The 81,244-nt window shown below is 61.8% G+C and carries 71 protein-coding genes and 4 tRNA genes; 38 read left to right on the top strand and 37 right to left on the bottom strand.

The genetic code is table 11. The features are described 5' to 3' along the window. Positions 1-480 precede the first annotated feature (480 nt). The 6 genes from HDC32_RS05935 to HDC32_RS05910 all read right to left on the bottom strand — a co-directional run bounded on the left by HDC32_RS05935 (position 481) and on the right by HDC32_RS05910 (position 5,506). Positions 481-1,146 (bottom strand): response regulator transcription factor, encoded by a 666-nt coding sequence (locus HDC32_RS05935; RefSeq protein WP_010209341.1) that lies wholly within the window; start codon positions 1,144-1,146, stop codon positions 481-483. Between the two features lie 15 nt (positions 1,147-1,161). Then, positions 1,162-1,710 (bottom strand): PQQ-dependent catabolism-associated CXXCW motif protein, encoded by a 549-nt coding sequence (locus tag HDC32_RS05930; RefSeq protein ID WP_131698171.1) that lies wholly within the window; start codon positions 1,708-1,710, stop codon positions 1,162-1,164. A gap of 108 nt (positions 1,711-1,818) precedes the next feature. Next, positions 1,819-2,610, bottom strand: a complete 792-nt coding sequence (locus tag HDC32_RS05925) for an ABC transporter permease (protein WP_145336173.1) — start codon at positions 2,608-2,610, stop codon at positions 1,819-1,821. Further along, positions 2,607-3,347 carry an ABC transporter ATP-binding protein gene (locus HDC32_RS05920; RefSeq protein ID WP_184742913.1) on the bottom strand — a complete coding sequence of 247 codons (741 nt, stop codon included), beginning with the start codon at positions 3,345-3,347 and terminating at the stop codon, positions 2,607-2,609. Before HDC32_RS05920 ends, HDC32_RS05925 begins: the two co-directional genes overlap by 4 nt. Beyond that, positions 3,344-4,303: a YVTN family beta-propeller repeat protein gene (locus HDC32_RS05915; RefSeq protein ID WP_184742910.1), complete on the bottom strand. Its 960-nt coding sequence runs from the start codon at positions 4,301-4,303 to the stop codon at positions 3,344-3,346. The genes HDC32_RS05920 and HDC32_RS05915 overlap by 4 nt, the downstream gene beginning before the upstream one ends. Positions 4,304-4,333: 30 nt before the next feature. Beyond that, entirely contained in the window at positions 4,334-5,506 is a 1,173-nt protein-coding gene (locus tag HDC32_RS05910) for an ABC transporter substrate-binding protein (RefSeq protein ID WP_184742907.1), read from the bottom strand. Between the two features lie 186 nt (positions 5,507-5,692). On the opposite strand from HDC32_RS05910, the gene HDC32_RS05905 reads away from it, so the two are divergent. Both HDC32_RS05905 and HDC32_RS05900 read left to right on the top strand, forming a co-directional pair. Further along, complete coding sequence (locus tag HDC32_RS05905; protein WP_184744111.1) at positions 5,693-6,955, top strand: sensor histidine kinase; 1,263 nt, start codon at positions 5,693-5,695, stop codon at positions 6,953-6,955. Further along, complete coding sequence (locus HDC32_RS05900) at positions 6,952-7,578, top strand: response regulator transcription factor (protein ID WP_145336167.1); 627 nt, start codon at positions 6,952-6,954, stop codon at positions 7,576-7,578. The genes HDC32_RS05905 and HDC32_RS05900 overlap by 4 nt, the downstream gene beginning before the upstream one ends. Positions 7,579-7,616: 38 nt before the next feature. On the opposite strand, the gene HDC32_RS05895 is transcribed toward HDC32_RS05900, so the two are convergent. Together HDC32_RS05895 and exaA are read right to left on the bottom strand one after the other, a co-directional pair. Beyond that, complete coding sequence (locus HDC32_RS05895) at positions 7,617-8,264, bottom strand: pentapeptide repeat-containing protein (RefSeq protein WP_131698167.1); 648 nt, start codon at positions 8,262-8,264, stop codon at positions 7,617-7,619. A gap of 88 nt (positions 8,265-8,352) precedes the next feature. Next, complete coding sequence (gene exaA, locus HDC32_RS05890) at positions 8,353-10,245, bottom strand: quinoprotein ethanol dehydrogenase (protein ID WP_184742904.1); 1,893 nt, start codon at positions 10,243-10,245, stop codon at positions 8,353-8,355. Positions 10,246-10,499: 254 nt separating this feature from the next. Between exaA and pedF the strand changes: the two genes are divergently transcribed. From pedF to HDC32_RS05840, 10 genes are all read left to right on the top strand, one after another. Continuing rightward, on the top strand, positions 10,500-10,961 hold the full coding sequence (pedF, locus tag HDC32_RS05885; protein WP_027606205.1) for a cytochrome c-550 PedF: 462 nt from the start codon (positions 10,500-10,502) through the stop codon (positions 10,959-10,961). A gap of 3 nt (positions 10,962-10,964) precedes the next feature. Next, entirely contained in the window at positions 10,965-11,840 is an 876-nt protein-coding gene (locus HDC32_RS05880) for an ABC transporter substrate-binding protein (RefSeq protein WP_184742901.1), read from the top strand. Between the two features lie 9 nt (positions 11,841-11,849). After that, positions 11,850-12,599, top strand: coding sequence for a quinoprotein dehydrogenase-associated SoxYZ-like carrier (locus tag HDC32_RS05875; protein WP_184742898.1), 750 nt, complete (start codon positions 11,850-11,852; stop codon positions 12,597-12,599). A gap of 16 nt (positions 12,600-12,615) precedes the next feature. Then, positions 12,616-13,548, top strand: a complete 933-nt coding sequence (locus tag HDC32_RS05870; protein ID WP_184742894.1) for a quinoprotein relay system zinc metallohydrolase 1 — start codon at positions 12,616-12,618, stop codon at positions 13,546-13,548. 126 nt (positions 13,549-13,674) lie between these two features. Further along, a complete protein-coding gene (locus tag HDC32_RS05865) occupies positions 13,675-15,450 on the top strand; it encodes a PQQ-dependent methanol/ethanol family dehydrogenase (protein WP_010209362.1) in 1,776 nt (591 codons plus the stop codon). A gap of 121 nt (positions 15,451-15,571) precedes the next feature. Continuing rightward, positions 15,572-17,092: an aldehyde dehydrogenase family protein gene (locus tag HDC32_RS05860; protein ID WP_010209363.1), complete on the top strand. Its 1,521-nt coding sequence runs from the start codon at positions 15,572-15,574 to the stop codon at positions 17,090-17,092. A 240-nt stretch (positions 17,093-17,332) separates the two neighbouring features. Continuing rightward, positions 17,333-17,404: a pyrroloquinoline quinone precursor peptide PqqA gene (gene pqqA / locus HDC32_RS05855; protein WP_010209364.1), complete on the top strand. Its 72-nt coding sequence runs from the start codon at positions 17,333-17,335 to the stop codon at positions 17,402-17,404. A 127-nt stretch (positions 17,405-17,531) separates the two neighbouring features. After that, the gene (ercA, locus tag HDC32_RS05850; RefSeq protein WP_090405974.1) at positions 17,532-18,695 is read left to right on the top strand and encodes an alcohol dehydrogenase-like regulatory protein ErcA; all 1,164 of its coding nucleotides are present in this window, start codon (positions 17,532-17,534) and stop codon (positions 18,693-18,695) included. Further along, positions 18,679-20,049, top strand: coding sequence for a hybrid sensor histidine kinase/response regulator (locus HDC32_RS05845; protein WP_145336154.1), 1,371 nt, complete (start codon positions 18,679-18,681; stop codon positions 20,047-20,049). Before ercA ends, HDC32_RS05845 begins: the two co-directional genes overlap by 17 nt. A gap of 80 nt (positions 20,050-20,129) precedes the next feature. Beyond that, on the top strand, positions 20,130-21,608 hold the full coding sequence (locus HDC32_RS05840) for a DASS family sodium-coupled anion symporter (protein WP_145336152.1): 1,479 nt from the start codon (positions 20,130-20,132) through the stop codon (positions 21,606-21,608). A gap of 195 nt (positions 21,609-21,803) precedes the next feature. On the opposite strand, the gene HDC32_RS05835 is transcribed toward HDC32_RS05840, so the two are convergent. From HDC32_RS05835 to HDC32_RS05825, 3 genes are read right to left on the bottom strand one after another with little or no spacing between them, the layout of a single operon-like run. Beyond that, positions 21,804-22,616, bottom strand: a complete 813-nt coding sequence (locus tag HDC32_RS05835) for an oxidoreductase (protein ID WP_145336150.1) — start codon at positions 22,614-22,616, stop codon at positions 21,804-21,806. Between the two features lie 34 nt (positions 22,617-22,650). Further along, on the bottom strand, positions 22,651-23,649 hold the full coding sequence (locus tag HDC32_RS05830) for an NADP-dependent oxidoreductase (RefSeq protein ID WP_184742891.1): 999 nt from the start codon (positions 23,647-23,649) through the stop codon (positions 22,651-22,653). A 28-nt stretch (positions 23,650-23,677) separates the two neighbouring features. Next, positions 23,678-24,466: an SDR family oxidoreductase gene (locus tag HDC32_RS05825; protein WP_184742888.1), complete on the bottom strand. Its 789-nt coding sequence runs from the start codon at positions 24,464-24,466 to the stop codon at positions 23,678-23,680. 177 nt (positions 24,467-24,643) lie between these two features. Here HDC32_RS05825 and HDC32_RS05820 point away from each other — a divergent pair, with 177 nt between their 5' ends. The 3 genes from HDC32_RS05820 to HDC32_RS05810 all read left to right on the top strand — a co-directional run bounded on the left by HDC32_RS05820 (position 24,644) and on the right by HDC32_RS05810 (position 28,134). Further along, entirely contained in the window at positions 24,644-25,231 is a 588-nt protein-coding gene (locus HDC32_RS05820; RefSeq protein ID WP_131698157.1) for a TetR/AcrR family transcriptional regulator, read from the top strand. Positions 25,232-25,348: 117 nt separating this feature from the next. Then, positions 25,349-26,992 (top strand): MFS transporter, encoded by a 1,644-nt coding sequence (locus HDC32_RS05815; RefSeq protein ID WP_184742885.1) that lies wholly within the window; start codon positions 25,349-25,351, stop codon positions 26,990-26,992. Continuing rightward, positions 26,989-28,134: an HlyD family secretion protein gene (locus tag HDC32_RS05810; RefSeq protein ID WP_053138529.1), complete on the top strand. Its 1,146-nt coding sequence runs from the start codon at positions 26,989-26,991 to the stop codon at positions 28,132-28,134. Before HDC32_RS05815 ends, HDC32_RS05810 begins: the two co-directional genes overlap by 4 nt. 12 nt (positions 28,135-28,146) lie before the next feature. Here the strand turns inward: HDC32_RS05810 and HDC32_RS05805 are convergent, their stop codons facing one another. The 9 genes from HDC32_RS05805 to copC form a co-directional block, all read right to left on the bottom strand. After that, positions 28,147-29,004 carry an aldose 1-epimerase gene (locus tag HDC32_RS05805; RefSeq protein WP_260403603.1) on the bottom strand — a complete coding sequence of 286 codons (858 nt, stop codon included), beginning with the start codon at positions 29,002-29,004 and terminating at the stop codon, positions 28,147-28,149. A 2-nt stretch (positions 29,005-29,006) separates the two neighbouring features. Further along, a complete protein-coding gene (locus HDC32_RS05800) occupies positions 29,007-30,287 on the bottom strand; it encodes a TRAP transporter large permease (RefSeq protein ID WP_065927003.1) in 1,281 nt (426 codons plus the stop codon). A 1-nt stretch (position 30,288) separates the two neighbouring features. Beyond that, positions 30,289-30,816, bottom strand: a complete 528-nt coding sequence (locus HDC32_RS05795; protein ID WP_090402566.1) for a TRAP transporter small permease — start codon at positions 30,814-30,816, stop codon at positions 30,289-30,291. Between the two features lie 66 nt (positions 30,817-30,882). After that, complete coding sequence (locus HDC32_RS05790; RefSeq protein ID WP_131698154.1) at positions 30,883-31,845, bottom strand: TRAP transporter substrate-binding protein; 963 nt, start codon at positions 31,843-31,845, stop codon at positions 30,883-30,885. 50 nt (positions 31,846-31,895) lie between these two features. Next, the gene (locus tag HDC32_RS05785; protein WP_184742879.1) at positions 31,896-32,771 is read right to left on the bottom strand and encodes an SMP-30/gluconolactonase/LRE family protein; all 876 of its coding nucleotides are present in this window, start codon (positions 32,769-32,771) and stop codon (positions 31,896-31,898) included. A 30-nt stretch (positions 32,772-32,801) separates the two neighbouring features. Next, positions 32,802-33,620 carry an NAD(P)-dependent oxidoreductase gene (locus HDC32_RS05780; protein WP_184742877.1) on the bottom strand — a complete coding sequence of 273 codons (819 nt, stop codon included), beginning with the start codon at positions 33,618-33,620 and terminating at the stop codon, positions 32,802-32,804. A 223-nt stretch (positions 33,621-33,843) separates the two neighbouring features. Beyond that, positions 33,844-35,106 (bottom strand): OprD family porin, encoded by a 1,263-nt coding sequence (locus HDC32_RS05775; RefSeq protein ID WP_184742874.1) that lies wholly within the window; start codon positions 35,104-35,106, stop codon positions 33,844-33,846. A 156-nt stretch (positions 35,107-35,262) separates the two neighbouring features. After that, on the bottom strand, positions 35,263-36,120 hold the full coding sequence (gene copD, locus HDC32_RS05770) for a copper homeostasis membrane protein CopD (RefSeq protein WP_184742871.1): 858 nt from the start codon (positions 36,118-36,120) through the stop codon (positions 35,263-35,265). Positions 36,121-36,123: 3 nt separating this feature from the next. Next, positions 36,124-36,489: a copper homeostasis periplasmic binding protein CopC gene (copC, locus tag HDC32_RS05765; protein WP_167655713.1), complete on the bottom strand. Its 366-nt coding sequence runs from the start codon at positions 36,487-36,489 to the stop codon at positions 36,124-36,126. Between the two features lie 115 nt (positions 36,490-36,604). Between copC and HDC32_RS05760 the strand changes: the two genes are divergently transcribed. Beyond that, positions 36,605-37,225, top strand: coding sequence for a TetR/AcrR family transcriptional regulator (locus HDC32_RS05760; protein ID WP_027606227.1), 621 nt, complete (start codon positions 36,605-36,607; stop codon positions 37,223-37,225). Positions 37,226-37,320: 95 nt separating this feature from the next. Here the strand turns inward: HDC32_RS05760 and preA are convergent, their stop codons facing one another. The 3 genes from preA to hydA all read right to left on the bottom strand — a co-directional run bounded on the left by preA (position 37,321) and on the right by hydA (position 41,558). Next, entirely contained in the window at positions 37,321-38,595 is a 1,275-nt protein-coding gene (gene preA / locus HDC32_RS05755; protein ID WP_115488543.1) for an NAD-dependent dihydropyrimidine dehydrogenase subunit PreA, read from the bottom strand. Beyond that, on the bottom strand, positions 38,595-39,962 hold the full coding sequence (locus HDC32_RS05750; protein ID WP_184742868.1) for an NAD(P)-dependent oxidoreductase: 1,368 nt from the start codon (positions 39,960-39,962) through the stop codon (positions 38,595-38,597). Before HDC32_RS05750 ends, preA begins: the two co-directional genes overlap by 1 nt. 156 nt (positions 39,963-40,118) lie before the next feature. Continuing rightward, complete coding sequence (hydA, locus tag HDC32_RS05745) at positions 40,119-41,558, bottom strand: dihydropyrimidinase (RefSeq protein ID WP_131698148.1); 1,440 nt, start codon at positions 41,556-41,558, stop codon at positions 40,119-40,121. Between the two features lie 591 nt (positions 41,559-42,149). Between hydA and HDC32_RS05740 the strand changes: the two genes are divergently transcribed. Together HDC32_RS05740 and HDC32_RS05735 are read left to right on the top strand one after the other, a co-directional pair. Beyond that, complete coding sequence (locus HDC32_RS05740) at positions 42,150-43,631, top strand: NCS1 family nucleobase:cation symporter-1 (RefSeq protein ID WP_184742865.1); 1,482 nt, start codon at positions 42,150-42,152, stop codon at positions 43,629-43,631. A gap of 25 nt (positions 43,632-43,656) precedes the next feature. Further along, positions 43,657-44,940 carry a Zn-dependent hydrolase gene (locus HDC32_RS05735; RefSeq protein WP_131698146.1) on the top strand — a complete coding sequence of 428 codons (1,284 nt, stop codon included), beginning with the start codon at positions 43,657-43,659 and terminating at the stop codon, positions 44,938-44,940. Between the two features lie 122 nt (positions 44,941-45,062). Here HDC32_RS05735 and HDC32_RS05730 read toward each other — a convergent pair whose 3' ends face one another. From HDC32_RS05730 to HDC32_RS05715, 4 genes are all read right to left on the bottom strand, one after another. Beyond that, entirely contained in the window at positions 45,063-45,521 is a 459-nt protein-coding gene (locus tag HDC32_RS05730; protein WP_131698145.1) for an REP-associated tyrosine transposase, read from the bottom strand. 281 nt (positions 45,522-45,802) lie between these two features. Beyond that, positions 45,803-47,221 (bottom strand): efflux transporter outer membrane subunit, encoded by a 1,419-nt coding sequence (locus HDC32_RS05725; protein WP_184744108.1) that lies wholly within the window; start codon positions 47,219-47,221, stop codon positions 45,803-45,805. A gap of 7 nt (positions 47,222-47,228) precedes the next feature. Next, on the bottom strand, positions 47,229-48,395 hold the full coding sequence (locus HDC32_RS05720) for an efflux RND transporter periplasmic adaptor subunit (protein ID WP_145337603.1): 1,167 nt from the start codon (positions 48,393-48,395) through the stop codon (positions 47,229-47,231). Continuing rightward, positions 48,385-51,606 carry an efflux RND transporter permease subunit gene (locus tag HDC32_RS05715; protein WP_184742862.1) on the bottom strand — a complete coding sequence of 1,074 codons (3,222 nt, stop codon included), beginning with the start codon at positions 51,604-51,606 and terminating at the stop codon, positions 48,385-48,387. The genes HDC32_RS05720 and HDC32_RS05715 overlap by 11 nt, the downstream gene beginning before the upstream one ends. Before the next feature lie 207 nt (positions 51,607-51,813). Between HDC32_RS05715 and HDC32_RS05710 the strand changes: the two genes are divergently transcribed. After that, positions 51,814-52,224, top strand: coding sequence for a hypothetical protein (locus tag HDC32_RS05710; RefSeq protein ID WP_131698142.1), 411 nt, complete (start codon positions 51,814-51,816; stop codon positions 52,222-52,224). Here the strand turns inward: HDC32_RS05710 and HDC32_RS05705 are convergent. Then, on the bottom strand, positions 52,221-52,382 hold the full coding sequence (locus HDC32_RS05705; RefSeq protein WP_167655709.1) for a hypothetical protein: 162 nt from the start codon (positions 52,380-52,382) through the stop codon (positions 52,221-52,223). The two genes, HDC32_RS05710 and HDC32_RS05705, sit on opposite strands and share 4 nt — an antisense overlap. Positions 52,383-52,593: 211 nt before the next feature. Between HDC32_RS05705 and HDC32_RS05700 the strand changes: the two genes are divergently transcribed. Continuing rightward, on the top strand, positions 52,594-53,256 hold the full coding sequence (locus HDC32_RS05700; RefSeq protein WP_131698141.1) for a C39 family peptidase: 663 nt from the start codon (positions 52,594-52,596) through the stop codon (positions 53,254-53,256). 49 nt (positions 53,257-53,305) lie between these two features. Here HDC32_RS05700 and pbpG read toward each other — a convergent pair whose 3' ends face one another. Next, positions 53,306-54,229, bottom strand: coding sequence for a D-alanyl-D-alanine endopeptidase (pbpG, locus tag HDC32_RS05695; RefSeq protein WP_184742859.1), 924 nt, complete (start codon positions 54,227-54,229; stop codon positions 53,306-53,308). Positions 54,230-54,436: 207 nt separating this feature from the next. Then, entirely contained in the window at positions 54,437-55,291 is an 855-nt protein-coding gene (gene folD / locus HDC32_RS05690) for a bifunctional methylenetetrahydrofolate dehydrogenase/methenyltetrahydrofolate cyclohydrolase FolD (RefSeq protein WP_090402619.1), read from the bottom strand. Between the two features lie 275 nt (positions 55,292-55,566). Between folD and HDC32_RS05685 the strand changes: the two genes are divergently transcribed. The 11 genes from HDC32_RS05685 to HDC32_RS05635 all read left to right on the top strand — a co-directional run bounded on the left by HDC32_RS05685 (position 55,567) and on the right by HDC32_RS05635 (position 65,586). Further along, positions 55,567-55,643: transfer RNA gene (locus HDC32_RS05685), tRNA-Arg, on the top strand. A gap of 32 nt (positions 55,644-55,675) precedes the next feature. Next, a tRNA-His gene (locus HDC32_RS05680) sits at positions 55,676-55,751 on the top strand. Positions 55,752-55,807: 56 nt separating this feature from the next. Continuing rightward, positions 55,808-55,892, top strand: a tRNA-Leu gene (locus HDC32_RS05675). Between the two features lie 77 nt (positions 55,893-55,969). Further along, positions 55,970-56,045 (top strand) — tRNA-His (locus HDC32_RS05670). Positions 56,046-56,442: 397 nt separating this feature from the next. Next, on the top strand, positions 56,443-57,753 hold the full coding sequence (tig, locus tag HDC32_RS05665) for a trigger factor (RefSeq protein ID WP_131698139.1): 1,311 nt from the start codon (positions 56,443-56,445) through the stop codon (positions 57,751-57,753). Positions 57,754-57,844: 91 nt separating this feature from the next. Continuing rightward, positions 57,845-58,480, top strand: coding sequence for an ATP-dependent Clp endopeptidase proteolytic subunit ClpP (clpP, locus tag HDC32_RS05660; protein ID WP_003174822.1), 636 nt, complete (start codon positions 57,845-57,847; stop codon positions 58,478-58,480). 112 nt (positions 58,481-58,592) lie between these two features. Then, entirely contained in the window at positions 58,593-59,876 is a 1,284-nt protein-coding gene (gene clpX / locus HDC32_RS05655; RefSeq protein ID WP_003238279.1) for an ATP-dependent Clp protease ATP-binding subunit ClpX, read from the top strand. A gap of 162 nt (positions 59,877-60,038) precedes the next feature. Then, positions 60,039-62,435, top strand: a complete 2,397-nt coding sequence (gene lon / locus HDC32_RS05650) for an endopeptidase La (protein ID WP_053138469.1) — start codon at positions 60,039-60,041, stop codon at positions 62,433-62,435. Positions 62,436-62,584: 149 nt separating this feature from the next. Further along, a complete protein-coding gene (locus HDC32_RS05645; RefSeq protein ID WP_003174819.1) occupies positions 62,585-62,857 on the top strand; it encodes an HU family DNA-binding protein in 273 nt (90 codons plus the stop codon). Between the two features lie 230 nt (positions 62,858-63,087). Further along, positions 63,088-64,962 (top strand): SurA N-terminal domain-containing protein, encoded by a 1,875-nt coding sequence (locus tag HDC32_RS05640; RefSeq protein WP_131698138.1) that lies wholly within the window; start codon positions 63,088-63,090, stop codon positions 64,960-64,962. 99 nt (positions 64,963-65,061) lie between these two features. After that, complete coding sequence (locus tag HDC32_RS05635; protein WP_184742856.1) at positions 65,062-65,586, top strand: GNAT family N-acetyltransferase; 525 nt, start codon at positions 65,062-65,064, stop codon at positions 65,584-65,586. On the opposite strand, the gene HDC32_RS05630 is transcribed toward HDC32_RS05635, so the two are convergent. After that, complete coding sequence (locus tag HDC32_RS05630; protein ID WP_184742853.1) at positions 65,533-66,738, bottom strand: MFS transporter; 1,206 nt, start codon at positions 66,736-66,738, stop codon at positions 65,533-65,535. The genes HDC32_RS05635 and HDC32_RS05630 overlap by 54 nt on opposite strands. A 119-nt stretch (positions 66,739-66,857) precedes the next feature. On the opposite strand from HDC32_RS05630, the gene HDC32_RS05625 reads away from it, so the two are divergent. Beyond that, the gene (locus HDC32_RS05625; protein WP_184742850.1) at positions 66,858-67,754 is read left to right on the top strand and encodes a LysR family transcriptional regulator; all 897 of its coding nucleotides are present in this window, start codon (positions 66,858-66,860) and stop codon (positions 67,752-67,754) included. A gap of 89 nt (positions 67,755-67,843) precedes the next feature. Further along, positions 67,844-68,626, top strand: a complete 783-nt coding sequence (locus tag HDC32_RS05620) for a DUF2242 domain-containing protein (protein WP_131698134.1) — start codon at positions 67,844-67,846, stop codon at positions 68,624-68,626. Position 68,627: 1 nt separating this feature from the next. On the opposite strand, the gene aceE is transcribed toward HDC32_RS05620, so the two are convergent. Continuing rightward, a complete protein-coding gene (gene aceE / locus HDC32_RS05615; RefSeq protein WP_184742847.1) occupies positions 68,628-71,288 on the bottom strand; it encodes a pyruvate dehydrogenase (acetyl-transferring), homodimeric type in 2,661 nt (886 codons plus the stop codon). 145 nt (positions 71,289-71,433) lie between these two features. Between aceE and HDC32_RS05610 the strand changes: the two genes are divergently transcribed. Together HDC32_RS05610 and HDC32_RS05605 are read left to right on the top strand one after the other, a co-directional pair. After that, positions 71,434-71,910, top strand: a complete 477-nt coding sequence (locus HDC32_RS05610) for a MarR family winged helix-turn-helix transcriptional regulator (RefSeq protein ID WP_131698132.1) — start codon at positions 71,434-71,436, stop codon at positions 71,908-71,910. Positions 71,911-71,986: 76 nt separating this feature from the next. Beyond that, the gene (locus HDC32_RS05605; RefSeq protein WP_145337611.1) at positions 71,987-72,244 is read left to right on the top strand and encodes a hypothetical protein; all 258 of its coding nucleotides are present in this window, start codon (positions 71,987-71,989) and stop codon (positions 72,242-72,244) included. 8 nt (positions 72,245-72,252) lie between these two features. On the opposite strand, the gene HDC32_RS05600 is transcribed toward HDC32_RS05605, so the two are convergent. Together HDC32_RS05600 and HDC32_RS05595 are read right to left on the bottom strand one after the other, a co-directional pair. Then, positions 72,253-73,287 carry an AraC family transcriptional regulator gene (locus HDC32_RS05600; protein ID WP_145337612.1) on the bottom strand — a complete coding sequence of 345 codons (1,035 nt, stop codon included), beginning with the start codon at positions 73,285-73,287 and terminating at the stop codon, positions 72,253-72,255. A 4-nt stretch (positions 73,288-73,291) separates the two neighbouring features. Further along, positions 73,292-74,422, bottom strand: a complete 1,131-nt coding sequence (locus HDC32_RS05595) for a carbon-nitrogen hydrolase family protein (protein ID WP_184742844.1) — start codon at positions 74,420-74,422, stop codon at positions 73,292-73,294. Positions 74,423-74,633: 211 nt separating this feature from the next. Here HDC32_RS05595 and HDC32_RS05590 point away from each other — a divergent pair, with 211 nt between their 5' ends. Then, positions 74,634-76,673, top strand: coding sequence for an NADPH-dependent 2,4-dienoyl-CoA reductase (locus HDC32_RS05590; protein WP_184742840.1), 2,040 nt, complete (start codon positions 74,634-74,636; stop codon positions 76,671-76,673). Between the two features lie 57 nt (positions 76,674-76,730). Beyond that, entirely contained in the window at positions 76,731-77,621 is an 891-nt protein-coding gene (locus HDC32_RS05585) for a 1-aminocyclopropane-1-carboxylate deaminase/D-cysteine desulfhydrase (RefSeq protein ID WP_131698127.1), read from the top strand. On the opposite strand, the gene HDC32_RS05580 is transcribed toward HDC32_RS05585, so the two are convergent. From HDC32_RS05580 to HDC32_RS05570, 3 genes are all read right to left on the bottom strand, one after another. After that, positions 77,611-78,168, bottom strand: a complete 558-nt coding sequence (locus HDC32_RS05580; protein WP_131698126.1) for a cytochrome b — start codon at positions 78,166-78,168, stop codon at positions 77,611-77,613. The genes HDC32_RS05585 and HDC32_RS05580 overlap by 11 nt on opposite strands. Positions 78,169-78,281: 113 nt before the next feature. Next, the gene (phnX, locus tag HDC32_RS05575) at positions 78,282-79,109 is read right to left on the bottom strand and encodes a phosphonoacetaldehyde hydrolase (protein WP_184742837.1); all 828 of its coding nucleotides are present in this window, start codon (positions 79,107-79,109) and stop codon (positions 78,282-78,284) included. Positions 79,110-79,136: 27 nt separating this feature from the next. After that, on the bottom strand, positions 79,137-80,246 hold the full coding sequence (locus HDC32_RS05570; protein WP_184742834.1) for a 2-aminoethylphosphonate--pyruvate transaminase: 1,110 nt from the start codon (positions 80,244-80,246) through the stop codon (positions 79,137-79,139). Between the two features lie 113 nt (positions 80,247-80,359). On the opposite strand from HDC32_RS05570, the gene HDC32_RS05565 reads away from it, so the two are divergent. Next, positions 80,360-81,217, top strand: a complete 858-nt coding sequence (locus tag HDC32_RS05565) for a LysR substrate-binding domain-containing protein (RefSeq protein WP_131698123.1) — start codon at positions 80,360-80,362, stop codon at positions 81,215-81,217. Positions 81,218-81,244: the final 27 nt, after the last annotated feature.

The raw sequence follows: 81,244 nt of genomic DNA, 5'->3' as shown, positions 1-81,244 counted from the left end.
CGGTGGGTCAGTCGACATCATAACTGACTGATGCACCGCCATCGGGAGCAAGCCCCCTCCCACATTTGACCAGTGTTGTGCCTGGAAGATTGGCGGCGCAGGTACGTCTGATCAAGCTCAAGACTGCCATGAGCCACTTACTCGGCCGGCCCTGACAAACGGAGATCCAGTGTGGGAGGGGGCTTGCCCCCGATAGCGGTGGGTCAGTCGACATCATAACTGACTGATGCACCGCCATCGGGAGCAAGCCCCCTCCCACATTTGACCAGTGTTGTGCCTGGAAGATTGGCGTCGCAGGTACGTCTGATCAAGCTCAAGACTGCCATGAGCCACTTACTCGGCCGGCCCTGATAAACGGAGAACCAATGTGGGAGGGGGCTTGCCCCCGATGGCGGTGTTTCAGCCAAGCAGATGTCGACTGGTCCACAGCTATCGGGGGCAAGCCCCCTCTCAGCTTTGATTTGTGTTGTGTCAGACGGGTCAGCGGCGCAGGTACGAGCCGAAATCGATATCCCCGGCACTGAGGATCGCCTGCACCCGGTTATGCACGTTCAATTTGCGCAGGATCGCCGACACGTGAGCCTTCACCGTGGTCTCGGCAATTTCCAGGGTGTACGCGATCTGTTTGTTCGACTCGCCCTTGGTCATGCGTTCCAGCACCAGCAATTGCTTGCGTGTCAGGGCTTGCAGCAGTTCGGGGGCGAAGCCGGGGTTTTCGTTGAGGCGCCGGTGGGTGCCGGGCTTCTGGGTGCGGATGATGTCCGGCGGCAGGTACACGTTGCCGTTGAGAATCTGCTGGATCGCCTCGGTCATTTGCAGGCGCGGCGAGGATTTGGTGATAAAACCCACGGCGCCATAGGTGATGGCTTGCAGCACGACCTGCTTGTCCTGCTCGGCCGAGACGATCACCACCGGAATGGTCGGCGCCTCGTTGCGCAGGTTGATCAGGCCATTGAGGCCGTGCATGCCGGGCATGTTCAGGTCGAGCAGGATCAGGTCGAGGTCGTCGTGTTCCTGGGTCAGCGCCAGGGCGCTGTCGAGGTCGGCGGTTTCCATCACTTCGCTGCCGGGAAAGCCGTCGCTGATGACGTTATGGATCGCTTCGCGAAACAGTGGGTGATCGTCGGCAATCAGGATTTTGTACATGGCCGTTCACCTTTCTTATTGTGATGTTTGAAATGGCTCGGGTTGGGCGACCGTCACCGGCAGCTTCGCCGCTTCCCAGGCATCCAGGCCGTCGCGATACCAGTACACAGAGGTATAGCCGAGGTTGGCGGCACGTTTTACCGCGTTCCAACTCAGCCAGCAATCGGCGCGGCAATAGAAGACCAACGGTCGCTTGAGGTCGCCGCCGCTGTAGGTATACAAGTGGCGCACGAAATAGCTTTGCCACTCCGGCGTCAGGTCGCCGTCGCCGGTATTGGCCAGCCAGTGGCTGCCGGGCAGGTTGGCGTGGGGCTGGTCTTCGATGAAGCGCCCTTGCAGCCACTGGCGGCGGTACACGTCGATCAGCACGGGCGCGGGTGTTTGGCTGAGCAGGGTTTGCAGGGCCGCAGTGTCGACAATCGTGGCGCCTGGCAGGTGGTCGGGCGTGGGGCTGCGGTACAGGCTGATGCGGTAGCCGTCGGCGGAAAACAGTGGAGTGTCGGCCTGAACGTTAGCGACGAACAGGCACAGCAGTGCCAACAGAGGCAGTCGGGCGTACAGCATGGCAGGGCGATCCTTATCGTTATGCGCGCATTACACGTGAGTCCCGAGCCCTTGGGAATGCGACGATAGACAGGAAAACCAGTACTAAAGTAGTAGTTTTTGCCGCCTTCAGCCCTTTTTGCGCAACGCCGCATGCTGGGGATTGAACGTCAGCACCGCCAACACCGCGAACAGCACGGTCAAGCCCAGGCACACTGCCAAGGCCAGGCCGGCGAAGCGTTCGTACAGGGCAAAGCGCACCAGCTCCACGGCGTGGGTAAACGGGTTGACCGCGCACAGCCAGTACAGCCATTCGCTGGAGTCGCGCATCTTCCACAACGGGTACAGCGCCGACGACAGGAAAAACAGCGGGAAGATCACGAAGTTCATCACCCCGGCGAAGTTCTCCAACTGGCGAATCGCGTTCGACAGCAACAGGCCCAGGGCGCTCAACATCAAGGCCACCAGCAGCAACGCCGGCAGGGCGATCAACAGTCCCATGGGCGGCGGTTGCACGCCGTACACCCAGGCGATCGCCAGGAACCCATACACCTGCAACAGCGAAATCAGCGCGGTGGCCAACAGCTTGCTGCACAGCAAAAACGTGCGCGGCAACGGGCTGGTCAGCAGCACGCGCATGCTGCCCATCTCGCGGTCGTAGACCATCGACAGCGAGCCTTGCATGCCGTTGAACAGCAGGATCATGCAGGCCAGCCCCGGGATGATGTACACCTCGTAGGGGATGTAGGTGTCGTAGGGTTCGATCACCGAGATGCCCAACGCGGCGCGGAACCCGGCGGCGAACACCAGCAGCCACAGCAATGGCCGCACCAGCGCACTGAGAAACCGCGTGCGCTGCAACACAAAGCGCAGCCACTCGCGCAGGACGATGCCGCGCAGGCATTGCCAGTAAGCGTTCATGCCGCAGCTTCCGTCGTGGTGGGGCGCGTCAAGCGCGCGAACACGCTGCCGAGGTCGCCGCCTTGTTGCGCGATCAAGGCATCGACTTGCCCACTGGCCACCAGACGGCCCTGATGCAGGATCATCAACGCATCGTCGGCCTGTACTTCGTCGAGCAGGTGGGTGGTCCACAGCACGCTGATGCCCTGTTCGAGGCACAGGCTGCGCACGTGCTGGTTAAGCGCCAGGCGGCTGGCCGGGTCGAGGCCGACGCTGGCTTCATCCAACAGCAGCAAGCGCGGCTCATGCAGCAACGCCCGGGCGATTTCCACCCGGCGCCGATGCCCGCCGTTGAGCTCGCGGACTTTTTCGCGGCGCCGTTCGGTGAGGGCCTGGCGTGCCAGTTCGGCGGCTACGCGCAGGTCGGTCTGGCGCCGTGATAAACCGTGCAGCGCGGCGTGGTAGCGCAGGTTCTGTTCCACGCTCAAATCCAGGTCCAGGGTGCTTTGCTGGAACACTACACCCAGCTGGGTGAGGGCTGCACGCGGCGCCTCACGTAGGGAATGACCGCCCACGCGAATGTCGCCGCTTTGCAGGTCATACAGCCGCGTGAGCAGGGCGATCAAGGTGGATTTACCGGCGCCATTGGGCCCCAGCAGCGCCGCAAAGCGCCCCGGTGCGAGGCTGAAACCCACCTCGCACAAGGCCTGCCGTGCGCCGTAGGCGAAGCTCACGTCGCGCACCTCCAGGGCGTTCATGGCGTGACCACCACGCCCCACGGATAACGCCCGACCTTCACCGACTTGATCACCTTGAGGCTGTCCACATCGATCACCGACACATCACCGCTCACGCCGTTGGTGGCCAGCAACTGTTTCTCGTCCGGGGTAAATGCCATCTGCCACACGCGGCGGCCCACCAACAGGTAGTCGAGGACCTCGAAGGTCTTGGCGTCGATCACGGCCACATGGTTGGCCGGACCGAGGGCGACAAAGCCGTACTTGCCGTCGGCGCTGAGCTTGATGCCGACCGGCTGGACTTTGTCGGGGTGCACGCCCTTGATCTTGAAGGTCAGGGTCTTGAGGATCGCGCGGCTGGCTACGTCGAGGATGGTCACGGTGCCGCCGATTTCCGCCGAGGCCCACAGCTGCGAGCCATCGTGGTTGAACTCGACGAAGCGCGGGCGCTGGTCCACCAGGGTGCTGTCGGCCAGGGTCTGGGTGCTGGTGTCGATCCAGTGCAGCATGTTGGTGGTTTCGCTGGTGTTTACCGCCCACTTGCCATCCGGGCTCACGGCCATGCCTTCGGGTTCGACGCCGACGTTGATCTGGCCGAGCACCTTGGCGGTCTCGGTGTCGATCACGGTGACCAGCGCGTCGTCTTCGTTGGACACGTACAGCCAGCGGTTATTGGGGTGCAGGGCGAACTGCTCGGGGTCTTTGCCGGAGGGCAGTTCCTTGATGATCTTGCGCGTGGCCACGTCCATCACCTGCACGCGGTCCGAGTCGCTGGCGCAGATGTACAGCAGCTTATTGTCATGGGACAGCAGCAAGCCTCGCGGACGCTGGCCGACCTTGAGGGTGTCGGTGACCTGCAGGGTCTGCATGTCGATCAGGCTCAGGCTGTTGTCTTTCTCGTTGGAGACCCAGGCGGTACTGGCCACGGCGTGCCCGGCGGCAAGCAGCAGGGCGCATGAGAGCAGGGTGCGGCGCATGGCGGATTCCTTATTATTGTGGGTAGGTGATCAAGGGAAGCGGCAGGTCACCTCGGGTTTGTCATAGCCCAGGCTGTCCATTTCGTTGGTGGGGTGCAGGAAACCGTCCTGGGGCGAGGTGCTGACCAACGCGCGGGGCTGCACGATGGGAATCGGTTGGCGCAATTGGCCGTTCCAGGGGCGGTAGCTGAGCTTGCGGCCCTTGAAACCATCCAGGGGCAGTTGCTCGCTGATTTCCAGTTGACGGATCGCCATGGGCTCGACCTGACGCAACTTGCTCACTGCACTGGCGATGCTGCGCACGGCCATCCAGGCGGCGAAGTCGCGGTCGTTCATCCAGCGCCCGGCCAGGGCCTCGAAGCGTTTCTGCAATTGGGCGGCGCCGTAGGTCTCGACGGTTTTGTGCCAGCCGGTGGGCGTCAGACCCTGGGTGCCGGCCACGGGGCGCGGGTACCAGGTCTGGTAGGGCACGTACTCGCCGAAGTCGCCGCGCTCGTCGGCCACCAGCACCACGTCGTATTCGGCGGTCTGGGTGAACAGCGGCATATCCGCCTGGGCGCTGCGGCGTTGGTCGTTGTCGAAACGCCAGGCTTTTTCCGCCACCAGCTGCACGCCGAAGCGTTTGGCGGCGCGACGCAGGGCGGCGGCGTAGGCCTGGTCATCCTCGGTGGGGCCGACGATCAACAGCGCTTTCTGCCATTTGCGCACTACCAGGAACTGCGCCAGCGCATCGGCAAGCATCGCGCGGCTGGGCAGGGTATGCAGCACGTTGCCCAGGCAGTCGGTGCTGCGCAGGCTGTCATCTGGGCTGCCGGCATTGAACAGCAGGCTGTCGGGCAACGCCGCGCTGAGTTGGCGCAGGCTGGCGGCGGGCGCGTTGACCACGAACAGGCGCAGGCCCTGGGCATGCTGCGCTTGGGCGGCGGCGAGCAGGGCGTCTGGGGTGTCTACCGTGGCGGTCGTCAGGCTGTAGCGCTGGTTGAGAAAGGCGCCGGTGCTGTTGCTGTCGATGATCGCCAGTTCAGCGCCGCGCTGCCCGGCATCGGCGGGCTCGGGAATCACATTCGACAGCAGCGGCCCCGGATCGGGCCGATAACCCAGGTAGCCGATCTGCACCTGCAAGGGCGCTTCAGCGGCCTGGCCGGTGGCGGCCCAGGCGATTGCCAGCAGGCAGATCACGGCGTAGGGGGCGAGCTGGCGCATAAGGCACTCCATGACAGGTAGCGCCAGCATAGGAACCCTGAACGTCGCTGCAAATATGCAGAAAGTAGCGCTGGGGCAGTACCAAGGTAGTAGCCACGCGCAGCGGGTGCGGTTTTAGCATGGGTCCCTACCGGTCTCATTCACAGGAGTGACACGAGCATGCGCGTTTTCACCGCCCGGCCCGGCCTGTCGGCCCTGTGGCGCATCAACCTGTGGGTGTGCGGCTTCTTCGCCCTGGTGACCTGCGCCTGCACCGCGCTGTTGCTGCACCAGGCCCTGGCCGATGTGGAGCGCGAGCTGCAATCGGCCGAAGCGGTGGTGCACTACCTGAGCGAAACCGCCGAGCGCGACCCGGCCAGCCTGCAACCCCACCTCACCGCGAGTTTGCGCCATGTACGTGTGCACTGGCTGGCGAGCGGCGACACCGCGCAAGCGCCGGCGCCGGACGGGCTGGACGCCTGGCTCGGGCGCCTGCTGTTTGCCGAGGCACGACGCAGTGCCCAGGTGCTGGACTTGCCGGACGGTCGGCGCGTGTCCATCGCCGTTGACCCACGGGATGAAATCGACGAGGTCTGGGACTCCCTGCAACAACTGCTGGGCCTGTGCGCCCTGGCCCTGGTGCTGAGCCTGTTGACCATCCGCTGGGCAGTGCGCCGTGGCATGGGCGTGCTGGATGAATTGCTGCGCGCGCTGCAACAGGTGTGCGCCGGCCAGCTTAACGTGCGCCTGCGCAGTGAAGGCGCGCCGGAAGCACGGCAATTGGCGCTGCACTTCAACCGCATGACCGACGCCCTGGAGCAGGCGCGCACCGATAACACCCGGCTCACCCAGACCCTGCTGGCGGTGCAGGAGCAGGAGCGCACCCACCTGGCCCAGACCCTGCACGATGACCTCGGCCAATACCTGGCCGGCATTCGCGCCCAGGCCTGCCTGTTGCGGCTGGTTACCGACCAGCCGCATCTGCTGGCGTCCACGGTGGCGCAATTGGAAGATCACTGCGAGCACTTGCAGCAAGGCTTCAGGGCGCTGGTCCACGATCTCTATCCGGTGGCCCTGCAACACCTGCCGATGGCCGAGGCGTTTTCGATGTTGGTCACGCAGTGGCAGGCCAGCCACGGCATTCCCTGCCACCTGCAAGTCAGTACGGACCTGCCGCTGTTGCCCGGCGCCAGCAAGACCCATCTGTACCGCCTGCTCCAGGAAGCCCTGACCAACATCCTGCGGCATGCCGACGCCAGCCAGGTGCACGTGCGCCTGCAACATCACGGTTCGCGCCTGCGCCTGTGGGTGCGTGATAACGGTCGCGGTGCAGAAACGCCCCAGCGGCCGGGTGTGGGCCTGTATTCGATGGCCGAACGCGCCCGCTGCCTGGGCGGCGAATTGAAGATCATCAGCCAGCCCGGCGCCGGCTGGGCGTTGGCGTTGAACATGCCGTTGGAGGCCTCATGAATATTCTGTTGGTGGATGACCACGCCGTGGTGCGCCAGGGCTATGCCAGCCTGCTGCGCGCGCTGCTGCCGGCCGTTGAAGTGCGCGAGGCTGCCAGTGGTGAAGAAGCGTTGAGCCGGGTCCAGGAAGCGCTGCCGCACCTGGTGATCATGGACTTCGGCCTGCCGGGCATCAGCGGCCTGGAAACCACCCGCCGTCTGCGCCAGCGTCTGCCGCACCTGCGTGTGCTGTTTTTCAGCATGCACGACGAGCTGCCCCTGGTGCGTCAGGCCCTGGATGCCGGGGCCTCTGGCTACCTGACCAAAACCTCGGCACCCGAAGTGTTGATCGAAGCGGTGCGGCGCATCCTCGACGGCCACGCCTACATCGAACAGGCCCTGGCCACCGAACTGGCCTATACCCCCGGTGATCAACGCTTGCAGGGCATGACCCCACGTGAACTGGAGATTTTCCTGATGCTGGCCAGGGGCACGCCCACCCGAACGATTGCCGACCAGCTGAATATCAGCAGCAAGACCGTGTCCAATCACCTGACCTTGCTCAAGAGCAAATTGCAGGTGAGTTCCCATGCCGAGCTGGTGCACTTGGGGATCGATATGGGGGTGGTGCGGGTGGTTGGATAACCGGGTGTGCACAAAGCCCACACTTCAATGGCGTCGTTTCAGCGATTCCAGGTCGTTGGGCAATCCTGGCAGCCCTCCATATTCGCATCCTGGAAATTCGCATAGTGCTGGCGACTGCCGGTGAGGGTGGCCTGTTCCAGGTTGCTCTCGCCGAACTTGGCTTCCTGCAGGTTGGCGTCGCTGAGGTCGGCGCCTTGCAGGTCGGCCTTGCTCAGCCAGGTCATCTCCAGGTCGGCCGCACGCAGGTTGGCCTTGTGCATTTTTGCCCCGGACAGCCGCGCAAATTGCAGGTAGGCCGCACTGAGGTTGGCGTTTTCGAACTGCGCGCCCTGGGCGAACAGGCCCCACCCCTGGATCGCCATCAGCGTGGCGCCGCTGAAGTTGGCCAGGCGCAGGTTGGCCTGTTGCAGGCTGGCGCGGGTCAGGTTGGCGCCTTGCAGCTGGGCTTTTTCCAGGTTGGCCAGGTCGAGGTTGGCATGGCGCAGATCCGCCTCGCGCAGGTCGGCGCCGGCCAGGTTCATCTTGCTCAAGTCCTGGTTGCGCAGGTTGGCGCCCTTGAGGTTGGCGCCGGGGCATTGGCTGTGTTCGGCGATGGTGCAGCCGTTGATGATCAGCGGGGCGTCGTCGCCGTCGTCGGCGTGCGCCAGGGGCAGGGAGAGCAGGAGTAACAAGGGCAGGTAGTTCATCGTGTAACCTCTGGGGATCCTGTGGTGAGCGGGCTCACCACAAGGGAACCCGCTTGCTACAAAGGGCGGCCCGGCATTCTCGCAGGGGTTATTTTTGCGCGGTCTTCTGATCCCAGCTCGGGATCTTGAACACCCAGAACGACCCGCCTTGCGCTACCGGCTTGGTCAGCTCGGCCATGTCGCCGCCCCACAACGGCACCGCGCCGCCATAGCCGACGGTCACGCCGACATACTGCTCGCCATCCTGCTCCCAGGTGATCGGCGGCGAGACGATGCCGCTGCCGGTCTGGAACTTCCACAGCTCCTTGCCGGTTTTCGCGTCGAAGGCCTTGAAGAAACCGTCGCCTGTACCGGTAAACACCAGGTTGCCCTTGGTGGCCAACACGCCGGCCCACAGTGGCAACGCTTCCTTGTGCTCCCACACTACCTTGCCGGTGGTTGGGTTCATCGCGCGCAGGGTGCCGACGTGGTCGTCATACATGCGCTTGATGCGAAAGCCCATGCCCAGGTACGCCGAGCCCTTCTTGTAGTTGACCTCTTCGGTCCAGTATTCCTCTTTCCACTGGTTGCCCGGGATATAGAACAGGCCGGTGTCCTGGCTGTAGGCCATGGGGTTCCAGTTCTTGCCACCCAGGAACGGCGGCGAGACTTCCACCGGTTTGCCTTTGGTTTCACCCGGCAATGGCTTGGCCGGACGCTGGCCTTCGTTCTCCACCGGACGCCCGGTCTTCAGATCGATATGGCTGGCCCAGGTGATGTTGTCGACGAAGGGGAAGGCGTTCTGCAGCTTGCCGTTGTTGCGGTCTACCACGTAGAAGAAACCGTTGCGGTCAGCGTGACCGGTGGCCTTGACCACCTTGCCGTCCTTGTCCTTGTAGTCGAACAGCACCAACTCGTTGTTGCCGGAGAAGTCCCAGGCGTCGTTCGGGGTGTGCTGGTAGAACCACTTCACTTCGCCGGTGCTCGGATCGACGCCGACCTGACCGGAGGTGTAGAGGCTGTCGAAGTCGTGGGGGTTGCCGTCCTTGGCGGTGCGCGCCCAGGTGTTCCACGGGCCGGGGTTGCCGGCGCCGACGATGATCGTGTTGGTCTCGGCATCGAAGCTTGCGCTCTGCCAAGGGGCGCCACCGCCGTGGCTCCAGGCCTCGACCTTGCCGGTTTCGGTGGTGGGGTCATCCGGCCACGAAGGGGCCTTGACGTCGCCGGTGGTGGTGCTGTCCTTGCCGTTGAGGCGGCCCATATGGCCTTCCACGAACGGGCGCATCCACACTTCTTCACCGGTGTCGGGGTCGCGGGCAAACAGCTGGCCGACCACGCCGAATTCATCGCCGGAGCTGCCGTGGATCAGCAGCACCTTGCCGCTGACCTTGTCTTTGATCAGCACCGGGGCGCCGGTCATGGTGTAGCCGGCGGCGTGGTCGCCGAACTTCTTGTTCCACACCACTTTGCCGGTGTTCTTGTCGAGGGCGATCAGGCGCGCGTCGAGGGTGCCGAAGTAGATCTTGTCGCCGAAGATCGCCGCACCACGGTTGACCACGTCACAGCACGGGCGAATGTTGTCGGGCAGGCGGTGGTTGTAGGTCCACAGGCGCTTGCCGGTCTTTGCGTCGAGGGCGAACACGCGGGAATAGGAGCCGGTGACGTAGACCACGCCGTCGCTGACGATGGCCTGGGATTCCTGGCCGCGTTGCTTCTCATCGCCGAACGAGTAGGACCAGGCCGGGGTGAGCTTGAACACGTTCTTGTCGTTGACCTGGGCCAGCGGGCTCCAGCGCTGGGCGTTGGTGCCCATGCCGTATTGCAGCACGTCTTTGGTGGTCAGGTGGTCGTTGGCGATGTCTTCCCAGGTGACATTGTGCGTCGGCTTGGCGGGGTCGGCGGCCGCGAACGTTACGGCACTGAGGGACAGGCTGCCCACCAGCACAAAGGCTTGCACGGCAAGGCTTAAAGGTGAGCGGGCGGGTAGCGATCTTATTGTCATGGTTGCAGTTCCCAGTGGAGGTTTTGGCCTGCACAGGGTGGAACGCCGGGGCGCCGGGCGGATACGGAAAAAGTCCCGCTGTGGCCGGGAAGACTTCCCGAGGCGCCGCTGTTTTAGGCGTGCCCCACAAGCCCTACTACCAAGGGAGGAGAGGGCGGCCACCAAAGCAGCATACGGCCCATGCCCCGGGGTTTCTAAGATGGTTGCCATAACCTCTGCAATGAGGTTTTGCGTGCAATCCTGAGGGCAAAATAATGACAACAAAACACAATGCCTTGCTCGTCGCCGGGCTGTTGGTCGGTGTGATCGCCGGGGGCTCTGCCTGGGCCCACGGCAACGTGGTCCCGCAAGCGGTGGAAACCAAGGGCCTGACCTCGATCAAGGATGCGGGCGTGCCGGTCAACGAAGACGGCTGGGCGGCGGTCAATCCGTACCGTACCTCGCCTGAACACGACCGCGCCGTGGAAATCGGTTCGTCCGCCTATAACCAGAACTGCGCCGCCTGCCACGGCCTGGAAGCCAAGTCCGGCGGCATCGCCCCCGACCTGCGCATGCTCGATGTGGGCGAAGCCGGTGATGAATGGTTCGTCGAGCGCGTGCGCCATGGCGCGGTGCGTGACGGCCGCGTGTACATGCCGAAAATGGCCGACTACCTGAGCCAGGAAGCCTTGTGGGCCGTGCGCACCTACCTGGACAGCGTGCACGTCGAGGAGTAAGCCATGCGCCTGTTCGCTTATGTGCTTGGCCTGGCCCTGCTGTGTTGCCAGCCGGCACAGGCGCAGGTGCGCAGCTATGACCAGATGATCGCCGCCGGCGAAATCAACGTGGCGGTGTACAAGGACTTTGCCCCCTACAGTTTCGAAGACGGCGCCACCGCGCGCGGGGTCGACGTGGAACTGGCCCAGGCCCTGGCCACGGCGCTGGGGGTGCAGCTCAAGTTGATCTGGGCGCCGGCCGGCGAGAAGCTCGACGACGACCTGCGCGACTACATCTGGCGTGGCAGCCAGTTGCACAACCAGCAACTGGCCGACCTGATGATGCGCGCGCCCTACGATCACGATTACGCACAGAAGCGCAACGACCAGGGCGAACTGGAAAACGGCCATGTGGTGATGTTCGGGCCGTACCAGAACGAACAATGGCAGGTGGTTTACGACCGTCGGCGCCTGGACAGGGTTGCCAGCGTGGCGGTGTTCGAGCAGCACCCGATTGGCGTCGAAGTCGACAGCGTGCCGTCGTTCTACCTCACCTCGGTGTTCAGCGGCATGCTCGCCGCCAAGACCCATCACTACCCCGACGTCCCCCAGGCCTTTGCGGCGATGAAAGCCGGTGAGGTCGATGCGGTGATGGCGATGCGCGGCGAAGTCGATTGGCAGGTGCATGAAGCCCACGACCCGCAACTGGCCCTGGCCGAAAACGCCTACCCGAACATGGGCAAGCAACGCTGGGAGATCGGCATGGCGGTGCACGAGAGCAATCGCCAGTTGGCCTACGCGGTGGAAGAGGCGCTGGAAGGCCTGATCCGCGACGGTGCGGTACAAGCCATCTATGCCCGTTACGGCCTGCAGTACGAAGTCCCCGAGATGTATCAATAGGAGCAGGCGATGAACTGGCGACTGAGCTGCATCTTGGCGTGCTGGCTGCCGCTGGCGGCTCACGCCGTGGAGGTCGACCCGGTGCCGTCGGTGATGTGGGCGTTCTATCACAAGCAGTTCCTGGCCGAGGCGCCGTTCGTGTTCGACGACCGAGTCAAGCTGCTCGCGCCGCCGTTCGCCGAAGATGCGCGCCAGGTGCCGCTGGAAATCGACGCCCGCGCCTTCAACGGCCATGTGGTGAAAATCCTCGCCTGGGCCGAGCTCAACCCATTGCCGAAAATCGTCGACTTCCAACCCAAGGCCGGCGTGCTGCCGTGGCTGTCGCTGCGGATTCGTATCGAGCAGGCCACGCCGTTGCGGGCGGCGGTGCTCACCGATGACGGGCTGTGGCATGTGGGCTCGACCCTGATCGACGCTGCCGGTGGCGGCTGCACCGCGCCCAGCGTGGTGCGCACCCAGCCGGGCTGGGAAGAGCACATCGGCGAAGTGCTCGGCGGCCGTTACCCGCGTGGCGAGTTCAGCCGCGTACGTGTGCAGGTGGCGCACCCGATGGACAACGGCATGGACAGCGGCATCCCCGAGTTTTTTATCAACCATGCGCAACTGCGCGGCCAGGACGGCCAGGTGCTGGCTGATCTTGAGTTGTTCCCGGCGGTCAGCGAGAACCCCAACCTGGCCTTCGACATCGACGCGCCGGGGCCCACCCGCCTGGTGCTGCGCGACAACAGCGGCAATGAGTTCGACGCGGCCATCCCCTGACCAGAAGGAGCGCGGCATGCGCTGGATTCTATTGTTATGCCTGGGCCTGAGCCTGCCCGTCCTGGCGGACCTCGACTACGCCCTCAAGCCCCGGTTGATCGCCGATGACACCTGGCTGCTTGAAGGCAGCACCGACAATTTTGCCAAGGCCAATGGCGGCAATATCGTCAACACCGCCTTCATTGTCACCGAGGCTGGCGTGGTGGTGATCGACACCGGGCCGTCGCGGCGCTACGGCGAAGCCATGCGCGAGGCCATCGCCCGTGTCACCCCCAAGCCGGTGATCCAGGTGCTGATTACCCACCATCACCCCGACCATGCGCTGGGCAACCAGGCCTTCAAGGACGTGCCCATCGGCGCCCTGGCCGAGACCACACGATTGCTGCACGAGCAGGGCGACGGCATGGCGGAAAATCTCTACCGCATGGTCGGCGATTGGATGCGCGGCACCGAGGTGGTGTTGCCCACCCAGGTGCTGGAACCCGGTGTGCTGAGCGTCGGCCGCCACGACTTGCGCCTGCTCGCGCTCACCGGTCACACCGGCGCCGACCTGGCGATCTTCGACCACAGCACCGGCGTGCTGTTCGCCGGCGACCTGGTGTTTTACCAGCGCGCGCTCACCACCCCCAACAGCCCGGGGCTGGCGGTGTGGTTGGCCGACCTCGGCACCCTGCAAGCCTTGCCCTGGACCCTGATCGTGCCCGGCCATGGCCCGGTGGCCAGCGACGCGCAACCCTTCACGCAGATGCGCGACTACCTGACCTGGCTCGATCAACTTTTGCGTGACGGCGCGGCCCACGGCAGCGACATGGCCGAGATGATCCGCAGCCCCATCCCCGAACGCTTCGCCGCTATCAGCCTGAGCCGCTATGAACTGATCCGCAGCGTCAGCCACCTGTACCCGCGATACGAGCGCGAACAGATGCAACGCGTGGATTCGGCGCGCTGACCCGCTACTAAGGAACTAGCAAACTCGATACTGCGGTCAATTGTGACAACTGCCCCTGCGCCCAAGAATCTGCACCAGACCGGGAAAATTTCCCGGGTATAACAAAAAACCGCAGAGGTAGCCGTCATGACCCAACCCGCACGCCGCCAACCCTTCGCCTTGAGTGTGTTGCTCGGTGCCATCCTGTTGTCTGGCCAGGCCATGGCCTCGGTCACCGATGAGGAAATCCTCCAGGACCCGAAAAACCCCGGGCAGATCGTCACCAACGGCCTGGGCGTGCAGGGCCAGCGCTACAGCCCCCTCGACACCCTGAACGTCGACAACGTCAAGGAACTGCGCCCGGTCTGGGCGTTTTCCTTTGGTGGCGAGAAGCAGCGTGGGCAACAGGCGCAGCCGATGATCAAGGATGGGGTGATGTACCTCACCGGTTCCTACTCGCGGGTGTTCGCGGTGGACGCGCGCACCGGCAAGAAGCTCTGGCAGTACGATGCGCGTCTGCCCGATGACATCCGCCCGTGCTGTGACGTGATCAACCGTGGCGTGGCGCTGTACGGCGACCTGGTGTTCTTCGGCACCCTCGACGCCAAGCTGGTGGCGCTGAACAAAGACACCGGCAAAGTGGTGTGGAGCAAGAAAGTCGCCGACCACAAAGAAGGCTACTCCATCAGCGCCGCGCCCCTGGTGATCAACGGCAAGCTGATTACCGGTGTGGCCGGTGGCGAGTTCGGCGTGGTGGGCAAGATCGAAGCCTATGACCCGAAAAACGGTGAACTGCTATGGAGTCGCCCGACGGTCGAAGGCCATATGGGCTACGTCTACAAGGACGGCAAGGCGGTGGAGAACGGCATCTCCGGTGGCGAGGCGGGCAAGACCTGGCCCGGGGACTTGTGGAAAACCGGCGGCGCCGCACCGTGGCTGGGCGGCTACTACGACCCGGAAACCAACCTGCTGCTGTTCGGCACCGGCAACCCGGCGCCGTGGAACTCGCACCTGCGCCCTGGCGACAACCTCTACTCGTCCTCGCGCCTGGCGCTGAACCCGGACGACGGCACCATCAAGTGGCACTTCCAGACCACGCCCCATGACGGCTGGGACTATGACGGCGTGAACGAGCTGGTCTCCTTCAACTACACGGAAGGTGGCAAAGAGATCAAAGCCGCCGCCACAGCCGACCGTAACGGCTTCTTCTACGTGCTTGATCGCACCAACGGCAAGTTCATCCGTGGTTTCCCGTTTGTCGACAAGATCACCTGGGCCACCGGCCTGGACAAGGACGGTCGGCCGATCTACAACGACGCCAGCCGGCCTGGCGCCCCGGGCAGCGAAGCCAAGGGCACCTCGGTGTTCGTCGCACCGGCGTTCCTGGGCGCGAAAAACTGGATGCCGATGGCCTATAACCGCGACACCGGGTTGTTCTACGTGCCGTCCAACGAGTGGGGCATGGACATGTGGAACGAAGGCATCGCCTACAAAAAAGGCGCGGCGTTCCTCGGTGCGGGCTTCACTATCAAACCATTGAACGAAGACTATATCGGCGTGCTGCGCGCCATTGACCCGAAGACCGGCAAGGAAGTCTGGCGCCACAAGAACTTCGCGCCGCTGTGGGGCGGGGTGCTGACCACCAAGGGCAACCTGGTGTTCACCGGCACGCCGGAAGGCTTCCTGCAGGCGTTCAACGCCAAGACCGGCGAGAAGGTCTGGGAATTCCAGACCGGCTCCGGCGTGCTCGGCTCGCCTGTGACCTGGGAAATGGACGGCGAACAGTACGTCTCGGTGCTCTCGGGCTGGGGCGGCGCCGTGCCGTTGTGGGGCGGTGAAGTGGCCAAGCGCATCAAGGACTTCAACCAGGGCGGCATGCTCTGGACCTTCAAGCTGCCCAAAGAGCTGGTCGCCAAACACTGAATCTACGACCAAATGACAAGTGCCCCCCTGCCAACGGCGCATTCGCCCGGCAACGGGGGCTCTTTACTATCGGGTCATCGCCTGTTGACCGACAGGCCCGGACCCAGACAGAGGCTTTAACATGATCTACGCACAACCTGGCACCCCTGGCGCTATCGTCAGCTTCAAACAGCGCTACGGTAATTACATCGGCGGCGAGTTCGTCGCCCCGCTCAGCGGTGAGTACTTCACCAACACTTCGCCGGTGACCGGTGAAGTGATCGCCGAATTCCCGCGCTCCAACGCCGCCGATATCGACAAGGCCCTCGACGCTGCCCATGCTGCCGCCGACGCCTGGGGCAAGACCTCGCCCCAGGATCGCTCGCTGGTGCTGCTGAAAATCGCCGACCGTATCGAGCAGCACCTCGAAGTGCTGGCCGTGACCGAAAGCTGGGACAACGGCAAGGCCGTGCGCGAAACCCTCAACGCTGACGTGCCCCTGGCCGCTGACCACTTCCGCTACTTCGCCGGCTGCATCCGCGCTCAGGAAGGCGGCGCCGCCGAGATCAACGAACACACCGCGGCCTATCACTTCCATGAGCCCTTGGGCGTGGTCGGGCAGATCATTCCGTGGAACTTCCCGCTGCTGATGGCCGCCTGGAAACTCGCCCCGGCCCTGGCCGCCGGTAACTGCATCGTGCTCAAGCCGGCCGAGCAGACGCCGTTGTCGATCATGGTGTTTGCCGAGTTGATCAATGACCTGCTGCCACCGGGCGTGCTGAATATCGTCCAGGGCTTTGGCCGCGAAGCCGGGGAGGCACTGGCCACCAGCAAGCGCATCGCCAAGATCGCCTTTACCGGCTCGACCCCCATCGGCGCGCACATCATGCATGCGGCCGCCGAGAACCTCATTCCCTCCACCGTGGAACTGGGCGGCAAGTCGCCGAACATCTTCTTCGAAGACATCATGCAGGCCGAGCCGCAGTTCATCGAAAAAGCCGCCGAAGGCCTGGTGCTGGCGTTCTTCAACCAGGGCGAAGTGTGCACCTGCCCGTCGCGGGCGCTGGTGCAGGAGTCGATCTACGACGACTTCATGAAAGTGGTGATGAAGAAGATCGTCAAGATCAAGCGCGGCAACCCGTTGGACACCGAGACCATGGTCGGCGCCCAGGCGTCCGAACAGCAATACGACAAGATCCTCTCCTACCTCAAGATCGCCCAGGAAGAGGGCGCCGAGCTGCTCACCGGCGGCGCGGCCGAGCGCCTGGAGGGCGACCTGTCCAGCGGTTACTACATCCAGCCGACCCTGCTCAAGGGCCACAACAAGATGCGCGTGTTCCAGGAAGAAATCTTCGGCCCGGTGGTGGGTATCACCACCTTCAAGGACGAAGCCGAAGCCCTGGCGATTGCCAACGACAGCGAATTCGGCCTCGGCGCCGGGCTGTGGACCCGCGACATCAACCGCGCCTACCGCATGGGCCGGGCGATCAAGGCCGGTCGCGTGTGGACCAACTGTTATCACCTGTACCCGGCGCATGCGGCGTTTGGCGGCTACAAGAAGTCGGGCGTGGGGCGTGAGAACCACAAGATGATGCTCGATCACTACCAGCAGACCAAGAATTTGCTGGTGAGCTACGACATCAATCCGTTGGGTTTCTTCTAACCCTCGGATTGCAACGCGGTCCCCTGTGGGAGGGGGCTTGCTCCCGATGGCGGTGGGTCAGTCAACAGTGATGTGGCTGACACATTGCTATCGGGAGCAAGCCCCCTCCCACATTTTGATCGGCTTATACCCGCTACCAATGCGGGTGCGAGCTCCTTCGAAAGTAGCATTCGCACCCCCATCCCCCCATGCATTAATGCCCTTACCGGAATCTTCCGGCACAACAAGAGGACTCTCCCTATGTGGACCAAACCCGCCTTCACCGACCTGCGTATCGGCTTCGAAGTGACCATGTACTTCGCCAGCCGCTGATCCATCTCCGGCCAGCCTCGCGCTGGCCGGTGCCGTATTGGGAATGACCCTTTGGTCTGATTGCATTCGCCCCGGAATGGGTTAGTGTGAAGCGCATCTCCCAAAAATAATAAGAACAGGCTTTCCAATGAGCCCCAATCTGAGCCTTCTGCGTAAATTCGTCTCGCCTGAAATCATCTTCGGTGCCGGCTGCCGGCACAACGTCGGTAACTACGCCAAGACCTTTGGTGCGCGCAAGGTGCTGGTGGTCAGCGACCCCGGTGTGATCGCTGCCGGTTGGGTCGCCGATGTGGAAGCCAGCCTGCAGGCCATCGGTATCGACTACTGCCTGTACAGCGCCGTGTCGCCCAACCCGCGCGTCGAAGAAGTGATGCTCGGTGCCGAGGTGTATCGGGAAAACCATTGCGACGTGATCGTGGCCATCGGCGGCGGCAGCCCCATGGACTGCGGCAAGGCCATCGGCATTGTGGTCGCCCATGGGCGCTGTATCCTCGAGTTCGAAGGCGTGGACACCATCCGTGTGCCGAGCCCGCCGTTGATCCTGATCCCCACCACCGCCGGCACGTCGGCGGATGTCTCGCAGTTCGTGATCATTTCCAACCAGCAGGAACGCATGAAGTTCTCCATCGTCAGCAAGGCGGTGGTGCCGGATGTGTCGCTGATCGACCCGGAAACCACGGCGAGCATGGACCCGTTCCTGTCCGCCTGTACCGGCATCGACGCGCTGGTGCATGCCATTGAGGCGTTCGTGTCCACCGGCCACGGCCCGCTGACCGACCCCCATGCGCTGGAGGCCATGCGCCTGATCAACGGTAACCTGGTGCAGATGATCGCCAACCCCGGTGACATTGCCCTGCGCGAGAAGATCATGCTCGGCAGCATGCAGGCCGGCCTGGCGTTCTCCAATGCGATCCTCGGCGCGGTGCATGCCATGTCCCACAGCCTCGGCGGGTTTCTCGACCTGCCCCATGGTTTGTGCAACGCGGTGCTGGTGGAACACGTGGTGGCGTTCAACTACAACTCGGCGCCGGAGCGCTTCAAGGTAATTGCCGAGACCTTTGGCATCGATTGCCGGGGCCTCAGCCATCGGCAGATTCGCGGGCGGCTGGTGGAGCATCTGATTGCCCTGAAGCACGCCATCGGCTTTCACGAAACCCTCGGTTTGCATGGGGTGCGCGTGGCGGATATTCCGTTCCTGTCCCAACATGCGATGCACGACCCGTGCATCCTCACCAACCCGCGCGAGTCCAGCCAGCGTGATGTCGAGGTCGTATATGGCGAAGCGCTCTGACGACCAGCAACAGGCCCTGGCCGGGTTGCTGGGCCTGGGCAATCACTCGGCGCGCAAGAGCCACTACCCGGAACTCACCGCGCGCCTCGACGAGCTGGAGGCCGAGCGCAACCGCTATATCCGTCTCAACGATGAGCTGGAGCAGCGCGTGGCGGCGCGCACCGATGAGCTGCTGGAAGCCAACCGCAACCTGCAACAACAGATCGCCCAGCGCGAGCAGGTCGAGCAGGAACTGCGCGATGCGCGCGACGCCGCCGAAGCTGCCAACCGCAGCAAGGACAAATACCTTGCCGCCGCCAGCCATGACCTGCTGCAACCGCTTAACGCGGCGCGGCTGCTGATCTCGACCCTGCGCGAACGCAACTTGCCCAGCGTCGAGCAGGTGCTGGTGGAACGTACGCACCAGGCCCTGGAAGGCGCCGAGGATTTGCTCACCGACCTGCTGGATATTTCGCGGCTCGACCAGGCGGCGGTCAAGCCCGATGTGGCGCTGTATCGCCTGGATGAGCTGTTTGCGCCGCTGGTCTCGGAGTTCCAGTCGGTGGCGCTGGCGGCCGGGCTGAACCTGCGCGCGCGTACCGGCCATTATGCGATTCGCACTGACCTGCGCCTGGTGACGCGGATCCTGCGTAACTTCCTCAGCAACGCCTGCCGCTACACCGACGAGGGCTGCATCCTGCTCGGCGCGCGCCGCCGTGGCGATCGCCTGCGCCTGGAGGTGTGGGACACCGGGCGCGGCATCGCGGCCGACCGGCTCGATGCGATCTTCCTCGAGTTCAACCAGCTCGACGTCGGCCGTGCCTCGGACCGCAAAGGCGTAGGGCTGGGCCTGGCGATTGTCGAGCGCATCGCCGAGATCCTCGGCTACCCGGTGGCGGTCCGTTCGTGGCCGGGGCGTGGCTCGATGTTCAGTATCGAGGTGCCCATCAGCGAAGAGATGCCCCTGGCGATCAGCCAACTGCCGGTGCTGCCGACCACGGGCAACCCGCTGCCGGGGCGGCGTTTGCTGGTAATCGATAACGAGGTGAGCATCCTCGACAGCATGCGCGCGCTGCTGGGGCAGTGGGGCTGTGAGGTGATCACTGCCACCGACCAGGCCGGGGCGTTGCTGGCGCTGCAGGGCAGGGCACCGGAATTGATCCTCGCCGACTACCACCTTGACCACGGCGTGGTGGGCTGTGCGGTGGTCAAGCACCTGCGAGAGCATTTCGCGCAGAACATCCCCGCCGTGATCATCACCGCCGACCGCACCGACCAGTGCCGCCGCGTGCTGCGTCGCCTGGACGCGCCGTTGTTGAACAAACCGCTCAAGCCCGGCAAGTTGCGGGCGGTATTGAGCCAGTTATTGACCTAGGGTGTTGATACCCGTCAACACCCGTTGCGGCGCTTTGCCCCATGCTGCGGGCTCTGATTCAGAGCCCGACGGAGCCCGCCATGAACGCCCCCGCAACAACCGCAGCATCCTTCAAGTTGCCCCTGGGCCTGGTGATCGGTGTACTGGTGATGGTCGGCGTGCTGCTGTTGCCGATGCCCGTCGACTTACCGGTGGCTGGGCAGCGCATGCTGGCGATCCTCGCGTTTGCCGTGGTGGTGTGGATCACCGAGGCGGTGTCTTATGAAGCCAGCGCGATCATGATTACCTCGCTCATGGCGTTTTTGCTTGGCACGGCACCGTCGCTGCAAGACCCCACCCACCTGATCGGCTCCAGCCCGGCCATCAGCATGGCGCTCACCGGCTTTTCCAACCCGGCACTGGCCCTGGTGGCGGGCGCGTTGTTCATTGCGGCGGCCATGACCCACACCGGCCTGGACCGGCGCATCGCCCTGGTGACCCTGACCCGCGTCGGCACCAGCACCCGCGGCATTCTGCTTGGGGCGATTGCGGTGACGATCCTGCTCAGCCTCGTCGTCCCCAGCGCCACTGCGCGCAGCGCCTGTGTGGTGCCGATCATGATGGGCGTGGTCGCCGCGTTTGGCGTGGACAAGCGCTCCAACATCGCCGCCGGCCTGATGATCGTGGTGGCCCAGGGCACCAGCATCTGGAACGTCGGCATCCAGACCGCCGCCGCGCAAAACCTGCTGACCGTGGGCTTTATGGACAAGATGCTCGGCCAGCGCGTGTCGTGGATCGACTGGCTGATCGCCGGCGCGCCGTGGGCGGTGATCATGTCGGCGGTGTTGCTGTTCCTGGTGATCAAGCTGCTGCCGCCGGAAACCGACAGCATCCCCGGTGGCAAGGAAGCCGTGGCCCAGTCCCTGGTGGACATCGGCCCGATGACCGGCCCGCAGAAACGCTTGCTGACGGTGTCGGTGTTGTTGCTGTTGGCATGGGCGACGGAAGGGCGCCTGCACCCTTTCGACACCACCTCGACCACCTACGCCGGGCTGGTGTTCCTGCTGCTGCCGGGGATTGGGGTGATGACCTGGAAGGATGTGCAGTCGCGCATTCCATGGGGCACGGTGATTGTGTTTGGCGTGGGCATCAGCCTCGGTACCGCGCTGCTGACCACCCAGGCCGGGCAATGGCTGGGCTCCCAGGTGGTGGCGCACACCGGCCTGGATCAGGTCGGGCCGCTGGGGGTGTTTGCGATCCTGGGGGCGTTTTTGATCGTGATCCACCTGGGCTTTGCCAGCGCCACGGCGCTGACCTCGGCGCTGTTGCCGATATTGATTGCGGTGTTGCAGACCTTGCCGGGGGAGTTCAACCGCTTGGGCATGACCATGCTGCTGGGGTTTGTGATGAGCTACGGGTTTATCCTGCCGATCAATGCGCCGCAGAACATGGTGTGCCTGGGGACCGGGACGTTTACGGCGCGGCAGTTTGCCAAGGTGGGGATTCTGGTGACGTTGATCGGGTATGGGTTGATGTTGGTGTTTGCGGCGACTTACTGGAGCTGGCTCGGTTGGATCTGATTTGAAATGCGCTTCTGGATGCACAGCAAACTGGAACCCCTGTGGCGAGCGGGCTTGTCCCCCGTTGGGGTGCGAAGCGCCCCCAATGAAGGACGAATGCGGTGTACCCGATATTGCGTAGTGGCTGGTTTTGGGGCTGCTGCGCAGCCCAACGCGGGACAAGCCCTCTCGCCACAAGTCTGCACATCTTGTGATTCAAACCGGCAGGCGAAATTGCTTACGCAAGGCCTTATCGAAGAACCCAGCAGGGGCGAAGCGGCGCAGCAGGCTGATTTGTCGTGCGGCCTTGCCAGCCGTGTAGCGAGGCTGAGGGTGGATGTCGGTCGCGGCTTTGACCACGACTGCCGCGACGACGTCTGGCCGGTCGGCTTTCGGCATCACCTCGGCCAGCAGTGCCTTGAACCCGGCTCGGGGCTGATCGTAGGTCTTCAGCAGCGAGTCTGGCTCAATACCGTTTTGATCGAAGACGGTACGCACGAATGCGGGCTCGATGACCGAGACGCGAATATTGAAGGCACGCACCTCGTGGTCAAGGGATTCGGAATAGCCTTCCAGCGCGTGCTTGACCGCCGAATAATGAGCGGAGTAGGGCGCGGGGATTACCCCTAGAATCGATCCGATATTGATGATGCGCCCCTGGCCACGCTCTCGCATTGCCGGGAGTACCGCATTGGTCATGCGGATGACGCCGAACAGATTGACGTCGAACAGTGCCTGTACCTGTGGGAGCGAGAATTCTTCAGCGCCGCCCAGCAGGCCGATGCCGGCATTATTGACCAGCAGATCGATCCGCCCGGTCTGTGCGAGCACGGTGGAGACGAGCGCACTGACAGAGGTGTCGTCTGTCACGTCGCAGGTGAGCATGGACACCGGCGTTGAGCTGGCCCCCGCTTTCCGACTTGTGCCAAATACCCTATACCCTGCACGCACCAGTGCTTCAGCAGTCGCTTGACCAATACCGGACGACGCACCGGTGACTATCGCAGTTCTTTCGGAAGGTGTTTTCATTTGAGGCTCCGCCGGTTGTTGAGTGTGTGCTGGGTCATATGATCTTGATGACCACCTTCCCCTTGGCTCTGCCCCGTTCGACATAGCTCAATGCCTCAGCCGTTGCCTCGAAAGGGAAGGTTCGGTTGATCACGGGTGTAATAGCGCCGGACTCGACGAGCGCGGTGATTTTCTGCAATTGCGCACCGCTCGCGCGCATGAACACGAACCCATAGTCGACGCCCTGCCTGCGGGCTTTTCTGCGTATGCCACTGCTTAACAGGCGCATGATCCAACCGAGTCCCCAGGACAGCTTTTGCTCGCGTGCGAACTCGGCGGTTGGTGGCCCTGAGATAGAAATGAGCTGCCCACCCGGCTTGAGAATGCGCAGGGATGTTTCCAGTTCGGCAGGGCCCAGGCTGTTCAATACGACGTCGTAGTCACGCAACACGGTTTCGAAGTTTTGCTGCGTGTAGTCGATGACGACGTCTGCTCCCAGCGCCTTGACCCACTCCACGTTGGGGGTGCTGGTCGTGGTGGCAACGAAAGCCCCCAGGTGTTTTGCAAGCTGGATGGCAATGCTGCCGACACCACCGGAGCCCGCCTGGATAAAGACTTTTTGTCCCTTCTTCAAGCGGGCTGTTTCAACCAGCACCTGCCAGGCGGTCAGTGCAACCAGGGGCAGGGCGGCGGCTTGTTCCATGCTGGTGTTTTTGGGTTTCAGTGCGAGGGCACTTTCCTCAATCGCGATCAGCTCGGCAAAGCCACCGATGCGCGCGTCGGGCGGGCGCGCGTAGACCTCGTCACCGGGCTTGAAGCTGCGCACGCCTGACCCTACGCGAACGACGACGCCGGCCACGTCGTTGCCCATGATCAGCGGGAATGTGTACGGCAGGATCAGTTTGAATTCACCCTTGCTGATCTTCGAATCCAGCAGGTTGACGCTGCTGGCATGCACCTTGATCAGCACGTCGTGGATGCCTGGTTCCGGGTCCGGTACCTCGGCAAGGCGTCCTTGATTCTTGCCGTAACGGTCGATCAGGAAGGCTTTCATCGTTCAGTTCCCATGGTTCGCGTGACTATCACGCCTTGGCTTGATAGCGCTCGGCGACGACCGATTGGCGAATCTCTGACAGCAAACCTTGGCGGGCGGCCTGCAGGGCATCCCAGCGGGCGGCGTCTTGCAATGGCGGAATGGTCACCGGCTCGCGACGATCAAAACCGACCAGCGCAGCATCGACCAGCTCGTCCACGCTCATGATTTCGCTCAGGGTATTGATGTCGATGCCCGCGCGATCCCAGATTTCCGTGCGGGTGGCCGCTGGAAGAACGGCTTGCACGTAGACGCCTTTGGGCGAGAGCTCGAGGCTCAGCCCTTGGGATAGAAACAGCACGAACGCCTTGGTTGCACCGTAGACGCTCATGCCGAATTCCGGTGCCAGCCCCACCACCGAGCCAATGTTGATAATCGCGCCGTTACCGGCGTGTACCAGGCGTGGAGCGATAGCGCTGGCGAGTCGCACCAGGGCGGTGGTGTTGAGCGCAACCAGGTTGGTAACGCTGTCGATGGATTGCTCAATGAAGCTGCCGGACAGGGCGGCGCCCGCATTGTTCACCAGGATGCCGATACTGGCGTCATCACGCAGGCGAGCTTCGACGGTGGTCAGGTCGCTGGTTTGAGTCAGGTCGGCCTGGATCACGTCAATGGAAACCGCGTGTTTCTCACGCAGCCGCGAGGCCAATGCGTCCAGCCGGCTTTTGTCGCGGGCAACCAGCACCAGGTTGTGCCCACGTTGTGCAAAACGCTCGGCGTAGGTCGCGCCAATGCCCGTTGAGGCGCCGGTAATCAGTACGGTTTCTGGGGTGCTCATAGGTAGATGCTCTTGATTGTTCAGGATGATCAGAGACGGCGATCCGCGCCGCACAGCCGCAGAGACATGTGCGGGTGGTTTTATGATGTCGATCATAATCAAAGGTGTCAATAGTTTTGATTGTGAACGACATCAGAGTATGATCAGGCCATTGTTCAGGAGTCGCAGGGGCGCGAAATGAAGATCACCAAGACGCAATCACTCGCCAACCGAGCTCATATTGTGGAGACGGCGTCAGAGCTGTTTCGTGAGCGTGGCTATGACGGTGTGGGTGTGGCAGAACTCATGGCTACTGCGGGTTTTACCCAGGGAGGCTTCTACAAACACTTTGGCTCCAAGGCCGATCTGATGGCCGAAGCGGCCGAAAACAGCCTGGCCAAATCCCTGTCGAGTACCTGCGATCTCGACGTGCCGGAATTTGTAAACCTGTACGTGTCCAGGGACCACCGAGACGGCAGGGGAGCGGGGTGCACCCTGGCAGCCCTGTGTGGTGACGCCGCCCGTCAGTCCGATGATCTGAAGGCGACCTTTGCCAGTGGCGTTGAAAACACGCTTGCAGCACTCGAGGACAAGTACACGGCGGGTGTGGATGTCACCAGGCAAGAGGCCCGCGCGAAAATGATCGACCTGCTGGCCCATGCAATCGGTGCGGTCATGCTGTCGCGGGCGTGTCCGGATGACTCGGCCCTGGCGGATGAAATATTGGAAACGTGCCGCGCTGAGATAATGGCATCCCTGCCATCGAGTAAAGAAAGCAGCGCATGAGTGGCAAGATGGGCGCTGACTGATACGTCCAAGATGGCAAGATGAACTCTGCTCAGGTTTACTGTCTCTGAGTAGTGGTTTTACCGACGTCACCCGTCGGGTCATCTAGGTCATCGAATGGATAAATACACCCCCCACACCTGGGAACCCCACGAGCGCCCGAGCCTGCCCGGTTCGCCGTCGACGCCGTGGCATCCCACCCACAAGCGCTGGCTGTATGCGCTGGTGGGCGTGCTGGTGGCAATCACCGGTGGCCTGGGCAACGCGCTGGTCATCGCCAACCTGCAATACCTGCAAGGCGCGCTCGGGGCGACCACCGCGGAAATGGCCTGGCTGCCCGCCGCCTATGTGATGACCAACGTGTGCATGAACCTGCTGCTGGTGAAGTTTCGCCAGCAATTCGGCCTGCGGGCGTTTACCGAGGTGTTCCTGGTGCTGTACGCGCTGGTGACCTTCGGCCACTTGTTCGTCAACGACCTTAACTCGGCCATCGCGGTGCGGGCGGCCCATGGCATGGTCGGCGCGGCGCTGAGTTCGTTGGGCTTGTACTACATGATCCAGGCGTTCCCGGCGAAGTGGCGGTTGAAATCCCTGGTGCTGGGGTTGGGCACGGCGCAATTGGCCTTGCCGCTGGCGCGACTGTTCTCCGAAGACCTGCTGCAAATTGCCGAGTGGCGTGGTTTGTACCTGTTCGAACTGGGCATGGCGCTGATCTGCCTGGGCTGTGTGTTCCTGCTCAAGCTGCCCCCCGGCGACCGCTTCAAGACCTTTGAAAAACTTGATTTCCTCACCTTCGCCATCCTCGCCAGCGGCGTGGCCCTGCTGTGCGCGGTGCTGTCCCTGGGGCGTATCGACTGGTGGCTGGAAGCCCCTTGGATCGGCGTGGCCTCGGCCTGTTCCCTGGTGCTGATCATGGCCGGCCTGGCCATCGAACATAACCGCGCCAACCCGCTGCTGATGACGCGCTGGCTGGGCAGCGGCACCATGATTCGCCTGGCGCTGGCGGTGATCCTGATTCGCATGGTGCTGTCGGAGCAGTCCACCGGTGCTGTCGGGTTCATGCAGATGTTGAACATGAGCTACCAGCAGATGCACACGCTGTACGTGGTGATGCTGGCGGGGGCGATTGCCGGGTTGGTGGTCAGTGCGCTGACGATCAACCCGGCGCACCTGCTGATGCCGCTGGTGATTTCCCTGGCGCTGATGGCCACCGGTTCGGTGATGGACAGTTTCTCCAGCAACCTCACGCGTCCGCAGAACCTGTACATCAGCCAGTTCCTGCTAGGCTTCGGCGGTACGTTCTTTCTGGGGCCGACCATGGTGCTGGGGACCAAAAACGTGCTGGCCAACCCGCGTAACCTGGTGAGCTTTTCGGTGATGTTCGGGATTTGCCAGAACCTCGGCGGCCTGATCGGCGCGGCCTTGCTCGGCACCTTCCAGATCGTGCGCGAGAAGTATCACTCCAGCATGATCGTCGAGCACCTGACCTTGCTCGACCCGCGTGTGGCCGCGCGGGTGCAGAGCGGCGGGTCGGCCTATGGCGGTATCATCGCCGACCCGGAACTGCGCAACCTGATGGGCATCCGCAGCCTGGCCACCGCGGCGACCCGTGAGGCCAATGTCATGGCCTACAACGATGTGTTCATGCTGATCGCGATTATCGCGATCCTGACCATGATCTGGATCTTTATCCGCAGTCTGTGGCTGATGAGCACCACTAAAGCAGCCACTCCCGTTCAACCCAGCGGCGCTACTTCATGACCGAACCGACCACCACGACCACCAACGCCATCGCCGCCACCCCGGAAGGCACCACGCCGCCAGGCGCCACGGTCACCGAGCCGCGCTCATTGCGCGTGCGCATCCTCTCGTCACTGGGCTTCGCCGCGATTGCCATCGTCGGGGTGCTGATCGTGCTGTATGCCTGGCAACTGCCGCCGTTCAGCAGCGCGGTGGAAACCACCGAGAACGCTCTGGTGCGTGGCCAGGTAACCATCATCGGTCCGCAGCTCAGCGGCTATGTGTTCGAGGTGCCGGTGCAGGACTTCCAGTACGTCAAGGCCGGCGACCTGCTGGTGCGCCTGGATGACCGCATCTACAAGCAGCGCCTCGACCAGGCGCTGGCGCAACTGGCGGTGCAGAAGGCCTCGCTGGCCAATGTGGTGCAGCAACGCAACAGTGCCGAAGCCACCATCAAGCTGCGCCAGGCCGCACTGGTGGACAGCCAGGCCCAGGCGCGCAAAAGCACCGCCGACCTGCGCCGCAACGAAGAGCTGATCAGCGACGGTTCGGTGTCCAAGCGCGAGCTGGACGTGACCCGCGCCGCCAATGCCCAGACCATCGCTGCCGTGGCCCAGGCCCAGGCGAGCCTGGAAATTGCGCGGCAGGATTTGCAAACGGTGATCGTCAATCGCGGCTCCCTGGAAGCGGCGGTCGCGAGTGCCGAGGCCGCAGTGGAGTTGGCGCGTATCGACCTGTCCAACACCCGCATCACCGCGCCGCGTGACGGGCAGCTGGGGCAGATTGGCGTGCGTCTGGGAGCCTACGTCAACTCCGGCGCGCAGTTGATGGCGCTGGTGCCGAAGCAGCTGTGGGTGATCGCCAACATGAAGGAAACCCAGATGGACAATGTGCAGGTCGGCCAGCCGGTGACCTTCACCGTGGATGCGCTGAACCACCGCAGGTTTCACGGCACGGTGCAGCATATTTCCCCGGCCACGGGGTCGGAATTCAGCCTGTTGCAGGCGGACAACGCGACGGGCAACTTTGTGAAGATTGCCCAGCGCGTGCCGGTAAGGATTACGGTGGACCCGGATCAGGCTGAGAGTGAACGGTTGCGGCCGGGGTTGTCGGTTGTCGTGAGTATCGATACGGCTGGGCGCCTCAAAAACTCTCCACCTTGAGCAAGCTCGCTCCTACAGGGGGCTGTATTTCAGGTTGAAATTGAGTTGGACCGACTGATTGTGTTCCAGCAGTTTCAGGCCCGGCCGTCCCGCCAGGTGATGAGCATTCACCGGATGACTCACCGGCTCGATGCAAAAGAACCCCAGCCCCGGCGGGCAGTACAGCAGAAAGTAGTCGGCGCCGCTGGCCTGGCATTCCAGCGCATAGCCCAGGTCCGGCTGTTCGATCCGGCAATACCCGTCCCACTGGCAAAACCCGTTGTCCACCAGGCCTTCGGGCAGGGTATTCAATACCTGGAAATCCCACTCGCCCGGCACCGGCGTCAACCCGGTCGGCAGCTTGGACGCGTCACTCATCCACACCTGCGCAGCCCTGGCCTGCAACCGGGTACCCGGCCGGCGCGGAAAGTACGGATGCAAGCCCACGCCATGCCACGCCGCTGTTTCGGCCAGGTGCGTCACCCGCAGCTCGATACTCAACGCCCCGTCGATCAAGCGAATCCGCTGCTCGGCGCGATAGGCAAACGGCGTGTCACAGCGTACTTCCAGCACTGCTTCATCCGCCGACTGGCTGACCACCTGCCACGCCTGTTGCCAGGCCGAACCGTGAATCGGCAAAGGATCGGTCAGGCTGTTGGGCGTGAGCGCGAGCCAACCGTCGGGGTTGTCGAAACCGCCGTGGGCAATGCGGTTGGACCAGGGCACCAATGGATAGCACCCCAGCTTGCCCGGCAAACCGGTATGGATCGCCTGCTCATCGTTATGGCGCAGCAACGGCTGGCCGGTGGCGCGCACGGACCAGTTGACGAGGCTGCCGCCCACGGCCGGATTCAAGGTGAGGTGGGTCAGGTTGTCTTCAAGTTCAATCATCATCACAACACCACGCTTGGCAGCCATAGCGACAGCGCCGGAATGTACGTCACCGCAATCAGCACCAGGAACAGCACCGCGTAGAACGGCAGCAGCGCCTTCACGGTCTTCTCGATACTCACCTTGCCCACCGCCGCACCCACGAACAGCACCGCACCCACCGGCGGCGTAATCAAGCCAATGCCGAGGTTGACCAGCATGATCATGCCGAAGTGCACCGGGTCGACGCCGATACCGAGCACCACCGGCAGCAGGATCGGCGTGAGGATCAGGATCAGCGGCGCCATGTCCATCACCGTGCCGAGCAACAGCAGCATGGCGTTGATGCACATCAGGATCACGTAGCGGTTGTCCGACAGGGTCAGGAACAGGGTGGTGATCTTCGCCGGGATCTGCATCAGGGTCATGATGTAGCCGAAGCTGGCGGCGAAGGCGATCAGGATCATCACGATGGAAATGGTGCGCACCGTACGGTGCATCAGCTTGGGCAGCTCGCTCCATTTGTAGTCGCGGTAGATGAACATGGTCACGAAGAACGCCCACAGCACCGCAATCGCAGCGGACTCGGTAGCGGTGAAAATGCCCGACAGGATGCCGCCGAGGATGATCACCATGGCCATCAGGCCCCACAGCGCGTCGGCGCAGATTTTCAGGGCCTGTTTCAAAGGGATGACTTCGCCCTTGGGGTAGTTGCGTTTTTTCGCGAAGATCAGGCACAGCACCATCAGGCACGCGCTCATCAACAACCCAGGCACCACGCCGGCCATGAACAGCGAGGCGATGGACACCGTGCCGCCCGCCGCCAGGGAGTAGAGCACCGAGTTATGGCTGGGCGGGGTCAACAGCGCCTGCACCGAACCGCTCACCGTGACTGCGGTGGCAAATTCCCGTGGGTAGCCACGGCGCTCCATTTCCGGGATCAGCACCGAGCCGACCGAGGCGGTGTCGGCCACCGACGAGCCGGAGATGGCGCCGAAAAACGTCGAGGCCATGATGTTCACCAGCGACAGGCCGCCGCGCACAAAGCCCACCAGCACCCCGGCAAACGCCACCAGCCGGCGCGACATGCCGCCCTCGGCCATGATCGCCCCCGCCAGCACGAAGAACGGAATCGCCATCAGCGAAAACTTGTTCACCCCGCCTGCGACCTGAATCATCAGGGCCTGGAACGGGATGTCGATCCACCACGCGCCAATCAGCGCCGACAAACCCAGGGCGTAGGCCACCGGCATGCCGATCAGGATCAGGGCGATAAAGCTGCCCAGCAGAATCAATGCGTCCATATCAGGCAGCCCCTTCGCTTTCTTCCACCAGGTCGAAGCGCACCACGCGCCGGTTGCTCTGGTCACCGAGCAGGAGTTTTTCCACCACGAAGATCAGGGTCAGCAGCCCGCCAATTGGAATCGGCATATAAGTGATGCCCACGCGCAGGGTCGGGATGGCGCTCATGAACTGGTTCCAGGTCGACAGGCACAGCTTGGTGCCCCAGATGGCCATGAACAGGCAGATGGTGCCCATCAGCAGTTGCGAAAGGATGCCGACGATGCGGCGCTGGGCGGGCGGCAGGCGGTCCGTGACCATGGCCACCGACATATGTGCACCGGCGCGGTAGCTGGCGGCGGCGCCGATAAAGGTGAACACCAGCATCAGCAGGATGGCGGTGGGTTCCGGCCAGCTGGAGCCGGTGCCGAGGATGTAGCGGGCGAAGATGCCCCAGGGGATGATCAGTGCGACGCCGAGAACCGAGAGGCCGGCGACCCAGATGCAGGTCATGTAGATGCGGTCGTTGATGCGCAGCAGTAGATTCTTCATGGCGTTCACCGTAACCGGGCGCGTCGGTGCAGACCGCGCCGGGCCTTTTGCGAGAGGCAGGAGAGGTTATTGAACGGCGTCGATGCGCGCGATGATGTCGGCGTAAGGCGCGCCGTACTTGGCGCGAACCGCTGCGGTGGCGTCATAGAAGGGCTTTTTGTCGACGGTGATGAACTCGACACCGGCCTTTTTGAGTTTTTCCTCACTGCTGGCGGACTTGGCATCCCACAGCGCGCGTTCATCGGCCTGGGCGGCCTTGGCGGCGTTTTTGACCATGACCTGTTGCGCCGGGGTGAGCTTGTTCCAGGTGATTTTCGACATCACGATGGGCTCAGGCAGGATCAGGTGCTCGGTGAGGGTGTAGTACTTGGCGTTCTGGAAGTGGTTGTGTTCGAGCATGGTCGGCGGGTTGTTCTCCGCGCCGTCGATCACTCCGGTCTGCAGGGCGCTGAAGATCTCGCCGGTGTCCATGGCAATGCCGTTGGCGCCCATCGCGTTGAAGGCATCGATGAACAGCGGGTTACCTTGCACACGGATCTTCATGCCCTTGAGGTCTTCGATCTTGCGCACCGGCTTCTTGGTGTAGAGGTTGCGCGTGCCGCCGTCCATCCAGGCCAGGGCCACCAGGCCGAACTCGGAGTCGGTGATCTTGGCGAGAATCTCGTCGCCGATTTCGCCATCGATGACCTTGCGCATATGCGCCTGGTCGCGGAACACGAACGGCAGGTTGAACACGTTCACGTCCGGCACCACTGGCCCGACGATGCCGAGGCTGACGCGGGTCATCTGCACGGCGCCGACCTGGGCCTGTTCGACCACTTCTTTCTCGGAGCCCAGCACGCCACCGGGGAAGTATTTGAAGGTCAGTTCGCCGTTGCTTTCCTTGGTCAGGGCCTTGCCCATGTTTTCTTCGGCAACAACGGTGGGGTAGCCGGCGGGGTGGATGTCGGCGAATTTGATTTCCAGCGCGTGGGCGGCGCTGCTGAGGGTAAAGACTGCGACGGCGAGCAAGGTGCGTTTGAAGTCCATGGGAGTCACTCCTGTGTTGTTATTGTTGTATTCAAGGCACAGCGATGCAGCTAGAGAGTAAACGTCGGTTCAGGCAGTCCTTGGACGCCGGGGTTTAGGGCGAACACGCCGCCGGACACTGACTGTTCACTCTGGTCGTCACGGATCGAGGTGACAAACAGGGTGTCCAGGCGGCTGCCGCCGAAGGCGCACATGGTGGGTTTTTTCACCGGTACGCTCAGGGAGCGGTCCAGGCGACCATCGGGGGTAAAACGGTGGATCAGGCGGGCGTCGTTGGCGCAGATCCAGTAGCAGCCATCGGCGTCCACGGCGGCGCCGTCGGGGCGGCCGAGGAAGTTGTGCATGTCGACGAACACGCGACGGTTGGACGGCGTGCCGGTGTCGATGTCGTAGTCGAAGGCCCAGATCTGCTGCACCAGCGGGTGCGAATCCGAGGCGTACATCGTGCGGCCATCGGGGCTGAAGGCCAGGCCGTTCAGGGTGATAAAACCGTCCAGCTGGGCATGGGGTGCTGAACCCGATGCATAGCGATAGAGGATGCCTTCGGCGGCATTCGCGCCCATGTTCAGCACCATGCTGCCGGCCCAGAAACGTCCTTGGCGATCACAGCGGCCGTCGTTCAGGCGCATGTCCGGGCGTGGGTGCTCGACGCTGGCCAACGGCGTGGTGTCGAGGCTGCCGTCGTTGTGCGGCGTGAGTTGGAAGAAACCGGTTTCCATCCCGGCGACCCAGTTGCCCGCGGTGGTGCGGGCGATGCAGGCGAGCATCTGCGGGGCTTTCCAAGCGGCAACGTGGCCGGTGGCGGCGCTCCAGCGTTGCAGGCCGCCGTGGGGGATGTCCACCCAGTACAGGGCGTTTTCCTCGGGCACCCACACCGGGCATTCGCCCACGGCATTGCGGGCGTCGACGATCAATTCAGCAGTCATGGCAACTCATTCCCTTGGGTGGGTGTGAACTCAGTCATCGAATGGCCCGGCGGCGCAGAACGCGCCACCCTGATAGACCTTGGCCGGGTCATCGGCGGCCACCGGTGGCTGGGCTTCGACCTGGGCGCGGAAGACTTCGGAGCTGTCTTTCGGGGCGTAGCCCAGGTGTGCGGCGTAGCGGTTGTCCCACCAGGTGTCGAGGTTATCCGACATGCCGTAGACCACCGTGTGGCCGACGTTCGGCGTATACAGCGCGCGTTCGAGCAGTTGGGTCAGGTCGTCGAAGCTCAGCCAGGTGTGCATCATCCGGCGGTTCTGCGGTTCCGGGAACGAGGAGCCGATACGGATGCTCACGGTCTCGATGCCGTAGCGGTCGAAGTAGAAACTCGCCATGTCTTCGCCGTAGGACTTGGACAGGCCGTAGTAGCTGTCGGGGCGGCGTGGAGAGTGGGCGTCGATGGTTTCGGTCTGCTTATAGAAACCGATCACATGGTTGGAACTGGCGAAGATCACGCGCTTGACCCCATGACGGCGCGCGGCTTCGTAGATATGGAAGGTACCGCTGATATTGGCGCCGAGGATCTCTTCAAACGGACGCTCCACCGATACACCGCCGAAGTGCAGGATGGCGTCGACGCCTTCCACCAGGTGGTGCACCGCTTGTTTGTCGGCGAGGTCGCAGGGCTGGACTTCTTCCGAAGCATCGGCTGCCGGGGCCATAGTGGCGATGTCCGACAGGCGCAGCATCTGGGCGTAAGGACGCAGGCGCTCGCGCAGGACTTTGCCGAGGCCGCCGGCGGCACCGGTGAGCAGCAGACGGTTGAAGGGCGTGGAGGTGGTCTTGGTCATGGGGATTCCAAATTTTTGTTGTAGGTTGTCGTATGACTATGCCGAAGTATTGGTAGGGATCCCCCAGGTTGTCAACGTTCTTGCGGACAGAGTGCGGAGCAAAATGTGGGAGAGGGCTTGCCCTCGATGAGGGCATGCCAGTGAATGCATCTGTTACTGACCCACCGCCATCGAGAGCAAGCCCCCTCCCACAGGGGATTTTCTGGGGCTGGGAGACCAGGTTCTACAGCAGGGAGAGTGGATAGCTGATAAAGATCCGGTTTTCGTCGAACTCGTTGGTGCTGAAATCCCGGCGCATGGTTGCGTTGCGCCATTTCACGTTGAGGTTCTTCAACGCACCGCTCTGCACGGTGTAGGCCAGCTCCGATTCGCGTCCCCATTCCTTGCCATCGGTGATCGCCCCGGTGTGCACGTTACTGCCGCTGATATAGCGGTTCATCAGGGTCAGCCCTGGCACACCGAGCACCACGAAGTTGAAGTCATGCCGTACCTGCCAGGATTTTTCCTTGGCATTGTCATAACTGGAGTTGTAGCTGTCGTTGGCCAGGGTGCCGCCGCTGGTGCCGTTGACGCGCATCCACACGCTGTCGCCGGTGAGTTTCTGCAAGCCAACGTAAAAGGTGTTGCCGCCGTATTTGGCCGAGAGCAGGGCGAACACGGTTTTGTTGTCGAGGTCGCCGGCCAGGGCGCTGCCGTCTTCCTTGCCGTTGAAGAAACCCAGGTTGGCACCCAGGGTCCAGTCGCCCACGGGCTGGCTGTGGGTCAGGTTGACGTACTGCTGCTGGTAGATATCAGTCAACTCGGCGTACCACACGCCGACCTGGGTGCGCTTGTCGTTGAAGGTGTATTCGCCGCCGCCAAAGTTGAAGCGATCAGAGGTGAACGCGGCTTTGCCGTTCATGAACATGTCTTCCATGCTCGCGTCGTTGCGCGGGCTGTTGCCGCGAAACTGGCCGCCGTAGAGAGTCAGGCCGGCGATTTCGTTGGACGTCACCTGGCCGCCACGAAAGGTCTGGGGCAGCGAGCGGCCATCGTCGGAGCGCAGGATCGGCAGCACCGGCATCCACTCGCCGACCTTCAATTCGGTCTTCGACAGCCTGGTTTTCAGCGCCACGCCCAAGCGCCCGAAGTTATCGGCGGGGCGGCCGTCATCGTGGATCGGCAGCAACTGGGTGCCGCCGGTGCCTTTGCCGCCATCGAGCTTCTGCGAATACAGCCCCAGCACATCAATGCCGAACCCCACGGTGCCCTGGGTGAAGCCGGACTTGGCGTCGAGAATAAAACTCTGCGTCCACTCTTCGGCCTTGCCCTGAGGGTTGCTCGGGTTGGTGAAGTTGCGGTTGAAGTAGGCGTTGCGCAGGTTGAGCGTGGCCTTGGCGTCGTCGACGAACCCTTCGGCGTGGGCGACGAGGGGCAGGACGAAGGCCAGGCTGCCGAGACCGATAAGGCCGATACACGACGAGGAATTACGGGCGAATTGACTCACAGTGACGCTCCCATTCATTTGTTGTTTTTATTATTTGTTATACGTCGTCGTACAACATTGGGGCGGATATTTGCGGGGTTTTCGTGGGGTGTCAAGCAGAAGTTATACGATGACTGGGTGTGGGTTGATCTAGAGCGGGCACCGCCCCTCCCACATTCAGCCCGCCAGGACCATCGGCGGCAAAGTGCCAAGGAGTGAAACGGCAGCTACTGCACAAACACCAAGCAGCCACTCCACCATCACGCTGGCCTTCAAGCTGCCCAGTCGCTGTTCGCAGTGGTCAAGGCGCAGCCGGTTCAGCAGCGCCAGCGCCAACATGCCCAGCACCAGCATCACCTTGATCAGCAGAATCAGGGCAAAACCACTGAACAAGGGCGTGGGCCACAGCTGCCCGGTGAGTACGCGCACATTGATCAGGCCGGTCACCAGCAAACCGGTGACCAGGCCATAACCCACGCCGCTGAAACGACGCAGGACCGTCGCCAGCTCAACACCGTGTGGCGGCCTGAGGATCAATACCAGCAGCAATAACCCCCCCAACCATGCGCCAACGCACATCAGGTGCACCACCTGGTTGAGGATCAACAACTGCCCGCTCAGCCCATCGAGCATGGCGCCATGGCCGACCGGGGCCAGGGTCATCAGCAACAGCGTGATCAACGGCAGGCGCGGGGCCTTCCACGTGGTCATCAGGGCGATGACCAGCAACCCATTCAACATCAGGTGCCAGGTCCACACCTGGCCAAAAAAGGTCTTGCCCAGCACCAACTGCACGGTCGACAGTTCCAGCGCAGCCGGCCATGAACCGGCCATGCTGGCGGTAATCAACCCCAGCCAGATCAGCCCCGACGCGAGGGCCGTCCATGCCAGCCCACGGGTGATGCGCAACAATTGCCGGTCCAGCAGCGGCTGCGGTTCAGCGCCCAGGAGCCAGGGCCTGAATACACAGGCCCCGAACATCAACAGCACGACGATGAAATGCACGAACCGGCACAGCACCAGCAGCGTTGTCATGGGTTATTGGCCGACCTTGAAGCTGTATTCACCGTTGCTTTTGTGGGTGTCGACCGACACCGCATTCCACACCACTTTGTAGTTACCGGCCGCGAGCGGTGCGGCAGGCGTCACCACCAGGGTTTTCTTGTCGGCGTCCGGGGTTTCCAGGCCTTTGATGGCGATTTCGGTGCCGTCCTTGCTCAAGGACACTTTGGTGAAGGTGGCTTCGACGCCTTCGCTGAAGGTCAGGCGCAGATCTTTGGGCGCAGTGACGCTGCTGTCTGCCGCAGGCGTGGCGCTTTTGAGATGAGCATGGGCAAATGCTGTTGAGGCACCCAGCAGGGAGGCGAGCAGGGCGACAGTGGTCAGGGTTTTCTTGATCAACATTGTGCAATACCCATCAATGGTTAGGAGCGGGCAGTGTACGAAGTTTCGACTGCGCCTGTCGCCCCGATCTAGAGCGGTGGTAGTCTTTGGGTCATGTCTTTGTCAGGGAGCCCTTATGGGCAATCACAAGAGCGGAATTCGCCGGGTCAACGTCGAAAAAATCCTGCTGGCGGCGGAGAAGATCTTCGCCGAAAAGGGCTACGGCAGCACCGCCATGGCCGATATTGCCGAAGAAGTGCAACTGCCGCGCTCCAACCTGCATTACTACTTCACCACCAAGAGCGAGCTGTACAGCGCGGTGCTGTTCGACCTGCTGGAAGTGTGGAAGCAGGACGCCCTCAGCTTCGAGACCTTCGATGACCCCCGGGTGGTGCTCAGCAGCTATATCCGCGCCAAGATGCAACGCTCGCGCACACGGCCCTATGGCTCCAAGGTCTGGGCCAACGAGATCATCCACGGCGCGCCGACACTCGGTGAGGCCCTGGATGAGAGCCTGTACGACTGGGCCAAGATGAAGGAAGCGAAAATTCGCCAGTGGGTGGAAGACAAACGCATCCTGCCGGTGGAGCCTTCGAGCCTGCTGTACATGATCTGGGCTTCGACCCAGCACTATGCCGACTTTGACCACCAGGTGAAGATTTTGAATGATCACCAGCCGTTGTCGGATATGCAGTTCGAGAAGGCGATCCAGACGGTGACCAGTGTGATTTTGCGTGGGATTGGGTTGGAGCCTTGAGTATTGTGGTGGGGCTTAGGGCCTCATCGGGGGCAAGCCCCCTCCCACATTTGATGTGTGGTGTGGGAGGGGGCCCCCGATAGTGGCCTGAAGGACTACACCGCCTCTCGATAGGGATTCCTCGGATCCTGCGTCCAATTCAAAAACGGCTTGCCCGTGTCGATAGGCACCATCTCGATGCAATCCGCCACCGGGCAGGTGATCTGGCACAGGTTGCAGCCCACGCACTCATCATCGATCACTTCGTATTTATGCGTGCCGTCCGCCTGTTTCAGGCTGGCAATGGCCTGGTGCGAGGTATCCTCACAGGCAATATGGCAACGCCCACAGCCAATGCACGCCTCTTGGTCGATCTTGGCGATCACCTGGTAGTTGATGTCCAGGTACTTCCAGTCCGTGGTGTTGCCCACCGCCCGCCCGGAAAATTCTTGCAGGCTGGTGTAGCCCTGGCTGTCCATCCACCGCGACAGCCCATCCTTCATCTCCTCCACGATGCGAAAACCATGCAGCATCGCCGCCGTGCACACCTGCACCGCGCCGCAACCGAGGGCGACGAATTCAGCGGCGTCGCGCCAGTTGCCAATGCCGCCGATTCCACAGATCGGCAGGCCCTGGGTCTGCGGGTCGCGGGCGATTTCGGCAACCATGTTCAGGGCAATCGGCTTGACCGCCGAGCCGCAATAACCGCCGTGGGTGCTCTGGGTGCCGACCATCGGCAGGGCGACCATGCGTTCCAGGTCCACGCTGGTGATGGAGTTGATGGTGTTGATCAGCGACACCGCGTCCGCACCGCCGCGATACGCTGCCCGCGCCGCCACACGGATGTCGGTGATATTCGGCGTGAGCTTGACGATCACCGGCAGCGAGCAATAGGTCTTGCACCAACGCGTCACCTGTTCCACGTACTCCGGCACCTGGCCCACCGCCGCCCCCATGCCGCGTTCGGGCATGCCGTGAGGGCAGCCGAAGTTCAGCTCGATACCGTCGCAGCCGGTGGCTTCCACCAGGGGCAGGATGTTTTTCCAGGATTCCTCAACGCAGGGCACCATCAGCGACACGATCAGCGCGCGGTCGGGCCAATCCTTTTTCACCTGGGTGATTTCCCGCAGGTTGATCTCCAGGGAACGGTCGGTGATCAGCTCGATATTATTGATGCCCAGCACTTCACGGTTGGCGCCGTAGTGCGCCGAGTACCGCGATGACACATTGACCGCCGCCGGGTCTTCACCCAGGGTTTTCCACACCACGCCGCCCCAGCCCGCTTCAAACGCACGCACCACGTTGTAGGCTTTGTCGGTGGGTGGCGCGGAGGCCAGCCAGAACGGGTTGGGGGCCTTGATACCGGCGAACACAATCGAGAGATCGGCCATTACGCAGCCTCCACATTCAGCATGAGTTGGGCGTGCATGGCTTCGGCGGCCAGCTTGCCGTGTTGCACCGCCTGCACGGTGAGGTCCTGGCCGAGGCTGACGCAGTCGCCGCCGGCATAGACCCCAGGGATGCTGGTGCGCAGCTGTTCATCGACGAAGATACGCTCGCCGACGCGGTGCAGCTGTTGCGCCAGGGGATCGTGCAAGGCCTCGCCGTCAAAACCCTGCCCGATGGCCTTGAAGATGGCATCGGCGGCCAGTTCGAAGGTATCTCCGGTAGGGTGAAGACGGCCGTTTTCCAGGCGGGTGCGGGCGAAGCGCATGCCGCGTACGTGGCCCTGGTCGTCGAGCAGGACTTCTTCGGGTTGGGCCCAGGTCAACAGGCGCACCTGATTGGCCTTGGCGATGTCCTGCTCATGGTGGGTGGCGCCCATGTCGGCCAGGCCACGGCGGTAGACGAGGTTCACATCACGGGCGCCGAGCCGGGCCATTTGCACGGCCATGTCGATGGCGGTATTGCCGGCGCCGAGCACGATGCAGCGGTCGGCCAGGGGCAGCTGGGTCAGGTCGTCGGCCTGGCGCAGTTCGCGGATATAGTCGGTGGCGGCGAGCAGGCCGGGCGCGTCCTCATGGGGTAAGCCGAGTTGCTTGCTCGCAGCCAGGCCCAGGCCGAGGAACACCGAGTCGAATTGCTGGTGCAGTTCGCTCAAGGTCAGGTTGTCGCCCAGGCGCTGGCCGTGGCGGATTTCGATGCCGCCGATCTGCAGGAGAAAATCCAGTTCCTTCTGGGCGAAGTCGTCCACCAGCTTGTACTTGGCGATCCCGTATTCATTCAGGCCGCCGGCTTTTTCCCGCGCTTCGAAGATCACCACGTCATGCCCGTGCAGGGCAGCGCGATGAGCGCAGGCCAGCCCTGCGGGACCCGCGCCGACCACGGCGATGCGTTTGCCGGTCGGTGCGGCACGCTGGAACGGGTGTTCGCTGAAGTGTGCGTTGTCTACCGCATAGCGCTGCAACAGGCCGATCAGCACCGGCGCGCATTCTTCGGCGTTGTTACGGACACAGGCTTGCTGGCAGAGGATCTCCGTCGGACAGACTCGGGCGCAGCTGCCGCCGAGGATGTTGGCCGAGAGGATTTTCTGCGCTGCGCCCTGGACGTTGTCGGTGTGGATATTGCGGATGAACGACGGGATGTCGATTTCGCTGGGGCACGCGTTCACGCACGGGGCGTCGTAGCAATACAGGCAGCGCGAGGCTTCCAGTTGGGCCTGGCGCGCGTTGAGAGGCGGCGCCAGGTCGGTGAAATGGCTGGCGAGGGTGGCCCCGTCTTCATGGGGATGGGGGAGGTGGGTCAGGGTCTGGATCACGGTGTTGGCCTCACGGTTTTTTTGGATTGCCTCTAAGTGGGCATTTTTGTTGCCTGTACTGGCCTCATCGGGGGCAAGCCCCCTCCCACATTCGACCGAGTTGTATCTGAATGAATGCGGTCAAGTGTGGGAGGTGGCTTGTCCCCGATAGCGGTCTCAGCGCTTCACAGCAACCGGCCTGGAATGCTCCGCCCGCTTGCTCAACTGCTCAAACACCGACGGATACGCCGGCCGTTCCACATAGCGCCCGGCGCCGCGCTCGGCGCGCAGGTCGCCATCGGCCCAGACCAGCTTGCCCTGGCTGATGGTGTGGCTCGGCACGCCGCGCACGGTCTTGCCTTCGAAGATGTTGAAGTCGACCTTCTGATGGTGCGTCTTGGCGGAAATGGTCCGCGTACCCTCGGGGTCCCACAGCACCAAGTCGGCATCCGCACCCACGCGGATCGCGCCTTTGCGCGGGTAGAGGTTGAAGATTTTCGCGGTGTTGGTGGAGGTCAGCGCGACGAACTCCTGCATCGACAGGCGTCCGGTGTTGACCCCTTCGTGCCACAGCAGCGCCATGCGGTCTTCGATACCGGCGGTGCCGTTGGGGATCTTGCTGAAATCGTCACGCCCGGCGGCTTTTTGCTCGGCGCAGAAGCAGCAGTGGTCGGTGGCGGTGGTGTGCAGGTTGCCCGATTGCAGGCCATGCCACAGCGCTTCCTGATGCCCGCGTGGACGGAACGGCGGGCTCATCACATAGCCGGCGGCGGTTTGCCAGTCGGGGTGCTGGTAGACGCTGTCGTCCAGCAGCAGGTGGCCGGCGAGCACTTCGCCGTAGACCGCCTGGCCCTTGCCCCGGGCGTAGGTTATTTCATCCAGCGCCTCCTTGGTAGACACGTGCACCAGGTACAGCGGCGTGCCGATGGTCTCGGCGATACGGATTGCGCGGCTGGCCGCTTCGCCTTCCACCTGGGACGGGCGCGACAACGGGTGCGCTTCCGGCCCGGTGATGCCCTGGGCCATCAGCTTGCGTTGCAGGTGGTACACCAACTCGCCGTTTTCCGCATGCACGGTGGGCACGGCGCCGAGTTCCAGGCAGCGTTCGAAGCTGGCCACCAGGGTGTCGTCGGCCGCCATGATTGCGTTCTTGTAGGCCATGAAATGCTTGAAGCTGTTGATGCCGTGGTGGCTGACCAGCTCGGCCATTTCCTCGCGCACCTGTTCGCTCCACCAGGTGATCGCCACATGAAAGCCGTAGTCGGACGCAGACTTTTCTGCCCAGCCCCGCCACTGATGGAACGCTTCCATCAACGATTGCTGCGGGTTGGGAATCACGAAGTCGATGATCGAGGTGGTGCCCCCGGCCAGACCCGCCGCCGTGCCGCTGAAAAAATCTTCACTGGCCACTGTGCCCATGAAGGGCAGTTGCATATGGGTATGGGGGTCGATGCCGCCGGGCATCAAATATTGTCCGCTGCCGTCGAGTTGTTCAGTGCCGGCGGGAATATCCAGGTCCGTGCCAATAGCGCGAATCAGACCGCCTGCGCATAAAACATCGGCGCGGTAACTTTCATCATGGGTAATAACGGTGGCGCCACGGATCAACAGCGACATGTCGAGTTCCTCACAGGCTTGACCGGCTTGTGCCAGTTCTAAGTGTTGTATTGCTACGCGCCGATGGTCGGTTAATTCCTGTCATCGGTGACAGGAATAGAAACTAGCCCGAGTTTTTCGATTGAGCAAGAAGATTTTTTATAAGCTTATACCGTATTTAATTTATTGATTTATAACGATAAAAATACAAAATCACCAAAATGTAGCGGTCTCTCACCATTTTGACGCACTTGACAGGTTCTTAATATGAGCAACATTTCTTATTGCAAATCAGACGCTTGAGACATGCCTCTTGACGGGGTCGGTAAATAAAAATAATTGTGGTGCACCAGATTGAGTCCTGACGGTTCGGATAACTGGCGCGTTATTTAGCCTGAGTAGCGCGGCAAGTACTGCAGGCACAATCGGAAAGCTGATTAACATCAGCGAGTTATATAAGCGGTGCGGGTTCGAGAGCGGTTGTCGGCACGGTTATTGAGTGCAGTGGCGGCTGGCCGGACCCGTGATGTCATGTTGTTTACGAGGTACTCCGGCCACCCAGCGTTCAGCGCGGGGTGAGCAACAATAATTCGAAAAAACCGTGGAGCGGCCATGCAACAGAACAGATCGCAAGTCATTGAGCGCGACGGCCTGTACGAACTCGACGCCGGCCCCGACGTCCTCGACAGCCCTCGCTACAACCACGACATGGCACCGACCAAGGTGCACGAACGCACCTGGAACAAGTGGCACATCACCGCGCTGTGGGTCGGCATGTCGATCTGCGTGCCCACGTACACCCTGGGCGGTGTGCTCACCGCGTATTTCGGGTTGTCGGTGGGCGAGGCGCTGATGGCGATTTTGCTCGCCAATGTCGTGGTGCTGATCCCGCTGACCCTCAACGCGTTCCCCGGCACCAAGTACGGCATTCCGTTTCCGGTGTTGCTGCGTTCGTCCTTCGGCATCCTCGGCTCGAACGTGCCGTGCCTGATCCGCGCGCTGGTGGCGTGCGGCTGGTTTGGTATCCAGACGATGTTTGGCGGGCTGGCGATTCACCTGTTCCTGGGCTCGATTTTCGAGGGGTGGAAGTCCCTCGGCGGCACCGGTGAAGTGATCGGCTTCATGATGTTCTGGTGCCTGAATTTATGGGTGGTGCTGCGCGGCGCCGAGTCGATCAAGCGCCTGGAAACCCTGTCGGCGCCGTTGCTGGTGGCGGTGGGTATTGGCCTGCTGGTGTGGGCGATGCCGAATGTGTCTCTCAGCGAACTGATGGCGATCCCGCCCAAGCGTCCCGAGGGCGCTAGCCTTACCGGTTACTTCATGGCCGGCCTGACCGCGATGGTGGGCTTCTGGGCCACCTTGTCGCTGAATATTCCCGACTTCAGCCGCTACGCCAAAAGCCAGAAGGACCAGATCCTCGGGCAGATTTTCGGCCTGCCGCTGACCATGTTCCTGTTCGCCGCCCTCGGCGTGATCATGACCGCCGCCTCGGTGAAACTGGTGGGCGTCAGTGTGTCCGATCCCGTGACCCTGATCGGCCATATCCAGAGCCCGGTGTGGGTGGCCGTGGCCATGGCGCTGATCATCGTCGCGACCTTGTCCACCAACACCGCCGCGAACATCGTCTCGCCCACCAACGACTTCCAGAACATCGCGCCCAAGCTGATCAACCGCACCACGGCGGTGATCCTCACCGGTTTGGTGGGGTTGGTGCTGATGGGCCATGAACTGCTGAAAAAACTCGGCTTGATCGTCTCTGATGTGAGCCTGGAAACCGTGTATTCCAACTGGTTGCTGGGCTACTCAAGCCTGCTGGGCCCGATCGCCGGGATCATGGTGGTGGACTACTTCATCACCCGCAAACAGCAACTGGACCTGGCCGGTCTGTACCGCGACGACGTGTACCCGGCGTGGAACTGGAGCGGCTTTATCGCCTTTGGCGTGCCGGTGGTGTTGACGTTGCTGTCGTTGGGCAGTGATGCGTTCAGCTGGTTCTACAGCTACGGCTGGTTTACCGGTTCGGCCTTGGGCGGGTTGTTGTATTACGGCCTGAATGCCAGGCGCGGAGCCAGCCCGGTCGTTGTCAATTCATAAGAAATACACGCCTGAGGAGATCCCCATGAACGCTGCCCTTGACGTTCTGCAATCGACCCACCAGCACATCAACCGCGACCGCTTGTGGCAGTCGCTGATGGACCTGGCCAAACTCGGTGCCACCCCCAAGGGCGGCGTGTGCCGCCTGGCCCTCACCGACCTCGACCGCAAGGCCCGCGACCTGTTTGTGCAGTGGTGCGAAGACGCCGGTTGCACCGTGACCGTCGACGGTATCGGCAATATCTTCGCGCGCCGTCCCGGTCGTAATCCCAACCTGCCGCCGGTGATGACCGGCAGCCATATCGACACTCAGCCTACGGGCGGCAAGTTCGATGGTTGCTTCGGTGTGCTGGCGGGGGTGGAAGTGTTGCGTACGCTCAATGACCTCAAGATCGAAACCGAGGCGCCCTTGGAAGTGGTGGTGTGGACCAACGAGGAAGGCTCGCGCTTCCCACCGTGCATGATGGGCTCGGGGGTATTTGCGGAGAAATTCACCCTGGCGGATACCTTGGCCAAGGTCGATGCGGACGGGGTCAGCGTGGGTGATGCGCTGAATGCGATTGGCTACGCGGGAACCCGTCCTGAGAGTGGGCACAAGGTCGGTGCGTATTTCGAGGCGCATATCGAACAAGGGCCGATTCTGGAGGATGAGAAGAAGACCATCGGCGTGGTGCTCGGCGCCCTCGGGCAAAAGTGGTTCGACCTGAAACTGCGCGGCGTTGAAGCGCATGCGGGGCCGACGCCGATGCACCTGCGCAAGGACGCCCTGGTAGGCGCGGCAGCGGTGGTGGCGGCGGTCAATGCCGCGGCGCTGGGGCATCAGCCGCATGCCTGCGGGACCGTCGGTTGCCTGCAGGCGTATCCCGGTTCACGCAACGTCATTCCTGGCGAAGTGCGCATGACCCTGGACTTCCGTCACTTGGAACCGGCGCGGTTGGATTCGATGATTGCCGAGGTGCGCACGGTGATTGACGAGACCTGTGCCAAGCATGGGCTGAGTTTTGAAATGGAACCCACGGCTGACTTCCCGCCGCTGTACTTCGACAAAGGCTGCGTTGACGCCGTGCGCGATGCGGCGAATGGGCTGGGCTTGTCGAACATGGACATCGTCAGCGGGGCAGGGCACGACGCGATTTTCGTCGCCGAGTTGGGGCCGGCGGGGATGATCTTTGTGCCGTGTGAGGGTGGTATCAGTCATAACGAAATCGAGAACGCCGCGCCGGATGACCTGGCAGCTGGGTGTGCAGTGCTGTTGCGGGCCATGGTGGCTGCATCGGCAGCCATCGCCAGCGGCAAACTCGCCGCCTGAAATGCGGGTAAAAAATGTGGGAGGGGGCTTGCTCCCGATAGCGGTGTATCAGTTACAGATAAGCTGACTGACCTACCGCGATCGGGAGCAAGCCCCCTCCCACATTTGAACTGTGTTTGACGTTAAACCCAGATGGCATCCCACAGTGGGTAGTCGCCAATCCGCTCGACCAAGCCCGCCCGCAATGGATTAGCCACCACATACCGGGCCATTTTCACCAAGTCATCTTCCTTGCGCAGTGCGCGGTCATGGAAGCCTTCTTGCCAGAGCCGTCCCTTGCGTCCGCTTGCACCATTGACGGTCCTGGTGCTCTTTGACTTCACCTGGCACATCAAGTCCGCCAGCGAGCCTTTTTTCAGTTCAAGCAGCCAATGGAAATGGTCCGGCATAATCACCCAAGCCAGCGAGTTGGCGAGCCCTTGGTACTGCGCCAACCGAAATTGCCAGACCACCAAGCGAGCGAGATGGAAATTGTCGAATATCGGTATGCGTTCGTGGGTGTTGGTGGTGATGAGGTAGATACGGTTGGGTTCGCTGAATCGACCGATGCGCAGGCGGTGTGAAGCGGGTAAATCTGCCATTCCCTGGCCCTCTCAAGATGTGCTTAGAGAGGCTAGATTGGAGAGCAAGAGGTTGATGGGCAGGCTTTTGGCAGCATGTGTCTGGAATGGCGCAATCGGGGGCAAGCCCCCTCCCACATTGGCTCAGCGGCGCTTATACATTGTGTGTCTGACGCAGGACCAGTGTGGGAGGGGGCTTGCCCCCGATTGCGGTAGGCCAGCTACGGATAAACTGGCTGTTCCACCGCTATCGGGGGCAAGCTCTCTCCTGCATTTAGCCTGAACTGTGCCTGGGGGGGATGTCAGGCGCCCGGTTGCCAGCCGCCGCCGAGTGCAGTCACGAGTCCTACACTGGCCTGCAACTGCCGCGTCTGCACCGCCTGCAATGTCCGCTGCGCTTGCAACGCCGCCGTCTGCGCTGTCACCACATCCAGGTAACTCACCGCACCCGCTTGATAGCTGTTCATCGCCAGCGATTGCGTGTGTTGCGCCGCGTCCGCCGCCGCTTGCTCATCCTGCGCTTCCTGCTGCAGATCCCGCAGTTGCGCGAGGTTATCTTCCACCTCGCGCACGGCCTTCAGCACCCGGCTGCGATACTGCGCGGACGCCTCTTCAAACTCGGCCTTGGCCTGGCGTTCATTGGCACTCAGGCGCCCGCCATCAAAGATCGGCACATTCATCAACGGCCCCAGCGCCCAATACCGATTACCCGCCGAGAGCAAATTCCCCACGCCCTGCGTTTGCCCGCCGATCAACCCGGTCAAGCTGAAGTCCGGATACCACGCCGCCTTGGCCACGCCGATATTCGCGTTGGCCGCAAACACCCGGCGCTCTGCCGCCGCAATATCCGGGCGACGTTGCAGCAAGTGGCTTGGCAGCTGCGACGGAACCCCCGGCAGGGTGATCAGTTGCTGGCCGGGCGGCAGCGTAAAGTCGCTGGCTGCCACGCCCACCAACTCACCGATGGCGTGCTCGGTGAGGTTGCGTTGCGCGCGCACCTCATCCAATTGCGCCTTGGCCTGCGCCAGTTGATTTTGCGCACGGGTCAGGTCCAGCTCCGAGGCTATCTGGCCCTCGTAGCGGCTGCGGGTCAGTTGCAACGCCTGGCTGAAATCGTCCAATGAGCCAGTGAGAATCCGGGTCTGCGCATCCAGCCCATTGAGCTGCACGTACAAGGTCGCCAACTGACGTTGCAAACTCAGGCGCGCCACCGCCAGGTCATCCCCGGACGCTTGCGCCTGGGCATCACCGGCCGCGACCTGGTTGCGGATTTTGCCCCACAGGTCCAGGTCATAACTCAACGAAAAACCGGCGGTGTTGCTGTTGTACACCGACGGTTGCGTATCCCCCCGCAACGGTCGCGAATCCGATTGCCGCTGGCGCAGCGGCTGTGCGCTGGCGGTGATCTGCGGGAACAGCCCGGCATGCAACTGACTGGCATAGGCTTGGGAAGCATCGAAGTGCGCCAGCGCCGCCGCCAGGTCCGGGTTGGCCTTGAGCAGTTGCTGCTGCAGGTCATTCAGGCGCGAATCGTTGTAGAGCTTCCACCATTCGGGGGCCAGTTGGTCGGACGGCTGCGCGCTGTGCCAGGGACCATCGCTGGTCTGTTCGCGGTAGTTGGCCGGCAGGTCGATCGACGGCACCTTGTAGGTCGGCGCCATCGAGCAGCCTTGCAGTGCCAGCAGCATCAACGCGGCGAGCGGTTTAAGCCCTGTGCGCATGCGCACCTTAAGCCTTGGGCGCATGCGCACCTCCGGCGTCGGCCAGTTGCACCGGGTCGCCTTCGCGCAGGGCATCGGGCGGGTTGTCGACGATGCGGTCGGCGGGTTTCAAGCCTTGGTCTATCACCAGGCGTTCGCCCAGGTCGAGGCCAATATGGATGGCTTGCAGGTGCACATGGTTCTGCCTATCCAGCACCGCCACCTGCGTGCCCTGGGCGCGGAAGATCAGCGCGCTGGCCGGGATGCTCACGCCATGGGTATCGGCCGGAATCGGCAGGGTGGCTTCGGCATAATCACCGGGCAGCAGTTCTCCGTCGGGGTTGTCGGCGACGAACTGGGCGAGCAGGGTGCCGGAACGGCGGTCGATGGCGGTGGAATCACCGATCAAGCGCGCCTTGAAGTGCTTGCCGGGATGCTCGGGCACGGTCAGCTCGGCTTCAAGGCCGGGATGGATGACCGCCGCGTAGTTCTGCGGCACCGGCACATAGAGGCGCAATTGGTGGGTGTCGGCAATGTTGAACAGTTCCGGATCGCTGTCGGTGTCGGCCTTGATCAACTGGCCGATATCGGTGTTGCGCGCGGTGATGGTACCGGCGAACGGGGCGCGAAGGGTCTTGTAGCTTTCCAGTGCCGACAGCCTTGCATAGTCGGCAGCGGCGGCCTCGGCGTTGGCCTTGGCGGCAGCGGCGTTGGAGGTTTTTTCATCCGCCTCCTGGCGCGATACCGAATGGCTGGCCAGCAGGTTTTGCCAACGCGTGGCGGTGGTTTCGGCCAGGCGTGCGTTGGCCTGTTCCTGCACCAGGCGTGCATGGGTCTGCGCCAGCTGTTGATCAAGGTCGGGGCTGTCGATTTCCGCGAGGACTTGCCCGGCGCTGACGTGGCTGCCGATATCGACTTTCCAATCCTTCAGGTAACCGCTGACCCGGGCGTGGATCGGCGCCTTGCTCCAGGCTTCCAGGTGCGCCGGCAGTCGCAAGGTATCGCCGGCCACATTCTGCTTGGGCTGGAACACCATCACGTGCGGAATGGCGGCGGTCTCGGTCCAGGCGGTGACCGATTGTTCGTGCAGCGTACGGGCATGCAGGCCGTTGGCGACCAGCAGGGCGGCCAGGGTCAGGCCGCCGACACCCATGAGCATCAGACGCTTGCGCGAGGGTTTGTGATCAGACGACATGTGGGGTTTCTCCTGCAACTGCGCGAGTAGGGTGACGACCGTGGACCAGGCTGAAGACCACGGGAACAAACAACAACGTGGCGAGAGTGGCGAAGATCAAACCGCCGATAACGGCGCGCCCGAGCGGGGCGTTCTGCTCCTCGGAAATCGCCAGGGGCAACATGCCGATGATCATCGCCAGGGCGGTCATGCACACCGGGCGGAAGCGCGTGTAACCGGCCTCCATGGCGGCCTTCAACGCATCACCATGTTCGGCCAGGCGCTCACGGCAGAAGCTCACCACCAGGATCGAGTTGGCCGTGGCTACGCCCATGCACAAGATGGCTCCGGTGAGCGCCGGCACCGACAATGAGGTACCGCTGAGGAACAGCATCCACACGATCCCTGCGAGCGCCGCCGGCAACGCGGTGATGATTACGAATGGGTCGGCCCACGACTGGAAGTTGACCACGATCAGCAGGTAGATCAGCACCACCGCACCGAGCAGGCCAAAGCTCAAGCCGCTGAAGGCTTCATGCAGCGCATCGATCTGCCCATGCAGGCTGATCACCGAGCCTTTGGGGCGCATATGCGCGGTGTCATCCAGCACTTTTTGCACGTCGCGGGCCACGCCGCCGAGGTCGCGGCCCTGCACGTTGGCGTACAGGTCCAGGGTCGGTTCGATGTTGTAGTGGGTCACCACTGCCGGGCTTTGCACGCGGGAGATGGTTGCCACGCCGCCGAGGATCTGCGACTGGCCATCGGCGCCGGTGACGGGCAGCGCTTCCAGTGACGGCAGGCTGTCGAGCCGGTATTGCGGGGTGGCGGCGACGATGGAATAGGACACGCCAGTGGCCGGGTTGAGCCAGAAGGTCGGCGCGGTCTGCGAACTGCCGGCGAGGGAGGCAACCATGCTGTTGGTCACGTCGCGCTCGGTAATGCCCAGGCCGTTGGCGCGCATGCGGTCGACATTCACCTGCAGCGACGGGTAGCCGGTGGACTGCTGGATGCGCAGGTCGGCGATGCCGGGTACGTGTTGCAGGCGACGTTCCAGCTCGATGGCATAGGCGCGGTTTTCTGCCTCGCTGCGCCCGGAGATTTTCACGTCCAGCGGCGCCGGCGCGCCGAAGTTGAGGATCTGGCTGCTGATGTCCGCCGGCAGGAACGCGAAGTGGCTGCCGGGGAAACTTTGCGGCAGCGCTTCACGCAGTTTTTTCACGTAGTCGGCGGTGGGCGCGTGGTGTTTTTTCAGGCTGACCTGAATGTCGCCATCCTGCGGGCCGATGGTGCCGCTGCTGCTGTAGGCCATGTCGATGCCGCTGAGCGGGATGCCAATGTTGTCGACGATGGTGTCCAGTTCCTCGGCAGGGATGACCTCACGGATCCGCGCTTCGATGCGGTCGAAGGCGGCGGCGCTTTCTTCGATGCGCGTGCCCAGCGGCAGGCGCACATGCAGGGCCAGCGCACCGGCATCCGTCGCCGGGAAAAAGTCCTGGCCAAGGCTGGGCAACAGCAGGAATGAGGCGAGCACACAGGCCAGAAAGCCCACGATAAAGCGCTTGCGATGACCCAGGGCCAACGTCAGCAAGCCATGGTAGGTGTCGCGGATATTCGAGAAGTGGCGCTCGAAACCTTGCTGGAAATTCAGCACGGCTTGCAGCGTGGCATTGCGCGGTTTCGTGTGCTGCTCGCCCTCATGGTGGTTGATGAATGCATCTTCAGGATGATGCCCGGCACCTGGCTCCGGTATATGTGGCTTGAGCAGGAACATCGCCAGCGTCGGCACCAGAGTGCGCGAAAGAATGAATGAGCTGGCCATGGCGAAGATCACCGCCAGCGCCATCGGCCGGAACAGATAACCGGCGATGCCTTGCAGCAGGAACATCGGCACGAACACGATGCAGATGCACAGCAACGAGACGAACGCCGGGCCGACAATTTGCGCGGCACCGTCGAGGATCGCGGTCTTCACCGGCTTGCCTTGCTCCAGGTGCCAGTTGATGTTTTCGATGGTCACCGTGGCGTCGTCCACCAGGATCCCTACGGCCAACGCCAGCCCGCCGAGGGTCATGACGTTGAGGGTTTGCCCGCTGACCGCCAGCAGCGCAATGGCCGATAGTACCGCCAGGGGAATTGACGCCGCGATAATGAGCGTGGAGCGCCAGCTGCCGAGGAACAGCAGGATCATCGCACTGGTCAGCAGCGCGGCGATGATGCCTTCCTGGGCCACGCTGCCCACCGATTGCTTGACGAATACCGAGGCGTCGCCCAGCAGCGAGGTCTTCAGTGACGGCGGCAGGGTTTCGTTGATGCGCGGTAGCATCTGGCGGATACCGTCGATGATCGACAGGGTGGAAATGCTGCCGTTTTTCAATGCCGGCATCAGCACCGCGCGATGGCCGTCGACGCGCACGATGTTGGTCTGCGGCGGCGAGCCGTCGCGCACGTGGGCGACCTGGCCGATGGTGATCAGCGCGCCGTCGACGGTCTTGATCGGCAGGTCGTTGAGCTCATCGATGGCCTTGGGACTGTTGTTGAGCAGGATCGTGTATTCGTTGGGGCCGAGTTTGGCGGTGCCCACCGGGATGATCTGGTTCTGCAGCGCCAGGGCATTGCCCACGTCCTGGGCCGACAAACCTTTGGCTGCCAACGCCTGGGGGTCGAGGTCGAGGGTGATCTGCCGCTGTTTGCCGCCCATTGGCGTGGGCATGGCCAGGCCGGGCAGGGCGCTGAGAGGCAGGCGGATATTGTTCTGCACCAGGTCGCGAATCCTGGCTTCCGACAGCGTCGGGCTGGAGAACGCCATTTGCAGGATCGGCACCGTGGAGGCGCTGTAGTTGAGGATCAGCGGCGGCGTGATACCCGGTGGCATCTGCTTGAGCACGGTTTGTGACACGGCGGTCACTTGGGCGTTGGCGGTGCGGATGTCGACGCCGGGCTGGAAGAAAATCTTCACGATGCCCATGCCGGGCAGGGATTGCGATTCGATATGTTCGATGTCGTTGACGGTAGTGCTCAGGGAGCGTTCGTAGGTGTAGATCACCCGACCGGCCATGGCGTCCGGCGACAGACCGTTGTACTGCCAGACCACGGCGACCACAGGGATGCCGATATCGGGAAACACGTCAGTGGGTGTTCGCAGGGCCGCCATCGGCCCGATGATGCAGATGAATATGGCCAACACGATAAACGTGTAGGGCTTTTGCAGTGCGGTCTTTACCAGCCCGAGCATGCGTGAACCTCCGAGGGAGCAGGATTGCAAACCCCGGCAGTCTTGCCCGACCCACCTAACACGCGCCTTTCAGCCAGGTGAAGGAACATTTAGGTGAGGGCTGAAGATCGTTTCATATGGATTCATTTGTTCTACAAGGCGTGGCTGCCCAAGCTTGCATCCCATCGGACGACTTGTCCTTTAACTGATGTTCTTTGGAGCCCTGCCATGTCACTCAAACCTTTATTGTTGATCCCCGCCCTAGGTGCTGTTTTGTTGTTGTCAGCCTGTGCCGGCCCAATTCCCAAGGCGGACCCCAGCGAAGCCTGGATTGGCTTGAAAGAAGAAGCGCCGAACGACCTGATGGCCGAACGTGTGGACGGCAAGCGGGTAGATGACGGGCGCTTTTTCGAAGTGACACCCGGGGATCACCGCTTGGACGTGACGTTATTCGAGGAAGAGCCGGGCGACGACAACCAGCAGGACTGCCAGGGCCGGGTCGAGTACAAGGATTTCAAGGCAGGTGAGCATTACACCCTGGTGGAGTCGAGCCTGGGCACCACCGTGCGCGCATCCCTGAGGGATGGGCACGGTAAGGAAGTTGCAGCGACTCAGGATTTCAGTTGCATGCCTGGCTAGGCGTGGTGCACCGCCGCTCTATGGGGCTTGGCAGGTGCCGCAGGTTTGACGTGGGGGTGGTGGTGCCGACGGGTAATGCGCAACACCCCCCACAACATGGCGGCGGCTACCGCCAGCCATCCGCAGATCAACAGGAAAATCGTTGTTGCAAGGCTCATTTTGGCCTCCTTTCGCCCCGCAGGGGGCACACACAGTCTTCTCAATGGACAGTCTAGCTACCCGGTGGTTGCCTGCTATTGACCAATGGTCGTGTTCGTCCAACTCGTTTGCTCTATCCGCGACGCTTTACTGAGCCTATGGGCTATACCCGCGTGGCAGAGCGTCCTATGATCAGGGCCCTCACCGGCAGTTGATCAAGAGAGTAAAAAATTGCGGTTACGGTCGAACCTTAAAACATCCTTGTTGCTGGCTTGTGCCCTGGGGCTCGCAGCGTGTTCCGGGCACCCGTCGAAACTTCCGGGCCTGCCGGAACGTGTCGAACTCAATGGTGTGCCGACCTTTCGCAGCGAGGCTTATCAGAGCGGTCCTACAGCGTTAGCCAGCATGCTGTCGCAACAAGGCATTGTGATGACACCGGGCTTGCTGGATAAGCCGTTGCATTTGCCGGGCGGTGAAGCGGACCTGGAGCGCAACATGCAGGTGCTGGCCCGTGAGTACGGGCTGATGGTGTACCCGCTGGATGCCAAGCTGACCGCGGTACTGGCGCAGGTGACGGCGGGTTACCCGGTGATGGCGCGGATTGGCGGCGGCCTGTTGTCTGACGCGCACTACGTGGTCGTGGTGGGTTTCAACCAGCAGAAAAGCACGGTGCTGTTGCGCTCAGGCATGGACCGACGCCTGCTGATGAGCTTCAGCGACTTTGAGTCGAAGTGGAATAGCGCCGGGCACTGGGCCATCCTCACCCAGCGCCCGAGCCAATTGCCAGCCAATGTGGATGCGCAGCGCTGGCGGGATTCGGCGAACGCAACGGCCCAGGCCGGGCAGGAGCGGGCGGCGGCGCAGGCGCTCAAAGTGTTGGCGGAGCACAGATAAAAATGTGGGGGGCAGGCAAACGCCTCCCACATGAGTTTCTCGGTGTTCTTTAACGGCGGACTTCGGCCGCATTCGCACGGTTCTTCAGGTTCTTGTCAGCCTTGTAGCGCAACGCGACGTCCGGCACCGAGCCACCCTTGCCGGTCTCGACCCAGCTACGGATTCGGCTGGCATCGGCAAAGTGAGTGAATTTGCCGAAAGCATCCAGGATTACCAGCGATACTGGACGGTTACCCATGCGGGTGACCAGCACCAGGCAATGACCGGCCTGGTTGGTAAAGCCGGTCTTGGTCAGCTTGATATCCCAGTTGGCGCGGTTGATCAGGTGGTCGGTGTTGGAGAAACCCAGGGTGTAGTTGGGCTTGCGGAACGCCACGGTCTTTTCCTTGGTGGTGCTCAACTGGCTCAGCATCGGAAATTTGTGCGCATAGGCCAGCAGCTTGCTCAAGTCGCGGGCGGTGGACACGTTGTGGATCGACAGGCCGGTGGGCTCGACATAATGGGTGCTGGTCATGCCCAGGGCCTTGGCCTTGGCGTTCATCGCAGCAATGAAGGCCGCGTAGCCGCCCGGATAGTGGTGCGCCAGGCTCGCGGCGGCACGATTTTCCGATGACATCAGGGCGATCAGCAACATCTCCTTGCGCGGCATCTGGCTGCCGATTTTCACGCGGGAGAACACGCCTTTCATTTCCGGCGTGTCGGTGATGTTGATGTCGATGTACTCGTCCATGTTCTGCTTGGCTTCAAGCACGATCAGGCCCGTCATCAGCTTGCTCACCGAGGCGATAGGCACCACCACGTCGGGGTTGCTGGCGTAGATGACCTTGTTGGTTTGCAGGTCCACCAGCATGGCGCTGCCGGAAGCGATCTGGAGTTTGGATGGATCCCGCGGCGCCAGGGCGGATTCGGCAGCGTGTGCAAAGGTGCCGGTGAAAGCAAAAAATAGGCTGACAATAGAAAGACGAATTTTCACGCGGATGAACTCGCTAAAAAGTAAGAAATACCGTTGGGAAACGGGTTTTGTGACAAATGGCGTTACATTTTAGGAGTATGGACGAGAGACTGTCGAATGTTCTTCTAAAACCAGACGAAAGTGCTTAAAAACTAAGAAAAAACAGGTTTTCTTCCGGGCAATAAAAAGCCCTGCGATAAGGCAGGGCTTTTTCAGTACGGCTGGTTATTAACCGTGCAGGGTCTCTGCGGCGTACAGGGTGTTTTCCAGCAGGCAGGCACGGGTCATCGGGCCAACGCCACCCGGCACCGGGGTGATCCAGCCGGCTCGGGGCAGGGCGGTCTCGTACACCACATCGCCGACCAGCTTGCCGTCTTCCTGGCGGTTGATGCCCACGTCAATGACGATGGCGCCTTCCTTGATCCATTCGCCCTTGACCAGGCCCGGCTTCCCGGCGGCCACGACGACCAGGTCGGCTCGGCCAACGTGGCCGGCCAGATCCTTGGTGAAACGGTGGGTCACGGTGACGGTGCAACCGGCCAGCAGCAATTCCATGGCCATGGGGCGGCCCACGATGTTGGACGCGCCGACGATGACGGCATCGAGGCCGTACAGGTCGACACCGGTGCTTTCCAGCAGGGTCATGATGCCTTTGGGCGTGCACGGGCGCAGCAGCGGGATACGCTGGGCCAGGCGGCCGACGTTATAAGGATGGAAACCGTCGACGTCTTTGTCAGGGCGGATGCGCTCGAGCAGCTTGGACGCGTCCAGGTGCGCGGGCAATGGCAATTGCAGGAGGATGCCATCCATCGCCGGGTCGTCGTTGAGGCTGTCGATCAGGTCGGTCAGGGCCTGCTGGGTGGTGTCGGCAGGCAGGTCGTAGGCCTTGGAAATAAAGCCGACCTCTTCACAGTCTTTACGCTTGTGCGAGACATAAACCTGAGAGGCAGGATCGCTGCCGACCAGGATCACCGCGAGGCCAGGCGTGCGCAAGCCTTGCTGGCTGCGCTCGGTGACTCGTTTGGCGATCTGCTGGCGCAGGCTGGCGGCGATTGATTTGCCGTCGATAAGTTGTGCAGTCATTACGCGTGATTAACCATCGAGAGGGGGAGGAAAAGTGCGCGCATTCTCGCACGCCACGGCGTGAGGGCAAAGGCGCTTGGTCCGCAAATTGGCCTAACCCCTTAAATAAAATGAATTTTTTTCAAAAAAGATTTGACGGGTTTCCAGGCCCTCTATACTATTCGTCGCACTTGTCGGGCACAGCCTAGCACTGGTTAAGAAGGTCGAGCAGAATCGTTGTTCTGCAAGGCTGGAAGCACTTAGTTTGTAATCCTCCAAGAGTACAGATTAATAAGGCGCCCGTAGCTCAGCTGGATAGAGCATCCGCCTTCTAAGCGGATGGTCGCAGGTTCGAGTCCTGCCGGGTGCGCCATTAGGCAGCTTTGGCACAAGTAGCGCTATATGGTGGGCGTAGCTCAGTTGGTAGAGCACGGGATTGTGACTCCCGTTGTCGAGGGTTCGATCCCCTTCGTCCACCCCATATTTTGAAAGGCGCCAGATTAATCGTCTGGCGCCTTTGCTTTAAGAGCTTCAAGCGCGGATGTGGTGGAATTGGTAGACACACTGGATTTAGGTTCCAGCGCCGCGAGGCGTAAGAGTTCGAGTCTCTTCATCCGCACCAAATAAAGCTTTACTCGGTCTATGCGCAGGGTAAGGCTCGACAAAGAAGTAGTTTGGTTTCTTTGTTAACGCAATATGGTGGGCGTAGCTCAGTTGGTAGAGCACGGGATTGTGACTCCCGTTGTCGAGGGTTCGATCCCCTTCGTCCACCCCATATTCGAAAGGCGCCAGATTTAACAGTCTGGCGCCTTTTTTGGTTTTGGCGGTTCGGTTTTTCGTGGCTGCGGGTTCTGGGTCGCGATGGCGGTGCGTTTCATCGTATTTATGTGTCTCGATGATGCTGCGTTGTCTATCTGCCCTTATTGCGGGGTGGGGCGTCAGGGAGGTAGCGACGATCCCTTCTATATATAGAGGGGCGGCGCAGAGCCCTGGCGTGTTTGGCTTTATTTGTCACCGGGGCGGGGCGCGACAGTGCCTTCGTACCGATAAATTGCCGGCTGTTTACGGGCGTATTTCCAGTAGGGTGACTTCTTGAGTTTGACCCACTAGAATGCATGCCCTTGATTGGGGTCGGAAATGGCCGGCTAACGTCTGTGCAACGAGGAATATCCATGCAAGTTTCTGTTGAAAATACTACTGCTCTCGAGCGCCGCATGAGCATCACCGTGCCGGCTGAGCGCATCGAGACTGCGGTCAACAAGCGTCTGCAGCAGACTGCCCAAAAGGCCAAGATCGCTGGTTTCCGTCCGGGCAAAGTGCCAATGAGCGAAATCAAGCGCCGTTTTGGTGCTGATGCGCGCAATGAGGCCGTCGGTGACGTGATCCAGGCTTCTTTCTACGAAGCAGTGGTTGAGCAAAAGCTGAATCCGGCTGGCTCGCCTTCGATCGAACCTAAGTCCCTGGAAGCGGGCAAGGACCTGGAATACGTTGCCGTATTCGAAGTGTTCCCCGAGTTCGAAGTGGCCGGTTTCGACGGTATCGCCATCGAGCGCCTGAGCGCCGAAGTGGCTGATTCGGACCTGGACAACATGCTGGAAATCCTGCGCAAGCAGAACACCCGTTTCGAAGTGGCCGACCGTGCTGCCCAGAACGAAGACCAGCTGAACATCGATTTTGTTGGCAAGGTTGACGGCGAAGCATTCGCTGGCGGCTCCGCCAAGGGTACTCAGCTGGTGCTGGGTTCCAATCGCATGATTCCTGGCTTCGAAGACGGCCTGGTTGGCGCCAAGGCTGGCGAAGAGCGGGTCCTGAACCTGGAATTCCCTGCTGACTACCAGAATCTGGACCTGGCCGGCAAAGCTGCCGAGTTCACCGTGACCGTCAATAGCGTTTCCGAGCCTAAGCTGCCAGAGCTGAACGAAGAATTCTTCAATCAGTTCGGCATCAAGGAAACCGGTATCGAAGGCTTCCGCACCGAAGTTCGCAAGAACATGGAGCGCGAGCTGCGCCAGGCTATCAAGTCCAAGGTCAAGAACCAGGTCATGGACGGTCTGCTGGCCTCCAACCCGATCGAAGTGCCTAAGGCCCTGCTGTCCAACGAAGTGGATCGTCTGCGCGTACAGGCTGTTCAGCAGTTCGGCGGCAACATCAAGCCAGACCAACTGCCGGCCGAGCTGTTCGAAGAGCAAGCCAAGCGCCGTGTGGTACTGGGCCTGATCGTGGCTGAAGTGGTCAAGCAGTTCGACCTCAAGCCTGACGAAGACCGCGTCCGCGAAATGATTCAGGAAATGGCTTCGGCCTACCAGGAGCCTGAGCAGGTCGTGGCTTGGTACTACAAGAATGACCAGCAACTGAACGAAGTACGTTCGGTTGTGCTGGAAGAACAAGTTGTGGATACTGTTCTGCAGAAGGCTAAGGTGACCGATAAAGCGGTCTCTTACGAAGAAGCAGTCAAGCCGGCGGAAGCAGCACAAGCCGACTGATTGTCCAACTCGTTGGAAATTCAACCATAAGCCAGCCTCGCGCTGGCTTATGCGTTTTCAAGACATGACTATTTGGGAGTAACTGCAGAGCATGTTCCGTAATTCCTATATTCAGCAGAACTCTGATATCCAGGCCGCAGGCGGCCTGGTCCCGATGGTTGTCGAGCAGTCCGCCCGTGGCGAGCGCGCCTACGACATCTACTCGCGCCTGCTCAAGGAGCGAGTGATCTTTCTGGTGGGCCCGGTAGAGGACTACATGGCCAACCTGATCTGTGCGCAACTGCTGTTCCTTGAAGCGGAAAACCCGGACAAGGACATCCATCTCTATATCAACTCACCGGGCGGTTCGGTGACCGCGGGCATGTCGATCTACGACACCATGCAGTTCATCAAGCCGAACGTATCGACTACCTGCATTGGCCAGGCCTGCAGCATGGGCGCGTTCCTGCTGACCGCAGGTGCCGAGGGCAAGCGTTACTGCCTGCCTAACTCGCGCGTGATGATTCACCAGCCACTGGGCGGTTTCCAGGGCCAGGCGTCGGACATCGAAATCCACGCCAAGGAAATCCTCTTCATCCGCGAACGTCTCAACACGCTGATGGCCAAGCATAGCGGGCACACCCTGGAAGAAATCGAGCGCGACACCAACCGCGATAACTTCATGAGCGCCGAAGCCGCACGTGAATACGGGTTGATCGACGCAGTGATCGAAAAGCGCCCCGCTTAATATAAGCCGCTCAAAATAGGGCTGGTCGGGTTTTCCGATCACCTGTGGGCTTGAAAAAGCCCGCATAAGCCTTCATCTTGTGTTGCAAGCCTATCGGATTTGGATCGAACGAATGACTGACACCCGCAACGGCGAGGACAACGGCAAGCTGCTCTATTGCTCCTTCTGTGGCAAAAGCCAGCATGAAGTGCGCAAATTGATTGCCGGCCCCTCGGTCTTTATCTGCGACGAGTGCGTCGACCTGTGCAATGACATCATCCGTGAGGAGGTGCAGGAAGCCCAGGCCGAAAGCAGCGCGCATAAATTGCCTTCGCCTAAAGAAATCAGCGGCATCCTTGATCAGTATGTGATTGGTCAAGAGCGTGCAAAGAAGGTTCTGGCCGTAGCGGTATACAACCACTACAAGCGCTTGAACCAGCGTGACAAGAAAGGCGACGAAGTCGAACTCGGTAAGAGCAACATCTTGCTGATCGGTCCTACAGGCTCGGGTAAGACCCTGCTTGCGGAAACCCTCGCTCGCCTGCTGAACGTTCCGTTCACCATCGCCGACGCCACCACCCTCACCGAGGCTGGCTACGTGGGCGAAGATGTCGAGAACATCATTCAGAAACTGCTGCAGAAGTGCGACTACGACGTAGAGAAGGCCCAGATGGGTATTGTCTACATCGACGAAATCGACAAGATCTCGCGCAAGTCCGACAACCCGTCGATCACTCGGGATGTTTCCGGTGAAGGCGTGCAGCAGGCCCTGTTGAAACTGATCGAAGGCACGGTAGCTTCCGTACCGCCACAAGGCGGCCGCAAGCACCCGCAGCAGGAATTCCTTCAGGTTGATACGCGCAACATCCTGTTTATCTGTGGCGGTGCATTCTCCGGCCTGGAGAAGGTTATTCAGCAACGGTCTACCCGTGGCGGCATCGGTTTCAGTGCGGAAGTGCGCAGTAAGGAAGAAGGCAAGAAAGTGGGCGAGTCCCTGCGTGAAGTCGAGCCTGACGATCTGGTCAAGTTCGGTCTGATCCCGGAATTCGTTGGCCGTCTGCCGGTCCTGGCCACGTTGGACGAGTTGGATGAGGCGGCTCTGATTCAGATCCTCACCGAGCCGAAAAACGCCCTGACCAAGCAATACGCCAAGCTGTTCGAGATGGAAGGTGTAGACCTCGAGTTCCGTACCGATGCGCTCAAATCGGTGGCCAAGCGGGCACTGGAGCGCAAGACTGGTGCACGTGGCCTGCGTTCCATCCTCGAAGGTGTATTGCTCGACACCATGTACGAGATCCCCTCGCAGTCCGAGGTGAGTAAAGTGGTGATCGACGAAAGCGTTATAGAAGGTAAGTCCAAGCCACTGTATATCTACGAAAACAGTGAGCCGACTGCCAAAGCTGCGCCAGACGCGTAAGCGTTTCGCAGTTTTGGTACAAACGAAGGGGCCTCTAGGGGCCCCTTTGTTTTTCATAAGGATTTTTACTGCGTGTAACTGCCCGCATTGAGCTTGTTTTTTTTACACGCAGCCCCCATCTTGGTTTCAAGCTTATTTTTCAACTGTCATAGAGGCGAAATCATGAAGACAACCATCGAATTGCCTCTCCTGCCGTTGCGTGATGTCGTCGTCTATCCGCACATGGTTATCCCGCTGTTCGTGGGGCGCGAGAAGTCTATCGAAGCCCTCGAGGCCGCGATGACGGGCGACAAGCAGATCCTGCTGCTGGCCCAGAGAAATCCTGCCGATGATGATCCAGGCGAAGATGCCCTGTATCGCGTCGGTACCATTGCCACTGTCCTGCAATTGCTCAAGCTGCCCGATGGCACCGTCAAGGTGTTGGTGGAAGGCGAGCAGCGTGGTGCGGTAGAGCGTTTCATGGAGGTGGACGGCCACCTGCGCGCTGAAGTGGTGCTGATCGACGAAGTCGAGGCCCCTGAGCGCGAGTCCGAAGTGTTTGTGCGCAGCCTGCTCTCGCAGTTTGAGCAGTATGTGCAGTTGGGCAAAAAAGTCCCGGCTGAAGTCCTGTCTTCCCTCAATAGCATCGATGAGCCAAGCCGCCTGGTCGATACCATGGCCGCGCACATGGCGCTGAAGATCGAGCAGAAGCAAGACATCCTCGAAATCATTGACCTGTCGGCCCGTGTCGAACACGTGCTGGCATTGCTGGATGCCGAAATTGATCTGCTCCAGGTCGAGAAGCGCATCCGTGGTCGTGTCAAAAAGCAAATGGAGCGCAGCCAGCGCGAGTACTACCTGAATGAGCAGATGAAGGCCATTCAGAAGGAACTCGGCGACAGCGAGGAAGGCCACAACGAAATCGAAGAGCTGAAAAAGCGCATCGATGCTGCCGGCCTGCCGAAAGACGCCCTGACCAAAGCCACCGCCGAGTTGAACAAGCTCAAGCAGATGTCGCCGATGTCCGCCGAGGCCACCGTGGTGCGCTCGTACATCGACTGGCTGGTGCAGGTGCCGTGGAAGGCCCAGACCAAGGTACGCCTGGACCTGGCGCGTGCTGAAGACATTCTCGATGCCGACCACTATGGCCTCGAAGAAGTCAAGGAACGCATCCTCGAATACCTCGCCGTGCAAAAGCGTGTGAAGAAGATTCGTGGCCCAGTGTTGTGCCTGGTTGGCCCGCCTGGCGTGGGTAAAACCTCCCTGGCCGAGTCCATCGCCAATGCCACCAACCGTAAATTCGTGCGCATGGCCCTCGGTGGTGTGCGCGATGAAGCGGAAATTCGTGGTCATCGCCGGACTTACATCGGTTCGATGCCAGGAAGATTGATTCAAAAAATGACAAAGGTGGGCGTACGCAACCCACTGTTCCTGCTCGACGAAATCGACAAAATGGGCAGCGACATGCGTGGCGATCCGGCATCGGCCTTGCTGGAAGTGCTCGACCCTGAGCAGAACCACAATTTCAACGACCATTACCTGGAGGTCGACTACGACCTGTCCGACGTAATGTTCCTGTGCACCTCCAACTCCATGAACATTCCGCCGGCATTGCTGGATCGGATGGAGGTGATTCGTCTGCCGGGTTACACCGAAGACGAGAAGATCAACATCGCCGTCAAATACCTCGCGCCCAAGCAGATTTCGGCCAACGGCCTGAAGAAGGGCGAGATCGAATTCGACGTCGAGTCGATCCGCGACATCGTGCGCTATTACACTCGCGAGGCCGGTGTACGGGGCCTTGAGCGCCAGATCGCGAAGATTTGCCGCAAGGCGGTCAAGGAGCACGCGCTGGAAAAACGCTTCTCGGTGAAAGTCACTGCCGATGCGCTTGAGCACTTCCTGGGCGTGCGTAAATTCCGTTACGGCCTGGCTGAGCAGCAGGATCAGGTAGGGCAGGTGACTGGTCTGGCGTGGACCCAGGTGGGCGGCGAATTACTGACCATCGAAGCTGCGGTGATCCCCGGCAAAGGCCAGTTGATCAAGACCGGCTCCCTCGGTGACGTGATGGTCGAATCCATTACTGCCGCGCAGACCGTGGTGCGCAGCCGCGCCAGGAGCCTGGGGATCCCCCTGGACTTCCACGAGAAGCACGACACCCACATCCACATGCCGGAAGGGGCTACACCGAAAGATGGCCCTAGCGCCGGCGTAGGCATGTGCACGGCCCTGGTATCGGCATTGACCGGCATACCGGTGCGTGCCGATGTAGCGATGACCGGGGAAATCACCCTGCGTGGCCAGGTATTGGCCATCGGTGGCCTGAAAGAGAAATTGCTGGCTGCACACCGGGGTGGCATCAAGACTGTGATCATTCCTGAAGAGAATGTTCGCGACTTGAAGGAAATTCCTGACAACATCAAGCAGGATCTTCAGATTAAACCGGTTAAATGGATTGACGAGGTCCTGCAAATTGCGCTGCAATACGCGCCGGAGCCCTTGCCGGATGTGGCTCCGGAGATAGTTGCAAAGGACGAAAAACGAGAGTCTGATTCCAAGGAAAGAATTAGCACGCATTAATGTGAATAAGCTTGGAGGCTTCCTTGACAGCTTTTTAGAGCCCTTGTTATAAAGCGGCTCTTAAGTGTCTGTAGGCCATTCAGCACTGATTTTTGCTGTTTACCAAAAAACTTAGAATCATACTCAATAGATATATAAGGGGACTTAGAGTGAACAAGTCGGAACTGATTGATGCTATCGCTGCATCCGCTGATATCCCGAAAGCTGCTGCTGGCCGTGCGCTGGATGCAGTAATCGAATCCGTCACTGGCGCTCTGAAGGCCGGCGACTCCGTGGTACTGGTAGGCTTCGGTACTTTCTCTGTGACTGACCGCCCAGCTCGCACTGGCCGCAACCCACAGACTGGCAAAGCACTGCAAATCGCTGCTGCCAAGAAACCAGGTTTCAAAGCCGGTAAAGCCCTGAAAGAAGCCGTTAACTAAGCTTCGATCAAGCCTTTGCTACCCGGGTCGGACGCAGGTCTGGCCTGGCAGCGGAGCGAAAGCTGACCCAGGTATCCATCGGGTCGCCAAGCCGGGGGTGTAGGTTCAACCCCCCGTCCGCTCCGCCAGTTACGAGAAGGCGCATCCTCGGATGCGCCTTTCTTCTATCCGGACTCTACCCACGCTCCACGGTTGCCAATTTTTGAAGTTCAACCGTTTCTGGGGGACGCATGCTGCAAAATATCAGGGACAATTCACAAGGCTGGATTGCCAAGACCATTATCGGGATCATCGTCGCATTGATGGCGTTCACCGGTATCGAGGCCATTTTCCAGGCTTCGACCAACACCAAGCAGGACGTGGCCAAGGTCAACGGTGAAGAAATCACCCAGACTGAACTGAGCCAGGCCGTCGACATGCAACGTCGCCAGCTGATGCAACAGCTGGGCAAGGATTTCGATGCTTCGCTGCTGGACGAAAAACTGCTGCGCGACGCGGCCCTCAAGGGTCTGATCGATCGCAAGCTGCTGCTGCAAGGCGCCGCCGATTCCAAGTTTGGCTTCTCTGAAGCTGCACTGGACCAGGTAATCCTGCAGACGCCGGAATTCCAGGTGGACGGCAAATTCAACGCCGAACGCTTTGACCAGGTGATCCGTCAACTGGGCTACAGCCGTCTGCAGTTCCGTCAGATGCTGACCCAGGAAATGCTGATCGGCCAGGTTCGCGCTGGTATTGCCGGCAGCGGTTTCGTGACCGACGCCGAAGTGCTGGCATTCGCCCGTCTGGAAAAGCAGACCCGCGATTTTGCTACCGTCAATATCAAGGCCAACCCTGCGGCGGTGAAACTCACCGACGACGAGGTCAAGGCTTACTATGACCAGCACGCCAAGGAGTTCATGACCCCGGACCAGGTGGTCATCGACTACCTGGAACTGAAGAAGTCGTCCTTCTTCGACCAGGTCAGCGTGAAGGACGATGAACTGCAGGCTGCCTATCAGAAAGAAACCGCCAACCTCGCTGAACAGCGTCGTGCCGCGCACATCCTGATTGAAGTCAACGACAAGGTCACCGACGCGCAAGCGAAGGCCAAGATCGAAGAAATCCAGGCGCGCCTGGCCAAGGGTGAGAAGTTCGAAACCCTGGCCAAGGAGTTCTCCCAGGATCCAGGTTCGGCCAACAGTGGCGGTGATCTGGGCTTTGCCGGCCCGGGCGTCTACGACCCGGACTTCGAAGCCGCCTTGTATGCCTTGAACAAAGACCAGGTTTCGGCGCCGGTGCGCAGCACCTTCGGTTGGCACTTGATCAAGCTGTTGGGCGTTGAAGCACCGCAAGTGCCGACGTTTGCCAGCCTGAAAGACAAGCTGACCCGCGAGCTCAAGACCCAACAGGTCGAGCAGCGTTTTGTCGAAGCAACCAAGCAATTGGAAGATGCGGCATTCGAAGCCTCCGATCTGGCCCAACCGGCGTCTGACCTGAAGCTGACCGTACACACCTCCGCGCCGTTTGGCCGTGAAGGTGGTGACGGTGTTGCGGCCAACCGTGCCGTGGTCACCGCTGCGTTCAGCCCGGAAGTGCTGGATGAGGGGGCCAACAGCAGCGCCATTGAGCTGGACCCGGAAACCATCATCGTGCTGCGTGCCAAAGAGCACCGCAAACCTGCGCAACTGCCGCTGGAAAGCGTTGCTGCGGCGATCCGCACACAGATGGCCAAGGAGCGCGCCAGCGCGGCTGCCAAGACTCACGCTGATGAGCTGATCGCCAGCCTGCGTGATGGCAAGACCCCGCTGAACCAGCCGGTCGACGGCCAGGCCTGGAAAGTCACTGAAGCGGCTACCCGTAGCCAGGAAGCGATTGACCCGGCCGTGCTGCAAGCCCTGTTCCGCATGCCCAAGCCTGCGGCCAAGGACAAGCCGACCTTCACCACCGTGACCCTGGCTGATGGCAGCCTGGTGATCGTGCGCTTGAACGGCGTCAACGAAGCGGCTGCCCCAACGGACGAAGAAAAGGCGCAATATCGCCGCTTCCTCGCTTCCCGTGTTGGCCAGCAGGACTTCGCGGCGTACCGCAAGCAGTTGGAAACCAAGGCTGATATCAAGAAATACTGATGTTGGTTTGAACAAGAAGCCCCCGGCCTGAAAAGACCGGGGGCTTTTTTATGTGGGCTAGACTGGGTGCTCGGTATCGTCGACCCAGGAGTTCCAAGCGTGTTGATTCTAGGAATGGATGGCTTGCTGATCCGCCGCGCCAGTGCGTCGGACGTTCCTGCCGTGCTGCAGGTGTTCGACGAGGTGGTCGCCTGGTTCGTTGGCATGGGCAATACCCATCAGTGGGGCACCGAGCCCTGGTCGGCGTCGCCCCGGCGGGTCGCGCAAGTGGCTGAAGCCTGCGCATTGCCTGGGGCGTGGGTGGTAGAAGAGCCCGCAGGCCGTATCCGTGGAGCGCTGGTGTTGGGCGATCCCATGCCTTATGTACCGTCGGCGACTGAGCCCGAGGTGTATGTACGCCTGTTGATTGCCGCGCGTGATCCCCGTGTTCGCGGCCTTGGCCGGCGCATGATGGCCTTTGCTGATGACCAGGCCCGTGCAGCAGGAGTGACGCGTTTGCGTGTGGACTGCTATGGCGGCGGGACAGGGGATCTGGTGAGTTTTTATGAGTCCTGTGGCTACGAGCGCATTTCAACGTTCGACTTGGCGGGGTGGCCGGGCCAGCTGTTGGGGCGCTGTCTGTGATGCGCCGGCCCATGCCAGTAGCATCAGTAGCATAACGGCCCATGGAAAGCCCGCGACGCCCCAGCCCTGAAGCAACACGCCTCCTGCCAGTCCGCCACCGGCTATCCCCAGGTTCCATACGGTCACCAGCATTGATTGTGCGGCATCCGCCGACTCGCCAGCCGATTGGGCCAGTGCGGTTTGCAACAGTGCCGGCAGGCCGCCGAACGCCAGGCCCCATAGCGCCACGGCGGTATAGATGACTGCCGGCACATTGATCCAGAACGCCAGCGCCAGGGCGATCAGGCCAAACAGCGCACAACTGATCAGCAGCAAGGCGCGCAGCCACCGGTCAATCAACACGCCTGTCAGCCAGATGCTCAGCACCGCCGAGAGGCCAAACACCAGCAACACTCGGTCAACATCCGCATCGATCCCTGCGGGCACCAGCAACGGGGCGATGTAGGTGTACAGAATGTTGTGGGCCAGTACGTAGGTAAACGTTACCCACAGCACTGGACGAATGCCTGGCAGGTTCAGCACCTGGCGCAGCCCCAGGCGTTTATCCGTCCGTTCGCCGGCAAAGTCCGGCAGTTGCCAGCGCGCCCAGGCCAGTAGCACCAAGGTCAGCCCGGTCATGATTGCAAAACTCAGGCGCCAGCCAACGGCAGTGCCGAGGAAGGTGCCCGCAGGCACACCCAGTGACAGCGCCAGCGGTGCACCCAGCATCGCCACGGCAATGGCGCGACCTTGCAGGTGTGGCACCACCATTCGGCTCGCATAACCCGCCAGCAACGCCCAGAGCAGCCCGGCGAAGACCCCGGCAAAAAAGCGCGCCACGAGCGTCAGTCCGTAGTGGCTGGACAGCGCGGTTACGCTGTTGACCAAGGCAAAGCCGCCGATGGCCAGCAGCAGCACCGGTCGTCTGCGCCAGCCGCGGGTCAGCAGCGTCAGGGGGATGGCCGCCAGCAACGAGCCAAGGGCGTAGACCGTGACCAGTTGACCGACCAGGGCGGGCGACACGCCGAGGCCTTCGCCTATCTGTGGTAGCAACCCGGCGGGCATGGCTTCGGTGAGGATGGTGATAAAGCCAGCGCTGGCCAGAGCCAGTAGACCGCCCAGCGGTAATGAATCCCGCTGGGTTGATGCGGTGAGTGAAGGGCTGCTGCTCATGAGGTTTTATCCAGGTAAAAGGGCAAGCAGGCAGAGTAGGGGGCTGTGGTTGGCGGAAAAACAGGCTAAGGTTCCGAACTTATCGGACGCCGGTGTCCGCAATCGCTAAAGGCGGGATCATGGACAGCTTGGGCAGCCTTTCGGTATTTGTGCAGGTGGCGCAGACGCTGAGCTTCACCGCCGCCGGCCGTGTGCTGGGGGTGTCGTCGTCGGCCGTGGGCAAAAGCATTGCGCGGATGGAAGAGCGCCTGGGCGTGCGGCTGTTTCACCGCAGCACGCGCAGTATCACCTTGACCAGTGAAGGCTCGCTGTTCCTTGAGCGGTCGCGGCGGATTCTCGCTGAGGTGGAAGCGGCCGAGCAGGAGCTGACAAACGCCAGTGCAACGCCACGGGGCAAGCTGCGCATCAGTGTGCCGCAGGTGCGGGGCTTGTTGATGCCAGTACTCAGTGACTTTATGCGCGCCTACCCGGATATCGAGTTGGATGTGGATTTCTCTGACCGTATGGTGGACGTGATTGAGGAAGGTTTCGACGCGGTGATTCGCACCGGCAAGCCGGAAGATTCGCGCTTGATGGCGCGCCACCTGGGCCACTACCAGCTGGTACTCGTCGCCACACCGGGCTACTTCGCCCAACACGGCACCCCGCAGCAACCACAGGACCTCAATGGCCACGCCTGCCTGCGCCACAAGTTCTGCGCCACGGGCAAGCTCGAGCCCTGGCCGTTGCGTCTTGCCTTGGGTGCCGCGGAACCGCTGTTGCGTACGCCGTTGGTCAGTACCACCATCGAGTCTCTGAACCATGTGGTGCTCGAGGGATTGGGCATTGCCTGCCTGCCGGACTACATGGTCAACCAGGCCGTGGGCGAGGGGCGCTTGCAGCGGGTGCTGGATGATTACCTGGAACACCGGGGCAATTTCTGGATGTTGTGGCCCGGTCGCCATGCCTCGACCAAGGTACGCGTGTTTATTGACCATATGTGCGCCGGGCTTTTCCCTGCAGGCCCCGTTGCGTAACCCTGTGACGTTTTACCGACAGGAATGCGCGCGCCAAGGCCTCGTTCTGTTGCACAATACCGCCCAGACCGTTTTCCTCAGGATTATCAATGTCGACATCATTCCACTTGCGTAGCGTCGGGCTGGCGCTGGTGCTGGCGGGCGCCGCGGGCTGCTCGTCACCCAAGACCGCTATTTATGAACATGAGAACTTCGACGACTCCGGTACGTTTTCCCGGGACTACCCGGTTAGCGATGTAGCGGCGTGCGAGGCCGCGCGGCGTGCGTTGCTGAGCCAGGGCTACATCATCACCAGCAGCGATCCGAAACTGGTCGTGGGCAACAAGAGCTTCCAGCAGACCGGCGAAACTCACCTGCAGATCAGCTTCAACGTGGTGTGTGCCGATGATGGCAAAGGTAAAAAGCACTCGACGATGTTTGCCAACGCCCTGCAGGATCGTTATGCGCTGAAGAAGGTCAACAACTCCGCGAGCCTGGGTGTAGGCGTGCTGGGGTCGGTGTCGATGCCGATCGGCTCCACCGATGACTCGATGGTGAAGGTGGCCAGTGAGACGGTGTCCGCGCCGAAGTTCTACGATCGCTACTTTGCGTTGGTGGACGTCTTCCTGCCCCAGGAAGTGAAGCAGGCTGAGCATATTCCCGAGCAACCAAAGGCCGACCTCGGTGTGCCGGAGCCGAAGGCCGCTCCGGCTGCGGAGAAAGTCGAGGCGCCGAAGGAAGAGCCTGCCGCACCGGCTGCTTCGGAGCCGGTTGTGCCCGCGCCTGAACCCGCACCGATTGCGCCGCAGGCCGAGCCCGCGCCCGCCACGACCACGCCGGACCTGCCGGCGCCGACAGAAGCGATTCCGCCCCTGCCGACGCCTGCGCAGTAGCTCAGACCGCTACGGGATTCACCTTGTCGACGTTGATCCCGTAGCGGTTGATCGCTTCACTGACCTTGTCGCGACCGATCGCGCCGTCATCCGCCAGCGCCTTCAGGGCAGCCAGGGCGATGAAGTGGCGATCCACCTCAAAGAACTCGCGCAAGGCTTCCCGGGTGTCTGATTGCCCGAAGCCATCAGTGCCTAGCGCGACAAAGCGCCGGCCCGGCACGAACGGACGAATCTGATCAGCGAATAGCTTCATGTAGTCCGTCGCGACCACCACCGGCCCCGTTTGCCCCTCCAGGCATTGCTCGACGTAACTTACGCGCGGCTCACTCTCGGGGTGCAGCAGGTTCCAGCGTTCCGCCGCGTGCCCGTCACGGCGCAATTCGGTCAGGCTCGTCACACTCCATACGTCGCATTGCACGGCGAAATCGTTGGCGAGCAGCTCTGCGGCCGCGATCACTTCTCGCAGGATCGAACCACTGCCCATCAGTTGCACCTGTGCCTGAGGGTTGGTGCTGAGCCGGTACATGCCTTTGAGTATCCCGTCCTCCACGCCTTCGGGCATCGCCGGGTGCGGGTAGTTTTCGTTGAGCAGGGTGATGTAGTAGTAAATGTCCTCTTGCTCGACATACATGCGCCGCATGCCCTCGCGAATAATCACCGCCAGTTCGTAGGCAAAGGTCGGGTCATAGGACACACAGCACGGAATCACCGACGACAGGATATGGCTATGGCCATCGTCATGCTGCAGGCCTTCGCCCATCAGCGTGGTGCGCCCGGCTGTGGCGCCGAGCAGGAAGCCGCGTGCTCGTGCATCGCCCGCCGCCCAGGCCAGGTCGCCGACGCGCTGGAAGCCGAACATCGAGTAGAAGATATAGAACGGCAAGGTCATCAGGCCGTGGTTGCTGTAGGACGTACTTGCTGCGATCCACGAGGAAATGGCGCCGGACTCATTCAGGCCTTCCTGCATGATCTGTCCGTCTTTGCTCTCCTTGTAATAGCTCAGTTGCCCGGAGTCCTGTGGGGTGTAGAGCTGGCCGACGGCGGAGTGGATGCCGATCTGACGGAACAGGCTTTCCATGCCGAAGGTGCGGGATTCGTCCGGCACGATGGGCACGATCAGCTTGCCCAGGTGCGGGTTTTTCAGCAGGGTGCCGAGGATGCGCACGAAGGCCATGGTTGTGGAAATCGCGCGCTCGCCAGTGTCCTTGAGCTGAGTGGCGAAGGCGCTCAGTTCGGGGATCTGCAGCGATTCGACCGCAGTGTGGCGCGCAGGCACATAGCCGCCCAGGGCCTGGCGACGTGCGGCGAAGTAACGGGCTTCTTCGCTGTCGGCTGTGGGCTTGAGGTAAGGAATTTCAGCGAGTTGCTCATCGGGCACTTCCAGGCCGAAGCGGTCGCGGAAGGCTTTGACGGCGTCGGCGCCCATCTTCTTCAATTGGTGGTTGATGTTCTGGCCTTCGCCGGCCTCGCCCATGCCAAAGCCCTTGACGGTTTTTGCCAGGATTACCGTCGGTTGGCCACTGTGACGCACGGCGGCGGCATAGGCGTTGTAGACCTTGTCCGGGTCATGGCCGCCCCGTGAGAGTTTCCAGATGTCGTCGTCGGACAGGTCCGCAACCAGTGCCAGCAATTCCGGGTATTTGCCGAAGAAATGTTCGCGCACGTAGGCGCCGTTCTGGGATTTGTAGTTCTGATAGTCACCGTCCACGCATTCCATCATGCGTTGGCGCAGCAGGCCGCTTGTATCTTTTTCCAGCAGTGCATCCCAGCCACCGCCCCAGATCACTTTGATCACATTCCAGCCGGCGGCACGGTACAGGCTTTCGAACTCTTGGATCACCTTGGCGTTGCCGCGTACCGGGCCGTCCAGGCGTTGCAGGTTGCAGTTGACCACGAAGATCAGGTTGTCGAGCTTCTCGCGCCCGGCCAGGGAAATGGCGGCCAGGGATTCCGGTTGGTCCATTTCACCATCACCCAGAAATGCCCAGACCTTGCGGCCCTGGTGTTGCTTGAGGTCACGAAACTCCAGGTAGCGCATAAAACGCGCCTGATAGGCCGCCGTGATCGGCCCCAGCCCCATGGACACCGTAGGAAATTGCCAGAAGTCCGGCATCAGCCGTGGGTGGGGGTAGGACGAAATGCCTTCACCACCGGCTTCGCGGCGGAAGTTATCCAGTTGCGCTTCGCTGATGCGGCCTTCGAGGTAGGCGCGGCCGTAGATGCCTGGCGAAGAGTGCCCCTGGATGTACACGAGGTCGCCGTCGAAGTGGTCGGTGCGGCCACGGAAGAAGTGGTCGAAACCTACGTCGTACAGCACCGCGGCTGACGCATAAGTCGCAATATGCCCACCCACGCCTGAGTGCTTGCCTGCACGCAAGACCATGGCCATGGCGTTCCAGCGGATAAACGCATTGGTGCGGCGTTCGATGGCCAGATTGCCGGGGTAGGGCAACTGGCGATCCACCGGGATGGTGTTGACGTAAGGCGTGGTCACCCGCCCGTAGAAGTCGCCATGCTGCGCCACGTCGAAATCCAGCAACTGATCGATCAGGTAATGGGCGCGCGGGCGGCCTTCGGTGGACAGCACCGATTCGATGGACTCCAGCCACTCGCGGGTTTCCTGTGGATCGACGTCGCGTCTGACTGCGTTATTCGGGGTCATGTGAGGCTCCAGGGTCGGCGGATTTCTAGTGGCGGGCTCCTTGTGGGAGCGTCGTCAAAGTGATTGCAATTGCAACTACATGACCGAATTTAGCGCGGGATGAGCTACTATTGCAACCTTCTTGAAATCCACCGGATGGTGTTGCATGTCGTCGAAAGAGCCTGATGTATGGTTCCGTTTTGTCAGGGCCCACAGGACGGTCATCCGTGAAATCGAGCGCCGCCTGGCGGCCGCCGACTTGCCGCCTTACGCCTGGTACGACGCACTGTGGGGCCTGGAAAGCGGCCCCGAAGGCACCCGCCGCATGCACGAATTGGCCGATGTGCTGGCCATTGAGCGCTATAACCTCACGCGGCTGGTAGACCGCCTGGAAAAGGACGGCCTGGTGGTGCGCTCCCGCTCCGACGGCGATGGCCGCGCGGCCTTTGCGTCGATCACCGACGCCGGCCGAGCGTTGCGCAAGAAAATGTGGAAGATCTACGAAAGTACGGTGGACGAGTTGTTCCTTTCGCAGATCGAGCCGGAGCAACGCCAGGCGTTTGCCGATGCGTTGGAGCGCACTGCCGGGATGGCGATGGAGGCGGGTGTTCAAACCCGTGGTCGACGCAAGTCTGAAACTTGATGCAGATCCAATGTGTGAGGGGGAAAGCCCCCTCACACATTGGAATGCATTCCCGTCCATTTCGGTGCATGCCTGATTGCAATCGCGCCTCAAAACCCCGGTGCTAAATCCGCATCACGCTGCTACGTTTAATCCTGGAGTGCAGGAACGTCATGACGTCGACATTTTTTCGTCATCACGGCACTTTAGGCTGGCTGTGCAGGTCATTTATCTGCAGCCGCTTTTAATTCAAAACAAGGAGCCCACCATGGACGAATATCAGGAAGAACTGCTGGAGTACCAGGCCTTTGAACTGGATCCTCTGGATCCGGCCGATGACGCCACCGAGCTGTAAGACCGACTTCAGGCGGAATGCCGCTGACTGCGGCGAAATTCCCCTGGGGTCTGGTTGTTCCACCGCCTGAACGCCCGTTGAAACGCCTGGGCCGAGGCAAAACCGAGCAAGTAGGCGATTTCGCCGAACGCCAGTTCCGTATCGCGAATGTAGGTCATGGCCAAGTCGCGACGGGTATCGTTGAGAATTGCGCGAAACTGCGTGCCTTCTTCGGCCAGTTTGCGGCGCAGTGTCCAGGTCGGCAGCTTCAAGCGTGCCGCCACTTCTTCCAGGTCGGGTTCCCGGCCGCCATTGAGCATCGGCCCGAGCAAGCGGGTAATGCGCTCCCGCAGGCTGCGGGTGCGGGTCAGCTGCTCCAACTCGTGTTCACAGAGCTTTAACAACAGCTGCCAGGTGCTCGGGCAATGCTGCGGGTTACGCAGCGCGAGGGTTTGCTGGCTCAGGCGCAGTTGATTGACCTCGGCGCCGAACTGGATCGGGCCATCGCTCAGCACCGCGTACCGTTCGCTGTAGTCCGGCGCTTCAAATTCGATTTCAATCCGCTGCGCCTGTACCGGTTGCTGGGCCAGGCTCGACAGTTGCTGCAGCCAGCCGGCGATGATCGAGTCCACCACGAAGCGGTTGTAGGCGTTATAGGGGCTGATGGAATAGAACCGCAGCCAGGCACCTTCGGCGTCCTCGTGAAAACTCGATTGCCCACGGTAGTTGGAACCGTACAGCGCTTCGAAGCGGGTCAGCGTGCGCGCCGCCTCGCGCACGTTGGGCGCCTGGGCGGCGGTGACCCCGGCCAGTCCGGCCTGGCTCAGGCGGCTGAGCTGGCCCATGCGCAGGCCCAGGCCGGGGTCGCCGGTGAGTTGGATGGCCGCATGGCCCAGGCGCATATAACGGGGAATCGACAAGCGTGCACCCGCTTCGGCGAGGCGCGCGGGGTCGAGGCCGTATTGCAGCAGCAGCGGTTGCGGGTCGAGGCCGTGGCTGTGGATTGCGTCGGCCAGGGTGTGCACGAAGCCCACCGACAGATCACCCAGGCGCACCGGCTTCACGGGGTTACAGCCAGATATTCAGCAGGCGCGCGCCACGGACGTCGCCGTCGGCGCTGATCTGCCCGTTGCTGCTGAGAAAACTGCGCCCGGCCGTGCCCAGGTCCCAGAACTGCCCCCGCAGGAATACGCTCATGCCAGCGGTTGCCTGGCTGACGGGGTGTTGGCTGATCAGCGTAAGGCGGCGCCAGGCTTCACCTTCGCTGAGTTCTTCAGGCTTGAGGCTGATTTCCGGCGGCGTGGACACGCTCTTGAAGCCGCGCCATGGTCGATCCCAGGTATCGCGACCGAGCACAAAGGCCGGCACTGCAATCAGTTGCGCACCTTGCTCGTTGAGCTTGCGATAGGTGTCCGGGTACCAGCTGTCACTGCCGACCAACACGCCGAGGCGCCCGGCCGGGGTGTCGACCACGCTGACGACGTTTTCGTCACCGGGTTCGATAAAGCCGCGTTCATCGTAGATCGGATAGAGCTGGCGCTGTGGCTCGCCGATGGGCAAACCATCTGCCGCAAACACCACGCTGGCGTTGTACAAGGCGCCATGGCCGACCTGCAGTTGTCCCTGGCTCACGCTGGGGTTGGGCAAGGCGATGGAACCGGCCACCAGCGTGACGCCAAACTCCTTGGCCAGGCCGCCGAACAGCACCTGATAGTCCCGCGCCATGCCGGGGGCTTTCATACGCAGGTAGGCGTCATCGGTGCGGTTATCGCCGGTGGCGCTGATCCAGGCCCGCGCAAAGAGCAGTGGGTTGCTGACCGACAGCCAGTTCATTGCATCCTTCACGTGCAGCGCCTGGTACACCTCATTTTTTTCACCGGTCAACATCAGCCAGGTGCCGATATGTTCAGGCAGCACTACGATGGTTTTTTCGTTGATCAACCCCTGGTCCCGGGCCTTTTGCAGATAGGCCGAGAGCTTCAGGTGCAGGCGTTCCAGGCTCTGGTAATCAGCCGGAAACAGCTCTGGCTGGATGCCCAGCAGGTTGCCGCGATCAGCAGGCAAGCCTTCATTCACCGCCAGGGTGATACGCAGGTCCGACAGGTAATGCGCCACGGGGCGCTCCTGGGTCCAGACCAGATACGCGGCGACGGCGGCAACCAGGGCCATGGAGACGGTAAAAGCTAGAAGTTTACGCATGGGGCAACAGACAACAGACCGGGTGCAGGGTTCGCGACTAGGGTAGGGCCCATGCGGCGGCTTGCCAAGGGGTGCTGTGCATTTGGATCAATAACTTGTCAGTTTCAGTCATTGAGCCGTCGTCCACCGCCTCTTAGTCTGTGGGACATAACCCGATGGGGTGCCATTCGAGCCCCCCACGCCCCGTGATGATCCGTTGTGGAGCTTGACCATGACCGCTGCTGCCTACCCGCACCTGCTGGCCCCGTTGGACCTGGGTTTTACCACCTTGCGTAACCGTACCCTGATGGGCTCGATGCACACGGGCCTGGAAGAAAAGCCCGGTGGTTTCGAGCGCATGGCGGCCTACTTTGCCGAGCGTGCCCGGGGCGGCGTGGGGCTGATGGTCACCGGCGGCATTGGCCCAAATGATGAAGGCGGGGTGTATTCCGGCGCGGCCAAGCTCACCACCGAAGAAGAAGCGCAGAAGCACAAGATCGTCACCAAGGCCGTGCATGAGGCGGGCGGCAAGATCTGCATGCAGATCCTCCACGCCGGCCGTTATGCCTACAGCCCCAAACAGGTCGCGCCGAGTGCGATCCAGGCACCGATCAACCCGTTCAAGCCCAAGGAGCTGGACGAGGAAGGCATCGAGAAGCAGATCCAGGATTTTGTCACCTGTTCGCTGCTGGCCCAGGTCGCCGACTACGACGGCGTGGAAATCATGGGGTCCGAAGGCTACTTCATTAACCAGTTCCTCGCCGCCCACACCAACCACCGCACCGACCGTTGGGGCGGCAGCTACGAAAACCGCATGCGCCTGGCGGTGGAGATCGTGCGCCGCGTGCGTGAAGCGGTGGGCCCGAACTTCATCATTATCTTCCGCCTGTCGATGCTCGACCTGGTGGAAGGCGGCAGTGTCTGGGAAGAAATCGTACAGTTGGCCAAGGCCATCGAGCAGGCGGGCGCGACCATCATCAACACCGGCATCGGCTGGCACGAAGCGCGTATCCCGACCATTGCCACCAAGGTGCCGCGTGGCGCGTTCAGCAAAGTCACGGCCAAATTGCGCGGTGCGGTGCAGATCCCGCTGATCACCACCAACCGCATCAACACACCGGAGATTGCCGAGCAGATCCTCGCCGAAGGCGATGCCGACATGGTCTCGATGGCGCGGCCGTTCCTCGCCGACCCCGAGTTCGTCAACAAGGCCGCCGCCGGCCGCGCCGATGAAATCAACACCTGCATCGGCTGCAACCAGGCTTGCCTGGACCACACCTTTGGCGGCAAGTTGACCACCTGCCTGGTCAACCCGCGGGCCTGCTATGAAACCGAACTCAACTACCTGCCGGTCAAGCAGATCAAGAAAATCGCCGTGGTCGGTGCCGGCCCCGCAGGCCTGGCCGCTGCCACCGTGGCGGCTGAGCGTGGCCACCAGGTGACCTTGTTCGATTCGGCCAGTGAGATCGGCGGCCAATTCAATATCGCCAAGCGCGTACCGGGCAAAGAAGAGTTTTTCGAGACCCTGCGCTACTTCAATCGCAAGTTGCAGACCACCCACGTCGAGCTGTGCCTCAACACCCGCGTCGACACCGCACACCTGGTGGCGGGCGGTTATGACGAGATCATCCTGGCCACCGGCATTGCGCCGCGCACGCCGGCGATTCCGGGCGTTGAAAACGCCAAGGTGCTGAGCTACCTGGACGTGATCCTCGAGCGCAAGCCTGTCGGCAAGCGCGTCGCGGTGATCGGCGCCGGCGGCATTGGTTTTGACGTGTCGGAATTCCTCGTGCATGAAGGCGTATCCACCAGCCTCGACCGTGAAGCGTTCTGGAAAGAGTGGGGCATCGACACCCAGTTGCAAGCCCGTGGCGGCGTGGCCGGGATCAAGCCGCAACCCCATGCCCCGGCCCGTGACGTGTTCCTGTTGCAACGCAAGGCTTCCAAGGTCGGCGACGGCCTGGGCAAGACCACCGGTTGGATCCACCGTACCGGCTTGAAGAACAAGCGCGTGCAGATGCTTAACAGCGTCGAATACCTGAAGATCGACGATGACGGCCTGCATATCCGCATCGGCGCCGAGGGTGAGCCGCAGCTGCTGGCCGTGGACAACATCGTCATCTGCGCCGGGCAAGACCCGCTGCGCGAGTTGCAGGATGGCCTGGTCGCCGCAGGGCAGAACGTGCACCTGATCGGCGGCGCCGATGTGGCGGCCGAGCTGGATGCCAAGCGCGCCATCAACCAAGGCTCGCGCCTCGCCGCCGAGCTGTAAGGCGACGCAAGGGGCGGTGTTAGACTACCGCCTCTTTTTCCATGCAGATGCCGCCCGATGGGTCCCTTTGACTGGCTTCCCCACGCCCCCCTTGAAGCCATGCAGCTCGATTGGCTTAATGGCGTCGAGCTGGCCGTGCTGCGCCTGGACCGCATCGACCCGCTGATCAGCGGCAACAAGTGGTTCAAGCTCACCGAGCATCTGGCCCAGGCGCAGCAAGCCCGTGCCCGCGGCATCATCAGCCTTGGCGGCGCTTACTCCAATCATCTGCACGCGCTGGCAGCGGCGGGCAAACGCTTTGGTTTCCCCACTGTCGGCCTGTTGCGCGGCCATCCCCAGGACACACCCACCATCCTCGACCTGAAAGCCTTTGGCATGCACCTGCATTGGTTGGGGTATGGCGGCTATCGCGCGCGCCATGAGCCGGGTTTCTGGTTGCCGTGGCGCGAGCAATATCCCGATCTTTACCCCGTGCCAGAAGGCGGCGGCGGGATGGCCGGGGCGCTGGGGTGCGGGGTATTGGTCGAGCAGGCACGCAGGCAATTGAACACCCTGGGTTGGGCCGATTACGACGCCTGGTGGTTGGCGGCAGGCACCGGTACGACGTTGGCGGGGTTGGCGCTGGCGGAGGCGGGCGCGCATCCGGTGTACGGCGCCATGGCGGTACCGGATGATCATGGTGTGGCGCAGAACGTGAGCGCCCTCGTGCAGGGCGGGTATGAGTTGCTGGACGCCAGTCGGGGTGGCTTTGCCAAGGTTGACCCGCTGTTGCTTGAGTTTATCGACACCACCGAACAGGCCTGCGGTTTACCGCTGGAACCGCTCTATACCGGCAAAGCGTTGCTGGCGTTGAAGCAGCAGGTCGAAGCCGGGCGTTTCGCGCCCGGCACTCGCCTGATCTTTGTGCATACCGGTGGCTTGCAGGGCCGCCGAGGGTTTACAGCCTAGCGCGCTTACCCGGCATCATCCGCAGCGCCGTGTTATCACGCATCACATAGTGATGAAAGATCCCCGCCAACGCATGCAGCCCGATCAGCCAGTAACCGATCTGGCCGAACAGCACATGCCAGCCTTCAATCTCTTTGGCCAGTGCCTTGTTTTCAGCGATCAGCGGCGGCAGCTCGATCCCATAGAACATCACTGAATGTCCCTCGGCACTGACGATCAGCCAACCGGCAATCGGCATGCCGATCATCAAGGCGTACAGCGCGAAGTGCATCAGCGTGGCCAGCAGGCTTTGCCATTGTGGCGGGGCGGGTACGATCTTGGGGGCAACCCCCAGGCTGCGCGCAAACAGGCGCAGCCACACCAGCACAAACACGGTGAGGCCGAACATGAAGTGCATCTCGACGATCAACGTGCGTGCGCCGCTGCCTTTGGGGAACTGGCCGCGTAACTCAATGCAGGCGTACACCACTGCCAGCAGCACCACCATCAACCAGTGCAGCGCAATCGACATGGTGCTGTAGCGCGTATCGGAATTTTTCCACGGCATCGCTGGGTTCCTCACTCATCAGGGCAAACCTTCGTTCTTTGGCGACGAAGTCCTTTTACTGTAAGCCTGTTTTGTGCGGTTTGCCCGACGCGATGCCGTTGTCTTGACCTCTATCAGTAGCTTTGCGGCATTTCACCACGGGCCAGGCGCTGGTTGATGTCGGCGATGACGGCCGGCAGGTCGGTAATGGTGTCGATCAGGTAATGCGGGCGGGAGCCTGCGAACATCGCTTCGATACGCGTGCGTTCGCTGGCCAATGTGGCGCTGTCCAGGGCGCGGAACTGCGCGTAGGTCAGGCCCAGGGCGTTGCCGGAGCAGGTCAGCGCCACGGTCCACATCCCGGCGCGACGGCCTTCGAGGATGCCCGGCACGGTGTCGTCGACCTTGACGCACGCCGCCACATCGTCGATGCCCAGCGCGATCACGTTGGCGAGTGCCTGGGCTGGCCATGGGCGGCCGTTGGGCACTTCGTCGGTGGCGACCACGTGGTCGGCGACGTAGCCGTTGGTGGTGGCCAACGCGACGACCTTGTCCATGACTTGCTTGGGGTAGCCTGAGCAAGAGCCGATCTTGATGCCTTGCACGCGCAACCGGGCGATGGTGTCGAGGGCGCCAGGGATCAGCGCCGAGTGTTCGGCGATCTTCTCGATCTGCAACGGCATGAAGCGCTGGTAAATGGCCGTCACGTCGTCATCGGTAGGCGTGCGACCGAACGCCTGGCGGTAGCGCTCGGCGACTTGCGGCTGGTCGCACAGGGTGCGGATATGGTCCCATTTGCCCATGCCCATCGGGCCACGGGCTTCTTCGATGGAAACCTGCACATCGAACTCGGCGAAGGCCTCGACAAAAATCTGCGTGGGGGCGAAGGAGCCGAAGTCGACCACGGTGCCGGCCCAATCGAGGATGACGGCCTGGAGGGTGTTGGGGTTTTGATAGTTCATGGTTCAGATCCTGTGGGTAAGGGGCAATCAGATGTCCAACACTTCCATTTCTTCCAGCACCTCGCCGATCGCCTTGACCGCAGCACGCATGCCGGCTGCGTCGACATGGCCGATACAGCCCACGCGGAACGTCTCCACCTGGGTCAATTTGCCGGGGTACAGAATGAAACCCTTGGCCTTGACCCGTTCGTAGAAATCCTTGAACTGGTAGCGCGGGTCTTCTGGTGCATGAAAGGTCACGATGATCGGTGCCTGGATCGCCGCCGGCAGGAAGCTGCGCAGGCCCAGTGCGGCCATGCCGTCGAGTAATGCCTGGCAGTTGTCGGCATAGCGTCGGTGGCGCACGGGCAGGCCGCCTTCTTCCTGGTATTGCAGCAGCGCTTCGTGCAGGGCGGCGACCACATGGGTTGGTGGGGTAAAGCGCCATTGGCCGGTCTTGGTCATGTAGTTGTGCTGGTCGAACAGGTCCATCGCCAGGGAATGGCAGTTGCCCTGGGCGGCGGCCAGCGCCTGTTTGTTGGCGAAGACGAAACCCATGCCCGGCACACCTTCCAGGCACTTGCCCGAGGCGGCGATCAGCGCGTCGAACGGCACCTCGCGGGCATCGATCGGCAGCGCGCCGAATGAGCTCATGGCGTCGATGATCAGGCGCTTGCCGTGGTGTTTGACGACCTGGGCGATCTGCGGCAGCGGGTTGAGGATGCCGGTGCTGGTTTCGCAGTGGATCAACGCAACGTGGGTGATGGCGCTGTCTGCCGCCAGCAGGCGGTCCACATCGGCGGCGGTAGTGGGCTCGTCCTCCGCGGTTTCAAAGGTGCTGAAATCACGGCCGAGCACTGCGCAGATCTTGGCCAGGCGCTTGCCGTACGCGCCGTTGATCAGCACCAGCACCTTGCCGTCGCGCGGTACCAGGGTGCCGATGGCGGCCTCGACCGCGAAGGTGCCGCTGCCTTGCAACGGCACGCACTGGTGGCTGCCTTCGCCGTGGAGGATCGCCAGCAATTGCTCGCAAACGCTGGCGGTGAGTTGGTTGAAGCGGTCATCCCATGAACCCCAGTCCACCATCATGGCCTGACGGGTGCGGTTCGATGTGGTCAAGGGGCCAGGGGTCAGCAGAATCGGCGCGGCAGGGGGCATCTCAAGTCCTCGCAAGGCATCAGGGGTTGAAGCTACGGCGCCTAAATTGCAGTTTGGCTTGTCATCAATCAAATTGTTTGTTGTTATGCGAGCTATCAGTGAGGCCGATAGCTATGAACCTGTTCCAACTGCGCGCATTCGACGCCGTGGCCCGCGAGGGCAGCTTTACCCGTGCCGCAGCACGGCTGTTCATCAGCCAGCCGGCGGTGACCGGGCATATCAAGGCCCTGGAGGAGCACTACCAGATTCCGTTGCTGCGGCGCACCGCGCGACGGGTGGAGTTGACCGAGGAGGGCGCGCGGCTGGCGGCGATCACACGGGCCATCTTTGGCCTGGTGGACGAAGCCCAGACGATGCTGGAGGCCAACCGCCAACTGCTGACCGGGCGCCTGGAAGTCGCGGCGGACGGCCCGCACCTGGTGATGCCGATGATTGCCAGCCTGCGCGCGCGCTACCCCGGGATTACCGTCAACCTGCGCCTGGGCAATGCCCAGGAAACCCTGGCTGCGCTATTGTCCGAGCATGCGGACGTGGCGGTGCTCACCGAAGTGGAGCCGCGCAATGGCCTGCACCTGCAACCGTTGAACGAATCGCGCATTTGCGCATTGGTGCCGGCCAGCCACCCGTGGGCGCAGCAACCCGAGGGTATTCGCCTCGAGCAACTCAACGACGTGATCATGGTGCTGCGCGAGCCCAGTTCCATCACCCGGCGTACCTTCGATGACGCCTGCATGGCCGCGAATGTGCAGCCCAAGGTGCTGCTGGAACTGGACAGCCGCGAGGCGGTGACCGAAGCCGTCGCCGCTGAGTTGGGGGTGGGCGTGGTTTCGTCCGTGGAAGTCAGCCCCGACCCGCGCGTGCAGGCCGTGGCGATTGAGGGCGATGGGCTGGTCAACCGGCATACGCTCGGTTGCATGGAGCGGCGCCGTTCGTTGCGCCTGATTCAGGCGTTCTTCGAGTTGGCGCCCTGAGGGTTTTTTGGTGGAACGATGCGTTCT

This window comes from Pseudomonas sp. JAI120 (assembly GCF_014207255.1).
Taxonomy (GTDB): domain Bacteria; phylum Pseudomonadota; class Gammaproteobacteria; order Pseudomonadales; family Pseudomonadaceae; genus Aquipseudomonas.
The sequence above is the reverse complement of the archived record's forward strand: the minus strand, read 5'-3'. Positions and strand labels throughout refer to the sequence as shown.

Bases quoted from the DNA above. Each gene is read 5' to 3' on its own strand.
- HDC32_RS05860 (WP_010209363.1), top strand. From the start codon at position 15,572: ATGATCTACGCACAACCTGGCACCCCTGGCGCTATCGTCAGCTTCAAA.
- HDC32_RS05895 (WP_131698167.1), bottom strand. From the start codon at position 8,264: ATGAACTACCTGCCCTTGTTACTCCTGCTCTCCCTGCCCCTGGCGCAC.
- HDC32_RS05935 (WP_010209341.1), bottom strand. From the start codon at position 1,146: ATGTACAAAATCCTGATTGCCGACGATCACCCACTGTTTCGCGAAGCG.
- HDC32_RS05810 (WP_053138529.1), top strand. From the start codon at position 26,989: ATGACCGAACCGACCACCACGACCACCAACGCCATCGCCGCCACCCCG.
- HDC32_RS05740 (WP_184742865.1), top strand. From the start codon at position 42,150: ATGCAACAGAACAGATCGCAAGTCATTGAGCGCGACGGCCTGTACGAA.
- HDC32_RS05735 (WP_131698146.1), top strand. From the start codon at position 43,657: ATGAACGCTGCCCTTGACGTTCTGCAATCGACCCACCAGCACATCAAC.
- HDC32_RS05585 (WP_131698127.1), top strand. From the start codon at position 76,731: ATGGGTCCCTTTGACTGGCTTCCCCACGCCCCCCTTGAAGCCATGCAG.
- HDC32_RS05715 (WP_184742862.1), bottom strand. From the start codon at position 51,606: ATGCTCGGGCTGGTAAAGACCGCACTGCAAAAGCCCTACACGTTTATC.
- HDC32_RS05870 (WP_184742894.1), top strand. From the start codon at position 12,616: ATGCGCTGGATTCTATTGTTATGCCTGGGCCTGAGCCTGCCCGTCCTG.
- HDC32_RS05925 (WP_145336173.1), bottom strand. From the start codon at position 2,610: ATGAACGCTTACTGGCAATGCCTGCGCGGCATCGTCCTGCGCGAGTGG.
- phnX (WP_184742837.1), bottom strand. From the start codon at position 79,109: ATGAACTATCAAAACCCCAACACCCTCCAGGCCGTCATCCTCGATTGG.
- aceE (WP_184742847.1), bottom strand. From the start codon at position 71,288: ATGACCCCGAATAACGCAGTCAGACGCGACGTCGATCCACAGGAAACC.
- HDC32_RS05610 (WP_131698132.1), top strand. From the start codon at position 71,434: ATGTCGTCGAAAGAGCCTGATGTATGGTTCCGTTTTGTCAGGGCCCAC.
- clpX (WP_003238279.1), top strand. From the start codon at position 58,593: ATGACTGACACCCGCAACGGCGAGGACAACGGCAAGCTGCTCTATTGC.
- HDC32_RS05785 (WP_184742879.1), bottom strand. From the start codon at position 32,771: ATGACTGCTGAATTGATCGTCGACGCCCGCAATGCCGTGGGCGAATGC.
- HDC32_RS05625 (WP_184742850.1), top strand. From the start codon at position 66,858: ATGGACAGCTTGGGCAGCCTTTCGGTATTTGTGCAGGTGGCGCAGACG.
- HDC32_RS05880 (WP_184742901.1), top strand. From the start codon at position 10,965: ATGCGCCTGTTCGCTTATGTGCTTGGCCTGGCCCTGCTGTGTTGCCAG.
- clpP (WP_003174822.1), top strand. From the start codon at position 57,845: ATGTTCCGTAATTCCTATATTCAGCAGAACTCTGATATCCAGGCCGCA.
- HDC32_RS05915 (WP_184742910.1), bottom strand. From the start codon at position 4,303: ATGCGCCGCACCCTGCTCTCATGCGCCCTGCTGCTTGCCGCCGGGCAC.
- HDC32_RS05835 (WP_145336150.1), bottom strand. From the start codon at position 22,616: ATGAAAACACCTTCCGAAAGAACTGCGATAGTCACCGGTGCGTCGTCC.
- HDC32_RS05580 (WP_131698126.1), bottom strand. From the start codon at position 78,168: ATGCCGTGGAAAAATTCCGATACGCGCTACAGCACCATGTCGATTGCG.
- copC (WP_167655713.1), bottom strand. From the start codon at position 36,489: ATGTTGATCAAGAAAACCCTGACCACTGTCGCCCTGCTCGCCTCCCTG.
- HDC32_RS05590 (WP_184742840.1), top strand. From the start codon at position 74,634: ATGACCGCTGCTGCCTACCCGCACCTGCTGGCCCCGTTGGACCTGGGT.
- folD (WP_090402619.1), bottom strand. From the start codon at position 55,291: ATGACTGCACAACTTATCGACGGCAAATCAATCGCCGCCAGCCTGCGC.
- HDC32_RS05710 (WP_131698142.1), top strand. From the start codon at position 51,814: ATGTCACTCAAACCTTTATTGTTGATCCCCGCCCTAGGTGCTGTTTTG.
- HDC32_RS05760 (WP_027606227.1), top strand. From the start codon at position 36,605: ATGGGCAATCACAAGAGCGGAATTCGCCGGGTCAACGTCGAAAAAATC.
- HDC32_RS05640 (WP_131698138.1), top strand. From the start codon at position 63,088: ATGCTGCAAAATATCAGGGACAATTCACAAGGCTGGATTGCCAAGACC.
- copD (WP_184742871.1), bottom strand. From the start codon at position 36,120: ATGACAACGCTGCTGGTGCTGTGCCGGTTCGTGCATTTCATCGTCGTG.
- HDC32_RS05825 (WP_184742888.1), bottom strand. From the start codon at position 24,466: ATGAGCACCCCAGAAACCGTACTGATTACCGGCGCCTCAACGGGCATT.
- HDC32_RS05900 (WP_145336167.1), top strand. From the start codon at position 6,952: ATGAATATTCTGTTGGTGGATGACCACGCCGTGGTGCGCCAGGGCTAT.
- exaA (WP_184742904.1), bottom strand. From the start codon at position 10,245: ATGACAATAAGATCGCTACCCGCCCGCTCACCTTTAAGCCTTGCCGTG.
- HDC32_RS05595 (WP_184742844.1), bottom strand. From the start codon at position 74,422: ATGCGTAAACTTCTAGCTTTTACCGTCTCCATGGCCCTGGTTGCCGCC.
- HDC32_RS05790 (WP_131698154.1), bottom strand. From the start codon at position 31,845: ATGGACTTCAAACGCACCTTGCTCGCCGTCGCAGTCTTTACCCTCAGC.
- HDC32_RS05630 (WP_184742853.1), bottom strand. From the start codon at position 66,738: ATGAGCAGCAGCCCTTCACTCACCGCATCAACCCAGCGGGATTCATTA.
- HDC32_RS05840 (WP_145336152.1), top strand. From the start codon at position 20,130: ATGAACGCCCCCGCAACAACCGCAGCATCCTTCAAGTTGCCCCTGGGC.
- HDC32_RS05910 (WP_184742907.1), bottom strand. From the start codon at position 5,506: ATGCGCCAGCTCGCCCCCTACGCCGTGATCTGCCTGCTGGCAATCGCC.
- HDC32_RS05815 (WP_184742885.1), top strand. From the start codon at position 25,349: ATGGATAAATACACCCCCCACACCTGGGAACCCCACGAGCGCCCGAGC.
- HDC32_RS05930 (WP_131698171.1), bottom strand. From the start codon at position 1,710: ATGCTGTACGCCCGACTGCCTCTGTTGGCACTGCTGTGCCTGTTCGTC.
- preA (WP_115488543.1), bottom strand. From the start codon at position 38,595: ATGGCCGATCTCTCGATTGTGTTCGCCGGTATCAAGGCCCCCAACCCG.
- ercA (WP_090405974.1), top strand. From the start codon at position 17,532: ATGAGCCCCAATCTGAGCCTTCTGCGTAAATTCGTCTCGCCTGAAATC.
- HDC32_RS05570 (WP_184742834.1), bottom strand. From the start codon at position 80,246: ATGCCCCCTGCCGCGCCGATTCTGCTGACCCCTGGCCCCTTGACCACA.
- HDC32_RS05705 (WP_167655709.1), bottom strand. From the start codon at position 52,382: ATGAGCCTTGCAACAACGATTTTCCTGTTGATCTGCGGATGGCTGGCG.
- HDC32_RS05830 (WP_184742891.1), bottom strand. From the start codon at position 23,649: ATGAAAGCCTTCCTGATCGACCGTTACGGCAAGAATCAAGGACGCCTT.
- HDC32_RS05805 (WP_260403603.1), bottom strand. From the start codon at position 29,004: ATGATTGAACTTGAAGACAACCTGACCCACCTCACCTTGAATCCGGCC.
- pedF (WP_027606205.1), top strand. From the start codon at position 10,500: ATGACAACAAAACACAATGCCTTGCTCGTCGCCGGGCTGTTGGTCGGT.
- tig (WP_131698139.1), top strand. From the start codon at position 56,443: ATGCAAGTTTCTGTTGAAAATACTACTGCTCTCGAGCGCCGCATGAGC.
- HDC32_RS05620 (WP_131698134.1), top strand. From the start codon at position 67,844: ATGTCGACATCATTCCACTTGCGTAGCGTCGGGCTGGCGCTGGTGCTG.
- HDC32_RS05820 (WP_131698157.1), top strand. From the start codon at position 24,644: ATGAAGATCACCAAGACGCAATCACTCGCCAACCGAGCTCATATTGTG.
- HDC32_RS05795 (WP_090402566.1), bottom strand. From the start codon at position 30,816: ATGAAGAATCTACTGCTGCGCATCAACGACCGCATCTACATGACCTGC.
- HDC32_RS05845 (WP_145336154.1), top strand. From the start codon at position 18,679: ATGGCGAAGCGCTCTGACGACCAGCAACAGGCCCTGGCCGGGTTGCTG.
- HDC32_RS05780 (WP_184742877.1), bottom strand. From the start codon at position 33,620: ATGACCAAGACCACCTCCACGCCCTTCAACCGTCTGCTGCTCACCGGT.
- HDC32_RS05730 (WP_131698145.1), bottom strand. From the start codon at position 45,521: ATGGCAGATTTACCCGCTTCACACCGCCTGCGCATCGGTCGATTCAGC.
- HDC32_RS05565 (WP_131698123.1), top strand. From the start codon at position 80,360: ATGAACCTGTTCCAACTGCGCGCATTCGACGCCGTGGCCCGCGAGGGC.
- HDC32_RS05920 (WP_184742913.1), bottom strand. From the start codon at position 3,347: ATGAACGCCCTGGAGGTGCGCGACGTGAGCTTCGCCTACGGCGCACGG.
- HDC32_RS05865 (WP_010209362.1), top strand. From the start codon at position 13,675: ATGACCCAACCCGCACGCCGCCAACCCTTCGCCTTGAGTGTGTTGCTC.
- HDC32_RS05875 (WP_184742898.1), top strand. From the start codon at position 11,850: ATGAACTGGCGACTGAGCTGCATCTTGGCGTGCTGGCTGCCGCTGGCG.
- HDC32_RS05720 (WP_145337603.1), bottom strand. From the start codon at position 48,395: ATGTCGTCTGATCACAAACCCTCGCGCAAGCGTCTGATGCTCATGGGT.
- HDC32_RS05800 (WP_065927003.1), bottom strand. From the start codon at position 30,287: ATGGACGCATTGATTCTGCTGGGCAGCTTTATCGCCCTGATCCTGATC.
- lon (WP_053138469.1), top strand. From the start codon at position 60,039: ATGAAGACAACCATCGAATTGCCTCTCCTGCCGTTGCGTGATGTCGTC.
- hydA (WP_131698148.1), bottom strand. From the start codon at position 41,558: ATGTCGCTGTTGATCCGTGGCGCCACCGTTATTACCCATGATGAAAGT.
- HDC32_RS05725 (WP_184744108.1), bottom strand. From the start codon at position 47,221: ATGCGCACAGGGCTTAAACCGCTCGCCGCGTTGATGCTGCTGGCACTG.